The following is a 107,750-nucleotide window of genomic DNA, read 5'->3' on the forward strand; positions in this document are numbered from 1 at the left end:
ACGGCTGAAAGACTGGCGGCGCGTCGCCACGCGATACGACCGGTGCCCGGAGACCTTCTTCTCCGCGATCATGCTCGCTGCGACCGTCCTCTTCTGGCTGTGAAAATCAATGAGTCGGGAACCTAGCGCCCATACGTGTCGGATTGCGGCTTTACGGCCCCGGCGGTGCGGGTGAATGCGCGGGTCTCGCGTTGGCGGGGTGAGAGCGCACAAGGACGAGGAGGGGCCGCCCAATATGGCGAGCCAAAGCCGGAATCCCGGGCCACAAACTTGGTTCAAGGTTGCCAGATCAGAACCCGCATTCCTGCACGCCTCGTCCATCGGAAAATGCTTCTGCCGGACTGCTTGCATGCAGCCTCTGGCAACCCCACCGCTCTCGATCGCCTAGGCAGGTGCCGGGTTATTGGCGCACCGCGCTGACCTCGGATGGCGCGATCTTGTTGTTGCCGGCAAGGACCAGCATCCCGCCCTTGTCGGTCAGCTCGGCTCCGGTCACTCGGGAATAGGCCGGAACGTCCTGGGTAGAGATGACCTTGCCATCCTTCAGCGATTCCAGCCGGAAATGATACAACCCCTTGGCCAACGGCTTGTCGTCGGCGCCACTGCCGCGCCAGTCGACCTCGCCTGAGCCCGTGCCGATGCTTTCGCGATAGACCTCCTTGCCCGCCTCGTCCAAGGCGACCAGATTGACGGCATCGGCGCCCTTTTTCGGCTCGATTTGCAGCGTGATCGGATCGCCCGAGAACCAGACCGGCACCGTCGTGCGCACCTCGCGCCCGATCCAGTCCGAAAGCTGCCCCAGCGTTCCGCCACTGGAGGTGGCCAGCATCTGCGCCAGCAGGTCGTTGGTCTGCACCTGCTGCTCGACCCCCGAAAAGGTCGCCAGCTGCACGGCGAATTCGGTGCTTTCCATCGGTTTCAACGGGTCCTGATTCTGCAGCTGCGTGGTCAGCATCCGCAGAAAGGTCTCGAAATCGTCCTTGTTGGTAGCGCTGGGCGAAGCGGCCGCATTGGCGCGCGCCGTGGTATTTGTCGTCGTTGCGCCGGCGATGCTGGTAACCATGATATGTCCCTTTCAGATGCGAATATCGAGCCGCCGGTCGGAAACCGGCCGCGGTTGCGTGGTCATGTCCCTTGCCGGGGAATCGCCGGGGCCGTCGCGCGTCGTCGCCTGCTGATACGCGAAACCGCCGCGCTCGCCCCCTTCACCAAAGGACAGTGAGGCGCCGCCGAAGCCGGTATCGCTCAGCTCGCGCATCAGCATGTCGGCATTGCGTCGCAGCAGGTCCAGCGTCTGCTGATTGTCGGCATAGACCATGACCGAAGGCGCCTCGCCGGGCGTCATGACAAGGCGCACGCGCCCCAGTTCCTCGGGGGTCAGGGTGATCTCGATGCGATCCTGATTCGCATGCATCTGCCGCGCGATCTGTCGTGAAATCTCGCGCGCCTCGGCCGTGCCATGCCTTGGCGCCACGACATGCGGCATGGCCGGTTCGGGCCGCGCCTCGCGCGCCTGATGCACGGTCACCTCGGCGGAAAGCAGCTGCGATGTCACCTCGGGCTTGGCGTCCTTGGTGGGCGGGCTGGGCAGGTCCGGGATGCGATCTGGCTCGGGCGCAACCTCATCGGCGTGATTCTGGGAAGGTTCGGCGATCCGATCCGTGGGTTCTGCCGCGGCAAACATCTCTCCCCGGGGCAACGGATGCGCGGGGCGGGGGGCGGCATCTGCCCCGGGCGCCACGCCCGCCTCTGCCACGGGCGGGGATTGCGGCACGGTTGCGCCCGCCTGAGCCGGCTCGGCAAGGGCGGGACCTGCGACGGTCAGGGCCCCAAGGATGGCGTCCTGTTTGCGGACGAATTGCTCCAGCGGCACGACATCGACCGGCACGGCCTCTTCGGCCAGCTCGGTCTTGTCCTCATCTTCGTCCGACGCATCGGTCGGTTCTTCGGTTAGGCTCGCCTCGAAATCGGCACCGTCGCGACTGGGCGCAGCCGGGCTGTTGATCACCACTGAAATGCCTGGGTCGGTCACATTCGGAATCATTGCGTGCTTTCCTGTTTGCCCCGTTCTAGCAGCGGCTGATTACCAAATATTTACCGCCTTGGATTAGATGTCAGCCCATCGGGAAATTTTTATGCAGAAGGGCAAGATGATTATCTCCTCAATCACGCCGGGCGGACCGGTTCCAAAACGCAATGCCCAGGAAATATCGGATGGGCTGGAAAAAGCATTTTTGGGCGAGATGCTGAAATATGCCGGCCCGCAGCCGATGCAGGGCGCCTTTGGCGGCGGCATCGGAGAAGAACAGTTCAGCAGCATGATGACCGAAACCTATGCCGACGCGCTGGCCAAGCGCCTCGACCTGGGGCTGGCCGGCCGGATCGGCGGTGCAGCATGACGGTTCTGGATAAGCTGCGCGCCGCGCGCCGGGCGATCCAGCAGTTCGAACCCGCAGAGGCGACCGCTTTGCTGCAGCAGTTCGAGGCCGGTTTTTCCCAGGAAAGGCTGGATCCCGTACAGGCGCGCCTTGTCGAGGCGGAACTGCAGGCCATCGCCATTCTGGCTGAGGCGGCCCGCGACGGCGTGGCGCAGGCCCAGCAACAGGTCCGGCAGCTGGTGGCGCTGTCGCAAAGCCTGGGCACCTATGACAAGTCGGGCATGCGGCAGGTTCAGCAGACTGCCCAGCGACCGGTTCGGAAGTTTTAATTAAAAACGTCCGGGCTAATTCTTTGAGTTCGTCCGGGCGTTCAGCTTTTATTTACGAGTGGCGGGTAAAACCGCTCATGTGCTTCAGAGGCACCGGGGAAATCCCGCAGGTCAGAAGGCCGTTTCTTTAACAAGGCCAAAGCGCCTTTTTCATGGAGTAAAACATGTCCAGCATTCTGACCAACAGCTCGGCCGTCGTCGCCCTTCAGACCCTGAAGAGCATCAACTCGAACCTGTCGAAAACCCAGAACGAGATCTCGACCGGTAAGACCATCAACAGCGCCAAAGACAACGCTGCGCTGTGGTCGATCGCCAAGACGATGGAATCCGACCAGGATGTCGCCAGCACGATCCAGAAAAACCTGAACGTCGCTGCTGAAACGGTCGCCACCGCCCGCACGGGCGCCGAAGATGTTCTCGACAAGCTGAGCAGCATCAAGAAACTGATGGCGTCGGCAAACCGCAGCGATGCGGATTTCGCGAAGATCCAGACCGACATCAACGAGCTGAAGGACGGCATCACGGCCACGATCGCCGGCACCCAGGCCAATGGCGTCAACCTGCTCAGCACCAATGGTGTGAACGGCGCAGCGACCTATACTGTGCTCGGCTCGCTGGATCGCTCGGGTACGACCGTGACCGCTTCGTCGATCACCGTCACCTCGGTCGATCTGGAGGCCAATCTTGACCTGGCCAGCCTGACCGCCATCACCGACCAGGCGACGGCAACGACCGCGCTGGGTGAAATCGATGCGCTGATCACGATCGCGCAGGACGGTGCCACGGCGCTTGGCGCCAAGGGTTCGCGCATCGAGGCCCAGTCGAAGTTCGTCGGCAAGCTGGCGGATTCGCTGAAACTGGGCGTCAGCGCCCTGGTCGATGCCGATATGGAAGAAAGCTCTGCCCGCCTGCAGGCGCTGCAGACCCAGCAGCAGCTCGGCATTCAGGCCCTGTCGATCGCCAACCAGGCGCCGTCGTCGATCCTGTCGCTGTTCCGCGGCTGATGACAAACCAGGGACGCCCACGGGCGTCCCTGACCCGCCAACAGAATGAAACCTGAATCGGGAAACACGATTTGAACGCGGTCATGCCTTTCTCAGAACGTGCATATGGCAGTCCGGCGCTTCGCGGCGCGCGCGACACCGAATACGACATCTTTTCTCGCGTCACGCGGATGCTTCGGCAGGCTCCTGCCGAGTGCAAGACGGTCGCGACCATTGCGGCGGTGTCCAAGAACAACGAGCTCTGGACCCTGCTTGCAAGCGATCTCGGCCATCCTGACAATGCGCTTCCCGATGAGGTCAAGGCCGGCCTGCTATCCTTGGCTGCATTTTCCATCCGCCACGGCGCGGCTGTGCTTGCCGGGACGGCAACGACTGAGCCGCTGATCGACATCAACCTGTGCGTCATGCGCGGCCTGCGCGGCGAGGGAGCGCAATGAGCGGCCTGGTCCTGAAGCTCGCCCCCAATGAGCGCGTGCTGATCAATGGCGCGGTAATCGAGAATGGCGACAAGCGCGCCAGGATCTCGATCAAGACGGCCAATGCGAATATCCTGCGCCTGCGCGACGCCATCCATCCTGACAATGCCAATACTCCGGTCAGCCGGGTCTGCTATATCTGCCAGCTGATCCTGACCGGCGATGCGGATGAGGCCGAAGGCAGGGAACAGGCTCTGACCGGGATCGAACATCTGTCCCGTGCCTTGAGCGACCGCGACAGCCACAGCATTCTAGATGCGGCCACGCATGCTGTCTTGCAGGGGAATTATTATCACGCGCTGAAACAGCTCCGCATGCTCCTGACCAGAGAGGCGCGCCTGCTGGCGGTAAAGACATGACCTACAATGTTCAGCTTGGTTCGGGCGGCTATCTGGGTTGGAAGCTGCTTCAACGCACCGCCGACCGCCAGCGCGCAGTCTTTGAGAAAGACCCGCAGATTCAGAACTCGCGCGACTATTTCGCGCAGAACATCGCCTCGGTCACCGAGGCCGACGACCTTGTCTCGAACTACAAGCTGCTCAGCGTTGCGCTTCGCGCCTTTGGCCTTGATGACGACCTGAACAACCGGGCCTTCATCAAGAAAGTGCTCGAGGCGGATCCCAGCGATGGCAAGAGCATCGTTAACCGGCTGAGCGACAAGCGATACCTGAAACTCAACCAGGCATTCGGCTTTGGCTCGGGGGCGGCCGGTGATCGCAAAAAGCTGAGCATCGCCAGTATCGCTGATCTTTACGTATCGCGCTCATTCGAAAAGAACATCGGCCAGCAGCACGAAGAGATCGAGCTGGCGCTGAATGCGCAACGAGAATTGCCGGGGATCATTGCGCGCAATTCCAGCGACAGTACGAAATGGTATCATATCGCGGCTTCGACTCCGCTGCGCAAGGTCTTTGAGGGGGCCTTCGGCTTCCCTGCCACTTTTGCCCGACTTCCTGTCGACCGGCAGGTGAGTGAGATGAAAACGGCGATGTCGCGGATGTTCGGCAGCCCGTCTCCCGCCGCGCTGTCCAAGCCGGAAAATATGGACAAGGTCATCAAAAGCTATCTGATCCGGTCGCAGATCAATGAAAGCGCTATTGCGACGCCCTATGCCGCAGCGCTGACGATCTTGCGGCGGTGAAGATCACTGCGCTGCGGACGGCAATCCGAGGTTGGACGCGCCCTGCCTCTCAGCTCGGTTTGTTCGTGCAGGGCCGGTGGTCCGAGGACTGTTGCCTATCCTGAGCGCCAAAGGTTTTGCTGCGCGATTTGATGTGAGGAGGATCTGTGACGGTCGGTGGGGGTGCGTTTTCCCGGCGCCGCATTCAAGAATCGGATCACCATTCAGCTGCCAGGGGAGTGTTGATCGCCTGTTGAAGCCCTGAGGATTGGCTTGTCCAGCAGATTTAGCCGTCGGAGCTGTCGCCCGCGCTCAGATGATTGGCCATGAAACCTTTTGATCAGGTCACGCTCGGCATTTCCGGTACGGCTCGCCCATCGCGCCGCTCGTCCTTCGACCTTCGCCAGAGCTGATATCTACGAAAGCAACGCCCGCGGATAAAGCGATTGACCACCTGCTTGTCGACCAGACCAAGCTCGACACCCGCGGCGCGGCTTGTTGCCTCGGATCTCTAGGCTTTAGCAGTGGTTGCTGCTGATGCACACGGGATCGTCGCCAGTCGGTCAACTCCTCCCGTCCTCCCCCTGACCACGTCCCCCGAAACCCAAAAGGCTGGGACACCCCCCCGGCCTTTCCGACCTCTGCATTGCCGTGGTGCTTAAACCTCGGGGACCAGAACCTCGCGTTTGCCGACGTGGTTGGCGGCGCTGACCACGCCTTGGTCCTCCATCTGCTCGACCAGCCGCGCGGCCTTGTTGTAGCCGATGGCGAGCTTGCGCTGGATATAGCTCGTCGAGCATTTGCGATCCTTGGCGACGATGGCCACGGCCATGTCGTAAAGCTCGGCATCGCCACCCTCGCCGGTGGACAGGCCCAGCACCTGGTCGATGCTGTCGGCCTTGTCCTCGTCCGGGCCCTCGACCACGCCCGACATATAGCTGGGCGGGCCAAAGCTTTTCAGATGCGTCACCACCTCCTCGACCTCCTCGTCGCTGACGAAGGGGCCGTGGACGCGGGTGATCTTGGAACCGCCGGCCATGTAGAGCATGTCGCCCTGACCCAGCAATTGCTCGGCGCCCTGTTCACCCAGAATGGTGCGCGAGTCGATCTTGGAGGTGACCTGAAAGCTGATCCGCGTCGGGAAGTTCGCCTTGATCGTGCCGGTGATGACATCGACCGAAGGCCGCTGCGTCGCCATGATCAGGTGGATCCCCGAGGCACGCGCCATCTGCGCCAGCCGCTGGATACAGGCCTCGATTTCCTTGCCCGCGACCATCATCAGATCGGCCATCTCGTCGACGATGACGACGATATAGGGGAAGGTCTCGGGCTGAAATTCCTCGGTCTCGAAGACCGGCTCGCCGGTGTCCTCGTCGAACCCGGTCTGCACGGTGCGCTTGAACATCTCGTTCTTGTCCAGCGCCTCGCGCACGCGGCCATTGTAGCCCTCGATGTTGCGCACGCCCATCTTGGACATGCGGCGATAGCGTTCCTCCATCTCGCCCACGACCCATTTCAGCGCGACGACGGCTTTTTTCGGATCGGTGACGACCGGGGACAGCAGATGCGGGATGCCGTCATAGACCGACAGCTCCAGCATCTTCGGGTCGATCATGATCAGCCGGCATTCCTCGGGCGTCAGCTTGTAAAGCAGCGACAGGATCATGGTGTTGATCGCGACCGACTTGCCCGAGCCGGTGGTCCCCGCGATCAGCAGGTGCGGCATCTTGGCGAGGTTGGCCACGACCGGCCCACCGCCGATATCCTTGCCAAGCGCCAGCGGCAGCGGCTGGGTGCCATCGGTATAGGACGAGGCCGCCAGGATTTCGCGCAGCACCACCTTTTCGCGGCGGATGTTGGGCAGTTCGATGCCGATGACCGAACGGCCCGGCACGGTCGAGACGCGCGCCGACAGCGCCGACATCGACCGCGCGATATCGTCGGCCAGCCCGATCACCCGGCTGGCCTTCAGGCCCGGCGCGGGTTCCAATTCGTAAAGCGTGACCACGGGGCCGGGACGGACCTCGGTGATCTGGCCCTTGACGCCATAATCGTCCAGCACGGCTTCCAGCATGCGGGCATTGTCGGTCAGCGCCTCGGGCGACAGCTGGTGGCGCTCGACGGTCGCCGGCGCGGTCAGCAGGTCCAGCGGCGGATGTTCGTAATGCTGCGGATGCGGCTCGCGGCTGCGCGGCGGCTCGGCCAGCGGCGCGGGATGGGGGCGCGGCATGATCTGCGGCACGGCGTGGTCGTAATCGCCGTCATCCTCGGGCTCAGTGGTGCGGCCCGCCAGCCGGGCGGTGACCGAGGACAGGACCGAGGACCGGGCCGGCGCCGGCTCGGCATGCTGGCGGATGGCATCGCCGATGCGGGCCGAGACCACCTCGGGCGCGGGCGGCGTCTCGTCGTCGTAATGCGGTTCGTGCTCGATCAGCTCGGCGGTGGTTTCGGTGGGTAGAGGCGGCACGGTGCGACGGGCCGGGGTTTCGGCCGGGTCGCGGGCTTGGGGCAGGGCGCTGCCCGAGGCGCGGGCGACGCGCTCGCGCCGGGCCTCGGCGCGGGCCTTCACGGTCTGCGCGGTTCCGGCCGAAAAGCGCGCGCCCCGGTCCACAGCATGCAGCAGCAGCAGGCGCGCGGTCGCAAGGCCGTCGCGCAGGTAGTGGCCGATCGCCGTTACCTCGCGGCGGTCAAAGCCCAGCACGAAGCCCAGAAAGGCCACGGCGCCAGCGGCGATCAGCAGCGCAAGGATCTTGATCGCGATTGAGGCCTTCATCGGCATGATCGACAGCATGGCGCCCATCAGCATGTCGCCCAGATGCCCGCCCAGACCAAAGCTTTGCGTCCAGCCCACCGGCGGCGCCATCGAGGTCGCATAGACCGAGACCAGCACCATCGCGATGGGCAGGAAGATGCCGCGCAGGACGCGTTCCTCGCCCCGGTGCAGCATGAAGCGCAGCCCCCAGGCCATGGCACCCACGACCAGCACCCAGGTGCCATAGCCGGTGATCATGAACAGCGCCGAGGCGATATAGGCGCCCGGCCGGCCCAGATAGTTCTGCGCCGGCTGGTCGGTGGCCGACATGAAGCTGGGGTCATCGGGGGTATAGCTGATCAGCATCATCGCGATCAGCACGCCCAGCACGACCAGACCGGCACCCAGCAATTCCTTGCCGCGCCGTTCCAGCGCCGCTTGGGTCGATTGGTCGAACAGCGGATCGCGTTGTTTCGCCTGCCAACTCGCCATGCCTCAGCCCCCTTGATACAAACAGGTCTTCAGACGGTTCAGCGCCGTCTCGGTCGGGCCGGCCGGATCGACCAGCGCGACGCGGATGTAATCGCGGCCCGGATTGCCTCCGGCCATGTCGCGCGACAGATAAGCGCCGGGCAGTACCTGAATGCCGACCTCGGTCCACAGCTTTTTTGCCGCATCCTCGCCGGTGCCGATGCTTTCGGGCACGCGCAGCCACAGGAAGAACCCGCCCTGCGGCGCCTGATAGCCCGGCATATTGCCCAGAACCCGGTCGGCCACGGCATATTTCGCGTGATAGAGCGCGCGGTTTTCGTCGACATGTGCCTCATCGGCCCAAGCGGCGGCGCTGACGCGCTGCACCGGCAGGGGCAGGGGGGCGCCGGAATAGCTGCGCAGTCGGCGCAGGGCGGCGATCTGCTTGAGCCCGCCGGCGGCAAAGCCCGAGCGCAGCCCCGGCAGGTTCGAGCGTTTGGACAGCGAATTGAACATCACCACCCGGTCGGCCAGCCCCATGCGGGTGGCGACGGCCAAGGCGCCGGGGGGCGGGGTGTCGCGCCAGATCTCGGAATAGCATTCGTCGGAAAAGACCAGAAAATCATGGCGCTCGGCCAGAGCGATCAGCTCTTCGAGGTAATCCTCGGACGCGACCGAACCCTGTGGGTTGGCTGGCGAGCACAGATAGGCGATGGCCACCCGGTCCAGCACCTCGGGCGCAAGATCGGCATAGCGCGGCAGAAAGCCGGTCTCGGGTCCGGCAGGCACAAAGACCGGCTCGGCGCCCACGGCGGCGGCGGCGACGGCATAGACCTGATAGAACGGGTTCGGGATCAGGATGGCGGCGCGCTGGCCGGCCTTTTCTTCCGGGCAAAGCGCAAGGGCCGCGTTGAACAGCCCCTCGCGCGTGCCGTTCAGCGCCATGATCCGCGCCGGCTCGACCGCGATGCCATGCCGGCGTTCGATCCAACCCGAGATCGCGGCCAGCAGCTCGGCGCTGCCCTCGTTCGGGGGGTATTTGCCGAACTCCGCGATGCTTTCGGCCATGATCCGGCCGGTAAACTCCGGCACGGCATGGCGTGGCTCGCCGATCGTCATCACGATCGGCTCCATGCCGGGGGAAATACCGGACAAAAGTGCCCTCAGGCGCGGGAATGCGTATTCCGGCAGGTTCGAGAACCGCTCGGGTAGTGCCATGGCTGCCTCTCAGTCGGGGTCGTTTCGCCCCGTTTGCGACAGGATACCGGCAAAGCCCCCATGCGTCCAGAGTTTCAGGGCAAAACCCCGGACAACATGCGGGTTTTCCGGGGTTTTGCCGGGTTTTCGTTCGTGTTTCAGTCCGCCTTCAGTCCTGGCGCAGCGCGGCCTCGGCGGCGGCTGCGGCGACCAGCAGCGCGTGATCATCGCCGGCCCGGCCCATCAGCATGATGCCGCAGGCGGGCTGGCCGGTCGGCAGGGTGACGGCGGGCAGGCCCAGCAGATTCGCGATCCGGGTATTGCGCAGCGTCAGCAGGTTTTCCGAGGCAAAGAAATCGGGCTCGGTCAGCAGCCGGTTGGTGTCGGGCGGCAGGATCGGTGCGGTGGGCAGGATCACCGCGTCATGGCCGGCGACCAGCGCGGCCCAATCGGCGCGCAGCCGCGCGAGCCGCTGCCAGCCGGCGACGTAATCGGCGGCCAGGGTGTCCTTGCCGCCGCGAAAGCGTTCGAGGATCGGCGGATACATCAGATCGGGTGCGTCCTCGATCTGTTCGCGCCATGTGCCATAGGCCTCGGGCGCAAACAGGATGGGTGCCAGCGCCATGGCCTCGGCCACGCAGGCGGGTGCGATATGGCTGACGCGCGCGCCGGCGCGGCCCAGCCGGTCTACGGCCTCTTCAAAGGCTGCGACCGGCCCTTCGCGGGCGCCGTCAAAGGGCACGCCGTCCAGCACCAGCAGGCGCAGGCGCCCCGGTTCGGCGCCGGCCAGATCGGTGGCGGGCTCGCCGCGCAGCACGGCGAAAAGCTCGGCGCAATCCTCGACGGTGCGGGCGATGGGCCCGGCCACATCAAAGCTGCGGCACAGCGGCACCACCCCCTGGCCGTCGACCATGCCGGCCGTCGGCTTGAACCCCACCAGCCCGTTCCACGCCGCCGGCACCCGGATCGAGCCGCCGGTGTCCGAGCCGATGGCCGCCGCGGCCAGCCCCAGCGCGACCGAAACCGCCGCGCCCGAGCTGGAGCCGCCCGGCGCAAGGCTGGCGTCGATGCTGTTGGGCGGCGTCGCCGTCATCGGGTTCACGCCAAGCCCGGAAAAGGCCAGCTCGGTCATATGCGTCTTGCCAAGGCAGGCCAGCCCCTGCAGCGTCGCCCGATGCAGGATCGCCGCATCGCGGTCGGGCGTGCGACCGGCCAGCAGACGCGAGCCGGCCTCGGTCGCGGTGCCGGCGCTGTCGATATTGTCCTTCCAGCTGATCGCCACGCCGTCCAGCAGGCTGCGCCGCAGCCCGGCCTTGGCGCGGTCATGTGCGGCGATGGATTCGATGCGCGCGCGGTCGGCGGTCAGCCGGGCGTAGATGCGCGTGCCATAGCGGTGGCGCCGGGCGGCATCCAGATAGGCCTCGGTCTGCTCGACCGGGCTCAGCAGCCCCGCCAGAATCGCCCGGCCCTGTTCGGCCGCCGGTGCCTTCAGCCAATCCATCACATTGCTCTCCGAGGGATCCGTGGACCGCGCAAGGCTAGCCGGGCAGGGCAGCCGCCGCAATGCCGCATGATCTGCGCGGCCAAGCCGCATGGACATCGCCGGGCGCTGCGGCATATTGCGGGGCATGGACAGGGATTTCGATATCGTCGTCGCCGGGGGCGGGCTGAACGGCCCGGCGCTGGCGCTTGCGCTGGCGCAATGCGGGCTGAGCGTGGCCGTGGTCGACAGCCGGCCGGCCGACAGCCGGGCGGGCGATGCCTTTGACGGGCGCGCCTATGCGCTGGCGCTGGCCTCGCAGCGGCTCTTGGCGGCGCTGGGGCTGTGGCGCGGACTGGCCGATCAGGCGCAGCCGATCCTGAAGGTCGAGGCGACGCAGGGCCATCCGGGCGAGGGCGCCGCGCCCTTTGGCCTGCATTTCGACGGCGCCGAGATCGAGGAAGGCCGTCTGGGCTATATGCTGGAGGACCGTTTCCTGTATCGGGCGCTGCTGGCGGCCATGCGCGCGCGGGTGACGCATCTGCCCGGCCTTTCCGTCGTCGGGCAAGAGCCGGGGCCGGGCGGCATCGCCGTGCTGCTGTCGGATGGCCGGCGGTTGCGGGCGCGTCTGCTGGTGGGCGCTGATGGCCGGCAGTCGGGCGTGGCGGCGCGGGCCGGCATCCGCCGGCTGGGCCATGACTATGGCCAGATCGCACTGGTTGCCGCCGTCGATCACGAGCTGCCGCATCAGGGCACCGCGCATCAGTTCTTCATGCCGACCGGGCCGCTGGCGATCCTGCCCTTGCCGGGCAACCGCAGTTCCATCGTCTGGTCCGAAGAGGCCGTGCAGGCGCGCGCGCTGATCGCTCTGCCGGATGACGATTTCCTGGCCGCGCTGCGCCCGCGTTTCGGGGATTTTCTGGGCGCGATCCGGTTGGCCGGGCCGCGGTTTTCCTATCCGCTGAACCTGACGCTGGCGGAAAGCTATGTCGCGCCGCGGGTGGCGCTGATCGGCGATGCGGCGCATGGCGTGCATCCCATTGCCGGGCAGGGGCTGAACCTGGGTCTGCGCGACGTGGCGGCCCTGGCCGAGGTGCTGGTCGAATCGCGTAGGCGGGGCGAGGACATCGGCACCGAGCCGGTGCTGCAGCGCTATGAGCAATGGCGCCGGCCGGATGCGACGGCGCTGGCCCTTGGCATGGACGGGGTGAATGCACTGTTTTCCAACGGCAACCCGGTTCTGGGTGCGGCCCGCGCGCTGGGCATGGGGCTGATCGACCGCCTGCCGGCGTTGCGGCGCGGCTTCATGCGGCAGGCGGCCGGGCTGCGGCTGGACCCGATGCCGCGCCTGCTGGCCGGTCAGCCGATCTGACCACCGGGCGCGGCTGGAACGGTCACGGCGGTGCGAGCGTTCCTGCGCCGCATCGCCTCGTGAACGTGATGTGCAAGTCCCTGACAAAAGGCTAATCTCGCTGCCATGAAACTCAAAACGCTCGCCCTTGCGCCCGTCCTGTGCCTTGCCATGGCCTTTCCGGCTTTGGCCGAGAAAATCCCGCTGAACGAGATCTCGCGCTATCTCAACAGCCTCAAGACCGCGCAGGCGGGCTTTACCCAGGTCAACAACGATGGCTCGATTTCGACCGGCACCGTCTATATCCAGCGCCCGAACCGCGTGCGTTTTGAATACAAGGGCAACAAGACGCTGGTGATGGCCTCGTCCGGGACGGTCTCGGTCTATGACGGCAAGTCGCGCAGCGGCCCGCAGCAATATCCGCTGTCCAAGACGCCGCTGTCGCTGATCCTTGCGCCCAACATCAATCTGGGTCAGGCCAAGATGGTCACCGGCTATGCCGAGAAAAAGAACGCGACCGTGGTGGTCGCGCAGGATCCCCAGCATCCCGAATATGGCAATATCCAGATGGTGTTCACCGCCAACCCGACACAGCTGCGGCAATGGGTGGTGACCGATGACGCCGGCAAGCGCACCACGGTCATTCTGGGCGACATGACGACCGGCGTGCAGATCCCGCCGTCGAAATTCATCAACCCGTAAGGCGATCCCGTCGCGGCAGGGGCGGGCCGGCGGACCGGCCTCGCGCCCCCTTAGCGGCAGCTTGCCAGTTGCACGCGGTAAAGCTCGGCCCGGGCGCCGACCCGGCCGGCTACCGTGTTCAGCCACGGCTTGCCGCGATGCGAGCCGTTGTTAAAGCCCGCGCGGCCTTCGTGATAGGCCAGATATTGCGAGGTGGCGTCCTGTTTCGAGATGCCAAGGATGCGCGTCGAATTGCTCATATACCAGCCCATGAAATCGGTGGCGTCGCGGATGTTGTCGCGCCGCGCGCCGCGATTGCCGGTCGCCTTGCGGTAATCGTCCCAGGTGCCGTCGATGGCCTGACTATAGCCATAGGCCGAGCTTTGCCGCCCCATCGGGATGATCCCCAGCGCATAGCGGTGCGGGGTGCGGGCATTGCCGATGAATTTCGATTCCTGATGGATGGTCGCCATCTGGACATGGATCGGCACGCCCCAGCGTCGCTCGGTTTCCTTCATGGCGTTCAGATAGGCCGGGCGCTCGGCCACGATGGCGCAGGCGTTTTCCAGATTGCGCGGTGCGCCGTAATTGCCGCCGCCACCACAGGAGGCAACCAGCCCGACAATGGCGAGCTTGAGAAACCTGTTCATACTGCCCTCGGAGTCATTCTTGCTTGCGAGTTTTGTGCCATTCTAGCGGATGGCAGTGGTTATGCGCAAATAACAAAGCCTCCAGAAGGCAGGCGTGCCCCGGTCAACTGGGCAGGACCGAGACCGATTTCACGATGGCGTGGCAGGCGGCTCCTGCTTTCAGATCAAGCATCTGCACGGATCTGGGCGTGATCTGGGCAAGCATCCGCTCATCCCCCAGCGCCAGCTGCACCATGCCGTCGCGGATGTCGATGACGGTCGCTGGCAGCGCGTTCAGGGCCGACAGCCCCTGAGGTGCGGCGCGCGACAGGATCACCTCATGGGCAAGGATTCGCAGCCGCAGCCGGGTGCCGGGCGGGCGATCCAGCGCCAGCCAGATCGGCCCGGCGGCGGTCATCACCCGGCTGAGCCCGTCGGCTTCGCGCGCGACAACGGTGCCTGCGATCAGCGCCCCGGCCTCGCGTGCGCCCATCAGCGGCGCCAGCGCCGGGTCGGCCAGCACCTCGGTCAGCGGGCCGGCGTGGCGCACCCGGCCCTGCTGCATCAGCACGACGCTGTTGGCCAGTCGCAGCACCTCGGGCACCGAATGGCTGACATAAAGCATCGGCAGCCGCACCTCGTCGCGCAGCCGTTCCAGCCAAGGCAGGATCTCGGTCTTGCGCGCTTCGTCGAGCGCTGCCAGCGGCTCGTCCATCACCAGCAGTTCGGGGGCCGACAGCAGCGCCCGGCCGATGGCGACGCGCTGGCGCTCGCCCCCCGACAGCGTCGCCGGGCGGCGATGCAGCAGCGGCCCAAGATCCAGCATGGCGGTGATGCGGTCGAAATCGGCATCCGCCCCCCGCCGCCAGCGCGCGGCAAAGCGCAGGTTGCGCGCCACGCTCAGATGCGGAAACAGCCGCGCATCCTGAAACACATAGCCGATGCGGCGCGCCTGCGGCGGCAGGTCGGTGCGGCCGTCGAACAGCACCCGGCCGTTCAGCACGATCCGCCCGCGATCCGGCCGCAACAGCCCGGCCACCGCATTGACCGTCGTGGTCTTGCCGCAACCCGAGGGGCCGAACAGCGCCGTGATCCCCGCCGGCGCCTGAAAGGCGACATCCAGAGACAGGCCCGGAAAGCCGCGTTGGAATTCGACCTCGATCATCGCGCCATCCTGCGCGCCAGCGCCTCTGAGGCCAGCACCGCCCCGATCGAGATTGCGGCCGAGATCAGCACCAGCCGCATCGCCGGGCCTTCGCCGCTGGGCGTCGACAGCAGCGCATAGATGGCCGAGGGCAGGGTCTGGGTCTGGCCGGGGATGTTCGAGACGAAGGTGATGGTGGCGCCGAATTCGCCCATCGCCTTGGCAAAGCCCAGGGTGATCCCGGCCAGAATCGCCGGCAGCATGAGGGGCAGGGTCACGCTGAGAAAGATCATCGCCCGCGGCGCGCCCAAGGTGGCGGCGGCCTGCTCCAGCCGGGGATCGACGTTTTCGAACCCCAGCCGGATCGCCCGCACCATCAGCGGAAAGGACATGATCGCGGTGGCGAGCGCCGCGCCGGTCCAGCGAAAGGCCAGCACGATGCCCATCTGTTTCAGCAGACCGCCGACCGGCCCCTGCGTGCCAAAGGTAATCAGCAGCAGATAGCCTGTCACCACCGGCGGCATCACCAGCGGCAGATGCACCAGCGCGCTCAGCAGGTCATGGCCGGGAAAGCGCCGCCGTGCCAACAACCACGCCACCGCAACCGCCAGCGGCAGGCTGGCGGCGGTGGCGACCAGCGCCACCTGCAGCGACAGCAGGACCGCCTGCCATTCCTGCGGTCCCAGCCAGTCGCTCATGGTGCGACGCTGAAGCCCTGCGCCTGAAAGATGCCGCGCGCCGGTTCGGATTTGAGCGATTTCAGAAAGGCGGCGGCCTCGGGCGTGTCGGCGGCCTTGGTCACGGCGGCGGGATAGGTGATCGGGGCATGACTGTCCTCGGGGAAGGTCGCGATCACGCCGACGCCCTTTTCGGCCACCGCATCCGAGCGATAGACGATGCCCAGCGGCGCCTCGCCGGTCGCCACCAGCTTCAGCGCGGCGCGCACATCATCGGCTTGCGCGACCTGACCTTGCAGCTTGTCCCAGAGCCCCAGCTTTTGCAGAGCCTCCTTGCCATATTGCCCGGCGGGGACGGAATCGACCAGCGCCATGGCCAGCTTGTCCTGACCCAGAAGTTGCGGCAATTGGGCGATTTCGCCTGCGGCCGGCGTGCCATGGCCGACCAGCACCAGCGTATTGCCCAAAAGATCCTCGCGCGTGGCCGGGTCGATGTCGCCCGATTTCTCGACCGCATCCATCCAGTCGGTCGAGGCCGAGATGAACAGATCGGCCGGCGCGCCCTCCTGAATCTGCTTGGCCAGTTTCGAACTGCCGGCATAGGAGATCACCACCTTGTCGCCATGCGATTGCTGCCAGTCGGCGGCGATCTGATCCAGCGCGGTCTTGAGGCTGGCGGCGGCAAAGACGGTGATCTCGTCGGCCTGTGCGGCGGGGGTGGTGGCGAGCGCGATCAGCGCGGCGGCAAGCAGGGGCAGGCGCATCATGGTCTCCGTTATGGTCGTGCCGACATAACCGCCGCCGCGCCGCCGGTTCAAGCGTTATTTCGGTCCAAGCATATCGCTCAGCCGCGCCAGTTGCGGCGCGCTGCGCAGCAGATCCTCAAGCCCGCGATATTCGGCCAGCGCCTGCGCGCCCAGCTCGGTCAGGCCGGCGCCGCCGCCACCGGCGCCCCCGCGGCTGCTTTCCACCAGTGGCGCGCGGAAATGTGCGTTCATTTCCTCGACCAGCGCCCATGCGCGGCGATAGCTCATCCCCAGCCGCCGCCCGGCGGCCGAGATCGAGCCCAGTTCGGCAATGCCCTGCAACAGATCGGCCTTGCCCCGACCAAAGGTCAGGGTATCGAAATGCAGCCGCAGGCTTAGTCTTGGTTCATCCATACCGGCGATCTTGGCGCGGTGGGGCGCGCAGGGCAAGCGGGTCGCGGGGCTTTCACCAGCCGTTGGCAGGCGGCTGCGGCGGGGATAGTCTTGCCCCCTGAACAGGAAAGCCGCGCCATGTCCCAGACCGATCCCCACCCGCCCTATTGCGCCGTCTGCGGCCAGCCCTGCGGGGCCGAGGGCCTTGCGGTCGCCGGGCTGCGGCCGTCGCTGGCGGCGCTGATCCGCCGCGACCGACCAGACCTGCCTGCGGATGGCAGCATCTGTCAGGCCGATCTGGAACGTTATCGCCAGCTTTACCTGACCGAACTTCTGGCCGACGAAACCGGCGAGGTTGGCACGCTTGAGGCCGAGGTGGCCGCAGCGCTGTCGCGCGGTGCGCTGCTGACGCCGCAGACCGCGCCCGACGACTTCGAAATGCCGCCCGGATTCGGTGCCCGCATGGCGGATCGCGTTGCCGAATGGGGCGGGTCATGGGCCTTTATCCTGGCCTTCGTCGGGGTGCTGGTCGGCTGGGTGATCGTGAACACGCTGACCTATCTGGGCCGGCCTTTCGACCCCTATCCGTTCATCCTGCTGAATCTGATCCTGTCCTGCGTCGCGGCCCTGCAGGCGCCGATCATCATGATGAGCCAGCGCCGGCAAGAGGACAAGGACCGCCGCCGCGCCGAAAACGACTACCGAATCAATCTGAAGGCCGAGCTGGAGCTGCGCCAGCTGCATGAAAAGCTGGACCATCAGCTGACGCATCAATGGCAGCGCCTGCTGGAGATCCAGCGCATCCAGATCGATCTGATCAACGAATTGCACCCTCGGGGCGGCGGCAAGGAGTGAGAGGGTAAGGGGGGGCGGGGCAAGCTGCGAAGCGTCGGCGGGGCGGGACGTGCCGTGACGCGGCTTGGGTCGGATCGGCGCGGGCCGCACAATCCAAGGCCCTGCAGCCCTGCATGATAATTTCCCATCCGGTGGCGGTGAATTCAGATGTCCCTGGCCTTAGGTGCACGGCCCGGGCGCACAATCCGGCGACCGGGCGATTCAGGTGCCCCGTGCCCCGGACGTGCTGCCCAATACAGATGCCGCATGTTTCAGGCGCTCGACGTCTTGATCGAAGGGCCCACTGCGCGATCTAGCAGTCGGGCGCTTCAATCGCTCAGCGCCACAGAGGTTTGAGCGCGTCGCCCGATCCAGATGCGGGCGTTCAGAGGGCAATGTCTTGGACTAGCGAGCCGCCTTGCCCAATCCGGCGGTTCAGGAGCCCAATGCCCGCAGACCCCTTGCCCGATCCAGACGCGGGGCGTTTCAGTCGCTCGTCGCTCGTCGCTCGTCGCTCGTCGCTCGTCGCTCGTCGCTCTTCGCTCGTCGCTCGTCGCTCGTCGCTCGTCGCTCGACGCTCAAGGCGACAGCGCTCGATTGCTCGCTATCACGGTCGGATAACTCAGCCGCCCGGCGCCCCGACGCTTGGGCGCGGTCGCCAGACCAAGCGCCCGGCGATTCAGGCGCTCAGTCCCCCAGACACCCGCCACTCAGCACATCACGGCGCGCCGCCTCAGCCTGTCTGGAAACGTAGGAACGGGCCGCTTCGTGGAAACGGCCCGCGAGATCCACGGAGATGGTCCGGTTAGGGTTGGTGCCCACCGTCCCAGTCAGGGTTCACGACCCTTGGGGCTGCCCTCAGGCCGCGGCCCCCCTGACTGTCCCGACACCTCTCTCCAATATCACTCTCGACACTGGACCACCTCCTTTCAATGTGTTGCCGTATGCCCTCAGCCTGCCACAGAGACCTTAACAGTCAATGAATTTGCGCACGCTTGCGGATCAAATTTCCGACGACGATCCGGAAGGGGATCAGGGCCAGCACGGCCTGCGCCAGTTTGACCATCCAATCGGCAACTGCCAGCGAAACCCACAACGGCTGAACGGGGCCGCGACCCAGCAGCGGAACCAATTCATTTGCCCAAGAAACATCGTCATGCGGAAACAGCGGCACCAGCGTTGCCGAGAAGGCAATGGTGAAAAATACGGCGGTATCCAGCACCGAGCCGACCAGAGTTGACGCTAGGGGTGGTAACCACCAGTTGTATTTTCGCAACTGATTGAACACCGCGATGTCCATGAGCTGCGCCGCAAGGAAGGCCGCGCCCGAGGCGACGGCGATGCGCAGCGTGGTCTTGTCCATGCCGGCCGCGACGATGGAACAGATCACCCCGGTGACGAAACCGGCCAGCACCACCTTGCGCGCGGCCGCCGGGCCATAGACGCGATTCATGATGTCGGTGACCAGAAAGGCGACGGGATAGGTCAGCGCCCCCCAGGTCAGCCAGTCGCCCAGCAGATGCTGGACAAGGATGTTCGAGGCCACCACGACGATGGCCATGGCGATCACGCCGGGAAGGATACGCATGTCGGATTCCGTTTTGACAAGGTAGCGGAGACTCGGTCGCAGGCGGCAGGCCCGCTTAGGCCCGCCCATGCCGTCCTGTCAAGCGTCAGGCCCCCAGTGCCGCCGTCATCTCGACGGCAAAGGCACCGTTCATGCCCTCGGTCGTGGTATTGGTCATCGCCAGCAGCGTCAATGCGCGCGAGGGATCGACCACCCAACTGTGGCCGTAGATGCCGCCCCAGCTGAGGCTGCCCTGCGGCAGGCCGATGCCGACCAGTGCCGGATCGCAGACCACCGCGCCCATCCAGCTGTGACCCCAGCCGGGTCCGCGCATCGGATGCGGCCCGGTGATCCGGTTCTGCATCGCCATGCGGCGCAGCGGTTCAGAAATGAAGGGCCCGTCGCGCAGCGCATCCAGCACGGCAAGCGCCGCCGCAGGCTGACCCGACATGCCGCCCCCGCCCGAGGGAAAGGCTGCGGGGTCAAAGCCGCGTTCGGGCAGAAAGCTGAACACCAGCCCCTCGGCGCCCGGAATCGGCACTTGGGTCAGGCCGGACATGCGCCGGGGCTCGGGGCGGGCGTCGACGTAGTTGGCCGCCAGCTTGTGCGGATCGGCCAGAAACCCGGCCTCGACGCCCAAGGGGCCAGTGACCAGATCGGCCATGGCCTGCGGCAGAGGGCGGTCGCTTGCCGCCTCGATCACCGCGCCCAGCACATCGGTTGCGACTGAATAACGCCAGGCACTGCCGGGCGCGCGGTCCAGCGTCACGCCGGCGATGCGGCGCAGGTTCTCGGCCAGCGTGATGCCGCTGTCGCCGATCCCGTCCGAGACCCCGGCCTGCGCATAGGGCCCGCCCGGCGGCTGGGCAAAGCCATAATCCAGCCCGGCCATATGCGACATCAGCTGATTGACCGTGATCGGCGGCCGGCTGCCATCGGCCAGGGCCGGGGTAAAGCCGGGCAGATAGCGCGTCACCAGATCTTCGGGGGCAAGCCGGCCCTGATCCATCAGCCGCAGCGCCGCCAGCGTGGTAAAGGGCTTGGTGACCGAGGCATAGCGCAGCCAGCCACCTTGCGTCATGGCGCGCCCCGCCTCGCGGTCGGCCATGCCTTCGGCGGCGGAAAACACCAGCTTGCCGTTTTGCGCCAGCATCACCGCGCAGCCGGTGATCCGGCGGTCCTGCAAGGCCGAGGCAATGGCGCGCTCAAGCGCTTCGATGGTCTGGGACAGGCTCATGGTGCGGGATCCTCGACGCGGTATTCTACCAGCTCGGTGCGCTGGACAAAGTTGAAATTGTCGTCCGAAATCATCGTCAACCGGATGCCCTGCGCATCGCGCCAGACCGAGATGCCTTCCAGATTGTCATATTGCAGCGGCCCGCTGACCAGCAGCACCTGTTCATGGCTCAGCCCGTCCGGGCCCATGTCAAAGCGCCGCACCCGGCTGCGAAAACCCAGAAGCCCCAGAAAGTCGCGCTCCAGCAGATAGAAGCGGCCGTCGGGGCCGATATCGGCATCCACCGCCAGAAAATCGCCGCTGCGCGGGATCGACCACGGCTGATCCCAGGCGCCATAGCGATAGCGATAGACCGGAAAGGGCTGCGTCAGCGCGCCCGAGCGTTCCGGCACGGTCAGGATGTCGCCATTGGGCGCGATGGCAAGCGTCTCCAGCGAGGAATTGCGCTGCATCTGCCGGAAGGCGGCGGGCCGGGGCAGGGGGACGGCGGGGCTTTCGGGCGTGTCATAGCGCACCACCCGCGTCAGCCCCTCGAAGCTGACCCAAAGCCGGCCGTCGCGGTCGATCGCCAGCCCCTCGCTGTCGCCTTTCCAGCCCGGCGGCAGGTATCGGCCCTGACTGTCCTTGATCCGGGTGATGCCTTCGACCTGCAGGCCGTCGATCTTGCCCTTGGCGTCGCGCGCGACCTCGCCCCAGCGCAGGCTGGCGCGGTCCGACAGCACGGTAAAGCGCTGACCGTCCGCGCTGAGCCGGATGCCGGAAAAGCCGCCGAACAGATCATCGTCCATCGACCAGACATAGGTGCCGATATGGCTGACCCGTGGCTGGCCGCCGGCCGGATCGGGCCGCGGCTCAGCGGCGCAGGAATAGGTCAGCGTGGCGAGGATGGCGATCAGGGCGGCGGCCGCCCCGCGCATGCAGGTCTTGCGCATCGGTCAGGTCAGCGCGCCGTGGCCACGGCCTGGCATTGGCGCGGCATTTCGCTGAGCCGATAGCTGCGCGGGTGGCGATAGTTGGGATCGGGCGGCACCGGCTTGACCCGGCTGGGATCGATCCGGTTCTTGATCCATTCGGCGGCCTCGTTGCAGCCGTCGCCGGGCGGCGGCGCATCCTGCTGCTGACAGACCGAGCCGGCGGGGCAGGCCAGCCGCACGTGGAAATGGTAATTGTGGTTGTTGATCGGGCGGATCTTGCGCAGCCAACTGCGATCGCCGGTCGCCGTCTGGCACATCGCCACCTTGGCCACCGGATCGACAAAGACCCGCTCGACGCGCGGATCGCTGGCGGCGGCGCGCAGGATGGCCATATGGGCGTTGCTCCACAGCGCCGAGGGCGCGGTGCCGGCGGCATTCACCACCGATTGCGAGGACAGCTTTTCACGCTGCGCCACGCTCAGCCGCAGGCTGGTCGGCGGCAGCATCCAGATATCGGCGTCCAGCCCCATCTGGTGGCTGGCATGGCCGGTGACCATTGGGCCGCCGCGTGGCTGGCTCATGTCACCGATATAAAGCCCCGGCCAGCCGACCTGCTGTGCCGCCCGCGACAGGCCGACCAGAAAGCTGACCAATTGCGGATGGCCCCAGTTGCGGTGGCGCGACAGGCGCATCACCTGCCAACTGGGCCCGCTTTCGGGCAGTTGCACGGCGCCGGCGATACAGCCCTTGGAATAAAAGCCGATAGCGGTCGGCGGCCCGCCGGTCGAGCCGTTCGCCGCGCCAAAGACATCCTTTGCCAAAGGGTCGGCCGCAGCCGGCAGTGCGGCCGCCAGCACAAGTGCGGCGGTGGTCAGGAACTTGCGGATCACTGCTCGGATTCTCCTGTTGCTTTGACCCAACTTAGCAAAACCAGCGACAGAAGGAACATCACGATCAGCGGCGAGATGCCCTGTTGCAGGCTTCCGCTGATCTGGGTGGCCAGCGCAATCAGAAGGGGCGCGAGGAAACTGGTCGCCTTGCCCGACAGCGCATAAAGGCCAAAGACCTCGGTGGCGCGCTCGGCCGAGGTATGCAGCACGACCAGCGTGCGCCCGGCCGATTGCAGGACGCCCCCCGCGCCGCCGATCAGCGCGCCGCAGGCAAAGAACACCGCATCCGGCAGGCGCGAGCCGGCGGGCAGGGCGATCCCGAAAAAGTGATCCCGATCCATGCCCACCACGACCACGCAGACCAGCATCAGGACCAGCGTGCAAAGGATCGTCACCGGCTTTGGCCCCCAGCGCCGATCGGCCCGCCCGCCGAGCCAGCTGATGATCGTGGCCGATATGGCCGAAACGATGCCGAACACCCCCGACAGGATCACCGGCCAGCCCAGCACGCCCGCCGCATAGATGCCGCCAAAGGCGTAAAGCCCGTTCAGCGCATCGCGCGACAGCATTGACGAGATCAGGAATGCCGCCAGTGAGCGTCGACGCCGCAGGCCGGCGATCAGCGCGCCCAGATCGCGCAGCGCCGAGCCGGGCCGCAGCCGGCGGCGCGGGCCGGGCGTTTCCGGCACCCACAGGAAAAACGGGATCATGAAGACCAGATACCAGATTGCGGTAAAGGGACCGGCGGCGCGGGTGCCTTCGCGCAGCGCCGGGTCCAGTCCAAGGATCGGGGCGATCCCGGCCAATGTGCGCCCTGTCGTGGCGCTTTCGGCCAAAAGCAGCAGCATCAGGAACAGCGACACCACGCCGCCCAGATAGCCAAAGGCAAAGCCCGAGCCCGAGATGCGGCCGATCTCGGAGCGGGGCGCCAGACCGGGCAGCAGGGCATTGGTAAAGATGGTGGTGAACTCGGCGCCGATCAGGCCGATGCCAAAGCAGATGACTGCCAGATGCAGGTTCGGCTGGTCGGGCATCAGGAACCACAGCCCCCATGCTCCGACGACATAAAGCACCGAGAAGAACCAGACCCAGACCATCCGCCGCCCGGAATTGTCGGCAACCACGCCCAGGACCGGCGCCAGCACTGCGATGATCATCCCCGAGATCGCAAGGCCGTAACCCCACAGCGATTGCGCCGCCGCCGCCGCCGCCTCGGGGGCCATGCCGGCCTGAAGGTAGTGGTTGCGCGCGACCTCGGCGTAATAGACCGGAAAGATGAAGGTGGTCAGCAGCGTGGCATAGGGCTGACTGGCCCAGTCGAAAAACCACCAGCCCCAGATCCGTTTGCGTTCCATGCCCTGCCTCTTGCCAGCCGGCCTTTTGCCGCCGCGCCGCGAGCCTAGTGCGCCGCCGGGGCCAAGGAAAGCCGCCTCAGCCCGGCAGATCGCCGCGCGCCACACCGGCGGGCAGTTCGGGCAACACCGGCGGCCACGGACGCTGGGCGTCGGCCGCGATCCAGGCCACAACCCAGCCGGGCAGGGGCGGGCTGTCCGGCGCGGCACCCACCGCCGCCATCAGCTCGGCCGGCGGCACGATGCCCTGCGGCCCGGTGATTGCTCCGCGCAGCAGCATGTGGTTGCAGCATTCGCCAGCGCGCCAGATGCTTTGCTCCATGTAAAGAAACCGCGCGTCCCAGCCCAATGTGCGCGACACCATGGTAAAGCGGTCAAAGGCGCGGATGCGGCGGCGATAGCGCACCGAGTTGCCGGCCACCGTGATGCCCCAGCCGCGTGTGCGCAGCGTCGGCAGAATGCCGGTGCGCATCGCCATCGGCACCCGGCCCAGATCGTAAAGCGTCAGGGTGCGGCCGTTGTTCAGCTCGATCCACGGGTCCAGATCCCAGGGCCAGCAGCGGTGGGTCGAGACATGCGCCTCCAGCATGCCAATGCGGGGCTGGCGGCGGTATTTCAGCATTTCCTTGGCAAAGCGCAGGATCGGATACATCACGGGCCCCTTTTGCCGGCGGGCTAGCCAAGGCGCGCGCGCGGGTCAATCGCGACGCTGCGGCCGGACTGCGGCGCCTTGCGAAACGGCGTCTGCTGCCTTACCTGTCGCCAGACTTGCGGATGAGGATGCGATGGTCACGCTTTACCAAGCCTTGATGCTGATACTGGATGTGGTCTGGTTCGTGATGATCGCCCATATCATCATGTCCTGGCTGATCAATTTTCAGGTGCTGAACCTGCGCCAGCCCTTGGTCTGGCAGTTGTGGAACGGTCTTTCGCGCCTGCTTGAACCGCTTTACGCCCCGATCCGCTCGATCCTGCCCAATACCGGCGGGCTGGATCTGGCGCCTCTGGTGGTCTTTATCATCATCATCATCGCGCAGCGTGCGCTGGCGAACAACGCTCCCTTCTTCTACGGTTACTGATCCATGTCGGCCGCGCCCCTGCTGCGGCAGGTCTTTGGCTTTGACGGGTTCCGGCCCGGTCAGGAAGAGATCGTCAACGCGGTGGCCGAAGGGCGCGACGTGCTGGCGATCATGCCGACGGGCGGGGGCAAGTCGCTGTGCTATCAGCTGCCGGCGTTGATGCGTGACGGGCTGACGGTGGTGATCTCGCCGCTGATCGCCCTGATGCGCGATCAGGTGCGGGCGCTGACCGAGGCGGGGGTGGCCGCCGCCGCGCTGACCTCCGGCAATACCGACGAAGAGAATACCGAGGTGCTGCGGGCGCTGGCCGCGCGCGAGTTGCGGCTGTTGTATATCGCGCCGGAACGGCTGGCCTCGGGGGCGACGGTGCCGATGCTGAAACGCGCCGGCGTTCAGGCCATCGCCGTCGATGAGGCGCATTGCGTCAGCCAATGGGGCCATGATTTCCGCCCCGATTACCTGCGGGTGGGGGAACTGCGCCGGGCGCTTGACGTGCCTCTGGCCGCCTTTACCGCCACCGCCGATGCCGAGACCCGCGACGAGATCGTGCGCCGTCTGTTCGAGCCGGGCGCGCCGCAGGTGTTCCTGCGCGGCTTTGACCGGCCGAACATCCATCTGGCCTTTCAGCCCAAGGACGGGCCGCGCCGACAGATCCTTGACTTTGCCTCGGCGCGGCGCGGCCAGTCGGGCATCGTCTATTGCGGCACCCGCGCCAAGACCGAGGCGCTGGCCAAGGCCCTGAACGAGGCCGGCCTTGCCGCCGTCGCCTATCACGGCGGCATGGAGGCCGGCGAGCGTCGCGCCGTCGAGATCCGCTTTCAGCGCGAGGACGGGCTGATCGTCACCGCCACCGTCGCCTTTGGCATGGGCATCGACAAGCCCGATATCCGCTGGGTCGCCCATGCCGATCTGCCGAAATCCATCGAGTCATATTATCAGGAAATCGGCCGTGGTGGCCGCGACGGTGCGCCGGCCGAGACGCTGACCCTTTATGGCCCCGAGGACATCCGCCTGCGCCGGGGCCAGATCGACGAAGGGCTGGCCCCGCCGGAACGCAAAGCCGCCGATCACATGCGGCTGAACGCGCTGCTGGGGCTGGCGGAATCGCCCGGCTGCCGCCGCGTCGCCCTGCTGGGTTATTTCGGCGAGACGGCCACCCCCTGCGGCAATTGCGACATCTGCGACGACCCGCCCCAGACCTTCGACGGCACCGAGGCGGCGCAAAAGGTGCTGTCTGCGGTGCTGCGCACCGGCGAAAGCTATGGCGCCGGCCATATCATCGACGTGCTCTTCGGCACCGAGACCGACCGCATCCGGGCGCGCGGCCATGACCGGCTGCCGACTTTTGGTGTCGGCCGTGACATTCCGCGCCCCGAGTGGCAGGCGATCATCCGCCAGATGCTGGGCCGCGACCTGATCCGCCCCGATTCCGAACGGCACGGGGGCTTGGCGATCACCGCCACCGCCCATGCTGTCTTGCGCGGCGAAACCCGCGTCACCCTGCGCCGTGACCTGATCAAGCGCGCCCGCCCCGCAGTCGTCGTGCGCACCCAGGTCGATGATGAGGATGCGCCGCTGCTCTCGGCGCTCAAGGCGCAGCGCCGGGCCTTGGCCGAGGCGCAGCGCGTGCCGGCCTATGTCATTTTTCCCGACCGCACCCTGATCGAAATGGCGCAATCGCGGCCGCAAACGCTGGATGAGATGGCGCGGGTGAACGGCGTCGGCGCAAAGAAACTGGAAAGCTATGGCGAGGCCTTTCTGCGCGTCATCGCAGGCGAGGTGGCGCCGATGCACCCTTCGCGCAAGGCGTTGGCGGGCCGGGCCTCGGGCGAATTGTTCGACCGGCTGGCCGAGGCGCAGCAGCGGCTGGCGCGCGGCGAGGATGGCACCGAAAAGCCGCTGTCGGTCGGCAATCCGGTGCTGCGCCGCATCGCCGAGGACCGTCCGCGTGATCTGGCCCGCTATCTGGACCCGGCGCGGCTGGACCGCTTTGGCGCCGCCTTCCGGGCCGAGATCGAGGCCGATTAGGCCGCCGGTGCCTGCGGGGCCGCCGCCGCGCCCTCGGCATAGGCCTGCCCCCAGTCGCGCAGCGCCACCAGCACCGGCTGCAGTGACCGGCCCAGCGGCGTCAGCTCATATTCCACCCGTGGCGGCACCTCGGGATAGACGGTGCGGGTGACGATCCCCGCCGCCTCAAGTTCTCGCAGTTGCAGCGTCAGCATCCGCTGCGTGACCGAGGGGATGGCCCGGCCCAGCTCGCTGAACCGCATCCGGCCGCGCAGCAGGTGAAACAGGATGATCGGCTTCCACGTGCCGCCCATCACCGACAGCGTGACCTCGACGGCGCAACCGCTCTTGCCGTTCAGTTTGCGCATCTGGACCTCTCAATGGTTACATTCTTGTGGGTATCGGCAAAACATGTGCGTTCTTGTGATATCCGCGTCGCGCGCCTTAGTGAAGGGGCAGGGCCGGCGCGGATGCCGGCCGCAGCAATCGGAGCCGAGACCATGAAAGCGATCCAACATGTCGCCCCCGGCGGGGTCGAGAACCTGCGCCTTGTCGATCTGCCGGCACCTGCCGCGCCGGCAGCGGGCGAGATCACCGTGCGTCTGCACGCCAGCTCGCTGAATTATCACGACCTGCTGGTGGTCTCGGGGCCGCGGGCCGAGGGCGCGCTGATCCCGATGTCGGACGGCGCCGGCGTGGTGACGGCGGTGGGCGCGGGCGTCACCGAATTCGCCGAGGGCGATGCAGTGGTGTCGTGCTTTTTCCCGAAATGGCAGGCGGGCCGGCAGGTGCCGACCGATTTCCTGACCGTGCCCGGCGATGGCGTGGACGGCTTCGCGCGCGAGGCGGTGACGCTGCCCGCCACCGCCTTTACCCATGCGCCGCGCGGCTACAGCCATGCCGAGGCCGCGACGCTGACCACGGCCGGGCTGACCGCATGGCGCGCGCTGGTGGTCGATGGCGGGATCAAGGCCGGGGACACGGTTCTGGTGCTGGGCAGCGGTGGCGTTTCGGTGCTGGCCTTGCAGATGGCGCGCGCGATGGGGGCGCGGGTGATCGCCACCAGCTCCAGCGCCGAAAAAGCCGAGCGGCTGCGTGCGCTGGGGGCCGATCTGGTGATCGACTACAAGGCGACGCCGGATTGGGGCGACGCGGTGCTGGCCGCGACCGGCGGGCAAGGCGCCGATATCGTGGTCGAGGTCGGCGGCCCCGGCACGCTGGCGCAATCCATCCGCGCGGTGGCGCCGGGCGGGCATATCGCGCTGATCGGCGTGCTGACCGGCTTTGCCGGCGAGGTGCCGACCGTCGCGCTGATGTCGAAACAGGCCAGCCTCAAGGGGCTGATCGTGGGCAGCCGCGAACAGCAGCAGGATATGGTGCGGGCGCTGTCGGGCTTTGACTGGCGCCCGGTGGTGGATCGCAGCTATCCGCTGGAGGGCATCGCCGAGGCCTTTGCATGGCAACGCGCGGGCAGCCATTTCGGCAAGATCTGCCTTGAATGGTAGGGGCTGCGCGGGCGGCCGGACGTGCCGCCCGATCCCTGCCGGCGGCGGGCGGCCTTAAACCGGGTCGTCCCAGCCGTCGCGGGCGACGGCGGCGGCCATTTCGCGGCGGAACCGCTCGATCGTCAGCTCGGCATAGCTCGACAGCGGCCGACCCTTGCGCGTCACCGCCCAGGCCGTGATCCCGCCCTGCTCCAGCAGCGGGCGGCGGACGATGCCGGGCATATAGACCTCGGCCACCGAAAACTCGTCGATCAGCGATACCCCCAGCCCGTGTCGGACCAGACTGACCAGCGTTTGCGCGAACCGGCCGCGAATGGCGTAATGCGGCGTGATCCCGGCCTCGAAAAACGGCTGGGCGATGATCGCGCCATAGGGATCATCGGGGGCGATGCCGATGAAATCCTCTTCGGCCAGATCGTGGACCGAGATCGCCTCGCGGTTGGCCAGCCGATGGCCTTCGGGCACGATCACCACCAGCCGGCCCGTCGCCAGCGGCTCGCTGCTGAGGGCGGGGTTGGTGACGGGCGAGCTCATCACCACGAATTCGCCGCGATCCAGCAGCAGGTAATCCGCCGTTTCCTCGATCTTGAGGATGTTGAGGTCGATGAACAGATCGGGAAAGCGCGCCCGCACGCCGCGAATGGCCCGCGCGGCGATGAATTGCGCGATCGAGGGCGCCGAGGCAAAGCTTAGCGTCACATCGCGGCCCTTGCGCAGCGCCTGCACGGCGCCATTCAGGTTGGACATGTCGCGATGCACCTGATGGATCATTTCAAAGATCGAGGCCGCCTCGGGTGCCGGCACGAACAGCCCGCCCTTGCGGTCGAACAGCCGGATGCCCAGCGATTCCTCGGAATATTTCACCAGCCGCGACACGCCGGGGGCCGAGACGTTCAACAGCTCTGCCGCGCCCTGAATGGTGCCGGCCATCATCACGGCGCGGATGATTTCAACCTGACGGATGGTCAGCTGACTCATGATTCGTATCCTCCGGCCTCTTGCTTAACATCATGTTACGTAATTCCCGCTCTGGATATTTGACCTTCCGGCCAACACCTGCGATCTCTCGGTCATGGTGCGGTCGGGGGGAGGCGCGGGCCATGCCGGATCCTTGGGTCCGGGGACTGTTTCGGCCCGGACCGCGTGTTCCTTTCAGCGAGGCAGGACAATGATCCGCGGAAGCACGAAACTGATCGCCCATCTGGGTTACCCGACGACGACCTTCAAGGCGCCGATGATCTATAACCCCTGGTTCGCATTTCGCGGCATCGACGCCATCGTCGTGCCCATGGGCGTCAAGCCCGAGGACTACCCGGAGTTCTTCAAGCTTTTGTTCCGCTTGTCGAATATCCATGGCGCGCTGGTGACCATGCCCCACAAGATCGTCACCACCCAATTGGCCGACCGCGTGTCGGTCACCGCGCAGATCGCGGGCTCGGCCAATGCGCTGCGGCTGGGCGCCGACGGGCTGGTCGAGGCCGACATGTTCGACGGTGAGGGCTTTACCGGCGGCCTGCTGGGCAAGGGGCAGCAGATCGCGGGCAAGTCGGTACTGGTGGTCGGCTGCGGTGGTGTCGGCTCGGCGATTGCCGCCTCGCTGGCCAAGGCCGGTGCGGCGCGGCTGGCGCTGTTCGATCCCAATGACGCCAATGCGCAGGCGCTGGCCGGGCGGCTGACGGCGGCCTATCCGCAGCTGGTGGTGCAGACCGGCTCGAACGATCCGGCCGGGTTCGACATCGTGGTGAATGCCTCGCCCCTGGGGATGAATGCCGGCGATCCGCTGCCGATGGATGTGGAGCGCATCGACCCCTCGACCTTCGTTGGCGAGGTGGTGATGAAGGCCGAGATGACGCCTTTCCTGGCCGCTGCCGCCGCCAAGGGCTGCCGCTATCAGGTCGGCACCGACATGCTGTTCGAACAGATCCCGGCCTATCTGGAGTTCTTTGGTTTTGGCCGGCCGCCGGTGCAGGAACTGCGCGACCACGCCGCGATCAGCTACTGACCGTCTTTGGGCCGGCGCGATCCTGTCGCGCCGGCCCGGCCTGCATTGCTAGCGCAGCAGCCATTCCAGCCCATAGGCGATGGCGGCAAAGCCGCCGCCCATCAGGCACCAGTTGCGCAGCACCGCCAGCCCGGACAGGCGCTGGCGCGGGGTCTCGTCGAATTCGCTCATCTGTTTTTCCTTGTCATTCCGGCGTCATGCGTCGCCATCCGCTGGTTCTGCGGCGGGACGCGTTTCGGTCAGAGGACAGGGGCGGGCGGTGCGCGCGCCCGGAACCGGATCGGAAACTGTCGCGCCGGAGTGGCGGTCAGTGCCTTGGCCTGCACCCATGTCCAGCGCTCGGGCCGCCGGGGTGTGGGCCCCTGCGGCGGCAGCACCGCCAGCGGCTGCGGCGCAAGCCCGGGCTGCCGCGCGGTTTCGCGGTGATGCAGCCCGGCGGCACCGCCCGGCGCGGCGGTCAGCCATGCGCGGCTCATGCCGCCGGCCGGGGTGATTTCGGGGGCGGCCTGGGCCACGAACAGGCCCAGCGACAGCGCCATCAGCACCCCCAGCAGCAGCCGGAGCACGCCCTGTGGCGCGGCGTCGGTTCTGAGGCGCGATGCGGTCATGGCGGCATAATTCCCGCCTTGCGCGCCCCGGGCAAGGGGCGGGGCTGGATTTTCCCGCCGGCCTGTGGGCAGATGACGGCAAGATGTCAGGCTGCTTTGGGGGATTTCGTGGCAATGACCATTGACGAAGCCTTGGCGCAGGGGGGCGCGGGCCATTTCCAGAAGCGGCTTTTGGCGATCTTTGGGTTGGTCTGGGCCGCCGATGCGATGCAGGTCATCGCCATCGGCTTTACCGCCGCCTCGATCGCCGGCAGTTTCGGCCTGACCGTGCCGCAGGCCTTGCAGACCGGCACGCTGTTCTTTCTGGGCATGTTCGTCGGCGCGACGCTGTTTGGCCGCATCGCCGACCGGATCGGGCGGCGCAATGTGCTGCTGCTGACGGTAAGCTGCGATGCGGTCTTTGGCCTCGCCTCGGCCTTTGCGCCGGGCTTTGGCGCGCTGCTGGCGCTGCGCTTTCTGACCGGTATGGCGGTCGGCGGCACCTTGCCCGTCGATTACGCGATGATGGCCGAGTTCCTGCCGCCGCGCAATCGCGGCCGCTGGCTGGTCTGGCTTGAGGGATTCTGGGCGCTGGGGACGGTCATCATCGCGCTGATCGCATGGGGTGCGCATCTGGCCGGCACGGCCGAGCCGTGGCGCTGGATCTTTGCCGTGGCGGCGCTGCCGGCGGTCATTGGCATCGGGCTGCGGCTGTGGGTGCCGGAATCGCCGATGTATCTGTTGCGTCGGGGCGATGAGCCGGGGGCGCGCCGCGTCGTGGACCGGGTGCTGGTGGCCAACGGCTGCCGCTCGCTGGCGCCCGATGTGCGGCTGGCCGCGCCCGTGCAAGAGGGGGCGGGGCAGGGGTTGTTTGGCCCCGGCCTGCGTGAGCGCTCGGTTGCCATCTTTGCCACATGGTTTCTGGTGTCGCTATCCTATTACGGCGTCTTTGTCTGGCTGCCGGCGGAGCTGGCCAAGGGTGGTTTCGGCTTTGTGCGCGGCTATGGCTTTCTGGTTCTTCTGGCCCTGGCGCAGGTGCCGGGCTATGCGCTGGCCGCGCATGGGGTCGAGGCATGGGGCCGCAAGCTGACCCTGCAGATATTCCTGCTGCTCAGTGCGGCGGGCTGCGCCCTGTTCACTGTGGCCGCCAGCCCCTGGCTGATCGCCGCCGCACTGCTGCTGATGAGCTTTGCGCTTCTGGGCACATGGGGCGCGCTTTACGCCTTTACGCCCGAGCTTTACCCGACCGGCCTGCGCGGCACCGGCATGGGCACCGCCAGCGCGGTCGCGCGGCTGGGCGGCCTGCTGGCGCCTTCGCTGCTGGGGGTGGTGGTGGCGCGGGGCTTTGGCATTGCCATCGGCGTCTTTGCCGCGCTGCTGCTGCTTGCGGCGCTGGCAACGCTGGCGATCCGGGTCGAAACCCGCAATCAGGCCATCGGCTAGGCGGCATCAGCGCCGCGCAAACTGCGCGCGCCGCCTTGCAGGGGCGGCGTATCTGTGGCTAACCCGCGCCATGACCAAGCTTACCGAACTTTATGAAGCCCGTGTCCGCGCGGGCCGGCTGGAACCCGATCCGGCGCAGCGCGCCGTGCTGCCGGCGATGGACCGGCTGCTGCGCGATCTGGCGCATCAACCGCCCGCACCCGCGCCGGTCAAGTCCGGCTGGCTGGGCAAGCTGATGGGCGGGGGCGCGGCAGCGGCGCCTGCGCCCGCAGTCAAGGGGCTTTACCTTTGGGGCGGGGTCGGGCGCGGCAAATCGATGCTGATGGACCTGATCCTTGAGGCCGCGCCGCTGACGCAAAAGCGCCGGGTGCATTTCCACGAGTTCATGCAGGAAATTCAGACCGCGCTGGAGGGCGTGCGCAAAAGCGGCCAGCAGGACGCGGTGCGCCCGGTGGCGCTGGCCGTGGCCCAGCAGGTGCGGCTGCTGTGTTTCGACGAAATGCAGATCACCGACATCGCCGATGCCATGATCGTGGGCCGGCTGTTCCAGATCCTGTTCGAGCAGGGCGTGACCGTGGTCACCACCTCGAACCGGGTGCCCGAGGACCTTTACAAGAACGGGCTGAACCGGCAGCTGTTCCTGCCCTTCATCGCGCTGCTCCGCGAGCGGATGGATGTGGTGGAGCTGGCCAGCCAGACCGATCACCGTCAGGACCGGACCGAAGGCGGGCAGGTCTGGTTCTCGCCCGCCGATGCCTTGGCGCGCGAACAGATGGACCGGCTGTGGCAGGATGAAACCGCCGGGCAGACCCCGGTGCCGCTGGTCATGGAGATCAAGGGCCGCAAGGTCGAGCTGCCGCAGCATGTCGGCCGCGCGGCGCGGGCCAGTTTCTGGGATCTGTGCGGCAAGCCCTTGGGTCCGGCTGATTATCTGGCGCTGGCGCAGGCGGTCGATGTGCTGTTTCTGGACGGCGTGCCGCGGCTGACGCAATCGAACTACAATGAGGCCAAACGCTTCGTCACCCTGATCGACGCGCTTTACGAGGCACATGTGCGGCTGATCGCCAGCGGCGCCGACGACCCGGAACGGCTTTATGCCGAGGGCGAGGGCGCCTTTGAGTTCGAGCGCACCGCAAGCCGGCTGCGCGAGATGCGCGATGCCGGCTGGGGCAAGCCCGCCACCTGAGCGGCGCCTTGCCCGCGCCGGGCTGCGGCGCGGCCCTAGCCGTTTTCGCGCAGCACCTGCCCGGCCAGATAGAGCGAGCCGCAGATCAGGACGCGCGCACCGGGATGGGCGCTCGCAATGGCCCGCATCGCCTGCAGCGCATCGGGGGCAACACTGGCCGCGATCCCGACGCTGACGGCGGCGGCTGCGGTTTCTTCTGCGGGCAGGGTGTTCGGCTCACCGGGGATCGCCACGGCGGTCAGGCTTTCGGCGATGCCGGCCAGCGGGCGCATGTAGCCCGCCACGTCCTTGGTGTTCAGCATGCCGCAGACCAGATGCGTCGGCCGCGCGGGCATTGCGGCCAGCGTCGCCGCGACCGCCTCGCCCCCGGCGGGGTTGTGCCCGCCGTCCAGCCACAGCTCGCACGCCCCCGCCGCCTCGACCAGAGGGCCGCGTTGCAGGCGCTGCATCCGCGCCGGCCATTCCGCGCGGGTGACGGCGGCGATGGCCTCGGCCTCGCCAAAACCCAGCTCGCGCAGGGCGGCGATGGCAGTGCCGGCGTTCTGGAACTGATGCGGCCCCGGCAGCACCGGCGGCGGCAGGTCCATCAGCCCGCGCTGGTCGAAATAGACCAGACGGCCATGTTCGGCATAGGCGTCCCAATCTTGCCGCGCGACATGCAGGGGGGCTGCCAGCGCCTCGGCGCGGTCCTCGATCACCGCGCGTGCCTCGGGGGGCTGCGGGGCGACGATGACGGGCACGCCGCGCTTGATGATGCCGGCCTTTTCGCCGGCGATCTCGGGCAGGGTCTCGCCCAGATATTGCGTGTGGTCGATGCTGATCGGGGTGATGACGCTCAGGCGCGGCTGATCGACGACATTGGTGGCGTCCAGCCGCCCGCCCAGCCCCACTTCCAGCAGGGTGTAATCCGCCGGCACCCGCGAAAAGGCCAGAAAGGCCGCCGCCGTGGTGATCTCGAAGAAGGTGATCGGCTGGCCGCCATTGGCCGCCTCGCATTCCTCCAGCGCGGCGGCCAGGGCGGATTCCGAGATCAGTTCGCCCGCCAGCCGGATACGCTCATGGAACTGCGCCAGATGCGGCGAGGTATAGGCATGGACGCGCTTGCCCGCTGCCTCCAGCCCTGCGCGGATCATCGCCTGGGTCGAGCCCTTGCCATTGGTGCCGGCGATGTGGATCACCGGGGGAATGACGCGCTCGGGGTGGCCAAGCGCGGCAAGGATGCGGTGCATGCGGTCCAGCGACAGGTCGATGACCTTCGGGTGCAGCGACATGAGCCGCGAAAGGATGGCGTCCGAGGTGGTCATGGGGCTGGTCCTGTGGCCGGTCAGGCGGTGGTCTGTGGGGCGGCTTCGGGCAGGGCGGGCGCGATGCTGCCCGGCGCGGGCAGATCGGCGGCCACCGGCGCGGGCTGGCGCATCGCCATGCGCAGGATCGAGATCAGCTCTTCGCGCAGCTTCTTGCGATGCGTCACCCGGTCCAGCATGCCGTGATCCAGCAGGTATTCGGCACGCTGAAAGCCTTCGGGCAGCTTCTCGCGGATGGTCTGTTCGATGACGCGCGGCCCGGCAAAGCAGATCAGCGCATTCGGCTCGGCGATCTGGATGTCGCCCAGCATGGCGTAGCTTGCAGTGACGCCGCCGGTCGTCGGATGGGTCAGCACGACGATATAGGGCAGGCGCGCCTCTTTCAGCATCTCGACCGCGACGGTGGTGCGCGGCATTTGCATCAGCGACAGGATGCCTTCCTGCATCCGCGCGCCGCCGGCCGCGGAAAACAGCACCAGCGGGCGCTTCAGTTTCACGGCGCGTTCGGCGGCGGCGATGATGGCATTGCCGACATACATGCCCATCGAGCCGGCCATGAAGCTGAAGTCCTGCGCGGCGGCCACGATCGGGGTGCGGCCCATCTCGCCCTCGGCGACCAGCATCGCCTCTTTTTCGCCGGTGGATTTCTGCGCCGCCTTCATCCGCTCGGGATATTTCTTCTGGTCGCGGAATTGCAGCGGGTCGGCGATGGGTTCGGGAACCTTGACCTCATTGAAGACGCCGCCGTCGAACAGCGCCGCGAAACGCGCGCGCGGGCTGATCGCCAGATGGTGGTCGCAATGCGTGCAGACGTTCAGGTTGTCCGACAGTTCCCGGTGAAACAACATATTTCCGCATTCGGGACATTTGGTCCACAGGTTCTCGGGCACCTCGCGGCGCGAGAACAGCGAATTGATGCGCGGACGCACGTAGTTGGTGATCCAGTTCATCCCAAGAGCCCCTTGCGCTGCAGTCACGCCGTGACTTAGGCAAAGCGGGGCGGAATTGCAATTCCGCGCGGGCCGGGCTTTGATATCCTCATGTGGACCCAAGGCCTCGTGATCCTGCACTATGCCGTTGCCCTGGCCGTCTCGGTCAGGGTGCTGTTGCGGCCCCGGCTGGAGCCGACGGTGCGCCTGTCCTGGATCCTGGTGATCGAGCTGGTGCCGCTGATCGGCATCATCACCTATATCCTCTTTGGCGAGATCCGCATGCGCGGCGCCGAGGTCGAGACCATGGCCAACGTGCGTTCGCGCCTGTCGGGCCTGTGGAAACCCAGCCCCGAAACCGTGCGCACCCCCGGCGAGCCCGAGGCCCCGGTGATCGCGGCGAATCGCGCCACCACCGGCTTTTCCGCCGTGACCGGCAATTGCGCCACCCTGCTGCCCGAGGATGACAGCGCCATGGATGCGCTGGTCGCGGCCATCGACAGCGCGCAGCAGCATGTGCATCTGCTGTTCTACATCTGGCTCGACGACACCAGCGGCCGCAAGGTGGCCGAGGCGGCGATTCGCGCCGCCGGGCGCGGCGTCAAGGTGCGCGCCATCATCGACGCCTATGGCTCGCGAGCCTTCGGCCGTTCGGATTGCTGGCACCGGCTGCGCCAGTCGGGCGCGGAATGCGTCGAGGCGCTGCCCTTGGGCCTGCCGGTCATCGGCGGGCTGTTCCAGCGCATGGACCTGCGCAACCATCGCAAGATCGTGGTCATCGACCATGTGCTGGGTTTCACCGGCAGCCGCAACTGTTCGGACAAGGCATTCGCGGTCAAGCCGCGTTTCGCGCCATGGATCGACATCCTTCTGCGCATTGAAGGCCCGGTGGTGCGCCAGATGCAGGCGGTCTTTTTGCAGGACTGGATGAGCTATACCGGCGAGGATCTGGGCGACATTCTGGTGATGGCGCCGCCGGTCTGCGAGCCGGGCGAGATCGCGCAGGTGGTGGCGACCGGACCCGACGACCGGCAGGGCTCGGTGGCCGATTGCATGGCCACGATGGTCTATGCCGCGCGGCGCAAGCTGGTGATCACCACGCCCTATTACGTGCCCGATGCCGCGCTGGACGTGGCGATCCGTTCGGCGGCGCGGCGCGGCGTGGACGTGACCATGATCCTGCCCGAACGCAATGACTCGCTGGTCGTGCAGGCCTCGTCCGAGGGCTATTACTATGGGCTGGTCTCGGCGGGGGTAAAGCTCAAGCTGTTCCGCGGCGGGCTTTTGCATTCCAAGATCATCACCGCCGATGGCTGCATGGCGATGATCGGCAGCGCCAACATGGACCGGCGCAGCTTTGAGCTGAACTACGAGATGAACATGCTGTTCGTCGATCACGCGCTGACGCAGGCGCTGGACGCACGCCAACAGACCTATATCGACCGCGCCGAGCGCATCACGCTGGGCGAGATCCGGGGCTGGTCGCTGTGGCGCCGGCTGCGCAACAACCTTCTGGCGCTGGCGACGCCGATCCTGTGAGGGGCGTGGCCCCCATGTCCAAGGAGTCTTGCGATGAGCCTTGCCGATGAAACCATCCGCGACGGCGCGCCCGCGTTGGCGCCCGAAGATCTGGCCGCGCGGCTGGCCGAACTGCCCGGCTGGGCGCTGAGCGCCGATGGCCGGGCGATCCGGCGCGACTGGCAGTTCAAGAACTTCAGGCGCGCGGCGGAACTGGCCACGCTGGCGGCATGGCAGGCCGAGGCCGCCAACCACCATCCCGACATCGCCTTTGGCTGGGGGCAGGCCAGCGTCACCTATACCACCCATTCCGCCGGCGGCGTCACGCTGAACGACCTGATCATGGCGGCGCGGCTGGACCGGGCCACCGGCCAGCCCTGAGCCTGCCCGCAAGCCGGGTAAAAGGACAGCGAAGCTGCCGCTTTCCGGGTGGTTTTCGCGGGTTCGCCCCCTTGCTCCTTGCCCGGGCTGGGCATATCCAAGGCCGCAGCCAGAGGAACCCGCCATGAAAAACACGCGCTTCGACAAGTCGAAACTTCCCAGCCGTCATGTGACCGAAGGTCCGGCCCGCGCGCCGCATCGGTCCTATTTCTACGCGATGGGGATTTCCGAAGAAGAGATCCATTCCCCCTGGGTGGGCGTGGCGACCTGCTGGAACGAGGCCGCGCCCTGCAACATCGCGCTGGCCCGTCAGGCGCAGTCGGTGAAACAGGGCGTCAAGAAGGGCGGCGGCTGTCCGCGCGAATTCACCACCATCACCGTGACCGACGGCATCGCCATGGGCCACGAGGGCATGCGCAGCTCGCTCGCCTCGCGCGACTGGATCGCCGATACGGTCGAACTGACCATGCGCGGCCATTGCTACGATGCGCTGGTCGGTCTGGCCGGTTGCGACAAATCGCTGCCGGGCATGATGATGGCCATGGTGCGGCTGAACGTGCCGTCGGTGTTCATCTATGGTGGCTCGATCCTGCCGGGCAAGCTGAACGGCAAGGATGTCGTCGTGCAGGACGTGTTCGAGGCCGTGGGCCAGCACGCCGCCGGCAATATGTCGGATGCCGAGCTGGAGATCCTTGAACGTGTGGCCTGCCCCTCGGCGGGTGCCTGTGGCGGTCAGTATACCGCCAACACCATGGCCTGCGTCAGCGAGGCCATCGGCCTTGCGCTGATGAACAGCTCGGGCGCGCCGGCGCCCTACGAGTCGCGCGACCAGTATGGCCTGGCCTCGGGCGAGGCGGTCATGCAGCTGATCGAAAAGAACATCCGCGCCCGTGACGTGGTGACCCGCAAGGCGCTGGAAAACGCCGCCCGCGTGGTGGCCTGCACCGGCGGCTCGACCAATGCCGGCCTGCACCTGCCGGCCATCGCGCATGAGGCGGGCATCGACTTTGACCTGTTCGACGTCTGCGACATCTTCCGCGACACGCCCTATTTCGTGAACCTGCGTCCGGGCGGCGAATATGTCGCCAAGGATCTTTACGAGGCCGGCGGTGTCCCGGTCGTGATGCGCGAGCTGCGCCGCGCCGGTCTGATCCACGAGGATTGCATGACCGCCTCGGGCAAGACCATCGGTGAGGAAATCGATCTGGTCGAGCGCGAGATCGACGGCAAGGTGATCCATTCGGTCAGCACGCCGCTGTCGAAAACCGGCGGCGTGGTCGGGCTGAAGGGCAATCTCGCCCCCGATGGCGCCATCGTGAAGGTGGCGGGCATGGCCCCCGAGCAGCAGGTCTTTACCGGCCCGGCGCTGGTCTTTGAATGCGAGGAAGAGGCCTTCGACGCCGTCACCCATCGCCGCTACAACGAGGGCGACGTGTTCGTCATCCGCAACGAGGGCCCGGCAGGCGGTCCCGGCATGCGCGAAATGCTGGCGACCACGGCGGCGCTGTCGGGGCAGGGCATGGGCAAAAAGGTGGCGCTGATCACCGATGGCCGCTTCTCGGGCGCGACGCGCGGTTTCTGCGTGGGCCATGTCGGCCCCGAGGCGGCGCATGGCGGCCCCATCGCGCTGCTGAAAAACGGCGACATGATCACCATCGACGCGATCAAGGGCGAAATCTCGGTCGCGCTCAGCGATGACGAGCTGGCGCAGCGCAAGTCCGAATGGGCCGGCCCGCGTGCCACCGATTATGCGTCGGGCGCATTGTGGAAATATGCGCGGCTGGTCGGCAAGGCGCGCTATGGTGCCGTGACCCATCCGGGCGCCGAGGCCGAAACCCACGTCTACATGGACCAATAATCGAAAGGTTGCGGCATGGCGGTGCGCCCGCGCAAATGGCTTGACCGGAAAGCGCGCGAACGGGCGCAGGCGCAATGGGCCAGCATGGCCGAAAGTGTCGAGTTCATGGGGCCGGGGCGCATCCGCACCCTGACCGACGAGGCGCTGGCCCTGCGGGCCAGCCTCAACCGTTTTCTGATGCGCGGCGACCGCAAGGCCGCCGTGTCCCGCGCCGCGCTTGATGCGCTGCCCTTGCCCGGCGGCACCGACTGGCGCTGGCGTCCCGGCTTCATGGCCGGGCAGATCACCCCGCGCGGCATCTCGGCCCCCGAATCCGGCACCCGGCTGGGTGACCGCGCCGGCGTCTGGCACGATTGCCCCGAACGCGCGCTGATTCTGGAACAGGTGCAAAACCCGCGCGCCACCGACCTGTCGCCCTATGGCATGCGGCTGGAGGTCTTTGGCTTCAGCGGCTCGTTCCTGTCCATCTCGATCGACCTGCCGACCGAGGCGATGGAGGGGCTGACCCGCAGCCATATCCTGCGGCTGGAAACCACGCTGGTGCTGGAACGGCCGATGAATGTCTATGCCCGGCTGAACATCGGGCACGGTCCCAATGTCGATGAGCTGTTGCAGCTGTTGCGCGGCATGGAAAGCGGGCTGCAAAGCCAGCAGGTCGTCGAATTCGACCTTGCCTATACCGAGATGAATGAAAAGCGGCTGGAAAAGATCTGGCTGGACCTGATCTTCGAGGCGCCGCGCATGAGCGCGGTCGAGATGCGCGAATTGTTCCTGTCGCGCCATCTGCGGGCGGATTTCTGAAAGGGCTGTGATGGATCGCTTCGAATCACTGGGGCTGAAAAGCGGCATCTGGCAGGGCGTGTTGCATGGCGATGCGGCGCCGGGCCGGCTGCTGCTGGTGCATATGGGCGCGCGGGTCGGCGATGCCCGCGCCACCGCGCAGGACGATGGCAGCTGGCGCATCGCCGCTGCGATCCCGCCGCAGAAACTGTCGGATGGGGTGCAGACATTCCTGCTGCTTGAGGATCAGGGCGAAGGTGCCGAGCCGCCGCAGCCCGGTGCGCGCCATCTTTCCAGCCTTAGCATCGTCGCCGGCGAGCTTCTGGAAGAGGACATGCGCGCCGAGATGAACCTGATGCGCAGCGAGCTGGACCTGCTGAAGAAAGAACTGCGCCGGCTGGCGGCGGACTGACGCGCGGCGGGCTAGTCCCGCGCCCAATAGCCGTAGCTGCCAACCTCGTGAAAGCCCAGCCGGTCATAGGTCGCGCGTGCGCCCGTATTGGCGCGGCTGACCGCCAGTCCCAGCCGCGCGGCGCCCTGTTCGGTGGCCCATACGGCGGCGGTGCGGATCATCCAGCCGGCCAGCCCCCGCCTGCGAAATTGCGGCGCCACCTCGATGGCATGGATCATCGCCACCGGCCCATCTGCGACGACAAAGGCCGAACCCGCCGCACGGTCATCCAGCCGGCCCAGCACTGTGGTATGCGGCGGCAGGACGCGCGGCATCACCGCCTGCCGCGCCGGGGTGATATTGCCCGCCGCCCAAAGGTCCGACTGGATCGCCAGCGGCGGCCAGATGGTAAAGGTGGTCATCGCCGGCACTTCGGCCTGCAGCGCCGCGCAATCGGCGGTCATGATCGCGGTCGGCGTCTCGGGCGCATAGCCGCGCACCAGCAACGCCTCGCGCAGCCGCAGGTCGCCATCCGCGACCCGGAACATTGGCCGCTGGCCCCAGTCGCGATGCACTGCCTCGACCGCCGGGATGTCGGCCGCGTCCCAATCGGGCCGCAGCGCCCGGGTCGAGCTGACGCGCCCGCCGGCCCCCAGCCCCCGCCCGCTGCGAAAACCACCACTGTCGCGGGTCTCGGCCGCGGGCCAGCTGGTCTCGAAGATCTGGGCAAGGGCCGGATCGGGCGTCACAGGTCCAGCCTCTGCTTCAGCTCAATCATCGCCTCGCTGACGCGGGCGGCATCCAGCCCGCGCACGACCAGATTGGTGCCCCAGCCGGTCGGGTCCTGAAACGGGTAAGAGCCCAGCGACAGGTCGGGGAATTCCTCGGCCACGGCCTTCAGATCCTCGGCGACATCGCTTTCACCACGCCGCACCTCGACCGTCAGCGATTGCGTCGGGCGACCGCCGGGCAGGCGCGGCACCAGCCATGCCACCATGGCACGGAACACCTCGGGGACGCCGGCCATGACATGGGTATTGCCGATGGAAAAGCCCGGCGCGCCCGAGAATGCGTTTTCGATCAGCGTCGCACCAACCGGGATGCGCGCCATGCGCAGCCGGTTCGGCGTCAGCTCGGTGCCCATGCGGTCGCAGCGCGCCTGCAGGATGGCGCGCGCCTCGGGGTGGATCTCGACCGTGGTGCCATGCGCATCGGCCACTGCATCGGCGGTGATGTCGTCATGGGTCGGGCCAATGCCGCCGCTGGTGAACAGCAGATCATAGGCCCCGCCCAGCGATTTGTCGAAGGCGCGGATCGCCGCCACGATCTGGGCATGGTCATCGGCCACGACGCGGATCTCTCGCAGGTCGAAACCGGTGGCGCTCAGCACGCCAGCCAGATGATGGGCATTGCCCTCACGCGTGCGGCCGGACAGGATTTCGTCCCCGATGACTAGAATTGCGGCGGTGGGATTGTCGGATTGCATGGCACGCTCCTCGCGGTGCTCTCAGGATCGGGCAAAGGTATAGGCATGCGCGCGGGGCTGGAACAAGTGGCCTTGCGGGTCTATCTGTGGGTTCAAGCAAAGATGAGGACGCGATGAACGACGCACATCAGACCCGCGAGGGGATCCGTATCCATGACCCGCAGGACTATGAGGGCATGCGGGCGGCCGGACGTGCGGCCGCGCAGATCCTTGACGAGGTCGGCGCATTGGTCCAGCCCGGCGTTACCACCGGGGCGCTGGATGACTTCATCCGCGGCCGCGTGACCGAGCTTGGCACGATCAGCGCCACCATCGGTTACCGCGGCTACCAGCATGCCAGCTGCATCAGCGTGAACCATGTCGTCTGCCATGGCATCCCCGGCGACAAGATCCTGGCCGAGGGCGATATCCTCAACATCGACGTGACGGTGATCCTCGATGGCTGGTATGGCGACAGCTCGCGCATGTATGTGGCCGGCAAGCCCAGCGTGAAATCGCGCCGCCTGATCCAAGTCACCCATGACAGCCTGATGAAGGGGATCGAGGCCGTCCGCCCCGGCGCCACCTTCGGCGACATCGGCTGGGCGATCCAGTCTTATGTCGAGGCCAATCGCATGTCCGTGGTGCGCGACTTCTGCGGCCACGGCCTCGGTCGTACCTTCCACGCGCCGCCGAACGTGCTGCATTTCGGCCGCCCCGGCAAAGGCCCGGTGCTCGAAGAGGGCATGTTCTTCACCATCGAACCCATGGTGAACCTCGGCCGGCCGGAAACCAAGGTCCTCGCCGACGACTGGACCGCCGTCACCCGCGACAAGTCGCTTTCGGCCCAGTTCGAGCACTCGATCGGCGTCACCGCCGATGGCTGCGAGATCTTCACCCTGTCGCCGGCCGGGCGCTTCTATCCCGATCTGGACTGACGCCTACCGCCCGCAAGGCGCGCCCCGGTCGGGGCAGCGCGCGGGCGGCTTTCACCATTTTCCAAATACCCATGCGGGTTTTGCCGCTGGCGCTGCCCTCAGGCCTTGCGGATCGTATCGCCGGGCAGAAAGGTCGGCGCCAGCGCGACCATACCGTTTTCGGGCCGCGGCTCCTTGCTCGCCACGATGCGCGCCGCGCGCCGGCCGATGTCGATGCGCCGGGCATCGGTGGTGGTCAGCCGCATCGGCAACCCGTCCAGCAGCTCGACACCGTTGAACCCGGCAAGCCCCAGCTTGCCCGGAATGTCATAGCCCTGCTCCAGACACCACAGCAGCCCGCCCGCGCCGATCATATCGTTGGAGTAATATAGAAAATCCAGATCTGGCTCGCGCGTCATGATGCGCTCGGTCAGCTCGCGTCCCTTCTGCAGCGACGAGCCGCCCTGATAATATTCTCGCGCCACCAGCTGCACGCCCGATTCGCCCAGCCGCTCCTCAAAGCCGGCCAGACGTTTGCGGGCGCGATGATCCTCGGGCATATGCGTGCCGATAAAGCCGATGCGGCGATAACCGGCGTTTAGGATCTCGGTGGCGATCTCGGCCCCGGCCCGGCGATGCGAGATGCCGACTGCCGTGTCGATGGGTGTGCCGTCCACATCCATGATCTCGACCACCGGCAGCCCGGCATTGTCCAGCATCGCTCGCGCCACCTTGCTGTGCTCGAGCCCGGCAAGGATCACCCCCGAGGGCCGCCAGCTCAGCATGTCGTAAAGCACCGTATCCTCACGCGAGGGGCTGTAATTCGTCACCCCCACCACCGGTTGCAGCCCGGTATCGTCCAGTTCCGCCGAGATCCCGCCCAGCACGTCGGGAAACACCATGTTCGACAGCGAGGGGATGATGACCGCGACCAGATTGACCCGCTTGCTGGCCAGCCCGCCGGCGATCTTGTTGGGGACATAGCCCAGCGTGCGGGCGGCGGTCAGCACCTTCTCGCGTGTCGCGGCCGAGACATCGCCCCGGTTGCGCAAAACACGGCTGACCGTCATCTCGGACACGCCCGAGGCTTCCGAGACATCACGCAGGGTCAGGGGGCGGCGGGGCTTTTTGTTGTTCATAAGGGCTACCGACACGAAATCATGTTACCGTTATCGTGTCTCGCCCGCCACGGCAACCTTGCCATTCCCGTGCCGAGCGGGCAAAAGGTCAGCGGCGGCCCCGTGGCTCAACTGGATAGAGCAGCCCCCTCCTAAGGGGCAGGTTACAGGTTCAAGTCCTGTCGGGGTCACCACCTGGTAAAAATACCTTTTTATTTTCAAGCATTAGCTGACAGGTTTCCATTCTTGGTGCTGATGGTTTCCAAATTTTGTTCCTTGTTCGTGCTTGACAGGATGCGCTTGCGGTCAGCCGCCTTGCTGTATCTCTGCACCTCGGACAGGCTTTCATGACCAGTCCACGCGGCTATCTGGTGAGCTGTCGCGCCAGCTTCTGCCAGCGCCATTGCTCGGGACTTTCGCAGACCATGAGCAGATTTCCCTGCGATCCCGGCATCAGCGGCGGCCTCAGCAAACCAGCTGCTGAACGCCTTTTCCGAGCGAGGCTTTCCGCGTGCCGTGACCAGCCACGTCATGTGGCGAGGTGCATGGCTTATCGCCGCCATAAGCAGATCCAGATCAGCCTGCATGTCTAGCGCGAAATCGGGCAGGGCACGGTTGAATGGTATTGATACCTCACTCCCTGTCTTGCGCTGCCTGAAGCTCAGCCAGCCGTCCTTGGTCACCATTCCAGGGCCAATCCGCACTGAATCTGATGCTCTGGCGGCGGTCCAATAGATCAACTCCATCGCGAGACGTTGCGGCTTGGTCACCGGCCAATGCTCACGGAATGCCGCTATTTCCTCATTTGTCCACGGCTTGAAGCCGTCGCTCTTCGCGGTCTTTGCCTTTTCGACTTCGGCAGACGGATCATTTGCGATTAGCCTGGACTTCTTGGCCCACACGCACAGGCTGCGCCACACTTTTCGCCGGTTGTTGGCGGGATGGGGTTGCAGCTTTGCGATATCAGCTTCGATGTGTGAGGCGCGCAGGTCGGAAAGACGTGCCGTGCCCCATGTGTCGGCTATCTTACTGAGGTGCCCACGCCGTTGCTGCCGGGTGGTGATAGCCATTCCGCAGAATTCAGCACTTAGCTGATAGCTGACTATCGCTGCTGCGATACTTCCTGTCGCGACCTTTCTCCCCTGCTTATCAGTCTTTGCTGCTGCGAGCGCAGCGGAATATGCCATCAGGAATTCCGCGCTGTCTTTGGGGGCGTCCGGCAATCTCACCAGCTTGTGGCCGGGCACTGCCAGATAGGTAAACCGGCGGCCATTCGGCTTGGTTATGATCTTGACGTGCTTGAGCCTCACCGCATTGCCCGCATGATTTCGTCGCATGAGTTTGGCCCCTCGGCGCTCTGCCCGTCATCGGGCAGTCCCGAGGCATATTCGTCTAGGGTCAGGCGGTCGTAAAGGCGCTTCCCGCCCAGAACCTTCCGGGGCAGGCCCAGACCTCGAAGCGTCGTCTCGCTGACGCCAAGATAGTGCGCGGCTTGAGGGGCGGGCAGCAGCCTAGGCACAAAAGCAAGATCATGCGCTCCCATCACCACCTCCATCTCTTCATCACAACCGCGAACGCCTCGTTCAGCACGCGCTCCATCGCCTCTGCGTCCCATGCTGCGGGGTGGGTCATTTTCTGGCCTCCCGATCAGCGTGTTTCAGCGGCAGGGCGAGGATAGCATCACGAGAAACCCATCCAGAGACCTGATCATTGCGGTCGCAAACATCCGCCGCCCTCTGCCGCATGTCCCGCTCTGCGTTGGACAGCATGGATCGCGCCTCGTCCCGCTCGGCCTCGGCCTTCTCGGCGCGCTGGGTCAGGCGGGCGATCTCGGCTTGGGCGATGGCAAGCAGATCTACGGTTTCTGAATGTTTCATTCGCACAGTCCATATTGAGATGAGCATGACAGCGCCTCGTCCTCGGCGAACGCGGCTTCGAGCAGGTTGAACTGGCGCCCGCCTCGATCCGTGCGCGCCCATTCTGCCACGTCGCGGGCGGTCGGCCATGCGACCTGCGCCGAGGCGGCGTCGCGCTCCTCACGATCATTGATCTTACTGATGCGGCGCGCGTGAGCAGCCCCCTCGGGCGTCACATCAGCGGCGAAGAATGTAGCGCGCTGACGCTTGCTGGCTTCGGCGCAGATCGCCTCCCATTCTGAAATTCGCTCGAAAGCCTCGGGGAAGCGGATCGCAATGGCACGGATTTCGCCCTTGTTGGCGTTGATGCAGGGGAAGCAGCCGACGCGCCCCATGCCTTGAAGATAGAGCGGGTTCGGGTCGAGGCCGTGCGCGGCGGCATAGCCGAACACGTTCTCGGCCGACCAGTGGATCAGCGGGCGATAGAACCGCATGGCGTGCTGGCCCGGCGTTCTGACCGTCTGCCACATCGGCGCATTGCGGCGGGCTAGGCTCTCCGCACGGCGCACGCCCAGCCATTGCGCCACGGGGCCGGCCTGTCGCGCGGGGTCGATCACCTGCTTGCCGATGGGTTCGGATTTCAGAAACTCGGTGCAGAACTGCACCCGGCGAGATGGGAACCTGCCTTTCCACAGATACAGGTCGAGAAACGGAATGCCGGTCGGCTGGAGCGCGGCGATTGCCCGATCCACCCATGCCTGCGGCACGCCTTCCGCCGCCCAATGCTCGGCGATGTAAGCGCGCTTCTTGTCCATGCGCTCGGTGAAATCCGCGCGGTAAATCTCGACCTGCGGACCGCCGGTTCGGTCGCACAGACGCTCGGCATATTCAATGGTGATCGGATGCTCGTTTCCGGTGTCGGCCATGACGGCCCGGAACGGAACACCGCGCTGAAGCGCCAGCAGGTAGCAGGCCGTGCTGTCCTTGCCGCCGCTGATGTTAACGATGTGCTGGATCATTCACGCACCGCCTTTCAGGGCGCGCAGGGCGGCTACTGCGTCAGCCGCTAGACTCCATTTTGTGGTGTAGTCGATTGGATTGCGCCCCTTTGACCGCATTTCTGTTTCGTGCTGCTTTAGAAGCGCGTGGATTACATCGTTATATCCCGCCTCCGAGACCGACACGCTGGGCTGGGGCGGGTGGGCGGTCAGCCTTGCCTCCCCGAACCCGGCGTTGAATCCGGATTTCCACGCCTCGTCCAATTCGTCCTCGGTCGGCACCACCTCTTGCGCGGTCGGGGTTGCTGGGGTCAGCGGCTCGATGAACGTCTTGTCATCAACCCAGCCGTCCATGATCTGCCCCTCGGGCTGCGGGGCGCGCAGGGCGGCGAGATAATCTCTCGCCTCAGTCAGCCATTTGGGTTGATCGTCGCCAATACGCAGATGGCGTCTGGCGATAGGGGTGTCGATGTGACCCATGACGTTTTGCAGATGTTCCAGCGCCCGCACCTGCCCCGAGGCGCAGAGGTCGGCGCGGACGAATTCTACTTCACAGTCTTTACGCGTCTCACCCGGACATTCCTCGACCCACGTGAGGTTGTCCATATCAGCCCAGATCCGATCCGGCTTTTGCGCATCAGTCGTCATGGCTGTCTCCTTCGTTGGTGGGGGGATAGAGCGTGGCCTTCACGCTGGCGATCCAGCCCTCGATTTCGCGGATCGCCTCGACGGTGTGGGCGTCTTCCGGTCCCGGCGACATGACACCGCCGATGCTGATGCCCTCCCGCAGGCACTCGCTCTCGATGGCCAGAAGATCGCAGCCCGCCAGCAGCAGGGCGCGCATGGCTTTGATTGTCGCGTCGTCCTCGATGGATTTGCGCAGCAGGTCGGGCACGAGGGCGATGGCGCGGGCGTTGGCGTCCTGCTGATCCTTTGGGGAATAGCAAAACTGGTCTGTGCAGATGGCGTCACGCTCACCGTCAATCTGATTGCAGAATGCATTTTCTGCATTACGCGACCACGGCCCCGGCGTGATCTGCTCCGCCAGCCGCTCCAGCTCGTCGGTCGGGATCTCGGGGTGGGTCATGCTGCAATCTCCTGTGCTGCGGCGTAATCGCCCCATTGCGCAAATGCCCTGGCGATGCCTGGGTAGGTTACGCTGCGCTCCAGCCAGCGGTCAGCCGAGGGCGAGAAACGGTTTTGGCCGCTGTCGGTCTGGTTGGACCACCGCTCCTTGCCATCAACTACACGGCCGCCGATACGAGCGGATGGGTCTTTGACCAGCAGCGGCAATCGGTCTAGCCACAGTCCGGTGGCCTTGCTGGCATCGTCCCCGAACTCGTATGGCTGGATCACCTGATCCGGCGGGCGGATGGCCTTGTTGATGAAGCTCACCGCCGGGTTCTCCACCGCCTTCGGATACGGCAGGTCGAGGATGCGCCGAACGTCATCCAGAGCGCGCTCCCGCGCAGCGCGCCGCTCCGCCCCGGTCAGCGTGCCGGGCTTGACGCTCTGATGATAGCCGACGCCGGGGTAGCGCACAAAATCTGGGTCGCTGAACGCCCATGCCGCACTGCACGTCAGATAGGTACACATGGGGTGGAAAATGCCCCAATCCCATGATTGGGCAGTGACGCCCCAAATGTCACCCTGAATATGCCACTGGTGATCCGCTGGCCGCAGATCGCAGGTCCAAGCCTCGATGCCGCGCTGACGCAACAGCGTGACGGTAATAGGGCAGCGAGAAAATCCGATCAGGACTTTCATTTTGCCGCCCCCTTCCGCGCGACCCGCTCGATCATGTCGGCCCGGAACGCGGCGGCCCCGCCGTCTTTGGTCTGGGTCATGCTGCACCGCCTTCCGCTGCCTTTGCCCAAGCTGCGATTTCCACCTCACCGCTGCTGCTGAACCGCCACGGCTGTGGTGAAAGCTGATGCGCGACCTGCCATTCATCGATGGCCTTGCGCACGCGCGTTTGCAGGTCGGCGTTCACCTCCGGTTTGAAGTCCAGAATCGGATCGCCGTCATCGTTGCATTGGTCGTAGAGGCTTTCTTCCGCAGCTTCGAAGAAAGCATCTTGATCGAAATAATCCGAAACGAGGATCGGGTATTTGGTGGCCTGCATGATCAGGCGGTGTTCTTCGGCCTCGGCCTCGGCTTCCGCCTCTTCGCGGCTCTCGAAGGGGCCGCCGGCCCAGACTTCCACGTCGTTCGATGTGTACCAAGCCGTTTGGCCGGCGGTCAGTTGATCGATGGTTTTCATATCGGGGTTCCTTTTCTGGGCCCGGCAGAGGGCACTACAACCGGCCGGGCAGGGGGGGTTAGCCGTCGTTGCCGGCGCGGAACGCGGCTTCGGCTGCGGCGAGCTCGGAGCGCTGCTCGGGGGTCAGGCCGTCGTCATCGGCGTCATTGGCGAACGGGTCATCTTCAACTGCGGCGCAATCGCGGTCGGCCGTCTCGGCCAGCGTCTTCAGTTCCTCGATGATGGTCCGGGCGATGGGCCGCGCAGCAACACCGTCATCCGACTGCCACCATTCGGTGAAGCGCTTTGTCCCTTCACGCGCCCGGTCCCGAGCACGGTCGAGGATTTCCTTCTGCTTTTGCGCATCGCCTTGGCCTTTGGCCCACTCGGCCATAGCGCGCCCGGTATCCACCCCCATGGGGCGCCGCGGATCCAGCAGCGCCTTGAACTGGTCGGCGACCTTGATCTGGTGGACCGGGCAGCCGGGCGCCGACGGGTCGAGGATGACCATGGTCGTCATCTCGAAAAGGAGATCGCCGTCGCTGGCCGGATCCCATGGCACATCCTTGCGCCGAGTCTTGGTGTTCCGCGCGTTCTGGCGCGTCTTCAGGTCCTGCATGACCGGCTTTGCACGGGTGCAGATGATGATGTTCGTCTTCGCGCGCACGATGCGATCGATCAAGCGGCGATAGCGCGGCTTGACCTCGGCCCAGGCCAGCTGCGAACGGGCGTCCTTCTTGCTGTCGTCACCGCGCGTCAGCCGGTCCAGCGTCGTGGCGTGCAGGTCCAGCACCCCGCCGACGCCTTCCCAGGCGTGCGAGAAGCTGTCGAGGATCAGCACCGGCAGTTCGGCAGCCTCAGCCGCGTCGATCACGGAAATCCACCGCTCCGGCCCGAATCCAACCAGGTTCCCGGCATCGTCCAGCGCGGTGAAATCGTAATGGCACATCTCGGGGAAAGCCGCCTTGTAATGCAGCGCGCGCCGGTTCTCGGTGTCGACATAGCCGATCGGGGCGACAGCACGGCCAGTGACCGTCTCGGCGATGCCGCGCGCCATCAGCAGGGCGGTATAGGTCTTGCCGGTGCCAGAGCCACCGGAAAGCCCGATGGACAGGGTGAGAGGGTCGTTCAGTTCGGCGACCGGGATAAAGCGGATCATGCCCACGGGTTTTCTCCATGATTTTCGGGGGCCTGCCACATGTAGGCAGATGCAAGGATGTCTCGGCCGGTGGCTTGCTTCACCTCGGCCTCGAAGGTTTCTCGTTCCAGCCAGCGCGCCTGGTAGAACTCGGGCAGGTCCATCTGCACGATCTCTGCCGGATAGCCGGGCCACAGGCCCGTGGTCAGGCAATGCCGCCACATCTCGCGCGCCCGCGCGGTGCGCTTCCGTCCCATGACCATGCTGTCGCCGCCCAACTGGACGATGCAGCACTCATGCGGGGCTTCCTTCTCCACGAAAAGGAAGTTGAACTTCCTGTCCTCGCCGGTGGCTGCTTTCCACGTCTCGACATAGTGCGATGCTTGGAAATCAAGGCCGTAGGCCATGATCGCGCGCTGAACGGCCTGCGGGCTAGCGTCCACGGCGGTCTTCAGATCCCATAACGGCAGGCGCGGATCTTCGGGGGCGTGGTCAATGCGTGCACGGCACATCACCCCGTCGATCTCCGCCACCACAGTCAGTTCCGACCGGGCGGGCGGGAACGCCATGTCCATGAATGCCAGGCGCCCCATGACCTCGGCGGCCATGTCGTGAACGGCATCAACCTCTGCCGCCTTGAGCGGCGTCATGCCGCGCGCGCGCATTTCTTGCGCCCATTCACGGGCGGCGTCGGTGCTGGCGGCGCCATTCTTCGCCAGCAGTTCTTCGGGATAGGCGACGTAATCTCCGCCTTTGCCCAAGACGCAGCGATGCGCGGCCCGGCCGATATCGAAGGTTTTTCTTTCGACCGGCTGGAAATCAGGGTTCAGTCGCGGAGAGGCGTGCCAAGCGTGGCGCGGACTGCGGTCCAGAAGGAGCCTGCCCACCCCGCTCGAAAGGCTGGGTCGCTCGCAGATCAGGTCGGCGTGGTAGGCTTCTTCGCTGATATTGGCGTGAACGCCTTGAGGAAGGAAATCAAACATGGCGGAGTTCCGGGAAATTAAGGCGCGCAAACTCGCCCTTGATGTCCTTGGCCAGCCTGTCTCTGGCTATGGCGGCGGTGGTTTCGCACGTGAAGCAGCCAGCCCTGCTGGTTGTGCCTGCATGGCCTACCTGGGCAATCCACTTCCGCTCTTTGCGCGACCAGCTGACACCGATGTATCTGCTCGATGGGTTCCTGAACCAACGCTTGCCAGCGTTTGCCTTGTTCTGGCCCTGATTGGCGGGCCTTAGGTTTTCGATGCGATTATTGCCGGGGTCGCCGTCAATGTGGTCGATCAAGTCCTCCGGCCAGCCGTAATGCATGGCCCATATGACCCTATGCTTCAGGAAGTTTTTGGCGAAGACAGCGCCTGTTTGGTGCCCACTTTTGCCGACAGCAGTGAATGCCTCACGGCCAGCCCAAACGGTATTCCATTTCTTGCAGGCCTTCTCCGCGCCCTGCCCGTCGCTCTTGAACCATTCCGGGCCGCGCTCGCGCCAGAACAGCTTGCCGGTTTCGGCATCGTAGCGCAGCAACTGGCGCAAGATATCAGGTGCAATCTGGTTCATCTTCAACCTCGTCGGTGAATGATCGCCCCGCAGCCGTGGGAGGGAGGCGCTGCGGGGCTGGCCGTCGTCGGGAGAACGCGCCGGCGGTTTGGGGATTACTCGGCCGCCATGCCGTAGCGATAATCGGCGTATTCATCGGCCTCGTTCTGGCTGGCCGTTTCGCGCCACTCGATCATGGCGAGGTTTTCCTGCCGCTCGATATCGAACTCGCCAGCCAAGGCGACGGCGGTTGCGCGGGTCTGCTTGCGACCGTCAAAGACCCATTCGGACAGCTCGCAGCTGTTGATCCAGTCGAGGCCGCGATAACCGCCTGCGTTCCGGTGGCTGGACCATGCCGCGTCGATGGCGAAGGTGGCCTCGGCTTCGATCAAGCCCTCGGGACCTTCGATGACGAGGGTGGCGGTGTGGTAGTTCATCGCCGCGCCTCCCCGGGGAATGGGGGAATAGCGATTACATCAGGCGCATTGTACATGCGCTCAGGATGCCCTTCTTCTTTGCGGCGCATGTGAAGGCCAATCGCTTCAGCTTCACTGCTCGCAACGACAATAGCCATGTCGTAGCCAATCCAGCCGGTGCTTAGGTCTTGGAAACCCAGCCCAACAGCGTATTGCGCCAGAGGCCGATCGCTCGTCCGCCTCACCTCCGACATGGGCGCCATCCGGTCAGCGAGATCGTCGGCCATCCGGGCAATCTGCAAGGCAAGTGCGAACTCGGGGTGATCTTTCCCCAGAACCCTGGTCGCTGAATGAGCCACGTCTTTCAGAACTTCCGCAGCCCGGCGGTCTCTCGACATGAACTCCATCACCAGCCCTCCTCAGCCCGCGCGGTGCACTCGCCCGGGGTCAGGCCCCGGCAATGCACCGGGCTGGCGGAGGCGTTGGCGAAAATCGGGGGCAGCGCGAAGGCGAACGCCACCGCCCAGAAGGCAAGAACGAACAGGATCAGCACGCGCCAGACGCAGGCGCGGACAAGGCGATCCTCGGGGGTGCGGTTCATCGGTAGACCTCCATCTCGGTGTTGAAGGGCGGTTCGTGTGCCGCGCCCTGTTGAGATGAAGTTAAGTGTGAAATATCACACTGTCAAGAATAAAAGTGAGAAAGATCACACATTGCGATTCGCCGGCTCTATACGCCCCTGTCGGCAGCAGCAAAAAGCCCGCCGGTTAGGGCGGGCGGAGAAACGATTTCGTGCGGTTGGCGCCGTTCTGTGCTACAAGGTGTCATCCGGGCGATATCCTCGCCATGGTGCTATGGAGGACCTGCCATGGTCCGAGAAAATAAGATCCCGCAAACCGAGGCCCAGATGCTGCAGACGGCAGTGGATGGCATGGACAACGAGGGCGGCCCGGGCAACGCTACCGAAGTCAAACGCGACAAGGAAAAGGCGACGCAAGCGGCTCACGACGCCAAGGTCGATGCCTGGAACAAGGGATACGAAGCCTTGGCCGACTAGCGGCGCGTTCATGGGCAAGTCGGCGGCGGGGGAAACCTCGCCGTTTTTCGTTCACGGGATGAAGAAGTTCTGCGCGAGGCGGGGCTGTCTCGGGAAAGCCCCTGCCGCGAGTCGGGTGAAGCCTCGGGCAGAGGCTGCCGCGCAAGGTTACGATTATGCGAGGCAGGGAGGCACGCGCGGGGCGGCAGGCGGTTCCGAGCATGAAGAAGCCCCGCCGAAGCGGGGCTGGGTTATGCGAGAATCTGGTTCAAAGCTTCTTTGTCGCGCTTGGAGATGAACAGAGTGTTCATCTGCGCGGACAGTATGATCGGCCTGTATCTTCTATGGACGGTCCCGACAATACCATCGCGCCGGATGGCCTCATCGATCTCAAACTCATCCAAGACGAGAATACCGCATTCAATGTGGCTGTCGTGGTGGAGGAACGCGTTGTCGTCCCTTGCGATAGGCACGCATGGGCGCGGAGTATCCTTGGTGTTGATCCGCATGAACCAGCCCATCTCGTAGGATAAGCAGACATACATCTTGCGCTTCTGAGGGCGCGTGTTCAGATCGAACACCCAGATGACGTCCAGAAGCCCTAGCAACAGCTACAGCCTTACATGTCGCGCGGTTTCTTGGATGAAATTTATCGCCTCTTCCGTGTCAGGGCGGCCTTCAATCATATCCTCATAGCTCATCGTTCCGCCATTGGCTGCCTGCCAGTCTCGGCCATGGGTGGCGGCGGTTCTCTCTGTAAACGACATCCCGACCGAGCGCCGAAACGCAACCTCAAGATGATCCATTTCGCTCTGAGCAAAGGCATCCATAACGACCGGCTCATTGCTAATCACGCGCAACTTATAGCCGTCCAGCTTCCAAGGCAGATCGTCGCGTCCAAGCTCCCACATTCGCAAGGCTTCACCCTTGATGATCTCGTATATTTCCAAGGGGACAGGGCCGAACTTCATGGCCCGGTAGGTAGCGCCAAAGATTGGCTGCAAATGCTCGTTAAGGTGGGACTTGTCAGCAAAATAGGCCGTTTTTAGTGCGGCGTGCAGATCCACAGGCACGCCTTGAGAGACCATCCAGTGGACGGCGTGCAAGGCCTTTTCTGCTGCGAAACGATAGCGCGCTTTCATGCCGTGAACATAGCTAGTTCGACTTGACATTGCTAGTGGTCATATGCTTGGCCCACGCCCCTCAACCTCTCCGCCGCCTCCCTGACCACCTCAGCCACCGCCGGGTGCGATTTCATCGCCGCCGCCTCATACGCCTCCGCTATTCCAGCGCGCCCCTCTGGGGTCTTGAGCATCTCGGCAGGCATCTGCACCAGCAGATCCAGCAGCGCGGCGCGCAGGGCTTCCTCGGCGGTCTGGCTGGCCATCACCTATCCCTTTCGTCAGGTCGCGCGCCTACTAAATGTTCCCTTAATGTTCTTTTATTATCCGGGTGGATTCGGGAGGCGGCTTGGATCGGTTGGAATTATCAGCAAGCGAACATCAGATGCTGCTCGCCATCATCGCGCTGACCCCGGAGCCCGGGGAAGGTTCAAGATTGCCTCTGCAAGACGCTCTTGCTCGTCTTGGTCGTATTGCGACAGAAGCTCACGAAGGCGTGGAACAATAGAGACCTGCGGCGCGTCGCCGGTCAGCTGATCTAAGGTTCTGTCGAGCGCTCGGGCCAGGGCGTGCGCCGTTGACAGCTTAGGGCTCTGCGACTGGCCGTCCAGAATGTCCTGCACGGCGCGGCGGTTCATATCAACCTTCTTCGACAAGCTCGCGGCGTTGAAGCCCTGAGCCTGCATCTCGGCTTTCAGCCGCATTCTGAACACGTCGCTCACATCCATGCCAATGGTTTACCCGTGTGATGTTTCGCCGGCCAATGTGAAGTTTCCGCTTGAGATGTGTGAAGTATCACACTACCTTGGGCGCATGACTGAAACCCAAAATCTCCTTCACGAACTCGAAGCGGCGGCTGCTGATCTCGGCATGGCCGCAAGCACCTTGGGCCGGCTGGTCGGGCAGGGCGGGAGGTTCCACGCCCGCCTCGCTGCCGGGAAGCGGGTTTGGCCCGAAACTGCCGAAAAGGTCCGCGAGAACATCGCGGCCCTGAAAGACAGGAAGGCAGAGCCCGATCAGGGAGAGCCCCTGTCGTCAGAAATTCCATCCCCTCACCCCTCGGTCAGCCCACAACCTGACCATTCTGGAGCATAGCCTGTGAAAGATCTTGCCGGATCAAAGGACCACGCCAGCGCGTCGCGGCGGTGGTTCCGCAACCTGCTGTGGCGGGCATTCCCGGCGCAATCCGAGCACGAACTCGCCGAACGGGCATCGGCTGTGCTCAACGTCTCTCCCCGCCAAGTCAAGAACTGGCTGCGCGAAGAGAACGACGCCTCGCTGCGCTACGTCACGGCGGTCCTCGTGATCGCCGGCGCCGAGGTCGTTTTCTCCAAAATCGAAGGAAAATCCTGATGGCAGTGCTTTGGCACCTGATCGGGCGGCTTTACGAGGCGCGGGCCGTCCGCGCCCAGGCCGCCCATATTCGCCTGAAAGAGAAGGCGGAAAAATATTTCCTCAAAATCAAGGGGTGGCAGCAATGACAAATGCCCTGTTCGATACCGCAGTCATCGACTGCTGCAACGCCGGCCTGACCATTACGCAGACAGCCCGAAAGCTGGGCTGCGGCCACCATCGCATCGCGCGCGTCCGCAACCGGCTCGGGCTGGTGTTCTCAACCACGCCGGGGATTGATCGTGGCGCCTCGCTGGCTACCGGCGACAGGGCGGTGGTCGAGATCGACGGGCGGCGAATCAGCCTCGCACTGACGCCGTTCGACACCACCCCCGACGCGCGGGTCGAGACGGCGCCCCGGCGGCGCGGCCTGATCGGTGGCAGCGTCACGCGCGAGGAACTGGTGCTGGACGGCCCGGCGGATCGCGTCATCGGCGAGCTGCGCGGGGCTGTGGTGCGGGGGAGGGTGGTGTGAGCATCCCTGCCACGTGCCATTTCCGCGAGCGTGTCGCGGCCCGCATCGGCGCGGACATTTGCGCCAACAGGCTTGCCGAGGAAATCGTTCAAGCCATCGCGCAGGGGAACGAGGATCTCGCCAGGTTCGCCTGCCGCAGCCATACAGGAGCGCCGGTCTACCGCATCGCCGTGGGTGATCGGGGCACGTTCTACGCCGTGGTTTCGCCGGAAAAAGACCGTGTCGTCACCCTGCTCGAGCCCGGCGGCCTGATCGGGCGCGGCGGCAAGAGAAAGCCGAAGAGGTTGCGGGGATGAGCGACGCCATCTCACCCGGCGCCAGCGTGCGCGTCGAGGGCGGCATGGTGGTTATCCGCCTGCCGCTGACCGAGGCCCATGGGCCGCGCGTCGCGCTCGCAGAGTGCCCGTGCCGCGCGCCGAAATCCAACGAGACGATGAACATCAGGCAGCGGCTCGCGAAGGCGCTGGGGAGGCTGACGTGATCGCCGCCCGCGCCACATTCCCTTGGCCACCGTCTGGGCTGTCGCCCAACGGCTCGCAGGGCAATTTCCACGGCAAGGCTCGGCTCGCCAGCGCCTACAAGGCGCGCTGCTGGCTGCTGCTGCGCGAGAAGGGCAAGGCCATCCGTCCGCTGCCAGAGGGCGCCGCCGTGGCCCGCGTGATCGTGACCTACTGCCCGCCGCCGCGCGTGAGCCGCTACGACTTCGACAACATGGGCAAGCGCATGAAGCAGGCCTTCGACGCGCTGGCCGAGGCTATCGGCGTCGATGATGCGGAATGGCCCGTGATGGTGCTCCAGCGCGGTGAGAGGTGCAAGGCCGGCGCGGTGATCGTGGAAGTTGAGGTGGCGGGATGAGCGAACAGCCGTTCATGCAGCTCTATGTCGCGGACTATCTGGCCGACACGCTGGACCTCTCTACGGTTGAGCACGGGGCCTATCTGCTCATCCTGATGACCATGTGGCGCCATGACGCACGGCTGCCAAATGACATGGCAAAACTGGCCCGGATCGCCCGCATGTCGGTGACGAAATTCAAGCCGGTCTGGGCCGAAATCAGCCGGTTTTTCGAGGTCGATGGGGACGCCATCACCAACCGCCGACTTTCAAAAGAGCACGAAAAAGCTCGCAAAAAAAGTGAGGTTCGCGCAACGGCTGGAAAGGCAGGCGGACATGCTAAAGCATTGAAGGATAAGGAAGCGGCATATGGCAATTGCCATGCGGATGCCGTGGCATCTTCTTCAGAAGCCAGAGTCAGAAGTCAGAAAGAAGAAGATGATGATGATGATAGGCGCGCGGACGCAAGCGAGCCTGACGGGCTCATGTCCGACGCCTGCCGCGCCGCTGGGGTCGCGTTCGGCTCACTTACCGGATCGGGAGGCCGGTTCGGAATGTCGCCGAAGGAGGTCGATGCCCTGCGCCGCTGGCAGCAAGACCTAGGCCTGACGCCGGATCAGATCATCGCGTCCATCACCGATCAGGCCGTCCGCCTCCGGTCACCGCCAAGGTCGATGACCTATTTCACGCCCGGCTTGCAGCAGCTCGCGGCCGAGCTGACCGCCCCGCCGATTGCGGCAGCGCCCACCCCCCGACAGCATAGGCCAACCGGCCACGGCATCACGATCAACCCCGAGGATTTCCAATGAGCGCCGCAAAAACCGCCGATCTGTCCCAGCGCTTCAACCGTTGGCTGCAACGGTTCAGCCCACCCCGGCAGATCGCCGACAAGCCCGAGGTGATGGCCGATGAAGCCAAGGCGCTGTTCGGAATCTTCTTGGATCATGCCCCAGATCACGACTGGCAGGTCTGGTGGGACAAGGCGATCCGCGCCCTAGAAGCCAGCATGACCACGCGCAGCTGGCCGGCCCCGGGTGAGGTGGTTCGGGCCTGCCGTGGGGCGCAGGCAGTGACGCCCGCCAGCGATGCGGCGATTAACCAGCGCGGAGAAAGCGCGGCAATCGAAATGCTGTCCGACTGGTTTGGCAAATTCAAATCCCAGATGCCCGGCATGGGCAGATCCGACCGAACCGACGCGATGATTCGTCGCGGTGTCCTGCGCAATGAGCGCGAAGCCCGGTTCTATGGCTTTGCACTGTCGCCGGCGGCGATGGAGCGGATCCGCGAACAGGAGCCCAGCCGGTCCGAGTGGGATCATCACGTTGAGGTCATGGCACGCTTGTCGCGTCGAGATCCAGACGCTGTTGATTTCGAGTTGCAGGATGACCAGCGCCGGAATGCCGGGACGTTCCGCTCTGCGGCAGACGTGTTGAGCGCCAGCCGGCCAGAGGCGGCAGAATGAGCAGGATTGATCGTCTCGTTGGTCAGGTCATCGCCTCTGGCGCGCTGAGCAAGGCCGAGAAGGCCAAGCGGCGCAAGGACACGGCCGAGGGCCAGAAGAAGCTGAAGCACGCCGAGCGCGACCGCCTGCGCCTCGCAGCTGCTGCCGAGATCTGGGAGGACCGCGAGGGCAAGGCCCGGCCCACGCCGCAGCGCAAGCTCAAGGGCGTGTTCAGCTTGCGAGATGGCGATGAGGCTGGCGTAGCTGTGGCGACCGACAGCGCATCCTGCACGCTCGACGCGCTGGCCACTCGGGGCGTCATCACGGCACGGCAGCGCGAGGCCGGGCAGGAGTTCGAGAGCGCGGCTCGTGGCGTCATGGGCTCGCCCGCTGGCCGGTCCTGCGTAGATTTCTCGCCCGCTGGCCATGACGGGGATGACGACGAGGACGCGGCAATCACGGCCAAGCGCCGGTGGGACAGCCTGCGCCGCATGATCCGGCCCGACGATCGGCGCGAGCTGCTGGCGGTCTGCTGGGAGGGTGCCGCGCCGCGCAGCATGGATCGGTTGCGCCGTGGTCTGGATGCCGTGGCCGATTGGGCCGGTCTGGAGCCTGAGCGAAAGATCTAGTTGCGCGACCGTTTTGCGCGTGCTACTTCTGCGGGTGACGGATTATGTCCAGTTGTATGGCCCTGCGAAAACGCGGGGCCTTTTGCATTTCCCCGGCCCGCTTCCCGCAGGCAAAGCCGCTAGCCTGAAATCACCGACCTGCGCGCGAGCGTGAACTGATCCGGGCCGGGCGCTTCGGCGTCATAGTTGTGGATCGGAGGCGGGAAGCGGTAACCACCACGACAGCAGAGGCGCCGACCTGGAGGTCAGCGGGACGCTATGGACAGTAAACAAGTGGCCCCTGCTGCAAAGCGCCGGCCGCCGAGCGCCGGAAAGGGTCGCCCGAAGGGGTCGCAGAACAAGACCACGGCGCTGCTCAAGGACGCGATCTTGCAGGCAGCGGAACAGGCCGGCGGCGGCTCGGGGCTCGTGGGTTATCTCACTGCTCAGGCCATGGCCAACCCGGGGCCGTTCATGTCGTTGCTGGGCAAGGTTCTGCCCATGCAGATCCAGGGCGATCCCGACGCCCCTATCGTCGCCGTGATTGAGCGCCGCATTGTCAAAGCTGGTGATTGACACCGCCGAGGTGTTTCTGCCGCTGCTGGAGCCAGCGCGATACAAGGGCGCCCACGGCGGGCGAGGTTCGGGCAAATCGCAGTTCTTCGCCGGCCTTCTGGTCGAAGACAGCATGGCCGCGCCCGGCGAAATGGGCGAGGGCCTCAAGTCGGTCTGCATCCGGGAGGTGCAGAAGTCGCTCAAGCACTCGGCCAAGAGCCTGATCGAATCCACGCTGCGCCGGCACGGGCTTGGCGAGCGCGACGGGTTCAAGATTTTCAACGAGGTCATCAAGACCCCCGGCGATGGTCTGGTAATCTTTCAGGGGATGCAGGATCACACCGCCGACAGCATCAAGTCGCTGGAAGGCTTCCACCGAGCATGGACCGAGGAAGCGCAAAGCCTGTCGAAGTTCTCGCTCGACCTGCTCCGCCCCACGATCCGCTGGGAGGACGCTCAGCGCGGGCTGGCATCGCAGCTGTGGTTCAGCTGGAACCCCCGCCGCAAGACTGATGCGATTGAGTTCCTGCGGGGCGCATCCGCTCCACCCGATGCATGCGTGGTCCGGGCAAACTGGTCTGACAACCCTTGGTTCCCCGGCGTGCTGGACGCGGAGCGCGCATCAACGCTGGCCGCCGACCCGGACGGATACGACCATATCTGGGAGGGTGGCTTTGCCACCGCCACGACGGGCGCCTATTTCGCGCGCCACCTTGCCGAGGCGAAGGCGCAGCGCAGAATCGGAAATGTCGCGGCAGATCCGCTGATGGAGGTCCGGGCCTACTTCGATATCGGCGGCACCGGCGCCAAGGCAGATGCGACCGCGATCTGGCTGGTGCAGTTCGTCGGGCCGGAAATCCGCGTGCTGGATTATTACGAGGCGTCGGGCCAGCCGCTCGCAACGCATGTGAAATGGCTGCGTGAGCGCGGGATCAGATCGGTTGTGCTGCCCCACGACGGTGGCACGCACGACAAGGTTTTCTCAGTCAGCTACGAAAGCGCGCTGTCCGAGGCCGGGTTCAACGTCATCGTGGTGCCGAACCAAGGCCGGGGCGCAGCGGCGGCCCGCATTGAGGCGGTGCGCAGGCTGTTCCCGCAGATCTGGTTCAACGCCGCCACTACCGAGGCCGGGCGCGATGCTCTCGGCTGGTATCACGAGAAGCGGGACGAGGCGCGCAACATCGGCCTCGGACCGGACCACGACTGGTCCAGCCATGGGGCCGATGCCTTTGGCCTGATGGCCGTCGCGCATGCTGACCACGGGCCGGCGCCCGACGTGTCGAAATACATGAAACTGACAGGCGGGCATTGGCTGGCATGACTGACGATGAAAAAATCATCGCCTTGGCCCGTCGCCGCATGGACGATGCCGCCTCGGCCGATGCGCTGAACCGCGAGGAAGCGCAGGACGACCTTCGCTTTCTGATCGGCGATCAGTGGCCGGAGGAAGTTCGCGCGCAGCGCGAGCTGGAAGGCAAGCCCTGCCTGACGTTCAACGGTCTGTCGCAGTTCGTGCGCCGGGTGACGGGCCAGATCCGCGCCATGAACCCGGCCATCCGGGTGATCCCGGCAGACGGCAGCGCATCGCCCGATGTGGCCGAGATCATGGCCGGGATGATCCGGCAGATCGAATACGAGTGCGACGGCACCAGCGTCTATGAGCGGGCGGGCGAATTGGCGGCGGCTTGCGGCATCGGGAACTTCCGCATCCGGGCGGATTACGCCGATCCCATGTCGTTCGATCAGGAGTGCCTGATTGAGCGAATCCACAACCCGTTCGCGGTGTTCTGGGATCCGATGGCCAAGCAGCCCGACCGCAGCGATGCGCGTTTTTGCTTTATCGCAGACGACATGCTGGTCGAGGATTTCAAGGAGCAATTCCCCGACGCGCGCGTGATGGACGCGACCACCGACCACCACATGCTGGGGCTCGCGCACTGGCTGCATGGTGAGCGGATCACCGTCGCCGAATACTACTGGATCGAGGATCGCGAGGTCACCATCGGGCTGATGGCCGACGGCAGCGTGGTGGAAAGCCCAGCCGCGCCGCTCGCCCCGATCAAGACGCGCAAGACCAAGGTGCCGGCGGTCAAATGGGCCAAGATCAGCGGCGCCGAGGTACTGGAAGGCCCGCTAGACGTGCCGACGCGCTACATGCCTGTGGTCGCGGTCACCGGCGAGGAATGGCCAGTCGGCGAGGCTCTGTATCGGTCGAGCGTGATCCGGTTCGCGAAGGACGCGCAGCAGCTCTACAACATGAGCCGCACCGAAAACGCCGAGGTGATCCGGCTGCAATCCAAGGCGCCCTATATCGGTACGCTCAAGCAGTTTCAGGGGCTGGAGTCGGTCTGGGCCAAGGCCAACAGCACGACCGCGCCGTTCATCCCCTACAACCCCGACCCGGCGGCGCCGGGTCGACCCCAGCGCGAACAGCCGCCGGTGCCATCGCAGGCTTTCCTGAGCGAGATCCAGCTGGCCGCCGAGGACATGAAGCGCACCACGGGCATTTACGATGCCAGCCTCGGGGCTAAATCGAATGAGACGAGCGGCGTTGCCATCCAGCAGCGCCAGCAGGAGGCTGAGCAGGCGAATAGCGTCTACGCCGACAACGTGGCCAAGGCAGTGGCGCGCGCTGGCCGCATCTTGGTCGACATGATCCCCCGGGTCTATGACACGCAGCGCATGGTCCGCATCCTCGGTGAGGACGACGAGGAAAAGCTGGTCACGATCAACAGCGTCGCTCTGACGCAAACCGGGGTGCAGCCGGTCAATGACGTGACCATCGGCAAATACGATGTGCGCCTGTCGGTCGGCCCGAACTACCAGACCAAGCGAGAGCAGGCCGCCGAGGGCATGGCCGCATTCGTGCAGGCTTACCCGGCCGCCGCGCCGCTGATCGGCGACCTTTACGTCAAAGCGCAGGAGTGGCCCGAAGCCGACCGCATCGCCGAGCGCCTGAAACGCGCCGTGCCACCGAACGTGCTGGGCGAGGACGATCAGGACCAGTCACCAGAGGCGCAGGCGCAGCGTCAGCAGGCGATGCAGCAGCAGGCCCAGCAGGCGCAGATGCAGCAAGGCGCCGCGCAGATCGACTTGGCAGAAAAGCAGGCGCGGGCGCGCAAGGCCGACGCCGATGCCGTCAAAGCTGAGGCCGAGGCCGAAAAGGCCCAGCTTGAGCTGATGCAGATGAGGGCCGCCATGGCCATCGGAATGCCGGTGAACCCGGTTCTAGCCCCGCAGGGCATCCCCACCAACTGACAGAGGACGCTATGAGCGACGAGCAAGAGCTGGCCCCAGAGGCCGGCCAAGAAGTCGTGGCCGATGCCCAAGCGGCAGAAGGTCAGGTGAAAGACCAGACCGCCGAGGATCAGACGGACGGCGAGCAGCCGGACGAAGAATCCGAGGATGAGAAGCGGCGCAAGGAAAGCGCCAAAGAGCGGCGAGATCGCGACAAGGCGTATAAGCAGCGCCTGCGTGACGAGGCAGACAGCGCGCGGAAGCGGGCAGACGAAGCCGAAAGCCGCCGTGAATCCATCATTCGCGCTGGACAACAGGGGGAAGCCCCTCGGCGCGAGCAATTCAGCGACCCCGCAGAATATGTGGCAGCCCAAGCCATCTGGAAGTGGCAACAGTCGGCAGCCCAGCACGCAGCGGGTGAGGCAAACAGCGCAGCAGAGCGCGAGCGCCAGCAGGCCGAACAGTTCGAGTTGGCAGAACGGCAAATTGCGCAGCAGCAGTGGACCGAGCAGCTGGTCGAAGCACGCATGAAGTATGCGGATTTCGATGCGGTGGCGCTCGCGCCCGACGTGCCCATCACCGAGGGCATTGCCGACATCATCCGCAGCTCCGACGCTGCGGCTGATCTGGCGTATTACCTCGGCCAGAACCGCGCAGAGGCCATGCGCATCGCGCAGATGCCGCCCATGTCGGCGGCCCGCGAGCTTGGCCGCATCGAAGCGTCGCTGACTGCCCCGAAACCCCGCACCGCAAGCACGGCTCCGCCGCCCATAACGCCCGGGAAGGCCTCGGGATCTGGCGCGAAGTCCCCCGACAAAATGTCCGCTGAGGAATACCGCGCATGGCGCGAGTCCGGCGGCAAATTCTGAGGAAATAGGCCATGGCCAACACGTTTCTAACCCCGAGCGTTTTCGCTCAAGAAGGGCTGATGCACCTCGAAAACGAGCTGGTGCTGGGGAATGTCGTTCACACCGACTATTCCGCCGAGTTCAGCCACAAGGGCGACACGATCAGCATCCGCCGCCCGACGCAATACCTGGGCCAGAACGACAACCTGGACATCACCGGGTATCGCGAGGACATCACCCAGGGCAAAACCACGATCAGCATGAACCGGACGGTCTCGATCCCGGTCAAGATCGGCGCCAAGGACCGCACGCTGTCGTTTGATCGTCTGTCCGAAGACGTGATCCGTCCGGCGGTGATCCGCATGAAGGATCGGATCGAAAACGAGCTGTCGCAGCTCTATCGCCAGCTCTATTGGTATGCTGGCGTGCCCGGCACCCCGCTGACCTCGTTCGATCAGCTGGCCCAAGCCGGCGCACAGATGACCGAGGTTGCGATCCCGAACAGCGACCGCAGCGCGTTCCATGCTCCGACGACTGCTGCCAAGCTGGCGAACGAGGTCAAAAACGTCTACGTGACCGACAAGGCCAAGAAGGCGTTCGAGAAAGCGCAGGTGGGTTACTACGCGGGCTTCGACAACTACGAGACGGCCTATGCCCCGACCCACACCGCAGGCACCGGCACCGGTACGCCCGTCGTGAACGGCGCGAACCAAGGCGTGACCTATGATGTAGCCAAGGACAGCTGGTCCCAGACGCTGAACACCAACGGATGGACGAACAGCGTCACCGGCATTCTGCGCGCCGGCGACGTGTTCACCATTGCGGGCGTCAACTCGGTCAACCCCGTCTCGAAAGCGGATACGGGCCGGCTGCAAACGTTCGTCGTGATGGCCGATGCCAACTCGGGCGCCTCGACCGGCCCGGCGGCGCTGACCATCTCGCCGCCGATCATCCCGACCGGCGCTTACCAGACCGTCACGGCGGTGCCCGCTGCTGGCGCCGCCATCACGGTCGTGTCGGGCACCGCCGGCGTCCGCAGCAAGCAGTCGCTGCTGCTGGCTCCCAAGTGCTTCGCTCTGGTCACGCGCGCGCTGGATATCCCCAACGGTTCCGGCCTGAAAACCTCGACCAAAGCCGGCAACAAGACCGTCATCTCGGTGTCGGAGTTTGTCGACGGCAACACGCTCGACCAGACCTTCCGCTTCGACATTCTGTTCGGCGTGAAGGTTCTGGACCAGCGCTTGGGTATGCGCTTCGGCCAGTAACCCATCCGGCGGGGCCTGAGCGCCCCGCCTTTTTCATTTCCCGAGAGTCGCCATGCAGACAACGAGCGAGATCATTCTCCGCGCGCTGCGGCGCATTGGCGTCGTGGCATCGGACGAGCCGGCCACGGCGGACCAGACCGCTAGCGGCCTCGATGCCCTGAACGAGATCGGCCAGTCGTTCCGCGTGAATGGCGTCCAGTTCGACATGCCGATCCTCGGGCCCGCGACGCAGATGCCAATCGACAGCCCGTGCCTCGCTGCATTCCAGACGATTCTGGCCGCGCGCTTGGCCGAGGAGTTCGGGCAGCCCGGCCCCGACCCGGCCCCGGCGTGGGCGCAGATTGCCGCCTATTACTATGAGCCAGTTCTCAGCGGACTTTTTGATCTGACCCGCACCGCCTCGCAGCGCCGCCGGCACAGCATCATCATGTGCCCGGGCTTCGCCGGCGCGCCACCTGCGCCACCGCCACCGCCCCCCATCATCCCCACCGCTTGGACGGACGCGACCCCGTGGTCTGACGCCGCCGCGTGGGATGACAGCATCCAGTGGAGCATCTGACATGCCGCAGTTGACGCTGCCCACCACGCTTGGCGCCGTGCGTCAGGCGATGAACCTGAATGGCCTGCCGAAGAACAATTTCGCGGCGCTCAGCGGCCCGACTACCGGCGACAACTCCGGCGCCGGTTATGAGGTCGGCTCGCGCTGGATCAACATCAGCACGAACCAGAAATGGACCCTTACCGCGATCAACGGGACGGTCGCGACGTGGATGCCAGATGTTTCGGCCGCGTCCGGCGGGTCATATGACGACTCGGAGCTGCGCGGCCTGATTTCTGGGAATGCTGCTGCGACCAGCGCCCTTGCTGTTCGCGTCGACACGACCGAAACCTCCGTCGCGGCGCTGAACAGCCTGACAGGGCAGCATACCACCCAGATCAGCAACCTGACTTCCCGGGTGGTAGCGCTGGAGGCGGGCGGCGGCTCCGGCGGCACCATCCCGTCCGACGTGCCGCGCACCCAGAGCAACCCGACCACTGCCGCGCCCGCTGCGCCGTGGGTGAACTCGGTGCTGATGCGGTTTGGCGGGACGGATCTGCCAATTCCGGTGGGCTTCCAAAGCGCGCTCGATGTCCGGGCCTTCGGCACGATCACGATGCAGGAGCTGACCACGGCGGCGCCAGAACTCACCTCTGCACAGCTGGCAGCAAATACGGCTGCGCTGCGCGCGGCTGAGGATTGGGCCTTCGCAAACGGCGGGTTCGTTCAGCTTCCCGGCGGCATGATCGATATTGAAGGAGCGATCACCTATCGCGCCGGCGTCGGCTTTGGCGGCAATGGCGAGCATCATACCGCCGTGCGCCAGCGCCTGATCCCGCGTTCTGCCGCCGATATTACGGCGGGACTGCGCTATACCGATGTGTTCGTTGCCCACCCAACCCTCGGCGCCGGGTTCAACACCTTCCGCGACATGATCATTCATGGCGGCTGGGAAAGCCTGAAAGAATACGAGGGCTCGACCGGCGGCGTGTGGGAGTTCGATCTCGCGACCACGGAGCAAAAGGGGCTGGCCTTCGGCACGCTCGGGTCGTCGGTTGGCACCATCGGAGACGGCCCCGGTCCATCGAAATTCTGGCCGAACGGCGGCTCCGATAGTCAGAACCGATTGGATCACCTGCTGATCGTGCGATGCAAAGGCTATGGCCTTCATGCTGTGGGCCGTGGCGAAATGATGGTGAACGCGCTCTGGACGCAGCGTTGCGGGCGCAACGGCATGTTCACCGACATGGCGGACAGCTGGTATTCCAACATCACCTGTTCGACCAGCGGCGACAGCGCTATCAAGTTCGGATCGGGGGCCAGCAATGCGCGGGGCGCGCTATTCAAGGGCTGGTATGCGGGCTGCTACAAGTCGTCCGAGGTCATCGGTGCCGGGTTGGAGCTGGAAGCCGACGGCGCGCAGAACATCTATCTCGACAGCATGACCACGCAGGATACTTGGGGGCCCGGCATCGTGGCGCGGGCCAATAAGGGCGTTACGATCCGCGGGCATATTGATGAGGCGGGCGGTGGCCGGCTGCTTGGATCCGGCTTGGGTTACACCGGAACGCGCACCTTGCCCCGCTGCGACATTCGCCTGCCGGGCCCGTTCCGACGGTCCCTCATCGACGTGACGCGCACCGGCGGCGCACGGCAAGGTGCAGGAAACCACCCCTATCTGATCGACATGTCGGGCTCCGGCATCGAACACAGCACGATCATCATTCGGGGCACGGCAACAGAGACGCAGGGCGGCACCACGACCACGCTGGACACGGCTTCCGGCTCGGTGGCGACCGGCGGGACCAAGGCAAACGGCGTGCTCATGTCCTCTGGCTATACCAACGCCAAGCGGCACAATGAGGTGACCTTCAACGGCAAGTTGGTCCACGGCAAGCGCACGCTGACGGAGCTGGCCGACGCGACGCATGGCATCAACGATCCGCTCTATGGACCCGACGAGTGCGTGACCGAGTTCGGCGCGCCGGCATTCCGCAAGGCGACCGAGGTTGGCGGCGGATGGGAGGTTCAGCCGATCACCGTGACGCAGGCGCAATACAATGCCCTGACGACTGACCAGCAGTCGCGCGGCAATTTCGTAATCACGGCCTGAGGGGATCGACATGCCCTATCGGACCATGAGCGGAACTGTCGGGAATGCCCTGCGCGGCACTGTCTCGACCATCGTCGGGCTGGCTCTGGCCGGGGTCATGGCGTGGCAAAGCGGCTCCACCCCCACGGCCCCCGTCAACACAGCCCCACCCGCGATCACAGGCACCCCGCAGGTCGGGCAGGCCCTGACCGCGTTCGACGGCACGTTCAGCGGCACCGCGCCCATCACCATCGCGCGGCGCTGGCAGTATTCGGCGGATGGCTCGACCGGCTGGACCACGATCAGCGGTGCCACGGGCGCGACCTATACGCCCGCCGCCGCTCGGCAGGGGCAGTATATCCGCGTGCAGGTGCAGGCCAGCAACGCGGCAGGGTCCAGCGCGTGGATCTCGTCGGCTGCGGTCGGGCCGGTGGCTGCGGCTGCCGGTGCGACGGGTCTGCTCAGCGGCACGACATGGCCAAGCCAGCCACAGGCGCAGCCGGCGAACCTGATCCCGGAGAATGCGCGGCTTTTCGCGACCTCGGCGCCCTACGGCACCGGGTTTACAGGCGTGACGTTCGGCAGCACGGGTGCGGTGTTCGACGGCAGCAACGCATCATCGACCGTGATGACGATCACATTGCCGACAGCCCTCGTGGCGGGTCGGCGCTACGGCCTGCTGTTCGGAATGCCGGAACGGACGGCTGGGACGGTGAGTGTGGCGCTGATGCCGGGCGCGGTCGCTCCGGCTGGCGCGAGTTTCACAGCGGCGCGGAATTTTACTCGCTATTTCACCGCGACCCAAGCGCACACCTCGGTGAGAATTACTGTCACGGGCGGCTCGGCCCTGCGGATGAACTATATCCAGCTCGTGGATATGACGGCCCTGCTGGCGAAAAAGCAGCGCGTCGTGTTCATCTTCGATGCACAATCCAACATCGTCGGTGCCGAAAGCTCGGACGTAGACTGGTCCATCGACACGCCTGAGCCGCGTGCGCTCTATATCCCTGGCGTGGCAAACGCGCCATTCGGGGCGGTGCTCGATGGCAATGGCGTCGGGATGCCATTGCTCGTGCAAGATCCGCTCCAGCACAGCACCACGAACAGCGGCGGCGGCCCAATGGGGTCTTTTGTGAAGCGGATGTGCGAATGGCTCGCGGATGACGAGGTGCTCGTGCTCGTGGCTGTCGGATGGGCCGGTCAGGGGCGGCTGAACAGCGGTTACTGGAACCGCGATGGTGCGGATTATCGCGCCTGGACGAATATGCTGACGCAGTTGCGCGGCACCATGGCGCAAGCCTCGACCGGATCGACGGTATGCGGCGCGCTCCAGTGCGGCCATGAGGCTGACATCAGCGTCAACAGCGCCACGCTGCTGCCGGCTGCAGTCGAGCGAGACATTGCGGATCTGCGCGCTGAGTTCGGCGACTTCCCGGTGGTGATGATGGAAATCGGGAATGCCACGCCCAACGCGAACCAGATCGCGCAACAGGACGCCATGGAGGCGCTGGCCGGGCGCCTGGCTCGCTGCGCATATATCCGGCGACCGGCTGGCGCGACTTTCAGGCCGGACGGGGTGCATTACGATCAGGCGACGAACCGCATTCGAGGGGCTGCGGCGGCTGACAAGTTGCTGGAAATCAACTATGGCGCACCGAAACCCAGCACCGGCGGCGGCGCTATTGCAGGGACGCTGACCAATCCGGCGACATCGATGAACCTGACATGGCAGCCCCCCTATGCTATGGCGCATAGCCCGTGGCTCAACTGGCTCAAGGTCGGGTCGGATTGGGAAAACCGGGCGGGGCTGCAATCTGCTGGCCATATCAACGCCAAGGGCGCGGTCGTTTCGCTGCCAAGTTCCGGTGAGGTCGGCGCCTATATCTTCCGCGATATGCCGGCCCCTGCCGGCGGGGTGGTCAGCGGGCGCTTCCGTCTGACTTGGACTGGCTCGGGCACGATCTCGGTTTTCCATGCCCAAAACACCACGCAGGTCGGCCCGAACGAAATCCGCTTCGATTATACGGCTACGGGCAACTCTCTGGTCTATCTGCGCGTCGACTCTGTCACCTCTGGGCCGCTGGACAACTTCGCCTTGGTCCATGTGGACGACATTGCTGCCTATGATGGCGGCCAGCGGTGGCGCTCGTCATGGCTGGACATCATCCGCAACCAGCGCATTCTGCGGTTCAAGGACTGGCAGATGATCGACAACTACACCGGGCCGACTGCCTGGGCCAACCGGACGCCTGCCGGGTCGTTCAGCTATCAGGTGCCTAACGGTGTGCCGCTGGAGGAAATGCTGGACCTCTGCGCGGTGATCGGCGCTGATCCGTGGTTCTGCATGGCCCATACTTGGCCCGCCTCGTATCAGCAGAGCTTCGCAACGTTCGTCCGCGACAACCTGCGCAGCCAGTCGCATGTTCATACCGAGTTCAGCAACAAAATCTGGGACTTCAACCTATCCCAAGCCAGCGAGTTGCGGGATGAGGCGATGGCGACCAGCGCGACCTTCACCGACAGCGATTGGCCTGAATGGTATGGCGGGCGGATGGCTGAGATGGCGCAGATCTGGCGTTCAGTCTGGACCGGCGCCAATGCGGCGCGGTTGCACACGGTGTTCCAGTGCTGGACCGACAACGAGGGGTTGGATCAAGCCATGCTGGACGCGCCGAAATGGCGTGCCCTGACCTCGGCGCAGCGCCCCGGCTGGCCAACTGGCCGCGCGCTGCCGTCAAGCTACATGACGGATTATGCGGTTCATGGCGTGCTGGACGGCAACCTGCGATATGAGGATGAGGCCGGCAACCCGAACCCGACACTGGCGGGATGGATCAGCAGCTACACGAGCGGCACCAGAACGCTGGCACAAGTCCACCAGTTGATGGCCGAGCAGTGCACGGATCTGCGGCATATCCCCAGCTCCTACGGTGATGGGCGGACGGTCGTCGGTGAGCGCAATCGCTGGATCTACCACAAGGGTAAGGCGGATGAGCGTGGGCTGAAGCTGATCATGTATGAGGGCGGCACCCATCTGGTGACCCCGCCCAGCCGGGTCAATAACGCGACCTGGAACCTCGTGTTCAACTCCTTCCATATGTCGCAGCCATGGGCTGATACGTTCGATGCGGTGATGACCAACTGGTTCACCTTGACAGGCGATGCGGTGTTCAACCGCATGTGCGACGTGCTGCCGCAAGGCCCCTATCACAATGAGGGGCTCTATCGCTTCATCGGCGACAACAACCCGCAAATCCCGATGTGGAATGCACAGATGGCGGCGCATACCGGCCCGGCCGGTCGCGGCGCGGGTGATTTCGTCGGCACATATGAGGCGACGCCATGAGGTTCGCTCTTGTCGGCCAGTCCGGCCGTGACAGCGACAACCCCTTGGGCAACACGTCTCGGCTGGTCAACATCTATGCAGAAAAGATGACGACTGGCGAGCGCGCGCTGAAATCGGTCCTCGGTATGGACCCGCATGTGCAGCTGAACGGCGTGCTGATCCGTGCAATGGGTGTAGTTGACGGCGTGACCTACGCTATCCTCGGCGGCCGCCTGTGGCGGATCAGGGAGAACGGCTCAGCATCGCCGCTGGGTCAAGTAACCACTGGTCACGCCAGCCTCTCTGGAAATAACGGTGCAGTCTGCATTCAGGCCGGGACGCGCTATTTTGTCTACGACAGCGGCATGAGCGAGCCAGCGACCGGGGCGTTTTCGGCATTCGGCTCAGTGGAATACATCGACAATTACACCGTGCTGACCGAGGCCGGCGGGCGCATGTTCCAGTGGTCGGATCTGGCAGACCCAAAGACGCTCCCGGGTCTGAACTTCTCAACCGCCGACGCCAATGATGACAAGCTGGTTCGGGCATTCGCGCTTGATGGGCGCCTGTATCTGTTCAAGGAGCACTCGACCGAGATCTGGTATAACACTGGCGCCAGTGGCGCTGAGGCATTCCAGCGCGTGGCCGGGGGAGTGAAGGGCACTGGCCTGAAAGCGCACAATCTCATCTGCCGATTTGATGATGGCGCGTTCATGGTCGGGTCAGACAACCGGGCCAGCCTGATCGCTGGCGGTCAATTTCAGCCGATCAGCACGCCGGCCGTCGAGACGGCGATCAGGGAGAGCCTGCCAGTCGCGTGTCTGGTTTATTCGGATGAGGGCCATACGTTCCTGTGCATCGTGCTCCGAGATGCACCGGCATGGTGCTACGACCTTGCAATGGGCGAGTGGCACGAGCGGGCCGAAGGCGAGGCTGGGCCGTGGAACGTCGCCGCATCAGCCCGCCTCGGTGACGAATGGGCCATCGGCCGGGATAGCGGTGAAATCGCGGTTCTGCGCCGCACGAACTCAGACGGCGGACGGCCGCTGATCCGCGAATTGACCACGCCCACGCTGCGCATGGATGGCGCCCGCACCGTGCTGCGCGAGTTCGAGGTATTTCCGTCGAGCGGTTTTCGGAATGGCAGCATCTCGCTGCGCCTTTCGCGCGACGGTGGCGCGACTTGGACACCGGACAAGACCAGAATACTGACGCGCGGCGAGTTCGACGACCGCGCGATCTGGCGCAATCTCGGGATGGGCCGAGCGCTGACCGCGAAGCTGCGCTGGTCTGACCCTTACGACCTGTGCCTCTCCGAAAATGCGAGGATTGCGACATGAAGCTGACGCCACTGCTTGCCAATCAGCCGGCCACCGCCAACGGCGACGCTGCCAGCCTTGAGCTGGTGCTGGTGCTCCAGCAGCTCGTCGCCGTGGTCAAGGCTCAGGAGGACGAGATCGCAGCCCTGACCGCGCGCGTTGAGGCGCTGGAGCCGTGACCCGCCGCATCACGGTGGACGAGGCGCGCGAGTTCTTCGCGCATCCGTCGCAGGGGCTGACCGGGGCACTGCCGGATGCTGGGGTTGAGTATTGGGCGGATGGCCCAGTCTGCGCCGCGTTCCGGGATTTCTGCTGGCCCCGCGTTCTGGACGTGCATTGTGGCGTCAAGCCCGAGGCATGGGGCAAGACCGTCCCGCACGCCCGCGCCATTCTGGAGGCCGCTTGGGCCTTCTACGCGCCCGATCTGATCGTGGCGCAGTCCCTCGAAACCAACCGCGCGGTCCTGTCGATGAATCGCCGCCTCGGGTTTGAGGTCATCGGAACCATGCAGACGCCGGCGCGCGTCGTGATCCAAGGATGGAGGCTCTAATGCCAATCACAGCCATTGCGGCCGTTGGCTCGGCGCTGATCGGGGCGTCGGCGTCCAAGAGGGCTGCCAGGTCTCAGGAGCGCTCCGCGGAAGCGGCGGCGGCGGTCCAAAAGGAGATCTATGACGACACCTCCAAGAAGTTTGCGCCGTATCTCAGCGCCGGCAACCTTGGTCTCGAAGCCTATATGTCGGAAATGGGCCTCGGACCGGCGCCAACCATCGGCGGCAAGCCGTATGGCGGCTTTACCGAGACGCCAGGGTATCAATTCCAGCTCCAGCAGGGTCAGGACAGCATCAACGCACTGGCAGGGGCCAAAGGCGGCCTGCATAGCGGTGCCACGCTCAAGGCGTTGTCTGGATATAATCAGGGTCTCGCCTCGCAGGAATATGGCAATTACCTCAACCGCCTGTCCGGGCTGACCAACATGGGCACCAGCGCCGCTGCCAACCAAGCATCGGCGGGGCAGGCCTATGCGACGAACGCCGGCAACGCCCTGATGGCCGGCGGGCAGGCAGCCGCAGCCGGTGCGATCAATGGCGCCAACGCGATCACCGGCGGCATCAATAACGCCCTTGGCGCATGGCAATATCAGCGCGGCCTTGGCGGCTCAGACCCGCTGGCCGGATCGCTGCGACAGGCTGGCGTGTCCGGCGTGCAGAATGCAGGGTGGTGGTAACATGAGCAGCGCCGCTGATCTGATCGCGCGCTTCGAGGGCTTCCGAGAAACGCCATATTGGGACGTGAATGCGCTGCGGGCCGGGTATGGATCGGACACGGTGACGCTGGCCGATGGCCGCGTGGTGCCCGTCTCGTCCGGCATCACCGTCAGCCGCGAGGATGCCGCGCGCGACCTCGACCGCCGGATCAGCCGCGAGTTTCAACCCTCGGTCGTTAATGCGCTCGGGCAGGACGCCTACAATGCCTTGTCGCCTGACCAGCAGTCGGTTCTGACCTCGCTGGCCTATAACTACGGCGCTGGCGCGTGGAACAAGGGGCTGCGCAGCGTTGCGGCGGCCGTGAAAACGCCGGGCACCGAGGACGACATTGCGGCGATCCGCGCGCTGGGGGGCCACAACGGCGGGATCAACGCTAAACGCCGGAACGCGGAAGCTGACCTCTACGCCGGCGGCGGCCAGACCTATGGCGGCAGCTCGGGCCCTGAACCCGCGCCCGGATTCGACCCGTCCGCCTATCTCGCGATGCTCGAGCAGCGCGCGCAGGGCCAGCAGCAGGATCGGGCGTGGCAGCGCGCGACGACGCATACGCCCCTGCGCACCACCGATATCACCAACGCGCTCGCGGCCCCGCAGGCGCAATTCTATGGAGACTGGCTCCGTGGTTGATCTTTACGTCCCGAACTTCGTCAACACGCTGGCGCAGGCCGATCAGGCCGCCGCGTTCGCCAAGGACCAGCAGCGGCAGAACGCGCTGGCCAGCTTCATGTCCCAGAACGGCGATGCGCTGATGCAGGGCGACACGAACGCGCTGGCGCAATTCGCCCGGCTCGATCCGATGGCCGCGATGCAGATCCAGCAGCGCCAGCAGGACCAGCAGTGGCGCGCCGATGACCGGGACTATAACCGGCAGCAGGATGCCATTGCCAACCAGCGCGCGGATCGGCAGTTCGCGGCGACCGAGGCCCGGCAGGCCAAGCAGGACGGTCGCGCGGACGAAGAATGGAAGTGGAAGATGGATACCCATATGCGCGGCCTCAAAGCCGACGATCTGGCAGCGCAGACGGCTGAGCTTGAAGGTGTGCTGAGCGGCGCGGCATGGTTCTACCAGAGCGGCGATCAGGCGGGATATGACCAGTTCCTGAAATCCAAGGGCATTGATCCGGCGCAATACCCGTTTGCGCAGTTCCCGGCCCATGCCGCGAATTTCAAGCCGGTGCTGGATGCGATGAAGGGGTTCAAGCCGGAGGTTCCGACGCCGCAATCCCCTCAGGCGAAATTCGAGGCTGACAAAAAGGCTGGGCTGCTTCCGCCGGACGCCGTGTATCAGGCGGGCGGGAGCACCACAGTAAAAGTCGATATGGGCGGCGGCGCGCCCGGCTTGGGCAAGTTGAGCACGGATTATGGCTATGTCATGGACCCGCAGTCCGGAAACCCCGTGATTGACCCGCAGACCGGCCTGCCGAAGGCGGCAGCCATTCCCGGCTCTCCCGCAGCCCTCGAGGCGCAGAAGGCCGCTCAGAAGGCCGAGCAAGGCGGGGCTGCCAAGGCGGTGTCGTCCGACACGGTGATGACCGCTGCAAATGAGGCGCGGAACCTGATTGGGAGGACGTCGACGGGCACGCTGGGGGCAGGGATGGCCTATCTGCCAGAGTCTGACGCAGCCGAGGTCAATCGTCAGATCGGGGTGATGAAGTCGGTTGCAACCATTGAGACGCTAGGCGCGATGCGCGCGGCATCCCCGACCGGGGGCGCGCTCGGCAGCGTCACTGAGAAGGAGGGCGCCATGCTTGCCGCCGCCGCCGGCGCGCTCGACCCGAAGGCCGGCCCGGAGCGGTTTGGAAAGCAGCTCGACAACTATGAGCGGACGCTGCTGCGGATCATTCACGGGCCGAAGGTCGGCGATGCGATTTTTGACCAGTCGCGAGATCAGGCAAAGGGAGCCGGAAAAGATGGCGGCATCCCCTCCGTTTCCAGCGATGCTGACTATGAGGCTCTGCCGTCCGGCGCGACATTCCGCGATCCCAATGGCGTGATGCGGAGGAAGCCGTAATGGGGTGGCAAGATGCGCCTGTTGTGGATGAGGCCCAGCCGAAATGGATGGCTGCGCCCGCCGTCGATCAGGGGGGCGAATCCAGCGGCGCCGGCGCTTCCGGCTCTTGGGACGACGAGCCGCCGACTGGCGGCGGAGCTGCTGAAGCCATTCGCCGGGTTCGTGAGCCCCTGAACGCGGTGAACCGCGCCTTCACGAACATGTTCACCCTCGGGTCGCTGGATGAGATCGAAGGCGCTGCTGATGCGGCGATGGCAGGCAAGACCTATGGAGAGGCGGTCGGCGAAGCACGCCGGCGCACCGATCAGCAGCGGCAGGAATACCCGGTCGCGACCACGGTGGCGGGGCTTGCTGGCGCAGTCACGTCGCCAGCGGCGCAGGCGGTGACAGGGCTATTCCCTGCCGGCGCGTCCCTTCCAGCCCAGATCGGCGCCGGCGCGGCGAGTGGGGCCGTTCTCGGCGGCGCGCAGGGGTTCATGGAGGGCGAGGGGGGTGCCGTGCCGCGCATGCAGAATGCGCTGCTCGGAGCTGGTTTAGGCTCCGTCCTCGGCGCCGCCGTCCCTGTCGTCGCCCAAGGCGTCGGCGCGGCCTATCGCGGCGTGCGCAATGCGCTGGCCGAGCATCGCGGCATCGGAAGGGTCGCCGACAGCCTCGGCATCAGCAGCAAGGCCGGGCGCCTGCTGTCGGATACGCTTGGCATGGATGACGCGGCGCGGATGCGAAACGCCCTGAACCGCCCGGACTCCATGCTGGCCGATGCTGGACCCTCGGTCCAAGGCGCTCTGGATGCGGCAATCCAGTCGCCGGGCGAAGGGGCGCGGGTGGCTCTGGGGCGGATTGACGACCGGGCCAGCGCGGCAGGGCAGCGGCTGAGCGGCCAGCTTGACCGCAGTCTGACGGGCAGCAGCGTCGGGGCTCCATCATCGCGGCAGTTCAGCGATACGGCGCGCTTGCAGGGCGATATTCGCTCCGCAACGGCCCCGGCACGCAAGGCGGTCTATGACGCGGCATATGCCCAGCCCATCGACTATGCCAGTCCGCAGGGCGCGGCACTACTGGACGATATCAGTCCCCGGCTACCCTACGATGCGATCAGCTATGCCAACAAGCTGATGCGGATGAACGGCGACACGTCCAAGCAGATCATGGCCTCGATTGCCGACGACGGCACGGTGACTTTCACCAACCCGCCCGATGTGCGGCAATGGGACTATATCAAGCAGGCGCTGGACGGCTTGGCTGAGAGCGGCGACGGGGCCGGCGCGCTTGGCGGGCAAACCCGCATGGGGTCGGCCTATCAGGGGCTGGCGCGGGACATTCGCCGGAACCTCGGCCAAGCGGTGCCGGAATACGACTATGCCGTGAACACGGCCGGCGACATCATCGGGCAGGTCAAGGCGATCAAGACTGGCGAGACGCTGCTTTCGCCCGGCGTCACGCGAGCAGAGGCCGAGGCGGCCCTCGACGGCATGTCGCAAGCCGAGCTGGCAGCGGTGAAGCGCGGCCTACGGCAGAGCATTGACGATCAGGTCGCGAATGTGCGGGCTGTCGCAAGCGATCCGAACATGGACGCGCGCGAGGCCTACAAGTCCTACACCATGCTCACGTCCCGCGCTTCGCAGGACAAGATGCAGCTGCTCCTGGGCAAGGATTGGGGCGCGGTCAAGGCGGCGCTGGACGACACAGCGCAGGCTCTCGGCCTCCGCGCCCGCGTCGCGACCAACAGCCGCACATTCGGGCGCCAGCAGTTCGGGCAGATGCTGGATGACAGCATGGAGCCGGGGGCGCTGGCTCGGGGCGAGCCCATCGGGACGGCCAAGAGCGTCTGGCAGCGGTTCACCGGGTCAACCCCGGCGCAGATCCAGCGCGCCAAGGGCTCGGTCCGGAACGAGCTTGCGGACGTGCTGACGCGGCCGAACGCGCTGGCCACGCTCAATGCGCTTGAGAACGCTCGCGCAGCATTTCCGATCCTGCCGGGGGCGGGGACGGGCGTGACTAACGCGCTGAATGCTCTTGGGATTGGCGCTGTTCCTGCAGCTCTTCCCGAATTGCGTAACCGGCTCCTGCGGTAAGAGCGCAGCAGAACAGGACAATGGCAATCCCTCCGGGGTCATTTTCGTTGCGGCGCAGGCGCCACAGGCCGAAAATGAACAAGGCGGTGACAAGGTTGGCGACCATTCCGCCGAAAAATGCGTATACCAACATCCCCCCACTATACCCGAGATCCTGGCCCGGGGAAGCATCAGTTGAGCGTGTTGCGCGCCTGCTGACCTTCGGGCTGAAACCCGACATCCGCCAACATCATTCCCAAGACGGCATGGATGCGCGCCGCCATCGGGATGCTCATCCGCAACTTCGAGGTGATCACGACATGAGGATTTTCCTGCCCCGGCTTCTGCGCCGCATAGTCCACGGTCCCAAGCCCAAGGCTGACGACGCCCTCGAACTGTTTGCAAGACACGAGCCAGTCAACAAACTCTGTCTCGACGGCATTCGGGTCGATGATTTCAACCGACTTCCCGGCCGCAGCCAATTCGACTTCCGTGACCATGTGAACGCCTCCACTCATGAATATTTGAAGAGCCTCGGAATAAGGCCGAAGCCGCAACAACCCTAGGCGGCCCCGAAGCGATTCTTCCATCCAGAACAAACGAGAACGTGGCCCCGCTTCGGCGGGGCTTTTTGCATTGGAGCGACAATGGCAACCATCCTGAACCTGAACCAAAACCGAGCGGTGGACGTGAACGGCATCGCTGCGCCCGGCGCGCTGGCCTATTTCTACCGATCCGGCACGAACACGGCGAAGATCGTCTATTCCGATCCAGCCTGCACCACGCCGCACCCAACGCCGCTTGCTGCTGACGGCGCGGGGGTGTTCCCGCCGATCTACACCCCCGGAGATGGCAATATCCGCGTCCGGGTCACGACTGCCGCAGGCGCCGTTCTGGCGGGATATCCCATCGACCCGGTGCAGCTTGTCTCGACCGATAATGTCGGCGCCGCTGGCGTCTCGTTCCGCCCGACAGAGGCGGTCCCGGAAAAGACGGTCCAGAAGGCGATTGAGAGGGTGCAGGCGAATATCCTTGCCCCTCTGGCCGACTTTGGCCTTGGCGTCACCGGCAATGCCACCTTGCTCAGCAATATCGACAACATCGAAATCGCATCCGGCGTCTATCGCTACAACGGCGATACTTATGGCACATTCCCGACGGGGCTGGTGCCTGACGCCGGCGGCCTGATCCAGTTCTGGCGCGTCTCGACCAACGCGGCCCTGATGACGCTCTCAGCTGTTGGAAGTCGGAGGCAACACGTCCGGGTTTTGGCCGGCGGGGAGTGGGGCGCGTGGGCTTGGCTCATGCAGTCCAGCGACACCGCGACTGATGCGATATGGGCTGCGGGAACATCCGAGACGCCGGCCGTCCTGTCGCCGAAATCGCTCAAGGCCGCTAAGGGCGCCGATGATCGCGTCTGGTCGGTCGTCACCGCCGACCGGGCGCGGAACATCAACTACCAGAACACGACCGGCCGCACGATTCAGGTCATCATCCAGATGGGGGTGAACGTCTCTGGCGATATTCTATGCGGAGCATCATCCACGACCATGGCGACGATCTACAGCGTCGGTGATTGGGACGGGTGGCCGGTCACGTTCGACGTCCCTCCAGGTCATTATTACAGGATCACCTCGACGGCCGCGCCCGTCCGCTGGTCGGAGTTCCGCTGATGCAGCCCATCATTACCGTTCCTCCGCTCAACCTCTGGACGACCCAAGACGCGCGGCAGTCTTGGCGATACCTCGAAGCGGAATCCCCCGTCGATTTCACTCAGACGGTCGATGGCGCCGGATACACCGCCGAATTGCTGGTTCTGCGGGCGCGCACCGTCGAATACCGGGCGCGCTTGGAGCTGGATGCAGATGGCTTCCTGTCGGCGACGATTCCGGCGCAGGTCGGCCAGTCCATGCGGTCCTGCAAGCGCATCGACGCTGCATACCAGATCACCATTACCGCGCCGCTGCCCGACCTCAATGTCGTCTGGCAAGGGCCCGTCATTGTTCAGGAGATTGCAGCATGAGCTACATCAACAGGACCATCGTCGTGCAGTCCGACAGCCGGTATCTGACCCAGCGCGTCACCGCGATGATCGCTGGCTACGATCAGGCGATGGCGACCATCGGCGGCATTCAGCAGGCGGCGGATCGCGCCAATGCTGCAGCAGACCGGGCAGAGGATATCGCCGAATCTGTATCTGGGATGGTCCTCAGCTATGCCGACATGCAGGCGCTGCGGGACAGCACGAATGCGTTGACTTCGGGCACGACCGTGAGCGTGCGGACCAACGGGGCGTGGAAGGTGGCGCCGGCCGCCGCCACGGATACCCACTTCTCGCGCCTTGACGGGGTGAGGTTCTATGAGGCCGGCCCGATCTTCACGACCCGCGCGCGGATGGCGCAGGCTGTGGCGCGCGGCGATCTGGCCGAGGGCGACATTCGCCTGGTGCGCAACCGGCGGTATCAGGCGAACCCCATTGGTCCGGACGGCTTGCTGGCGCTGGACCTGGACTATTCCGGCCGCCTCGACATGCTGCAGTCGCGCATGGCGGACGGGCAGGGCATCACCGTCGCCTGCTATGGCGACAGCACGACCGACGGCAACGGCACCACCGACTGGACCGCGAACCCGACGAACACAGACGGCTCCGCTGTCGGCGGCGCGGCGCATACCCCACCCTTCGCTTGGCCTGCCGCGCTCCAGACGATCCTGCGCCGGATGTATCGCAACACCGGCATCACCATCTGGAACGCGGGTTACGGCGGCAGGGATGTTGTGACCGGCTGGGCACGGAGGAATTTCGCGCAGGCCATCATCAATAACCCGGCCTATGGCACGCCGAACATCCTGCTGATCAATTTCGGCCTGAACGACATGGTGCGCGAGACGTTCACCGTCGATCTGTTTTTCACCGAGCTGAGCTATCTGCTCAACCTCTGCGACTATTACGGCATCGTGCCGGTGCTGATGACCCCCGACCCGGTGCGGCAGAACACGCCGCGCCAGGGCGGCAGCATCGTCAAGTTGATCTCGGTGCTCCAGCGGGCCGCGCAGCTTTACGGCATCGAGATGATCGACACCCACACCGCGCTGCGCAAGGTGCTGGAAAGCTCGTCATCCAACGCGCTCTGGTCGTATCAACAGCCGGACGGGGTGCATTTCGGCGACCTCGGGCATCGGGTGAAAGCGAGCTACGTCGCGGCCCGGCTGTTCTCGAAAACGCTGTTTCCGGACAGCGGCGCGCCGGCCATCAACGTCGCGCCCTGGTCCCCGCACGCGAACACCGCCGACAAGACCTATTCGATGTTCGATCAGGCGAATAACCGCTTCGGTGTGTCGCTGAACATTGCTGCAGGCTCCTATGCGCCGGGCGATGTGCTGATGGAGGTCTGGACCTGGCAAGAGGAACCGGATCGGATTGCATGGTGGCGCAGCGTCGACGGCGACGGCTATTACCAGCCGCGCACCGTTGCCAACGCGCCGAGCATCGAGGTCGCCGACTATTTCAGCTCGGCGGTCAGCAATTTCACCAGCCCAACCTCGGCGCGCAGCCAAGGCGCAGGCGGGCGCCGGGGCTCCGAGGATGCGGCCTATCTGGCACAACTGCCGGTGGGCCTATCTTGTCTGCGCTTCATCGCCCCGGCCGACAACAACACCAACCCGGTGTTTCTCGGCTATTTCTCGATCCGCAAGCGGGTGACTGAATTGAGCAGCGCCCGGTTCGTCCCGGCCGGCAGCGGCTCTTATGTCGTCGATCCGGATGTGCATGAGCGCGGGGATTGCCTAGTGTCCTTCGGCATCGGGCGCACCGCCCATCTGTTCTGTGACGCGGTGATGCCGGATGGCGCGGGCGTCGGCCTGATCAGTGGCCGGGTGTTTCTCAGCACAGACGACACGACCCCCTCTCTGACCATACGTCGCCGCGCGCTGTTCCTGTGCCGGAATGGCGCCAATGCCGAGCTGCGGGACGTGGTCTATTCGACCGAGGGCGTGATCAGCAACACGCTGCTGGGGTCTGGCGCCTATGCCTGGTCTGGGTCGCAGAATGAGTTCCGCGTCGCCATGAGCGTGACAGGGGCCAACGAACAGCTGGTGCAGATCACCTCACTGGCCGCGCCGCTTGGGCCGATCATCACCGTGACCCGCGCTGCCACGGGCGAGCCGCTTCCAGCGGGCGGCCACCCCGGCGCGATCTTCAAGGATTACGGCGTCTCGGCCGCCGCCGGCATCGCCCGGCTAACAGTGTTCGATGTGGTCATGGGGCTGGCGTGAACCATGGCTGAAATCGACAAGCGCATCACACTCGGCAGCATGATCTCCACCGCCGCGTCGCTCGCCGGAATGGCGGTGATTTTCTTCACCGGCGTGTTCTGGATCGGGGCTCAGGACCAGCGCATCGCCGATCACGCCTCCCGCATCGAGGCGAACGCCACCAACATCGCCGCCCTGTCTGAACGGGTGCGGGCCATCGAAACCATCAGCGCCCGGCAGGACGAGCGGCTGCTCCTGATCCTCGACACCGTGCGGAAGATCGAGGCCAAGCTGGAAAGGACAGCGAAATGACGATCGCCAAAGAGACGCTGGACCACGTCAAACGCTGGGAGGGGCTGCGGCTGGAAGCATATCCCGATCCCGGCAGTAAGGACGGCAACCCGTGGACCATCGGCTACGGCCACACCTCGGACGCGTTCATGAAGGTCTACAAGGGCCAGAAGATCACCCAGGATCAGGCCGAGGCGGCGCTGGAATACGACCTTGGCGAGGCGGAAGCTATCGTCATGCGGCTGGTCAAGGTGCCGCTGTCGGACGGCCAGCGCGGTGCGCTCACCAGCTTCGTGTTCAACGTGGGTCAGGGCAATTTCTCGAAATCGACCCTGCTCAAGCGGCTAAACGCGGGCGATTATGACGCTGTGCCGGGCCAGCTGGCGAAGTGGGTCAAGAACGACGGCAAGACCATGCAGGGGCTGGTCAACCGCCGGGCGGCCGAGGCCGGCCTGTGGGCCAAGGGCAGCTTCGTGGCGTCTCGCACCGTCGAGGCTGCGCCGCCGTCGCCGCTGACCAAGCTGGCAACGCCCGAGGGGCTGACCGCCGCCGGCGGTCTGCTGGCGGGTCTGACCGGGACACTGCAAGGCTCGGGGCCGGTTTCCTATGCGCTGGCCGGGCTGGTGTTGATGGCCGGGGCCTATGTGCTGATCCGACTGATCAGGACGGGTGCGTGATGCTGGCCCGCATCCAAGCATGGCTCGCCGCCCTCGGCGTCGCGCTGGCAGCCGTCCTCGGGGCGTGGCTCCGGGGCCGGTCGCAGGGCAAGGCCGACGCTCAGGCGCGGCAGGACAAGGCATATCGCGAAACGCGGGGGAAGATCGATGCGGTGGAAGATCATGGCAAGCTGTCTGATGCTGATGTGCGTGAACGCCTGCGCAAACACGCAGGCCTCTGACGCGGCGATCTGCGACGGGACGCGCACGAGCCGGCAGGCGCTGGCCGCCGCGTTGGTCGAGGACGGCGGCGCGCAGAGCCAAAGGGCGGGGCTGCGGCTGCTGGATCAGATGGATGCTGGCTGCGGTTAACACGTCCCGCCGCTCATGTTCGCAGATCAGCGATCTGATGACACGTCAGCTCTGACGGCGAGCGCGGTGCTGGGCGAGGGCGTCAAAGAGCCGCGCATAGTCCCTGGCTCTGACGCTGTAGCATTTGCCGTCGGCGTCGTGGATCGCTACGGCGTGGGTGTCCAGCATCTCGGCCGCCCTCGCCATCTCGTCCGCGTGCCGGCGCTCGTCGGATAGGGCGGTCTCGGCGGCCACGCAAAGGTCAGCGTAATGGCGGGCATTATGAGAGGCCACGTCGCGCTGAGCTTTCAGCCGCTCCACCTCGGCGCGCAGGCGGGCTAGGTCATCTTGATCCTCTTGCAGCATCCTTGACAGCGTGTCGATGCGGCGCTGCATCTCGATCAGGTCGTCGCTCATGTCCTCTCCTTGGTGATCTAGGGGTGGGTGGGCTTCGGCCGCAACGAGCCGTCCCGCACGGCGCCGATGCGTGTGAGGTAATCGGGGTCCAGCGTGGACCAATCGAACGTGTCGATGAATTTGCCGCAATGAAAATCCTGGCGGGTGTAGGGCAGTCCAGGCGGCGGCGTATAGCTCGACCAGATCGCGCCTATCGACTGCATCACGTCTTTGCCAGATACGATCCCGGCCGCCGCGCACTGGCCAGACCAGCCCATATCGCTGCGCCAATGGTCGCACCCGGCACAGCACTGGCCATAGCGCCAATACTCGGTGTCGCAGGCTTCCTGGTATCGTCGGTCGAACTCGGCTCGGTCTCGGGCTTTCATCTCTGCAACCGATGCGAGGCGCCGCCTCTCGATCTCATCGGCGGAAAAGCGGGTGAACCGGCTCATACTGTCGTTCCTCCGTGGATGGGGTAGAACGGTTTCCAGAGTAGCCTGTAACGCATTGAATCTTGGTGATAGGCCCGCGCGACGGTTTCCAGAGCAAGGCCATGATATTTCGCAATGATGGCCCTTCTGTCGGGGTCACCAGTATTGCCCGATGGCCAGCTGTCTCGGGTGCTGGCCCGGCCTTGGCGCGCCGCCGCAGATGCCCTCAGACCGTTGCTCGGCGTGCGCCGGATCGGCCCAGCCCTGCGGCAAGCGCGATCATCGCCAGAACCGACAGCGCGGCTCCGGCCAGAAACGGTGCAGCCGATCCCAGCCCCTGCCACAGCCAGCCGGCCAGCGTGTTTCCGATCAGCACCACCAGCCCGGTCACCAGATTGAAGGTGCCAAAGGCGCTGCCCTTCAGGTGATCGGGCGTCGCCGCCGCGATCATCGCGCCCAGCAGCCCCTGCGAGAACCCCATGTGCAGCCCCCAAAGCACTGTGCCCAGCACATAGACCCAGATCGCCCCGGCATGGGCGAGGGTCAGATGCGCCGCGATCAGGAAACCAAGGCTGCACAGCAGCAGGCCCGAGCCGCCTATCCGGTCCGACAGCCGGCCCACCGGATAGGCCGTCAGCCCATAGGCGGCATGCATGATGACCAGTGCCAGCGGCACCCATGCCGGGGTGAATCCCGCCTCCAGCGCCTTGAGCAGCACGAAAGCCTCGCTGAAGCGGGCCAGCATGATGACCGAGGCCAGCCCGATCACCACCCAGACCGCCCGGTTCAGCCGCAGCGCATCGCGCAGGCGAAAGCCGCCGCGCCGCGCAGGGCGCAGCCCCTCGGGTTCATGCACGCAAAACACCAGCACGATCATGCACAGCAGGGCGGGCAGGACGGCGATCCAGAACACCGAACGGATATCGCCCGCCATCAGGATCATCGCGCCGACCGCGACCAGCGGCCCGACGAAACCGCCGACGGTATCCAGCGATTTGCGCAGGCCAAAGCTGGCACCCCGGATCTCGGGTGGGCTGACGGCGGCGACGATGGCGTCGCGCGGCGTGCCCCGGATGCCCTTGCCGACCCGGTCCAGCGCCTTGGCCAGCACGATCTGGTCCAGACTTGCCGCCCATGGAAAGATCAGCCGCGACAGCGCCCCCAGCCCATAGCCCAGCACCGCCAGCGGCTTGGCGCGGCGGCTGATGTCCGAGATGACGCCCGAAAGGAATTTCGTCACCGTGGCGATGGCGACCGACAGCCCCTCGATAAAGCCGATGGCCAAGGCCGAGGCGCCCAGCCCGCCGGCCAGATACAGCGGCAGCAGCGCATTGATCATCTCGGACGAGACATCCATCAGCAGGCTGACGAACCCAAGCATCCAGACGGTGACGGGAATGGCGGGCCGGGCGGCGGCCGGCACTTCTGGGGTCGGCTGTGTCATGACGGTCCCGATAAGGCTGCCCGGCGGCACTACCCGGGCCTGGCGCGGCGCTTGACGGCAGCCTTTGCGCCGCCAGCCCGATCGCGAAAGACAGGGGCCGGAGCTTTCGCCCCGGCCCCTGTGCTTATCCCAGCTGCACCATGCGGTGCTTTTTCTTGCCGACCGAGACCTTCAGCCCGTCTCCGATCAGGCCGGCGTCCACGGTCAGTTGCGGATCGCTGACCGGCTCGTTGTTCAGGCGCAGCCCGCCCTCGGCGATGAGGCGCTTGGCCTCTTTGCCGGATGACGCAATGCCGGTCTGGGCCAACAGCTGCACCACGGAAACGGGCAGGGCGTCCGCGCCAACGGTCACGACCTCCAGATCGCCGCCGGCACCGCCCTGTTCAAAGACTTCGCGGGCGGTGGCCTCGGCGCTGGCGGCGGCATCTGCGCCGTGCAGAAGGCTTGTCACCTCATTGGCCAAAATCACCTTGGCGGCGTTGATCTCGGACCCCGACAGCGCGCCAAGGCGCTCGCATTCCGCGACCGGCAGCTCGGTGTAAAGCTTCAGGAAGCGGCCGACATCGGCATCGGTCGTATTGCGCCAGAACTGCCAGAATTCGTAGGGCGACAGCATCGCGCCGTTCAGCCAGACCGCGCCGCCTGCCGATTTGCCCATCTTGCGCCCGTCGCTGGTGGTCAGCAAAGGCGAGGTCAGGCCAAAGATCTCGTGGTCCAGCACGCGCCGGGTCAGGTCGATGCCGTTGATGATATTGCCCCATTGATCCGAGCCGCCCATCTGCAGCTTGCAGTCATAGCGGCGGTTCAGCTCAAGGAAATCATAAGCCTGCAAGATCATGTAGTTGAACTCGAGAAAGCTCAACGATTGTTCCCGGTCCAGCCGCGACTTCACCGATTCAAACGACAGCATCCGGTTGACGCTGAAATGCCGCCCGATGTCGCGCAGGAAATCCAGATAGTTCAGATCGTTCAACCACTCGGCATTGTTCAGCATCATCGCCTTGCCGTCGCCGTAATCGAGGTAACGGGCAAAGACCTGCTGCATGCCGTCGATATTGGCCTGAATGGCGTCGGGGGTCAGCAGCGGGCGCTCCTCGCTGCGGAAGCTGGGATCGCCCACCTTGGTGGTGCCGCCGCCCATCAGGGTGATCGGCTTGTTGCCGGTTTTCTGGAACCAGCGCAGCATCATGATGTTCAGCAGATGCCCGACATGCAGCGAGGCCGCCGTCGCGTCATAGCCGATATAGGCCGTCACCGATCCGTCGATCAGCGCCTCATCCAGCGATTGCAGGTCGGTGCAATCCGCCAGATAGCCGCGTTCGATCATCACATGCAGGAATTCGGATTTGGCACGGTATGTCATGGGCTGTTCCTTTCGAATGGCGGCGGTATACCGTTTGGACGGAAAAAGGGAAAGCGTGATGATCCGGGCTTTGGGCATGATGTCGGGCACCTCGCTGGACGGGGTGGATGCGGCGATGATCGAAACCGATGGCACGCGCATCGCAGGCTTTGGCCGCAGCGCCTATCGCGCCTATTCCGGCAATGAATCGGGCCTGCTGCATGGCGCCTTGGGGCAATGGCCGGGCGGGCCGGATGTGGCCGAGGCGGCGGCGCTGTCGATTGCAGCCCATGCCGATCTGGCCGAGACTTTCCCCGAGGCCGAACTGGTCGGCTATCACGGCCAGACGCTGGCGCATGATCCCGCGGGCCGGGGCACGCATCAGGCCGGCGATGGCGCGGCTTTGGCGCGTAGGCTTGATCGCCCGGTGGTCTGGGATTTCCGCAGCGAGGACGTGCGCCGGGGCGGTGAGGGCGCGCCGCTGGCGCCGTTCTTTCACTGGGCCTGTGCGCAATGGGCGATGGGGCAGGGGCTGTTGCCGCCGGGGCCGGTGGGGTTTTTGAACCTTGGCGGCGTCGGCAATCTGACCGTGGTCGATCCGGCCGCGCCCGCGCCCGAGGCGCCGGGGGCCTGTATCGCCTTCGATACCGGCCCGGCCAATGCGCCGCTGAACGATCTGATGCGGGCGCGCTTCGGGCGGGTGCGGGACGAGGGCGGCGCGCTGGCGCTGTCGGGCCAGCCGGATCAGGCGGTCGTCGCCCGTTTTCTGACCCATCCGCATTTCGCCCGGCCGCTGCCGAAATCGCTGGACCGCGACGCCTTTGCCGGCTGGCTGGATGTCGCGCATCTGGCCGATGCCGATGCGGCGGCCACGCTGACCCATGCGGTGGCGGCGGCGGTGGCGGCGGGCATCGCGCTGGTGCCTGCGCCGCCCGCGCAGGTTCTGGTCTGCGGCGGCGGGCGTCACAATGCGGCGATGATGGCGGCGCTGGCGGCGCGGCTGTCCTGCGCGGTGGCCCCGGTCGAGGTCGCCGGGCTCGATGGCGATATGCTGGAGGCGCAGGCCTTTGGCTGGCTGGCGGTCAGGGTGCTGCGCGGCCTGCCGACCTCGGGGCCGGGGACGACGGGGGCGCCGGATCCTGTCTGCGGTGGCCGCATCAGCCATCCACGCAGCGGCGGAATGTGATCGGCCAATCCGCCCCGGCGGGGGAACGATGCCACGTTTGCCGGCGTTGAGGCGGGATCGACGGCTGCGGCCGTCTCTCTAAACGACAAGCGGAGTTGCCATGTCCATGAAACCTCTCGTTATTGCCGCGACCGCACTGGCCCTGATCTCTCCGGCCTATGCCCAGACGGCAACGCAGCCCGACGCGAATGCGGCGGCCGAGAGCGCCGCCACCGCAGCCAAGCAGGCGGCGGATCAGGCGCGGGGCGCGGCCGAAACCGCAGCCGATCAGGCCGGGGCAGCAGCCGCACAGGCCGCCGACGAAGCCGCCGCCGCTGCCGATAATGCGGCCGATGCGGCGGCCGCCGCCGTCGACAATGCCGCCGCTGCCGCCTCGGACATGGGGGAGAAGGCTGCCGATGACGCGGCCGCTGCCGCCGACAGCGCCGAAGCCGCAGCCGCTGCGGCCGCCGACTCGGCGGTGGCTGCCGCGACCGAGGCGCCGGTGGTGGCCCCCGACGTGAACGCCCCGGCGATTTCCGAGGCCGATCCGGGGCAGCTCGGCTCGTGGATCACCAGCCGCCGGATCTGGACCACCAACCAGCCCTCCTCGACCGAATGGGTCGATCCCGCGCTGGAGGAACGCCCTGTCGAATGGCAGGACATCGCCAAGGTGAATGACGTGGTGCTGGACGATTCGGGCACGCAAGTCGTGGGCTACATCGCCGATATCGGCGGTTTTCTGGGCATCGGCGCCAAGAAGGTGCTGCTGGGCGTCGATGCGATCCATCTGGTGACGGTGGGCAATGACACGTTCTTTGCCACCAACTACACCAAGCAAGAGCTGCAGGCTTTGCCGGATTTCGACGAAAAAACCGTGCGGAAATAACTGGTTCCGCCGGTTGAAACGGCAAGGGGCGCCCGGTTGCGGCGCCCCTTTTGCGTTTTTCTGAATATCGGCCTTGACGGCGCCGGCCCCCATGCGTAAACCCCACCGCACTCCGGAGGGTGATCCGGGGAAATGGTTTGCGCGGTTGTAGCTCAGTTGGTTAGAGTACCGGCCTGTCACGCCGGGGGTCGCGGGTTCGAGCCCCGTCAACCGCGCCATCATTTCCAGAAATCACCAAGAAAAGCGCGGTTGTAGCTCAGTTGGTTAGAGTACCGGCCTGTCACGCCGGGGGTCGCGGGTTCGAGCCCCGTCAACCGCGCCATTTTCCTTTCTTCGAAACATCGTTTCCTGCCGTCCCGGCGCGCGTTTTCGCGCAGCCGAAACGGGCGATTCACGCAGGCACACAGCCGATCCGCGCGGGCGCGCGCGCATCTGGACGCCGGCGGCGCTTGGGGCTTTTCATCGTGTGACAAAGCCCTATGCTGGCCCTCGAAAAGAAGGGGGACGCCGATGGCGCGCGGAATCGATTACGGCGGGTTGATGAGCCGGGCTCTGCAGGGACTGATCGCCGAAGTCTTGCAGGCGGTGGCCGTCGAGGGTCTGCCGGGCGAGCATCATTTCTTTATCACCTTCGATACCCGCGATCCCGACGTGCAGATGGCCGACTGGCTGCGTGAGCGTTATCCCGAGGAAATGACCATTGTCATCCAGCATTGGTTCGACAATCTGGAAGTCACCCGCGAAGGCTTTGGCATTACGCTGAATTTCGGCGATTCGCCCGAGCCTTTGTATATTCCCTTCGACGCCCTGCGCACCTTCGTCGATCCTTCGGTCGAATTCGGCCTGCGCTTTGAAAACCATCCCGACGACGAGGATGAGGACGAAGAGGACGAGGATCTGGCCGACGAGATCGAGACCGCCGTCGAAGAACCGCCCAAGGGCGGGGCCGAGGTGGTCAGCTTGGACAAGTGGCGCAAGTAAAGACGTCATATCCCTGTCATCGGCACGCAATAGGGCGGTCTTCGGCAACAAGCTGGAGGCCGCCTTGTCCGATCTGTCGCTGTTTCTGGGTCAGTTTCTGCGCCGACCCTCGGAAATCCGGGCCATTGCGCCCACCGGCCGCGCCACGGCGCGCGAAATGGCGCGGCTGGTCACGCCGCAGATGGCCGCAGTGGCCGAGATCGGTGCCGGCACCGGCACCATCACCCAGGCCATTCTGGCCCATGGCCTGCCGCCCGAACGGCTGGAGCTTTACGAGCTGAACGCCGCCTTCTGCGGCCGGCTGCGCGAGCGGTTCCCGGGCACGCGGGTTCATAACCTGCCGGCGCAAGAGATGGTCAATGTCGGGCGCGGCGATCTGGATGCGGTGATCTCGGGCGTGCCGACCCTGCCGATGCCGGATGAATTGCAGGCGGCCATCGTCGGCGCGGCGCTGTCGATGATGAAACCCGGCGCGCCTTTCGTGCAGATCACCTATGGCCCCGTGGCACCCCTGTCCGAGACGGTGCGGGCGCGTTTTAGACTGGTTCACGAGAAAAGCCGCCGGATCTGGGCCAATCTGCCGCCGGCGCGGGTCTATGTGTTCCGCCAGCCGGCGTGAGCGGTAACTGCATACTTTCGCATACTAATTGCGAAACCGACGGGCAGGGGCTAAAAGCCATGGCGAAACCGTGAGGGATGATACGATGACCACGACCCGCACCGAAACCGACAGCTTTGGCCCGCTTGAGGTTCCTTCCGATAAATACTGGGGCGCGCAGACGCAGCGCTCGATCATCAACTTCCCCATCGGCTGGGAAAAACAGCCGGTGCCGATCATTCGCGCGCTGGGCATCATCAAGCAGGCGGCGGCGCAGGTGAACATGGCCACCGGCAAGCTGGACCCCAAGCTGGGCAATGCGATGGTTCAGGCCGCGCAGGAAGTGGCTGCGGGCAAGTTCGACGACAACTTCCCGCTGGTCGTCTGGCAGACCGGCTCGGGCACGCAGTCGAACATGAACGCCAACGAGGTGATCTCGAACCGCGCGATCGAGATTCTGGGCGGCGAAAAGGGCAGCAAGAAGCCCGTGCACCCCAATGACCATGTCAACATGGGCCAGTCCTCGAACGATACCTTCCCGACCGCCATGCACGTGGCGATCGGGATGCATGCCCGCGACGTGCTGATCCCCGGTCTGGAAAAGCTGCACAAGGCGCTGGTCGCCAAGTCCGAGGAATTCAAGGACATCATCAAGATCGGTCGCACCCACACGCAGGATGCGACGCCCCTGACCCTGGGTCAGGAATTCGGCGGCTACGCCCATCAGGTCGCCAAGGGCATCGAGCGCGTCAAGCTGGCGCTGGGTGATATCTATGAACTGGCCCAGGGCGGCACCGCTGTCGGCACCGGGCTGAACACCAAGAAGGGCTGGGACGTGGCGATTGCGGCGGAAATCGCAAAGATCACCGATCTGCCTTTCGTCACCGCGCCGAACAAGTTCGAGGCGCTGGCCGCGCATGACGCGATGGTGTTCTTCTCGGGCGCGCTGAAGACGGTGGCGGCGAGCCTGTTCAAGATCGCCAACGACATGCGGCTGCTGGGGTCCGGCCCGCGCTCGGGTCTGGGTGAGCTGATCCTGCCGGAAAACGAGCCCGGTTCCTCGATCATGCCGGGCAAGGTCAACCCGACCCAGGCCGAGGCGCTGACCATGGTTTGCGCCCATGTCATGGGCAATGACGCGGCGGTGACATTCGCCGGCTCGCAGGGCCATTTCGAGCTGAACGTCTATAATCCGATGATGTCCTACAACGTGCTGCAATCCATGCAGCTCTTGGGCGATGCGGCGGGTTCGTTCACCGACAACATGGTCGTCGGCACGCAGGCCAACATTCCGCGCATCGACAAGCTGATGAAAGAATCGCTGATGCTGGTGACCGCGCTGGCGCCGACCATCGGCTATGACAACGCCACCAAGGTCGCCAAGACCGCGCACAAGAACGGCACCACCCTGCGCGAAGAGGCGATCAATCTGGGTCTGGTCGATGGCGAGACCTTTGATCGGGTCGTCCGCCCCGAACAGATGGTCGGTCCCGAGGATTGATGTGACCGGCAAGGGTCCCAGCAATATTGTGAACCTGCGGGTGGCGCGTAAAAGCGCCGCCCGTGACGCCGCCCGCAAGCAGGGTGACGAGAACGCCGCGAAATTCGGCCGCAGCAAGGCGCAGAAGCAGGCCGAAGCTGACGACAAGGCCCGTGCCGCCCGGCATCTGGACCAGCACCGGCACGAGGATGACGCGCCCGATGCCTGATCTGCCCGCCATGTCACCGCCGGTCAAACGCTCGGTGACCATCGGCGGCCATCGCACCTCGGTCAGCCTTGAGGATGCGTTCTGGCGCGAATTGCGCGGCATCGCCCGCGACAACGGGCAGACCGTCGCCATGCTGATTTCCGCCATCGACAGCAAGCGCCCGCCCGAGGTGGGCCTGGCCACCGCGCTGCGGCTTTACGTGCTGGCCGAGGTGGGCCGGCATCAGGGCTAGACTTGCGATTTCGCGCCGCGCCGCCTAAAAGCGCCTGCGATAATCCATATGAACACCGGGACACACCATGGCAGGCCATAGCAAATGGGCCAATATCCAGCATCGCAAGGGCAAGCAGGACAAGCTGCGCTCGAAGCTGTTTTCGAAGCTGGCCAAAGAAATCACCGTCGCCGCCAAGATGGGCGATCCTGACCCCGAGAAGAACCCGCGCCTGCGTCTGGCGGTCAAGGAAGCCAAGTCGAGCTCGGTCCCCAAGGACGTGATCGACCGCGCCATCAAGAAATCGCAAGGTGGCGATGCCGAGAACTATGACGAGATCCGTTACGAAGGCTATGGCCCGAACGGCATCGCGATCATCGTCGAGGCGATGACCGACAACCGCAACCGCACTGCGTCGAACGTGCGTTCGTATTTCACCAAATACGGCGGCGATATGGGGCAGACCGGCTCGGTCAGCTTCATGTTCGACCGCAAGGGCGAGATCATGTATCCCGCCAGCGTGGGCGATGCCGACACGGTGATGATGGCCGCGCTGGAAGCCGGGGCCGAGGACGTCGAGAGCGACGAGGAAGGTCACTGGATCTATACCACCGACACCGATCTGGCCGAGGTCTCGACCGCGCTTGAGGGGGCGCTGGGCGAATCCGAATCCGCCAAGCTGATCTGGAAGCCGCAGGCCCCGACCGAAATCGATCTGGAGACCGCGCAAAAGCTGATGAAGCTGCTGGATGCCCTGGAAGAAGATGACGACGTGCAGAACGTCACCGGCAACTTCGACATTCCCGAGGATGTCGCGGCCCAACTGGAGTGACGCCTCCGGCGGGGGTATTTGGAAAACGGTGAAATCAGGGTCGCAGTTCTGCTGCGGCCCTTTTTCGTATCGCGGCGGTCAGGGGGGCGAGCGCCGGTTTCAGGGCGCGCTGGATGTGCCAGTAAAGCGGGACGTCAAGGGGCAGGGGCGAGAGCGGGGCGAGGCCGGGGCGGATCATCGCCTCGGGGATCATGCCCCAGCCAAGGCCAAGCGCCACGGCCTGTGCGAAGGCCTCGGAGGCGGGGATGCGGTGGCCGGAGAGGTGCAGGCGGCGGCCGGTCAGCGCCTCGGCCCAGCGGCTTTGGGCGGCGTCCTTCTGGTTGAAGATGACTGCCGGTGCGGCGCGCAGGGCAGCCTCGGTCGGGCCATCGGGGAAATGCCGGGCGATGAAGGCGGGCGTCGCCATGGCGAGATAGCGCATCCTGCCAAGCGCGATCACGTCGCAGCCGGGGACCGCTTGCGGCTCCGCGCTGATCGCGGCTGAAACCTGGCCCTGACGCAGCCAGTCGCGGGAATGATCCTGATCGTCCAGCACGAGGTCATAGATCAGGTCGAGCGCACCGAGCACCGGCAAGAACCACGTCGCGAGGCTGTCGGCATTGACCGCAAGGCGCAGCAGCGTCGGGCGGTCCTGCGGGGCAAGCTGGCGTTCCAGAAGCCGCACCTGATCGAGATGCTGCACCAGCCGCAGCGCCTTGTCGGTGCCGCGCGCCGGGGGGCCGCGATGGATCAGCACCTCGCCCATGCGTTCCTCGAGCGTCTTGATGCGCTGTGAGATGGCCGAGGGCGTCACGCCGAGGCTGCTGGCTGCGGCCTCGAAGGAGCCGAGGCGCAGGATCTCGGACAGGGCGGCGAGGGCGGGGTAGTCGAGCATCAGGAAAGCTTAATCTGGTTCAGGATTATGAATTTGTCTGATCCGCGGCGCTACGGCAAGAGAGGTGGAGAAGGAGATCCTGATGAATGCCTATCTTGCCGGTCTGGCCGCGTCCCTGTCCCTGATCGTCGCCATTGGCGCGCAGAACGCCTTTGTCCTGAAACAAGGGCTGATGCGACGGCATGTGCTGGCGACCTGTGCGTTCTGCGCGGTCTCGGATGCGGTGCTGATCAGCGCGGGTGTGCTGGGCGCGGGTGCCATCGCCGCGCAGGCGCCGGGGTTTCTGGCGGCGATGCGCTGGGGCGGGGCGGCGTTCCTGCTGATCTATGGCGCGCGGGCCTTTGCTGCCGCCTGGCGCGGCTCGGCGGCGCTGCGGGCGGGCGAGGGGGCGGCGGGGCTTTGGGCCACTTTGGCGGTTCTGGCGGCGCTGACATGGCTGAACCCGCATGTCTGGCTGGATACGGTGGTGCTGCTGGGCGCGATTTCGGCGCGCTGGGAGGACAAGGGCGGCTTCATCGCCGGGGCAGTCACCGCCTCGATCCTGTTCTTCTTTGCGCTGGGTTATGGCGCGCGCTGGTTGTCGCCGCTGTTCGCCCGTCCGGTGGCGTGGCGGGTGCTCGATCTGCTGGTGGGATTGGTGATGTGGTCCATCGCTCTGGGGCTGATGGTGCACGGCTGAGCTTGCGCCGGCGCGCGGCGCGGGGCAGGACTGGGCGTATGAGCATATCCCCACAGACCCGGCAGGACCTGATCGGCATCGGCTGGATGCTGACCGCCGGCCTGTCCTTTGTCGGCGTCAATGGCACGGTGCGCTGGCTGGGTCAGGCGCTGCCCGCGCCCGAGGCCGCCTTTCTGCGCTTTGCCATCGGGCTGGTGTTTCTGCTGCCGGTGCTGGCTCCGGCGCTGCGGCGCGGTTTTCCGGCGCCGGTCTGGCAGCTGTTCCTGCTGCGCGGGGCGCTGCATGTGGTCGCGGTGATCCTGTGGTTCTATGCCATGGCACGCATCACCGTGGCTGAGGTCACCGCCATCGGCTTTCTGAACCCGATCGTGGTCACCGTCGGCGCGACGCTGTTGCTGGGCGAGCGGATCTCGTGGCGGCGGGGAATGGCGATTGCGGTGGCGCTGGCCGGGGCGCTGGTCGTGCTGCGGCCGGGGCTGCGGGTGCTGGAGCCGGGGCATCTGGCGCAGCTGGGCGCCTCGGTCGCATTCGGATCGTCCTATCTGGTGGCCAAGCGGCTGGCGGGGCTGGTGCCTGCCTCGGTCGTGGTGGCGATGATGTCGCTGGTGGTGACGCTGGGGCTGGCGCCGATCGCGGCGCTGGACTGGGTGCCGCCCAGCCTGCTGCAATGTGTGGTGCTGTCGGCGACGGCGCTGTTCGCCACCGCCGGGCATTACGCGATGACGCGGGCCTTTGTCGCCGCGCCTTTGACGGTGACGCAGCCGGTGGTGTTCTTGCAGCTGATCTGGGCCAGCCTGCTGGGGGCGCTGGTCTTTGCCGAGCCGGTGGACCCTTGGGTCATTCTGGGCGGCGGGGTGATGATCGGCGCGATCTGCTACATCACATGGCGCGAGGCCGTGCAGCGCCGCGCGCAGGCAACCTGACACGCCCCGCGCCGGGCGGGGCGTGCGAACATCACATCTCGGCCGCGCCGCCCGAACGGGCGCCGGGGGCGACCAGCCGGGTCAGGATGCCCTGCTGGGTGATGCGGCCGCCGCCGATCAGCGCCAGCGATTCCGCGCCGGTTTCGGTCATCTTGCGCATGACCTCGCGGATCGGCGTGTCGCGGCCGACCGGCTCGCCGAAGGACTCGCCGGGCTCGGCCATGTCCTCGGCGGTCAGCACGCCCAGCGGGTTCATATGGGCGACGAAATCCTCGACATAGGCATCGACCGGGTTGGCGATGATCTCGCGCGCGGTGCCGACCTGCACGATACGGCCGCCCTCCATCAGGGCAATGCGGTTGCCGATGCGGAAGGCCTCGTCGAGGTCGTGGCTGACAAAGACGATGCTGCGCTGGAAGCGTTGCTGCAATTCCAGCAGCTCGTCCTGCAGCCGGGTGCGGATCAGCGGGTCCAGCGCCGAGAAGGGCTCGTCCATCAGCAGGATCGGCGCCTCGGTGGCAAAGGCGCGGGCCAGACCCACGCGCTGCTGCATCCCGCCTGACAGATCGCCCACCTTGCGGTCGGCCCATTCGGTCAGGTTCACCGTGGCCAGCTGCCCATCGACGCGCTTGGCGCGTTCTGCCGCAGGCACCCCGGCCAGCTCCAGCCCGAGGCCCACGTTTTCGCGCACCGTGCGCCAGGGCAGCAGGCCGAATTGCTGAAACACCATGGCGATGCGTTCGCGGCGCAGGCGGCGCAGCTCGGCGCCGCGCGCCTTGCTGACCGAGGCCATGCGGTCGCCGTCCCAGACCCGCACCTCGCCGCGACAGACCGAGTTCAGCCCGTTGACCGCGCGCAGCAGCGTGGACTTGCCCGAGCCCGAAAGGCCCATCAGCACAAGGATCTCGCCCTCTTTGACGTTCAGCGAGCAATTGTGCACGCCCAGCACTTGCCCGGTTTCGGCCTTGATCGGGCCACGCGCCAGACCTTGATCCATCAGCGGCAGGGCGGCCTCGGGGCTTTCGCCAAAGACGATGTTCACATTGTCGAATTCGACGGCATTGCGTTCAGTCATTGTGTTTCCCCACGCGCAGCATCCGGTCCAGCATGATGGCGACGATCACGATGATGAAGCCGCTTTCGAAGCCCAAAGCGGTGTTCACGCTGTTCAGCGCCCGCACCACCGGCACGCCCAGACCCGAGGCGCCAACCAGCGCCGCGATCACCACCATCGACAGCGACAGCATGATGGTCTGGTTCAGGCCGGCCATGATCTGCGGCGCAGCCGAGGGCAGCTCGACCTTCCACAGCAGTTGGCGGGGCGTGGCGCCAAAGGCGGTGGCGGCCTCGACCAGCGATTGCGGCGTGGACGAGATGCCCAGATGCGTCAGCCGGATTGGCGCCGGCAGCACGAAGATCACCGTGGCGATCAGGCCGGGCACCATGCCGATGCCAAAGAACACGATGGCCGGGATCAGATAGACAAAGGTCGGCAGCGTCTGCATCAAGTCCAGCACCGGGCGCATCCATGCGTAAAGCCGGGGACGGTGGGCGCAGGCGATGCCGATCGGCACGCCGATGGCCATGCAGACGACGCAGGCCGACAGCACCAGCGTCAGCGACTGCATCATCTCGTCCCAATAGCCCTGGTTCAGCACGAACAGGAAACCCAGCGCGATCAGCAGGCAGGTCTTCCAATTGCGTTGCAGCGCCCAGGTCAGCACCACCATCAGCAGGGTAAAGATCAGCGGATGCGGGAAATCAAGGACGGCAAGGATGCCATTGATCAGCCCGTCAAGGGCCTTGGATATGGCATTGAAGATGAACGCGGCATGGGCGTTCAACCAGTCGAAGATCGCCTTGGCGGTCTTGCCGACCGGGATCTTCGTATCGGTTATTAGCGCGGTAAGTTGGTCCATGCGTCCTTTGCTACCGTTCTGGCGGGCACTGAGGCGGCCCGGGTTGCTCTGAATGGCGGAGTCGTCAGTCCGTCAGTGCACTGGGGAACAGTGTCGCCGCCTTTGCGGGCTGTTCCCAGAAGAAATCATGCATAGGGCCCGCTGGCCCGGCAAAACCGTCCCCGGGTGGGGCGGCAGGGCGCGGGGCGGGGCTGAGTCGATGGCCGCCCGTGACGGGCTGCGGCCGGAATGGGCTGGCCATGGGGCACGTGGCAGGGGGGCTTGCCGGGCTTCACATGGCAGGTTCGTTGCCCGCCTGCGGTCGCGGCCGCGCGGCGGGAGGGGGCCCGGCCGTCCTGCCGGACAGCGGGCCGGGGAGCGGCCGATGCCGCTCCCGCCGAAATCGCCTGGCCGGGCTTTTGCCCGCCGCACAGGCAAGCGATCATTCCGCCAGAGCCTTGTCCAGCGCCGCGACAGCATCGCCGCCGTCAAAGGTGGTCACACCCGCGAGCCAGGGCTTGGCCGCATCGGGATTGGCCTTCAGCCATTCCTTGGCCGCGGTCGCGCCGTCCTCGCCGTCGTTCAGGATCTTGCCCATGACCTCGTTTTCCATCTGCAGGGTGAATTCGAGGTTGGACAGGAACTTGCCGACGTTCGGGCATTCCTTGGCATAGCCGGCGCGGATGTTGGTATCGACGCGGGCACCGCCGAAGTCGGGGCCAAAGACGTCGTCGCCACCCGACAGATAGGTCATCTTGAACTGGGTGTTCATCGGATGCGGCTCCCAGCCCAGAAAGACCACCGGCTTGTCCGAACTGTCGGCGCGGGCGACCTGCGCCAGCATGCCCTGTTCGCTGCTTTCGACGATCTCGAAGGTGCCGAGGTCGAACTTGTTGTCAGCGACCATCTCCAGCAGCAGGCGGTTGCCGTCATTGCCCGGCTCGATGCCGTAGATCTTGCCGTCCAGATCGGCCTTGTGTGCGGCGATCTTGGAGAAATCGTCGATGCCCAGTTTCGCGCCGGCCTCGTTGGTGGCCAGCGTGTATTTCGCGCCGGTCAGGTTGGTGCGCAGCGTCTCGACGGTGCCGCTGTCCTGATAGGGCTTCAGGTCGTTCAGCTGGCTGGGCATCCAGTTGCCAAGGAACACGTCCACGTCATTCTTGGCCATGGCGGTATAGGTCACCGGCAGGGACAGGATCTTGGTCTCGGTCTTGTAACCCAGCGCCTGCAGCACGGTCGATGCCAGCGCGGTGGTCGAGGTGATATCGGTCCAACCGACATCCGAGAACACGACCTCGCGGCAAGAGGCCGGTTCCTCGGCCCATGCCGCGCCGGTTGCCGTCAGACCAAGCGATAGTCCGAGGGCAAGCGATGCGGCAGTGCGGCGAAATGTCATCTTGAGCTCCCTGTTTTTGAACTGTGCCGATTAAGGCGTTTCTTGATTGACGAGTCAATCAAAATGCGGCTAGCTCGGGTGATCGCAGGCCCCCTCATAGAATAGGAACCCGAAATGCCTAAGCTTGGTGCAGAGCCTATCCGAAAGGCGGCTCTGATCAACGCTACGATTGCGACAGTCGGGCGGAAGGGCTCGCTCGACGTCACCGTTGCGCAAATCGCGCGCGAAGCTGGCATGTCCACGGCTCTGGCCCATCATTACTTCGGCTCCAAGGAGCGAATCTTTCTTGCTGCGATGCGGCATATCCTGAGTCAGTATCGCGAAACCACCCTTGCCGCGCTGGGCAGCAGCGATTCGCCCCGAGGCCGGCTTTACGCCATCGTCCACGCCAGCTTTGGCGGGGCGAACTTTGAACGCGAGACCATCGCAGCCTGGCTGAATTTCTATGCCCTTGCGCTGGTCGACCCCGAGGCGGCCCGGCTTTTGCGGATCTATCACCGCCGCCTGCGCTCGAATCTGGTGGCCGCGCTGCGGCCACTGACCGGCCTTGATGCCACGAATATCGCCCGAACGCTTGGGGCCCTGATCGACGGGGTCTATCTGCGCGCGGCGCTGTCTGACGAAATCGACGGGGTCGAGGCCGAGCGCCTGATCCTGGCCTATCTGGAGAAAGTGTTGCCATGACCGTTCTAGCCGCCCCCGATGCGCAACCGAAGGCCAGCCTTTACATCAACGGTGTCGCGGTCGAAGGCCAGGGCGCCGAGCTGGCCGTGCATTACCCCTATACCGGCGAGGTGATCGCCAGCCTGCGCGAGGCCTCGACCGCGCAGGTGGCCGAGGCGACCGCCGCCGCCGCCGCCGCGCAACCGGCATGGGCCGCGCTGCGCCCGATCGAGCGTGGCCGGGTGCTGATCCGCGCCGCCCAGATCATCCGCGAGCGTGCCGAGGAACTGGCGCTTCTGGAAACCATGGACACTGGCAAGCCGATTCAGGAAACCCGCGTTGCCGACTGGCCCTCGGGCGCGGATGCGCTGGAATATTTCGGCGGGCTGGCCGCCACCGTGACCGGGCAGATGATCCCGCTGGGTGGCGATTTCGTCTATACGATCCGCGAGGCGCTGGGCGTCTGCGCCGGCATCGGCGCATGGAACTATCCCAGCCAGATCGCCTGCTGGAAGGCGGCGCCGGCGCTGGTCATGGGCAATGCCATGGTCTTCAAGCCCAGCGAGGAAACGCCTCTGGGGGTGCTGAAACTGGCCGAGATCCTGACCGAGGCCGGTCTGCCTGCCGGCATCTTCAACGTCGTGCAGGGGCGCGGCGCGGTGGGCGCGGCGCTGGTCACCGATCCGCTGGTCGCCAAGGTTTCGCTGACCGGCTCGGTCGCGACCGGGCAAAAGGTCTATGCGGCCGCTGCCGAGGGCATGCGCCATGTCACCATGGAGCTGGGCGGCAAGTCGCCGCTGGTGATCTTTGACGACGCGAGTCTGGAAGACGCGGTCGGCGCGGCGATTCTGGCGAATTTCTATTCCTCGGGGCAGATCTGCTCGAACGGGACGCGGGTGTTCGTGCAAGAGGGCATTCTGCCGGCCTTTCTTGAACGGCTGTCGCAGCGGCTGGAAAGCGTGAAGATCGGCGATCCGCTGGATGAGGACACTCAGCACGGCCCCATCGTCAGCCCGGTTCAGGCCGGCAAGATCCGTGCGGCCATCGCCAAGGGCGAGGCCGAGGGCGCGCGGCTGGTCTGCGGCGGGCAGGGCGAGGGCGCCTTTGTGCCGCCGACCGTATTCGCCGATGCCGGCGACGAGATGTTCATCGTGCGCGAAGAGATCTTTGGCCCGGTCATGTCGGTCCTGTCCTTCGCCGACGAGGCCGAGGTGGTGGCGCGGGCCAATGCCTCGCCCTATGGGCTGGCGGCGGGGGTGTTCACCCGCGATCTGGCGCGCGGCCACCGTATGGCTGCGGCGTTGCAGGCGGGCACGACCTGGATCAATGCCTATAACCTGACCCCGGTCGAGGCGCCCTTCGGCGGGGTGAAGCTGTCGGGTTTCGGGCGCGAGAACTCGGCCGCAGCCATCGAGCATTATTCGCAGCTGAAATCGGTCTATGTCGCGACGGGAGGCGTCGATGCGCCCTATTGATCGGCCTCGGGCCGGCGGCAAGCTCGGCATGGGTATTTGGAAAATGGTGAAACACGCGGCTTCGGGTCAGGGAGATCGGGCATGATCCCGGATTACGTGATCGTGGGCGCCGGCTCGGCCGGCTGCGCGCTGGCCTATCGGCTGGTGATGGCCGGCAAGCGCGTCGATATCATCGAATATGGCGGCAGCGATGTCGGGCCGTTCATCCAGATGCCGGCGGCGCTGAGCTATCCGATGAACATGCGCCGCTATGACTGGGGGTTTTCCTCGGAGCCCGAGGCGCATCTGGGCGGACGGCGGCTGGTGACGCCGCGCGGCAAGGTCGTGGGCGGGTCGTCCTCGATCAATGGCATGGTGTTCGTGCGCGGCCATGCCAAGGATTACGACCATTGGGCCGAAAGCGGCGCGCAGGGCTGGGCCTATGCCGATGTGCTGCCCTATTTCAAGCGCATGGAGACCTCGCATGGCGCGGTAAGCGCCTATCGCGGCACCGAGGGGCCGCTGCATGTGACCCGGGGCTCGCGCAAGAATCCTCTGTTCAACGCCTTCATCCGCGCCGGCAACGAGGCCGGCTATGCGATGACCGACGATTACAACGGTGCCCGCCAGGAAGGCTTCGGCGCCATGGAGGCGACGATCTGGGAGGGCCGGCGCTGGTCGGCGGCCAATGCCTATCTGCGCCCGGCGCAAGAGACCGGCCGGCTGCGTCTGCGGCGCGGGCTGGCGCAGCGCGTGGTGTTCGAAGATGGCCGCGCGGTGGGCGTCGAGGTCCGGAATACCCGAGGCGTCAATGTGTTCCGCGCGAAACATGAGGTGATCCTGTCGGCGAGTTCGATCAATACGCCCAAGCTTCTGATGCTGTCCGGCATCGGGCCGGCGGATCACTTGCGCGAACATGGCATCGAGGTCAGGGCCGACCGGCCGGGCGTGGGGTCGAACCTGCAGGATCACCTTGAGATCTATATGCAATATACCGCGACCCAGCCGATCACGCTTTACAAGCACTGGAACCTGTGGGGCAAGGGCTCGATCGGGGCGCAATGGATGGCGACGGGGACCGGGCTTGGCGCCTCGAACCAGTTCGAGAGCTGCGGCTTCATCCGCTCGCAGCCGGGGGTTGAATATCCCGACATCCAGTATCACTTCCTGCCGCTGGCGGTGCGCTATGACGGCAAGGCCGCGGCCGAGGGCCATGGCTTTCAGGTCCATGTCGGGCCGATGCGGTCGAAATCGCGCGGCACGGTGCGGCTGAAATCGAGCGATCCCAAACAGGCGCCCGAGATCCGCTTCAACTACATGTCGCATCCCGACGACTGGGCCGAGTTCCGCGCCTGCGTGCGGCTGACGCGCGAGATATTCGAGCAGTCGGCCTTTGCCGAATACAAGGGCTACGAGATCCAGCCCGGCGCGGGCGTTCAGTCCGATGCCGAGATCGACGCCTTTATCCGCGAACATGCCGAATCGGCCTTTCACCCCTGCGGCACCGCCCGCGTCGGGCGGTCGGATGACGAGATGGCGGTGGTCGATCCCGAACTGCGGGTGATCGGCGTCGAGGGGCTGCGCGTGGCCGACAGCTCGATCTTTCCGCGCGTCACCAATGGCAACCTGAACGCGCCCTCGATCATGACCGGCGAAAAGGCCGCCGATCACGTGCTGGGGCAGGGGATGCTGGCGCCGCTGAACCTTGGCCCCGAGATGGATCCCGACTGGCGCGAGCGTCAGCGCTAGTTCGGATCGCGTTGCTTGAGCAGATCCGCAAGCCCGGCAAAGGGCTTGCGGCCCTCTTCCTCGAAGGGGGTGTCGTCGCTGCTGTCCAGCGCCGCGCCCTCGGCCCGCGGATAAAGCGGCAGGGCAAGGGTCAGCGTCTCGATCATGATCGCCTCGATGTCGATGACGGCGCCCAAGGGCTCCAGATCCTCGTCGCCCATCTCGGCCTCATCAGCCTCGGGGGCGGTCGCATGCGGAGAAAAGACGCGATGCACCTCTTCGTCGAGGCTGGTCTTGACCGGGGCCAGCGTCACCACGCAGGGCTGGCTGATCTTGGCCTGCATCCGGCCGACCACTTCCCATGCCTCGCTGGGGGCGGGGCGGATCTCGCCCTGAAAGCGCAGGGCGGGCAGGGACAGCAGGCCCAGTTCGGCCGCGATGGCCGCGCGGGCCTCGGCATCGGGGGCAAGCGCGAAGGCCGTCGGCTGGCGCGGGTTCAGCTGGGCCACGCGATAGCGGCTCTGGGTGCGTGGGTTTTGCGACATCGGCTTGCCTTTCCGGGGAAACTTCCCGTTACTGGGATATTCTTGAGCGCGGGGCATGAGTTTGCTAAGTCGGTCCCGCGGCGTCAACAGCTGCGCAAGAAACAGGTGCAAGATGAACATTTCCCGCCGCCGGATCATGGCCTTCGCACTGGTTCTGCCCGCAGCGCTGGCCGCTTGTCAGGCGACCTACCAGAACCACGGCTATGTGCCGCCCGAGGATCAGCTGGCGCAGGTGGTGGTCGGCAAGACCAACCAGTCCGAGCTGGACGGGATGATCGGCCGGCCCTCGGCGCAGGGGCTGCTGACCGGATCGGCATGGTATTACGTCGGCTCGCGCTGGGAAACCTATGGCCCGCGCCAGCCGCGCGAGATCGAGCGGCAGGTGCTGGCTGTCAGCTTTGACGGCAATGGCACCGTCACCAATATCGAACGTTTCGGGCTGGAGCGCGGGCAGGTGGTGACGTTGTCGCGCCGCGTCACCGATTCGGGCGTGACCAATATCGGCCTGCTGCGCCAGCTGATGGGCAACGTCGGTCGGGTGTCGGCCAGCGATCTGCTGGCCGACTGATCGCAGGGGCGGGGCGCCGGTCAAGCGGTCGGCGCAGGATCCGCGACAAAGCGCAGCGCCACGCCGTTGATGCAATAGCGCAGCCCGGTGGGCGGCGGCCCGTCGGGAAAGACATGGCCCAGATGCGCGTCGCAGCGGTGGCAGCGGACTTCGGTGCGCAACATGCCATGGGTGGTGTCGCGATGTTCGTCGATGGCGCCGCCCGGCCGCGAAAAGCTGGGCCAGCCGCAATGGCTTTCGAACTTGGCATCGCCCTCGAACAACCGCGCGCCGCAGCAGGTGCATTCGTAATGGCCCGGCCCGTTGGGAAAGCCGGGATGCGAGAACGGTCGTTCGGTCCCGGCCTGCCGGGTGACGCGATAGGTTTCCGGGTCCAGCCGGGCCCGCCACTCGGCGTCGGATTTCGTCACGTGATCTGTCATCTTGGCCCTTCATTCTGATGCACGGCTGTTACAAGATAGGCGCAAGGAGGGCTGGAACAAGGCGACCGCCGGTCGGCGCCTTTCCGAGACATGGGGCAAGGGAAGCATGATGCCGTTCCGCAAGGGTCGCTACGAGGTCCTGGCCGCCACAACCGAGGGTGAAATAAGGGAATCCCAAAGGTTGCGCTGGTTGTGCTTTCTGGGCCGCAATGCCGCAACTGACCAGCCCGACGCGCTGGATGCCGATGATTACGATAGCCGCTGCAGCCATGTGGTGATTCGCGAGACCGCCTCGGGCGTGATGGTGGCCTGTTTTCGGATGCTGACGCTGGAAAGCGGCGCCCAGATCGGCGACAGCTATTCGGCGCGCTATTACAACCTGTCACGTTTGCGTGATTTCTCGGGGCGCATGGTCGAGCTGGGCCGGTTCTGCATCCATCCCGAATGGCATGATCCCGATATCCTGCGGCTGGCCTGGGGCGCGCTTGCGCGGCATGTCGATGAACAGCAGGTGGCGCTGCTCTTTGGTTGTTCCAGTTTCATCGGCACCGATACCGAGGGTTATGCCGATGCCTTTGCCATGCTGCGCGAACGGCATCTGGCGCCGAAACGCTGGCTGCCGCGGGTCAAGGCGCCGAACGTGTTCCGCTTTGCCCGTGCCCTGCGCCTGAGGCGGCCCGACCCCCGCGCCGCCATGGCCGAGATGCCGCCGCTGCTGCGCTCTTATCTGGCGATGGGCGGCTGGGTCAGCGACCATGCCGTGGTCGATGCCCAGATGGACACGCTGCATGTCTTTACCGGGCTGGAGATTCGCGCCATTCCGCCGGGCCGTGCGAGACTCTTGCGCGCGACGATGGCATAGCTCGGCTTTGCATCCCGCCCGCAAACCGCCTATGTGCGCGGGCATGAGCGACAGATTCCAGTTTTCCGTCTCGGCCACCGACGGCCATGCCCGCACCGGCGTGATCCAGACCCCCCGGGGCGAGATCCGCACCCCTGCCTTCATGCCGGTCGGCACCGCCGCCACGGTCAAGGCGATGCTGCCCGAATCGGTGCGCGCCACCGGCGCCGACATCCTGCTGGGCAATACCTATCACCTAATGCTGCGCCCCGGCGCCGAACGCATCGCCCGGCTGGGCGGGTTGCACAAGTTCATGAACTGGCAACGCCCGATCCTGACCGATTCCGGCGGTTTTCAGGTCATGTCGCTGTCCAGCCTGCGCAAGCTGACCGAGGACGGCGTGACCTTCGCCAGCCATGTCGATGGCTCGCGCCATTTCCTGTCGCCCGAAACCAGCATGCAGATCCAGCGCGATCTGGGCTCGGACATCGTCATGGCCTTTGACGAGTGCCCGGCGCTGCCCGCGACCGAAGATGAGGTCGCCAAATCCATGCGCATGTCGATGCGCTGGGCGCAGCGCAGTCGCGACGCCTTTGGCGACCGGCCCGGACATGCGCTTTTCGGCATCATGCAGGGCGGCGTGACCCGCGATCTGCGCGAGGAATCGGCCGAGGCGCTGAAGGGCATCGGCTTTGACGGCTATGCCATCGGCGGCCTTGCCGTGGGCGAGGGGCAAGAGGCGATGTTCAGCGTGCTGGACTATGCCCCCGGTTTCCTGCCCGAAGACAAGCCGCGCTACCTGATGGGTGTGGGCAAGCCCGACGACATCGTCGGTGCCGTGGTGCGCGGCGTCGACATGATGGATTGCGTGCTGCCCTCACGCTCGGGGCGCACGGGGCAGGCCTGGACCCGGCGCGGTCAGGTCAATATCAAGAACGCCCGCCATGCCGACGATCCGCGCCCGCTGGATGCTGATTGCACCTGCCCGGCCTGCACCGGCTATTCGCGCGCCTATCTGCATCACGTCTTTCGCGCGCAGGAAATGATCTCGGGGATGCTGCTGACCTGGCACAACCTGCATTACTTCCAAGAGCTGATGGTCGGTCTGCGCGAGGCGATCGCGGCGGGACAGCTGGCCGGATTTGTCACGCAATTCGAGGCACAGCGAGCACAGGGCGACATAGATCCGCTGTAGGACGTAGCGCAGCTGCTTGATTTTCCGTGAAAGCTGCCGCAAGGCCGATATGAGAGAATCGGCGGATGCCCCGCCCTGCCTGAAAGATACATATGCCCGCGACCGCGTCCATTCGCCGAGAAGACATCCGCACCATCACCACCACCGCCGAGCTTGCCGAGTTTTGCGAACTGGCCAAGGCCCAGCCCTATGTGACGCTGGATACCGAATTCCTGCGCGAGCGGACCTATTACTCCAAGCTCTGCCTGATTCAGGCGGCGCTGCCGCCTGCCTCGGGCGCCAAGGGCGAGGCGGGGCCGGCGGTGCTGATCGACCCGCTGCTGGGCGATCTGTCGCTGGAACCGCTTTACGACCTCTTCCGCCACAAGGCGACGGTCAAGGTGTTCCACGCCGCCCGTCAGGATCTCGAAATCTTTTACCACGACGCCGGCGTCCTGCCCGATCCTTTGTTCGACACCCAGATCGCGGCCATGGTCTGCGGCTTTGGCGAACAGGTGGGCTATGAGACGCTGGTGAAAAAGATCGCCCGCCAGCCGCTGGACAAATCCTCGCGCTTTACCGACTGGTCGCACCGGCCGCTGTCGGATGCGCAGGCCGCCTATGCGCTGGCCGATGTGACGCATCTGCGCGCGATCTACGAATTCCTTGCCAGCCAGCTGCAAAAGACCGGCCGCGCTCCCTGGCTTCAGGAAGAGGTCGCGGTGCTTCTGAACCCCGAAACCTATATCACCCGCCCCGAAGAGGCGTGGGAGCGCGTGCGCACCCGCTCGGGTTCGCCGCGCTTTCTGGCCGTGGTGCGCGAGCTGGCGCGGTTCCGCGAGACCTATGCACAGGAACGCGACATCCCCCGTGCCCGTGTCTACAAGGATGACGCGCTGATCGAGCTGGCCTCGACCAAGCCGCTGACCGAGGCGGATCTGGGCAAGTCGCGGCTGCTTTTGCGCGATGCCCGGCGCGGCGACATCGCCAATGGCATCCTTGCGGCGGTCAAGGTCGGGCTTGAAACCAAGGACCTGCCCAAACCCGCGCCCGAGGAACAGGGCCGGCCGGGAAATGCGGCGCTGGCCGATTTGCTGCGCGTGCTGCTGAAGGCCAAGTCGGACGAGGCGGGCGTTGCCCCGCGCCTGATCGCCTCGGCGGCCGATCTTGATGCCATCGCCTCGGGGGCACGCGATCTGCCGGCGCTTTGCGGCTGGCGGGCCGAGGTCTTTGGTCGTGATGCCCTGCGCCTTGCCGGCGGCGAAATCGCGCTTTCGGCCATGGGCGGCGCGGTGCGCGTGGTGCAGGTGGCGGGCTAGACCCCGGGGCTACGGGTTGCGCGCGCCAT

General features: G+C 65.6%; 122 protein-coding genes, 3 tRNA genes and 1 pseudogene. 73 read left to right on the forward strand and 53 right to left on the reverse strand.

Annotated features, from left to right (window positions below; all coding sequences use genetic code 11):
* Positions 1–103: pseudogene (locus tag GL279_RS00005) on the forward strand (IS5/IS1182 family transposase); the annotation flags it as partial.
* A 297-nt stretch (positions 104–400) separates the two neighbouring features.
* Here GL279_RS00005 and GL279_RS00010 read toward each other — a convergent pair.
* Positions 401–1,063 (reverse strand): flagellar hook capping FlgD N-terminal domain-containing protein, encoded by a 663-nt coding sequence (locus tag GL279_RS00010; RefSeq protein WP_155062552.1) that lies wholly within the window; start codon positions 1,061–1,063, stop codon positions 401–403.
* A 12-nt stretch (positions 1,064–1,075) separates the two neighbouring features.
* A complete protein-coding gene (locus tag GL279_RS19645) occupies positions 1,076–2,032 on the reverse strand; it encodes a flagellar hook-length control protein FliK (RefSeq protein WP_170293888.1) in 957 nt (318 codons plus the stop codon).
* A 103-nt stretch (positions 2,033–2,135) separates the two neighbouring features.
* Here GL279_RS19645 and GL279_RS00020 point away from each other — a divergent pair, with 103 nt between their 5' ends.
* From GL279_RS00020 to GL279_RS00045, 6 genes are all read left to right on the forward strand, one after another.
* Positions 2,136–2,399 carry a rod-binding protein gene (locus GL279_RS00020; RefSeq protein ID WP_246175051.1) on the forward strand — a complete coding sequence of 88 codons (264 nt, stop codon included), beginning with the start codon at positions 2,136–2,138 and terminating at the stop codon, positions 2,397–2,399.
* Complete coding sequence (locus GL279_RS00025; protein WP_155062554.1) at positions 2,396–2,707, forward strand: hypothetical protein; 312 nt, start codon at positions 2,396–2,398, stop codon at positions 2,705–2,707. Before GL279_RS00020 ends, GL279_RS00025 begins: the two co-directional genes overlap by 4 nt.
* Before the next feature lie 164 nt (positions 2,708–2,871).
* On the forward strand, positions 2,872–3,711 hold the full coding sequence (locus GL279_RS00030) for a flagellin N-terminal helical domain-containing protein (RefSeq protein ID WP_155062555.1): 840 nt from the start codon (positions 2,872–2,874) through the stop codon (positions 3,709–3,711).
* 71 nt (positions 3,712–3,782) lie between these two features.
* Positions 3,783–4,148 (forward strand): flagellar biosynthesis regulator FlaF, encoded by a 366-nt coding sequence (gene flaF / locus GL279_RS00035; RefSeq protein WP_155062556.1) that lies wholly within the window; start codon positions 3,783–3,785, stop codon positions 4,146–4,148.
* Positions 4,145–4,546, forward strand: coding sequence for a flagellar biosynthesis repressor FlbT (gene flbT / locus GL279_RS00040; RefSeq protein WP_155062557.1), 402 nt, complete (start codon positions 4,145–4,147; stop codon positions 4,544–4,546). Before flaF ends, flbT begins: the two co-directional genes overlap by 4 nt.
* Entirely contained in the window at positions 4,543–5,328 is a 786-nt protein-coding gene (locus GL279_RS00045; protein ID WP_155062558.1) for a DUF1217 domain-containing protein, read from the forward strand. The genes flbT and GL279_RS00045 overlap by 4 nt, the downstream gene beginning before the upstream one ends.
* Positions 5,329–5,965: 637 nt before the next feature.
* Here GL279_RS00045 and GL279_RS00050 read toward each other — a convergent pair.
* The 3 genes from GL279_RS00050 to GL279_RS00060 all read right to left on the reverse strand — a co-directional run bounded on the left by GL279_RS00050 (position 5,966) and on the right by GL279_RS00060 (position 11,228).
* Positions 5,966–8,551 carry a DNA translocase FtsK gene (locus tag GL279_RS00050; protein ID WP_155062559.1) on the reverse strand — a complete coding sequence of 862 codons (2,586 nt, stop codon included), beginning with the start codon at positions 8,549–8,551 and terminating at the stop codon, positions 5,966–5,968.
* A 3-nt stretch (positions 8,552–8,554) separates the two neighbouring features.
* The gene (locus tag GL279_RS00055; RefSeq protein ID WP_155062560.1) at positions 8,555–9,748 is read right to left on the reverse strand and encodes an aminotransferase class I/II-fold pyridoxal phosphate-dependent enzyme; all 1,194 of its coding nucleotides are present in this window, start codon (positions 9,746–9,748) and stop codon (positions 8,555–8,557) included.
* Between the two features lie 148 nt (positions 9,749–9,896).
* Entirely contained in the window at positions 9,897–11,228 is a 1,332-nt protein-coding gene (locus tag GL279_RS00060; RefSeq protein ID WP_155062561.1) for an amidase, read from the reverse strand.
* 127 nt (positions 11,229–11,355) lie between these two features.
* Here GL279_RS00060 and GL279_RS00065 point away from each other — a divergent pair, with 127 nt between their 5' ends.
* Both GL279_RS00065 and GL279_RS00070 read left to right on the forward strand, forming a co-directional pair.
* A complete protein-coding gene (locus GL279_RS00065) occupies positions 11,356–12,579 on the forward strand; it encodes a UbiH/UbiF/VisC/COQ6 family ubiquinone biosynthesis hydroxylase (protein WP_155062562.1) in 1,224 nt (407 codons plus the stop codon).
* Between the two features lie 105 nt (positions 12,580–12,684).
* Positions 12,685–13,260 carry a LolA family protein gene (locus GL279_RS00070; protein ID WP_155062563.1) on the forward strand — a complete coding sequence of 192 codons (576 nt, stop codon included), beginning with the start codon at positions 12,685–12,687 and terminating at the stop codon, positions 13,258–13,260.
* A 50-nt stretch (positions 13,261–13,310) separates the two neighbouring features.
* On the opposite strand, the gene GL279_RS00075 is transcribed toward GL279_RS00070, so the two are convergent.
* The 5 genes from GL279_RS00075 to GL279_RS00095 form a co-directional block, all read right to left on the reverse strand.
* Positions 13,311–13,889: a transglycosylase SLT domain-containing protein gene (locus GL279_RS00075; RefSeq protein WP_155062564.1), complete on the reverse strand. Its 579-nt coding sequence runs from the start codon at positions 13,887–13,889 to the stop codon at positions 13,311–13,313.
* Between the two features lie 103 nt (positions 13,890–13,992).
* On the reverse strand, positions 13,993–15,033 hold the full coding sequence (modC, locus tag GL279_RS00080) for a molybdenum ABC transporter ATP-binding protein (protein WP_155062565.1): 1,041 nt from the start codon (positions 15,031–15,033) through the stop codon (positions 13,993–13,995).
* Entirely contained in the window at positions 15,030–15,710 is a 681-nt protein-coding gene (modB, locus tag GL279_RS00085) for a molybdate ABC transporter permease subunit (protein ID WP_155062566.1), read from the reverse strand. Before modB ends, modC begins: the two co-directional genes overlap by 4 nt.
* Complete coding sequence (gene modA / locus GL279_RS00090) at positions 15,707–16,453, reverse strand: molybdate ABC transporter substrate-binding protein (RefSeq protein WP_155062567.1); 747 nt, start codon at positions 16,451–16,453, stop codon at positions 15,707–15,709. The genes modB and modA overlap by 4 nt, the downstream gene beginning before the upstream one ends.
* Positions 16,454–16,510: 57 nt before the next feature.
* On the reverse strand, positions 16,511–16,849 hold the full coding sequence (locus GL279_RS00095) for a winged helix-turn-helix domain-containing protein (RefSeq protein WP_155062568.1): 339 nt from the start codon (positions 16,847–16,849) through the stop codon (positions 16,511–16,513).
* Between the two features lie 117 nt (positions 16,850–16,966).
* On the opposite strand from GL279_RS00095, the gene GL279_RS00100 reads away from it, so the two are divergent.
* Positions 16,967–17,683: a DUF1003 domain-containing protein gene (locus GL279_RS00100; RefSeq protein ID WP_155062569.1), complete on the forward strand. Its 717-nt coding sequence runs from the start codon at positions 16,967–16,969 to the stop codon at positions 17,681–17,683.
* A 955-nt stretch (positions 17,684–18,638) separates the two neighbouring features.
* On the opposite strand, the gene GL279_RS00105 is transcribed toward GL279_RS00100, so the two are convergent.
* The 6 genes from GL279_RS00105 to GL279_RS00130 all read right to left on the reverse strand — a co-directional run bounded on the left by GL279_RS00105 (position 18,639) and on the right by GL279_RS00130 (position 24,274).
* Positions 18,639–19,250: a queuosine precursor transporter gene (locus tag GL279_RS00105; protein ID WP_155062570.1), complete on the reverse strand. Its 612-nt coding sequence runs from the start codon at positions 19,248–19,250 to the stop codon at positions 18,639–18,641.
* A gap of 85 nt (positions 19,251–19,335) precedes the next feature.
* Entirely contained in the window at positions 19,336–20,466 is a 1,131-nt protein-coding gene (locus GL279_RS00110; protein WP_155062571.1) for a serine hydrolase domain-containing protein, read from the reverse strand.
* Entirely contained in the window at positions 20,463–21,398 is a 936-nt protein-coding gene (locus GL279_RS00115; protein WP_155062572.1) for an esterase-like activity of phytase family protein, read from the reverse strand. The genes GL279_RS00110 and GL279_RS00115 overlap by 4 nt, the downstream gene beginning before the upstream one ends.
* Positions 21,399–21,406: 8 nt before the next feature.
* The gene (gene mepA / locus GL279_RS00120) at positions 21,407–22,270 is read right to left on the reverse strand and encodes a penicillin-insensitive murein endopeptidase (RefSeq protein ID WP_343039671.1); all 864 of its coding nucleotides are present in this window, start codon (positions 22,268–22,270) and stop codon (positions 21,407–21,409) included.
* On the reverse strand, positions 22,267–23,625 hold the full coding sequence (locus GL279_RS00125; RefSeq protein ID WP_155062574.1) for an MFS transporter: 1,359 nt from the start codon (positions 23,623–23,625) through the stop codon (positions 22,267–22,269). The genes mepA and GL279_RS00125 overlap by 4 nt, the downstream gene beginning before the upstream one ends.
* A 76-nt stretch (positions 23,626–23,701) precedes the next feature.
* Positions 23,702–24,274, reverse strand: coding sequence for an acyl-CoA thioesterase (locus GL279_RS00130; protein WP_155062575.1), 573 nt, complete (start codon positions 24,272–24,274; stop codon positions 23,702–23,704).
* A 133-nt stretch (positions 24,275–24,407) separates the two neighbouring features.
* Here GL279_RS00130 and GL279_RS00135 point away from each other — a divergent pair, with 133 nt between their 5' ends.
* Complete coding sequence (locus GL279_RS00135) at positions 24,408–24,701, forward strand: YggT family protein (RefSeq protein WP_155062576.1); 294 nt, start codon at positions 24,408–24,410, stop codon at positions 24,699–24,701.
* 3 nt (positions 24,702–24,704) lie between these two features.
* A complete protein-coding gene (gene recQ, locus GL279_RS00140) occupies positions 24,705–26,729 on the forward strand; it encodes a DNA helicase RecQ (protein WP_155062577.1) in 2,025 nt (674 codons plus the stop codon).
* Here the strand turns inward: recQ and GL279_RS00145 are convergent.
* The gene (locus GL279_RS00145) at positions 26,726–27,076 is read right to left on the reverse strand and encodes a winged helix-turn-helix transcriptional regulator (protein ID WP_155062578.1); all 351 of its coding nucleotides are present in this window, start codon (positions 27,074–27,076) and stop codon (positions 26,726–26,728) included. The genes recQ and GL279_RS00145 overlap by 4 nt on opposite strands.
* Positions 27,077–27,208: 132 nt before the next feature.
* On the opposite strand from GL279_RS00145, the gene GL279_RS00150 reads away from it, so the two are divergent.
* Positions 27,209–28,213: a zinc-dependent alcohol dehydrogenase family protein gene (locus GL279_RS00150; RefSeq protein WP_155062579.1), complete on the forward strand. Its 1,005-nt coding sequence runs from the start codon at positions 27,209–27,211 to the stop codon at positions 28,211–28,213.
* A gap of 54 nt (positions 28,214–28,267) precedes the next feature.
* Here GL279_RS00150 and GL279_RS00155 read toward each other — a convergent pair whose 3' ends face one another.
* A complete protein-coding gene (locus GL279_RS00155; protein ID WP_155062580.1) occupies positions 28,268–29,191 on the reverse strand; it encodes a LysR family transcriptional regulator in 924 nt (307 codons plus the stop codon).
* A 190-nt stretch (positions 29,192–29,381) separates the two neighbouring features.
* Here GL279_RS00155 and GL279_RS00160 point away from each other — a divergent pair, with 190 nt between their 5' ends.
* Positions 29,382–30,215: a shikimate dehydrogenase family protein gene (locus GL279_RS00160; protein ID WP_155062581.1), complete on the forward strand. Its 834-nt coding sequence runs from the start codon at positions 29,382–29,384 to the stop codon at positions 30,213–30,215.
* A gap of 48 nt (positions 30,216–30,263) precedes the next feature.
* Here the strand turns inward: GL279_RS00160 and GL279_RS19525 are convergent, their stop codons facing one another.
* Together GL279_RS19525 and GL279_RS00165 are read right to left on the reverse strand one after the other, a co-directional pair.
* Positions 30,264–30,386, reverse strand: coding sequence for a hypothetical protein (locus GL279_RS19525; RefSeq protein WP_281348932.1), 123 nt, complete (start codon positions 30,384–30,386; stop codon positions 30,264–30,266).
* Between the two features lie 68 nt (positions 30,387–30,454).
* Complete coding sequence (locus GL279_RS00165; RefSeq protein ID WP_155062582.1) at positions 30,455–30,823, reverse strand: hypothetical protein; 369 nt, start codon at positions 30,821–30,823, stop codon at positions 30,455–30,457.
* A gap of 114 nt (positions 30,824–30,937) precedes the next feature.
* Here GL279_RS00165 and GL279_RS00170 point away from each other — a divergent pair, with 114 nt between their 5' ends.
* Positions 30,938–32,245, forward strand: a complete 1,308-nt coding sequence (locus GL279_RS00170; RefSeq protein WP_246175052.1) for an MFS transporter — start codon at positions 30,938–30,940, stop codon at positions 32,243–32,245.
* Between the two features lie 70 nt (positions 32,246–32,315).
* Positions 32,316–33,431, forward strand: coding sequence for a cell division protein ZapE (gene zapE / locus GL279_RS00175; protein ID WP_155062584.1), 1,116 nt, complete (start codon positions 32,316–32,318; stop codon positions 33,429–33,431).
* A 35-nt stretch (positions 33,432–33,466) separates the two neighbouring features.
* On the opposite strand, the gene GL279_RS00180 is transcribed toward zapE, so the two are convergent.
* Together GL279_RS00180 and accD are read right to left on the reverse strand one after the other, a co-directional pair.
* Entirely contained in the window at positions 33,467–34,735 is a 1,269-nt protein-coding gene (locus GL279_RS00180) for a bifunctional folylpolyglutamate synthase/dihydrofolate synthase (RefSeq protein ID WP_155062585.1), read from the reverse strand.
* 20 nt (positions 34,736–34,755) lie between these two features.
* A complete protein-coding gene (gene accD, locus GL279_RS00185; protein WP_155062586.1) occupies positions 34,756–35,685 on the reverse strand; it encodes an acetyl-CoA carboxylase, carboxyltransferase subunit beta in 930 nt (309 codons plus the stop codon).
* 90 nt (positions 35,686–35,775) lie between these two features.
* Between accD and cls the strand changes: the two genes are divergently transcribed.
* From cls to GL279_RS00210, 5 genes are all read left to right on the forward strand, one after another.
* Positions 35,776–37,203, forward strand: coding sequence for a cardiolipin synthase (gene cls / locus GL279_RS00190; protein WP_155062587.1), 1,428 nt, complete (start codon positions 35,776–35,778; stop codon positions 37,201–37,203).
* Positions 37,204–37,236: 33 nt separating this feature from the next.
* Positions 37,237–37,563, forward strand: coding sequence for a 4a-hydroxytetrahydrobiopterin dehydratase (locus tag GL279_RS00195; RefSeq protein WP_155062588.1), 327 nt, complete (start codon positions 37,237–37,239; stop codon positions 37,561–37,563).
* A 124-nt stretch (positions 37,564–37,687) separates the two neighbouring features.
* A complete protein-coding gene (gene ilvD / locus GL279_RS00200; protein ID WP_155062589.1) occupies positions 37,688–39,421 on the forward strand; it encodes a dihydroxy-acid dehydratase in 1,734 nt (577 codons plus the stop codon).
* A gap of 15 nt (positions 39,422–39,436) precedes the next feature.
* Positions 39,437–40,222 (forward strand): DUF6478 family protein, encoded by a 786-nt coding sequence (locus tag GL279_RS00205; RefSeq protein ID WP_155062590.1) that lies wholly within the window; start codon positions 39,437–39,439, stop codon positions 40,220–40,222.
* 10 nt (positions 40,223–40,232) lie between these two features.
* Complete coding sequence (locus GL279_RS00210; RefSeq protein ID WP_155062591.1) at positions 40,233–40,613, forward strand: hypothetical protein; 381 nt, start codon at positions 40,233–40,235, stop codon at positions 40,611–40,613.
* An 11-nt stretch (positions 40,614–40,624) separates the two neighbouring features.
* Here GL279_RS00210 and GL279_RS19650 read toward each other — a convergent pair whose 3' ends face one another.
* The gene (locus GL279_RS19650; protein ID WP_343039672.1) at positions 40,625–41,341 is read right to left on the reverse strand and encodes a GNAT family N-acetyltransferase; all 717 of its coding nucleotides are present in this window, start codon (positions 41,339–41,341) and stop codon (positions 40,625–40,627) included.
* Entirely contained in the window at positions 41,338–42,078 is a 741-nt protein-coding gene (locus tag GL279_RS00220; protein ID WP_155062592.1) for a competence/damage-inducible protein A, read from the reverse strand. The genes GL279_RS19650 and GL279_RS00220 overlap by 4 nt, the downstream gene beginning before the upstream one ends.
* 113 nt (positions 42,079–42,191) lie before the next feature.
* On the opposite strand from GL279_RS00220, the gene map reads away from it, so the two are divergent.
* Positions 42,192–42,995, forward strand: coding sequence for a type I methionyl aminopeptidase (gene map / locus GL279_RS00225; RefSeq protein WP_155062593.1), 804 nt, complete (start codon positions 42,192–42,194; stop codon positions 42,993–42,995).
* Positions 42,996–43,093: 98 nt separating this feature from the next.
* On the opposite strand, the gene GL279_RS00230 is transcribed toward map, so the two are convergent.
* Complete coding sequence (locus GL279_RS00230) at positions 43,094–44,113, reverse strand: LacI family DNA-binding transcriptional regulator (protein WP_155062594.1); 1,020 nt, start codon at positions 44,111–44,113, stop codon at positions 43,094–43,096.
* 96 nt (positions 44,114–44,209) lie between these two features.
* Between GL279_RS00230 and GL279_RS00235 the strand changes: the two genes are divergently transcribed.
* Positions 44,210–44,286 (forward strand) — tRNA-Arg (locus tag GL279_RS00235).
* A 24-nt stretch (positions 44,287–44,310) separates the two neighbouring features.
* Here the strand turns inward: GL279_RS00235 and GL279_RS00240 are convergent.
* The 13 genes from GL279_RS00240 to GL279_RS00300 form a co-directional block, all read right to left on the reverse strand.
* Positions 44,311–45,429 (reverse strand): tyrosine-type recombinase/integrase, encoded by a 1,119-nt coding sequence (locus GL279_RS00240; RefSeq protein ID WP_155062595.1) that lies wholly within the window; start codon positions 45,427–45,429, stop codon positions 44,311–44,313.
* Positions 45,430–45,720: 291 nt separating this feature from the next.
* Positions 45,721–45,969, reverse strand: a complete 249-nt coding sequence (locus tag GL279_RS00245) for a hypothetical protein (protein ID WP_155062596.1) — start codon at positions 45,967–45,969, stop codon at positions 45,721–45,723.
* On the reverse strand, positions 45,966–46,967 hold the full coding sequence (locus tag GL279_RS00250; protein ID WP_155062597.1) for a phosphoadenosine phosphosulfate reductase domain-containing protein: 1,002 nt from the start codon (positions 46,965–46,967) through the stop codon (positions 45,966–45,968). Before GL279_RS00250 ends, GL279_RS00245 begins: the two co-directional genes overlap by 4 nt.
* Entirely contained in the window at positions 46,968–47,594 is a 627-nt protein-coding gene (locus GL279_RS00255) for a hypothetical protein (protein ID WP_155062598.1), read from the reverse strand.
* On the reverse strand, positions 47,584–48,033 hold the full coding sequence (locus GL279_RS00260; protein WP_155062599.1) for a hypothetical protein: 450 nt from the start codon (positions 48,031–48,033) through the stop codon (positions 47,584–47,586). Before GL279_RS00260 ends, GL279_RS00255 begins: the two co-directional genes overlap by 11 nt.
* Entirely contained in the window at positions 48,030–48,713 is a 684-nt protein-coding gene (locus GL279_RS00265) for a hypothetical protein (RefSeq protein ID WP_155062600.1), read from the reverse strand. Before GL279_RS00265 ends, GL279_RS00260 begins: the two co-directional genes overlap by 4 nt.
* A 76-nt stretch (positions 48,714–48,789) precedes the next feature.
* On the reverse strand, positions 48,790–49,209 hold the full coding sequence (locus GL279_RS00270; protein WP_155062601.1) for a hypothetical protein: 420 nt from the start codon (positions 49,207–49,209) through the stop codon (positions 48,790–48,792).
* 58 nt (positions 49,210–49,267) lie between these two features.
* Positions 49,268–50,347 (reverse strand): AAA family ATPase, encoded by a 1,080-nt coding sequence (locus tag GL279_RS00275; protein WP_155062602.1) that lies wholly within the window; start codon positions 50,345–50,347, stop codon positions 49,268–49,270.
* Positions 50,344–51,309: a PD-(D/E)XK nuclease-like domain-containing protein gene (locus tag GL279_RS00280; protein ID WP_155062603.1), complete on the reverse strand. Its 966-nt coding sequence runs from the start codon at positions 51,307–51,309 to the stop codon at positions 50,344–50,346. Before GL279_RS00280 ends, GL279_RS00275 begins: the two co-directional genes overlap by 4 nt.
* Entirely contained in the window at positions 51,302–51,877 is a 576-nt protein-coding gene (locus tag GL279_RS00285; RefSeq protein WP_155062604.1) for an HNH endonuclease, read from the reverse strand. The genes GL279_RS00280 and GL279_RS00285 overlap by 8 nt, the downstream gene beginning before the upstream one ends.
* A 95-nt stretch (positions 51,878–51,972) precedes the next feature.
* Positions 51,973–52,293: a hypothetical protein gene (locus tag GL279_RS00290; protein WP_155062605.1), complete on the reverse strand. Its 321-nt coding sequence runs from the start codon at positions 52,291–52,293 to the stop codon at positions 51,973–51,975.
* Positions 52,290–52,679, reverse strand: a complete 390-nt coding sequence (locus GL279_RS00295) for a hypothetical protein (protein WP_155062606.1) — start codon at positions 52,677–52,679, stop codon at positions 52,290–52,292. Before GL279_RS00295 ends, GL279_RS00290 begins: the two co-directional genes overlap by 4 nt.
* The gene (locus GL279_RS00300; RefSeq protein WP_155062607.1) at positions 52,679–52,873 is read right to left on the reverse strand and encodes a hypothetical protein; all 195 of its coding nucleotides are present in this window, start codon (positions 52,871–52,873) and stop codon (positions 52,679–52,681) included. Before GL279_RS00300 ends, GL279_RS00295 begins: the two co-directional genes overlap by 1 nt.
* A gap of 267 nt (positions 52,874–53,140) precedes the next feature.
* Between GL279_RS00300 and GL279_RS00305 the strand changes: the two genes are divergently transcribed.
* Entirely contained in the window at positions 53,141–53,329 is a 189-nt protein-coding gene (locus GL279_RS00305) for a hypothetical protein (protein ID WP_155062608.1), read from the forward strand.
* 230 nt (positions 53,330–53,559) lie between these two features.
* Here GL279_RS00305 and GL279_RS00310 read toward each other — a convergent pair whose 3' ends face one another.
* The 4 genes from GL279_RS00310 to GL279_RS00325 all read right to left on the reverse strand — a co-directional run bounded on the left by GL279_RS00310 (position 53,560) and on the right by GL279_RS00325 (position 55,157).
* The gene (locus GL279_RS00310; protein WP_170293889.1) at positions 53,560–53,889 is read right to left on the reverse strand and encodes a hypothetical protein; all 330 of its coding nucleotides are present in this window, start codon (positions 53,887–53,889) and stop codon (positions 53,560–53,562) included.
* 30 nt (positions 53,890–53,919) lie between these two features.
* Positions 53,920–54,450, reverse strand: a complete 531-nt coding sequence (locus GL279_RS00315) for a Panacea domain-containing protein (RefSeq protein ID WP_170293890.1) — start codon at positions 54,448–54,450, stop codon at positions 53,920–53,922.
* 32 nt (positions 54,451–54,482) lie between these two features.
* Positions 54,483–54,695, reverse strand: coding sequence for a hypothetical protein (locus GL279_RS00320; RefSeq protein ID WP_155062611.1), 213 nt, complete (start codon positions 54,693–54,695; stop codon positions 54,483–54,485).
* Positions 54,696–54,827: 132 nt separating this feature from the next.
* Positions 54,828–55,157 carry a helix-turn-helix domain-containing protein gene (locus GL279_RS00325; RefSeq protein WP_155062612.1) on the reverse strand — a complete coding sequence of 110 codons (330 nt, stop codon included), beginning with the start codon at positions 55,155–55,157 and terminating at the stop codon, positions 54,828–54,830.
* A gap of 370 nt (positions 55,158–55,527) precedes the next feature.
* Here GL279_RS00325 and GL279_RS19095 point away from each other — a divergent pair, with 370 nt between their 5' ends.
* The 24 genes from GL279_RS19095 (at position 55,528) to GL279_RS00440 (ending at position 77,708) form a co-directional block, all read left to right on the forward strand.
* Positions 55,528–55,782 carry a hypothetical protein gene (locus GL279_RS19095; protein WP_343039673.1) on the forward strand — a complete coding sequence of 85 codons (255 nt, stop codon included), beginning with the start codon at positions 55,528–55,530 and terminating at the stop codon, positions 55,780–55,782.
* Positions 55,782–55,910, forward strand: a complete 129-nt coding sequence (locus GL279_RS19530; RefSeq protein ID WP_281348933.1) for a hypothetical protein — start codon at positions 55,782–55,784, stop codon at positions 55,908–55,910. The genes GL279_RS19095 and GL279_RS19530 overlap by 1 nt, the downstream gene beginning before the upstream one ends.
* Positions 55,907–56,296 (forward strand): hypothetical protein, encoded by a 390-nt coding sequence (locus tag GL279_RS00335; RefSeq protein ID WP_155062613.1) that lies wholly within the window; start codon positions 55,907–55,909, stop codon positions 56,294–56,296. Before GL279_RS19530 ends, GL279_RS00335 begins: the two co-directional genes overlap by 4 nt.
* Positions 56,293–56,592, forward strand: coding sequence for a hypothetical protein (locus tag GL279_RS00340; RefSeq protein WP_155062614.1), 300 nt, complete (start codon positions 56,293–56,295; stop codon positions 56,590–56,592). Before GL279_RS00335 ends, GL279_RS00340 begins: the two co-directional genes overlap by 4 nt.
* Positions 56,589–56,777 (forward strand): hypothetical protein, encoded by a 189-nt coding sequence (locus GL279_RS00345; RefSeq protein WP_155062615.1) that lies wholly within the window; start codon positions 56,589–56,591, stop codon positions 56,775–56,777. Before GL279_RS00340 ends, GL279_RS00345 begins: the two co-directional genes overlap by 4 nt.
* Entirely contained in the window at positions 56,774–57,151 is a 378-nt protein-coding gene (locus GL279_RS00350; protein ID WP_155062616.1) for a RusA family crossover junction endodeoxyribonuclease, read from the forward strand. Before GL279_RS00345 ends, GL279_RS00350 begins: the two co-directional genes overlap by 4 nt.
* Positions 57,148–57,939 (forward strand): YdaU family protein, encoded by a 792-nt coding sequence (locus GL279_RS00355; RefSeq protein WP_155062617.1) that lies wholly within the window; start codon positions 57,148–57,150, stop codon positions 57,937–57,939. The genes GL279_RS00350 and GL279_RS00355 overlap by 4 nt, the downstream gene beginning before the upstream one ends.
* The gene (locus GL279_RS00360; RefSeq protein WP_155062618.1) at positions 57,936–58,592 is read left to right on the forward strand and encodes a hypothetical protein; all 657 of its coding nucleotides are present in this window, start codon (positions 57,936–57,938) and stop codon (positions 58,590–58,592) included. Before GL279_RS00355 ends, GL279_RS00360 begins: the two co-directional genes overlap by 4 nt.
* Positions 58,589–59,200: a hypothetical protein gene (locus GL279_RS00365; protein ID WP_155062619.1), complete on the forward strand. Its 612-nt coding sequence runs from the start codon at positions 58,589–58,591 to the stop codon at positions 59,198–59,200. Before GL279_RS00360 ends, GL279_RS00365 begins: the two co-directional genes overlap by 4 nt.
* A gap of 258 nt (positions 59,201–59,458) precedes the next feature.
* Positions 59,459–59,755, forward strand: coding sequence for a hypothetical protein (locus GL279_RS00370; RefSeq protein ID WP_155062620.1), 297 nt, complete (start codon positions 59,459–59,461; stop codon positions 59,753–59,755).
* A 10-nt stretch (positions 59,756–59,765) separates the two neighbouring features.
* On the forward strand, positions 59,766–61,055 hold the full coding sequence (locus tag GL279_RS00375; protein WP_343039674.1) for a PBSX family phage terminase large subunit: 1,290 nt from the start codon (positions 59,766–59,768) through the stop codon (positions 61,053–61,055).
* Entirely contained in the window at positions 61,052–62,992 is a 1,941-nt protein-coding gene (locus tag GL279_RS00380) for a portal protein (protein WP_155062622.1), read from the forward strand. The genes GL279_RS00375 and GL279_RS00380 overlap by 4 nt, the downstream gene beginning before the upstream one ends.
* An 11-nt stretch (positions 62,993–63,003) precedes the next feature.
* On the forward strand, positions 63,004–63,840 hold the full coding sequence (locus GL279_RS00385) for a hypothetical protein (protein WP_155062623.1): 837 nt from the start codon (positions 63,004–63,006) through the stop codon (positions 63,838–63,840).
* Between the two features lie 11 nt (positions 63,841–63,851).
* Positions 63,852–65,084 (forward strand): P22 phage major capsid protein family protein, encoded by a 1,233-nt coding sequence (locus GL279_RS00390; RefSeq protein WP_155062624.1) that lies wholly within the window; start codon positions 63,852–63,854, stop codon positions 65,082–65,084.
* A 52-nt stretch (positions 65,085–65,136) separates the two neighbouring features.
* On the forward strand, positions 65,137–65,643 hold the full coding sequence (locus GL279_RS00395; protein WP_155062625.1) for a hypothetical protein: 507 nt from the start codon (positions 65,137–65,139) through the stop codon (positions 65,641–65,643).
* A 1-nt stretch (position 65,644) separates the two neighbouring features.
* Positions 65,645–67,735 carry a hypothetical protein gene (locus GL279_RS00400; protein ID WP_155062626.1) on the forward strand — a complete coding sequence of 697 codons (2,091 nt, stop codon included), beginning with the start codon at positions 65,645–65,647 and terminating at the stop codon, positions 67,733–67,735.
* A 10-nt stretch (positions 67,736–67,745) separates the two neighbouring features.
* On the forward strand, positions 67,746–71,060 hold the full coding sequence (locus GL279_RS00405; protein ID WP_155062627.1) for a hypothetical protein: 3,315 nt from the start codon (positions 67,746–67,748) through the stop codon (positions 71,058–71,060).
* On the forward strand, positions 71,057–72,379 hold the full coding sequence (locus GL279_RS00410) for a hypothetical protein (RefSeq protein WP_155062628.1): 1,323 nt from the start codon (positions 71,057–71,059) through the stop codon (positions 72,377–72,379). The genes GL279_RS00405 and GL279_RS00410 overlap by 4 nt, the downstream gene beginning before the upstream one ends.
* Entirely contained in the window at positions 72,376–72,537 is a 162-nt protein-coding gene (locus GL279_RS00415) for a hypothetical protein (protein WP_155062629.1), read from the forward strand. The genes GL279_RS00410 and GL279_RS00415 overlap by 4 nt, the downstream gene beginning before the upstream one ends.
* A complete protein-coding gene (locus tag GL279_RS00420; protein ID WP_155062630.1) occupies positions 72,534–72,908 on the forward strand; it encodes a hypothetical protein in 375 nt (124 codons plus the stop codon). The genes GL279_RS00415 and GL279_RS00420 overlap by 4 nt, the downstream gene beginning before the upstream one ends.
* Positions 72,908–73,585 carry a hypothetical protein gene (locus GL279_RS00425; protein WP_155062631.1) on the forward strand — a complete coding sequence of 226 codons (678 nt, stop codon included), beginning with the start codon at positions 72,908–72,910 and terminating at the stop codon, positions 73,583–73,585. The genes GL279_RS00420 and GL279_RS00425 overlap by 1 nt, the downstream gene beginning before the upstream one ends.
* Position 73,586: 1 nt before the next feature.
* Positions 73,587–74,252, forward strand: coding sequence for a lysozyme (locus GL279_RS00430; protein WP_155062632.1), 666 nt, complete (start codon positions 73,587–73,589; stop codon positions 74,250–74,252).
* On the forward strand, positions 74,245–75,636 hold the full coding sequence (locus GL279_RS00435) for a hypothetical protein (protein ID WP_155062633.1): 1,392 nt from the start codon (positions 74,245–74,247) through the stop codon (positions 75,634–75,636). The genes GL279_RS00430 and GL279_RS00435 overlap by 8 nt, the downstream gene beginning before the upstream one ends.
* A complete protein-coding gene (locus tag GL279_RS00440; RefSeq protein WP_155062634.1) occupies positions 75,636–77,708 on the forward strand; it encodes a hypothetical protein in 2,073 nt (690 codons plus the stop codon). The genes GL279_RS00435 and GL279_RS00440 overlap by 1 nt, the downstream gene beginning before the upstream one ends.
* A 170-nt stretch (positions 77,709–77,878) precedes the next feature.
* Here GL279_RS00440 and GL279_RS00445 read toward each other — a convergent pair whose 3' ends face one another.
* Positions 77,879–78,187 carry a hypothetical protein gene (locus GL279_RS00445; RefSeq protein WP_155062635.1) on the reverse strand — a complete coding sequence of 103 codons (309 nt, stop codon included), beginning with the start codon at positions 78,185–78,187 and terminating at the stop codon, positions 77,879–77,881.
* Between the two features lie 147 nt (positions 78,188–78,334).
* Between GL279_RS00445 and GL279_RS00450 the strand changes: the two genes are divergently transcribed.
* Genes GL279_RS00450 through GL279_RS00475 form a run of 6 tightly spaced genes read left to right on the forward strand, consistent with a single transcriptional unit; the run spans position 78,335 to position 83,127 of the window.
* Complete coding sequence (locus tag GL279_RS00450; protein WP_155062636.1) at positions 78,335–79,360, forward strand: hypothetical protein; 1,026 nt, start codon at positions 78,335–78,337, stop codon at positions 79,358–79,360.
* On the forward strand, positions 79,360–79,710 hold the full coding sequence (locus GL279_RS00455; protein WP_155062637.1) for a hypothetical protein: 351 nt from the start codon (positions 79,360–79,362) through the stop codon (positions 79,708–79,710). The genes GL279_RS00450 and GL279_RS00455 overlap by 1 nt, the downstream gene beginning before the upstream one ends.
* Positions 79,707–81,959: an SGNH/GDSL hydrolase family protein gene (locus tag GL279_RS00460; protein WP_155062638.1), complete on the forward strand. Its 2,253-nt coding sequence runs from the start codon at positions 79,707–79,709 to the stop codon at positions 81,957–81,959. The genes GL279_RS00455 and GL279_RS00460 overlap by 4 nt, the downstream gene beginning before the upstream one ends.
* 3 nt (positions 81,960–81,962) lie before the next feature.
* Positions 81,963–82,250, forward strand: a complete 288-nt coding sequence (locus GL279_RS00465) for a hypothetical protein (protein ID WP_155062639.1) — start codon at positions 81,963–81,965, stop codon at positions 82,248–82,250.
* Positions 82,247–82,906 carry a lysozyme gene (locus tag GL279_RS00470; protein ID WP_155062640.1) on the forward strand — a complete coding sequence of 220 codons (660 nt, stop codon included), beginning with the start codon at positions 82,247–82,249 and terminating at the stop codon, positions 82,904–82,906. Before GL279_RS00465 ends, GL279_RS00470 begins: the two co-directional genes overlap by 4 nt.
* Entirely contained in the window at positions 82,906–83,127 is a 222-nt protein-coding gene (locus tag GL279_RS00475) for a hypothetical protein (protein WP_155062641.1), read from the forward strand. The genes GL279_RS00470 and GL279_RS00475 overlap by 1 nt, the downstream gene beginning before the upstream one ends.
* Before the next feature lie 175 nt (positions 83,128–83,302).
* Here the strand turns inward: GL279_RS00475 and GL279_RS00480 are convergent, their stop codons facing one another.
* The 4 genes from GL279_RS00480 to tyrS form a co-directional block, all read right to left on the reverse strand.
* Entirely contained in the window at positions 83,303–83,653 is a 351-nt protein-coding gene (locus tag GL279_RS00480; RefSeq protein ID WP_155062642.1) for a hypothetical protein, read from the reverse strand.
* Between the two features lie 17 nt (positions 83,654–83,670).
* The gene (locus GL279_RS00485) at positions 83,671–84,087 is read right to left on the reverse strand and encodes a hypothetical protein (protein ID WP_155062643.1); all 417 of its coding nucleotides are present in this window, start codon (positions 84,085–84,087) and stop codon (positions 83,671–83,673) included.
* Between the two features lie 205 nt (positions 84,088–84,292).
* Entirely contained in the window at positions 84,293–85,510 is a 1,218-nt protein-coding gene (locus tag GL279_RS00490; protein ID WP_155062644.1) for an MFS transporter, read from the reverse strand.
* Between the two features lie 124 nt (positions 85,511–85,634).
* A complete protein-coding gene (gene tyrS, locus GL279_RS00495; protein WP_155062645.1) occupies positions 85,635–86,873 on the reverse strand; it encodes a tyrosine--tRNA ligase in 1,239 nt (412 codons plus the stop codon).
* Positions 86,874–86,931: 58 nt separating this feature from the next.
* On the opposite strand from tyrS, the gene GL279_RS00500 reads away from it, so the two are divergent.
* The 10 genes from GL279_RS00500 to GL279_RS00545 all read left to right on the forward strand — a co-directional run bounded on the left by GL279_RS00500 (position 86,932) and on the right by GL279_RS00545 (position 93,237).
* The gene (locus GL279_RS00500; protein ID WP_155062646.1) at positions 86,932–88,038 is read left to right on the forward strand and encodes an anhydro-N-acetylmuramic acid kinase; all 1,107 of its coding nucleotides are present in this window, start codon (positions 86,932–86,934) and stop codon (positions 88,036–88,038) included.
* Positions 88,039–88,138: 100 nt separating this feature from the next.
* Positions 88,139–88,906: a PRC-barrel domain-containing protein gene (locus GL279_RS00505; RefSeq protein WP_246175054.1), complete on the forward strand. Its 768-nt coding sequence runs from the start codon at positions 88,139–88,141 to the stop codon at positions 88,904–88,906.
* Positions 88,907–89,047: 141 nt separating this feature from the next.
* Positions 89,048–89,124: transfer RNA gene (locus GL279_RS00510), tRNA-Asp, on the forward strand.
* 27 nt (positions 89,125–89,151) lie between these two features.
* A tRNA-Asp gene (locus tag GL279_RS00515) sits at positions 89,152–89,228 on the forward strand.
* 188 nt (positions 89,229–89,416) lie between these two features.
* Entirely contained in the window at positions 89,417–89,887 is a 471-nt protein-coding gene (locus GL279_RS00520; protein ID WP_155062647.1) for an SspB family protein, read from the forward strand.
* Between the two features lie 64 nt (positions 89,888–89,951).
* Positions 89,952–90,506 (forward strand): class I SAM-dependent methyltransferase, encoded by a 555-nt coding sequence (locus GL279_RS00525; RefSeq protein ID WP_155062648.1) that lies wholly within the window; start codon positions 89,952–89,954, stop codon positions 90,504–90,506.
* Positions 90,507–90,591: 85 nt separating this feature from the next.
* Positions 90,592–91,986: a class II fumarate hydratase gene (fumC, locus tag GL279_RS00530; protein ID WP_155062649.1), complete on the forward strand. Its 1,395-nt coding sequence runs from the start codon at positions 90,592–90,594 to the stop codon at positions 91,984–91,986.
* Between the two features lies 1 nt (position 91,987).
* The gene (locus tag GL279_RS00535; RefSeq protein WP_343039675.1) at positions 91,988–92,194 is read left to right on the forward strand and encodes a DUF4169 family protein; all 207 of its coding nucleotides are present in this window, start codon (positions 91,988–91,990) and stop codon (positions 92,192–92,194) included.
* Entirely contained in the window at positions 92,187–92,426 is a 240-nt protein-coding gene (locus tag GL279_RS00540) for a ribbon-helix-helix domain-containing protein (RefSeq protein WP_155062651.1), read from the forward strand. Before GL279_RS00535 ends, GL279_RS00540 begins: the two co-directional genes overlap by 8 nt.
* Before the next feature lie 67 nt (positions 92,427–92,493).
* Entirely contained in the window at positions 92,494–93,237 is a 744-nt protein-coding gene (locus GL279_RS00545; RefSeq protein WP_155062652.1) for a YebC/PmpR family DNA-binding transcriptional regulator, read from the forward strand.
* Positions 93,238–93,271: 34 nt separating this feature from the next.
* Here the strand turns inward: GL279_RS00545 and GL279_RS00550 are convergent, their stop codons facing one another.
* Positions 93,272–94,111, reverse strand: coding sequence for a LysR family transcriptional regulator ArgP (locus GL279_RS00550; protein WP_155062653.1), 840 nt, complete (start codon positions 94,109–94,111; stop codon positions 93,272–93,274).
* A gap of 82 nt (positions 94,112–94,193) precedes the next feature.
* Here GL279_RS00550 and GL279_RS00555 point away from each other — a divergent pair, with 82 nt between their 5' ends.
* Positions 94,194–94,790 (forward strand): LysE/ArgO family amino acid transporter, encoded by a 597-nt coding sequence (locus tag GL279_RS00555; protein ID WP_155062654.1) that lies wholly within the window; start codon positions 94,194–94,196, stop codon positions 94,788–94,790.
* A gap of 38 nt (positions 94,791–94,828) precedes the next feature.
* Positions 94,829–95,713 carry a DMT family transporter gene (locus GL279_RS00560; RefSeq protein ID WP_246175057.1) on the forward strand — a complete coding sequence of 295 codons (885 nt, stop codon included), beginning with the start codon at positions 94,829–94,831 and terminating at the stop codon, positions 95,711–95,713.
* A gap of 31 nt (positions 95,714–95,744) precedes the next feature.
* Here GL279_RS00560 and choV read toward each other — a convergent pair whose 3' ends face one another.
* From choV to GL279_RS00575, 3 genes are all read right to left on the reverse strand, one after another.
* Positions 95,745–96,788, reverse strand: a complete 1,044-nt coding sequence (gene choV / locus GL279_RS00565; RefSeq protein ID WP_155062655.1) for a choline ABC transporter ATP-binding protein — start codon at positions 96,786–96,788, stop codon at positions 95,745–95,747.
* Positions 96,781–97,632 carry a choline ABC transporter permease subunit gene (gene choW, locus GL279_RS00570; protein WP_155062656.1) on the reverse strand — a complete coding sequence of 284 codons (852 nt, stop codon included), beginning with the start codon at positions 97,630–97,632 and terminating at the stop codon, positions 96,781–96,783. The genes choV and choW overlap by 8 nt, the downstream gene beginning before the upstream one ends.
* Positions 97,633–98,053: 421 nt before the next feature.
* Positions 98,054–99,007 carry a choline ABC transporter substrate-binding protein gene (locus GL279_RS00575; RefSeq protein ID WP_155062657.1) on the reverse strand — a complete coding sequence of 318 codons (954 nt, stop codon included), beginning with the start codon at positions 99,005–99,007 and terminating at the stop codon, positions 98,054–98,056.
* 114 nt (positions 99,008–99,121) lie between these two features.
* Here GL279_RS00575 and betI point away from each other — a divergent pair, with 114 nt between their 5' ends.
* From betI to betA, 3 genes are all read left to right on the forward strand, one after another.
* Positions 99,122–99,691 (forward strand): choline-binding transcriptional repressor BetI, encoded by a 570-nt coding sequence (betI, locus tag GL279_RS00580; protein ID WP_155062658.1) that lies wholly within the window; start codon positions 99,122–99,124, stop codon positions 99,689–99,691.
* Complete coding sequence (betB, locus tag GL279_RS00585) at positions 99,688–101,145, forward strand: betaine-aldehyde dehydrogenase (protein ID WP_155062659.1); 1,458 nt, start codon at positions 99,688–99,690, stop codon at positions 101,143–101,145. The genes betI and betB overlap by 4 nt, the downstream gene beginning before the upstream one ends.
* Positions 101,146–101,226: 81 nt before the next feature.
* A complete protein-coding gene (betA, locus tag GL279_RS00590) occupies positions 101,227–102,873 on the forward strand; it encodes a choline dehydrogenase (RefSeq protein ID WP_155062660.1) in 1,647 nt (548 codons plus the stop codon).
* Here the strand turns inward: betA and GL279_RS00595 are convergent.
* On the reverse strand, positions 102,870–103,397 hold the full coding sequence (locus tag GL279_RS00595) for a YceD family protein (RefSeq protein WP_155062661.1): 528 nt from the start codon (positions 103,395–103,397) through the stop codon (positions 102,870–102,872). The two genes, betA and GL279_RS00595, sit on opposite strands and share 4 nt — an antisense overlap.
* 112 nt (positions 103,398–103,509) lie before the next feature.
* On the opposite strand from GL279_RS00595, the gene GL279_RS00600 reads away from it, so the two are divergent.
* Positions 103,510–103,965, forward strand: coding sequence for an outer membrane protein assembly factor BamE (locus tag GL279_RS00600; RefSeq protein ID WP_155062662.1), 456 nt, complete (start codon positions 103,510–103,512; stop codon positions 103,963–103,965).
* Between the two features lie 20 nt (positions 103,966–103,985).
* Here GL279_RS00600 and msrB read toward each other — a convergent pair whose 3' ends face one another.
* A complete protein-coding gene (msrB, locus tag GL279_RS00605) occupies positions 103,986–104,387 on the reverse strand; it encodes a peptide-methionine (R)-S-oxide reductase MsrB (RefSeq protein WP_155062663.1) in 402 nt (133 codons plus the stop codon).
* 106 nt (positions 104,388–104,493) lie between these two features.
* Here msrB and GL279_RS00610 point away from each other — a divergent pair, with 106 nt between their 5' ends.
* The 3 genes from GL279_RS00610 (at position 104,494) to rnd (ending at position 107,721) form a co-directional block, all read left to right on the forward strand.
* Entirely contained in the window at positions 104,494–105,249 is a 756-nt protein-coding gene (locus GL279_RS00610) for a GNAT family N-acetyltransferase (protein ID WP_155062664.1), read from the forward strand.
* Between the two features lie 43 nt (positions 105,250–105,292).
* A complete protein-coding gene (gene tgt / locus GL279_RS00615) occupies positions 105,293–106,423 on the forward strand; it encodes a tRNA guanosine(34) transglycosylase Tgt (RefSeq protein WP_155062665.1) in 1,131 nt (376 codons plus the stop codon).
* Positions 106,424–106,548: 125 nt separating this feature from the next.
* A complete protein-coding gene (gene rnd / locus GL279_RS00620) occupies positions 106,549–107,721 on the forward strand; it encodes a ribonuclease D (protein ID WP_343039680.1) in 1,173 nt (390 codons plus the stop codon).
* Positions 107,722–107,750: the final 29 nt, after the last annotated feature.

The sequence above is a fragment of the Paracoccus limosus genome, assembly GCF_009711185.1.
GTDB lineage: Bacteria > Pseudomonadota > Alphaproteobacteria > Rhodobacterales > Rhodobacteraceae > Paracoccus > Paracoccus limosus.

What these genes read in the sequence shown, in the direction of transcription:
- GL279_RS00020 (WP_246175051.1), top strand. Translation starts at nt 2,136, where the DNA reads ATGCAGAAGGGCAAGATGATTATCTCCTCAATCACGCCGGGCGGACCG.
- GL279_RS00025 (WP_155062554.1), top strand. Translation starts at nt 2,396, where the DNA reads ATGACGGTTCTGGATAAGCTGCGCGCCGCGCGCCGGGCGATCCAGCAG.
- GL279_RS00400 (WP_155062626.1), top strand. Translation starts at nt 65,645, where the DNA reads ATGCCGCAGTTGACGCTGCCCACCACGCTTGGCGCCGTGCGTCAGGCG.
- map (WP_155062593.1), top strand. Translation starts at nt 42,192, where the DNA reads ATGAACGACGCACATCAGACCCGCGAGGGGATCCGTATCCATGACCCG.
- betA (WP_155062660.1), top strand. Translation starts at nt 101,227, where the DNA reads ATGATCCCGGATTACGTGATCGTGGGCGCCGGCTCGGCCGGCTGCGCG.
- GL279_RS00275 (WP_155062602.1), bottom strand. Translation starts at nt 50,347, where the DNA reads ATGATCCGCTTTATCCCGGTCGCCGAACTGAACGACCCTCTCACCCTG.
- GL279_RS00295 (WP_155062606.1), bottom strand. Translation starts at nt 52,679, where the DNA reads ATGGAGTTCATGTCGAGAGACCGCCGGGCTGCGGAAGTTCTGAAAGAC.
- GL279_RS00125 (WP_155062574.1), bottom strand. Translation starts at nt 23,625, where the DNA reads ATGGAACGCAAACGGATCTGGGGCTGGTGGTTTTTCGACTGGGCCAGT.
- GL279_RS00360 (WP_155062618.1), top strand. Translation starts at nt 57,936, where the DNA reads ATGAGCGCCGCAAAAACCGCCGATCTGTCCCAGCGCTTCAACCGTTGG.
- GL279_RS00545 (WP_155062652.1), top strand. Translation starts at nt 92,494, where the DNA reads ATGGCAGGCCATAGCAAATGGGCCAATATCCAGCATCGCAAGGGCAAG.
- GL279_RS00610 (WP_155062664.1), top strand. Translation starts at nt 104,494, where the DNA reads ATGATGCCGTTCCGCAAGGGTCGCTACGAGGTCCTGGCCGCCACAACC.
- GL279_RS00245 (WP_155062596.1), bottom strand. Translation starts at nt 45,969, where the DNA reads ATGAAACATTCAGAAACCGTAGATCTGCTTGCCATCGCCCAAGCCGAG.
- GL279_RS19530 (WP_281348933.1), top strand. Translation starts at nt 55,782, where the DNA reads ATGGCAGTGCTTTGGCACCTGATCGGGCGGCTTTACGAGGCGCGGGCC.
- GL279_RS00390 (WP_155062624.1), top strand. Translation starts at nt 63,852, where the DNA reads ATGGCCAACACGTTTCTAACCCCGAGCGTTTTCGCTCAAGAAGGGCTG.
- GL279_RS00060 (WP_155062561.1), bottom strand. Translation starts at nt 11,228, where the DNA reads ATGGATTGGCTGAAGGCACCGGCGGCCGAACAGGGCCGGGCGATTCTG.
- GL279_RS00505 (WP_246175054.1), top strand. Translation starts at nt 88,139, where the DNA reads ATGTCCATGAAACCTCTCGTTATTGCCGCGACCGCACTGGCCCTGATC.
- GL279_RS00475 (WP_155062641.1), top strand. Translation starts at nt 82,906, where the DNA reads ATGCTGGCCCGCATCCAAGCATGGCTCGCCGCCCTCGGCGTCGCGCTG.
- GL279_RS00315 (WP_170293890.1), bottom strand. Translation starts at nt 54,450, where the DNA reads ATGAAAGCGCGCTATCGTTTCGCAGCAGAAAAGGCCTTGCACGCCGTC.
- GL279_RS00455 (WP_155062637.1), top strand. Translation starts at nt 79,360, where the DNA reads ATGCAGCCCATCATTACCGTTCCTCCGCTCAACCTCTGGACGACCCAA.
- GL279_RS00385 (WP_155062623.1), top strand. Translation starts at nt 63,004, where the DNA reads ATGAGCGACGAGCAAGAGCTGGCCCCAGAGGCCGGCCAAGAAGTCGTG.
- GL279_RS00425 (WP_155062631.1), top strand. Translation starts at nt 72,908, where the DNA reads ATGCCAATCACAGCCATTGCGGCCGTTGGCTCGGCGCTGATCGGGGCG.
- GL279_RS00250 (WP_155062597.1), bottom strand. Translation starts at nt 46,967, where the DNA reads ATGATCCAGCACATCGTTAACATCAGCGGCGGCAAGGACAGCACGGCC.
- GL279_RS00555 (WP_155062654.1), top strand. Translation starts at nt 94,194, where the DNA reads ATGAATGCCTATCTTGCCGGTCTGGCCGCGTCCCTGTCCCTGATCGTC.
- accD (WP_155062586.1), bottom strand. Translation starts at nt 35,685, where the DNA reads ATGAACTGGATCACCAACTACGTGCGTCCGCGCATCAATTCGCTGTTC.
- tgt (WP_155062665.1), top strand. Translation starts at nt 105,293, where the DNA reads ATGAGCGACAGATTCCAGTTTTCCGTCTCGGCCACCGACGGCCATGCC.
- flbT (WP_155062557.1), top strand. Translation starts at nt 4,145, where the DNA reads ATGAGCGGCCTGGTCCTGAAGCTCGCCCCCAATGAGCGCGTGCTGATC.
- choV (WP_155062655.1), bottom strand. Translation starts at nt 96,788, where the DNA reads ATGACTGAACGCAATGCCGTCGAATTCGACAATGTGAACATCGTCTTT.
- GL279_RS00030 (WP_155062555.1), top strand. Translation starts at nt 2,872, where the DNA reads ATGTCCAGCATTCTGACCAACAGCTCGGCCGTCGTCGCCCTTCAGACC.
- GL279_RS00405 (WP_155062627.1), top strand. Translation starts at nt 67,746, where the DNA reads ATGCCCTATCGGACCATGAGCGGAACTGTCGGGAATGCCCTGCGCGGC.
- GL279_RS00205 (WP_155062590.1), top strand. Translation starts at nt 39,437, where the DNA reads ATGGCGGTGCGCCCGCGCAAATGGCTTGACCGGAAAGCGCGCGAACGG.
- GL279_RS00095 (WP_155062568.1), bottom strand. Translation starts at nt 16,849, where the DNA reads ATGGATGAACCAAGACTAAGCCTGCGGCTGCATTTCGATACCCTGACC.
- GL279_RS00335 (WP_155062613.1), top strand. Translation starts at nt 55,907, where the DNA reads ATGACAAATGCCCTGTTCGATACCGCAGTCATCGACTGCTGCAACGCC.
- GL279_RS00440 (WP_155062634.1), top strand. Translation starts at nt 75,636, where the DNA reads ATGGGGTGGCAAGATGCGCCTGTTGTGGATGAGGCCCAGCCGAAATGG.
- betI (WP_155062658.1), top strand. Translation starts at nt 99,122, where the DNA reads ATGCCTAAGCTTGGTGCAGAGCCTATCCGAAAGGCGGCTCTGATCAAC.
- GL279_RS19525 (WP_281348932.1), bottom strand. Translation starts at nt 30,386, where the DNA reads ATGAGCGAATTCGACGAGACCCCGCGCCAGCGCCTGTCCGGGCTGGCG.
- GL279_RS00075 (WP_155062564.1), bottom strand. Translation starts at nt 13,889, where the DNA reads ATGAACAGGTTTCTCAAGCTCGCCATTGTCGGGCTGGTTGCCTCCTGT.
- GL279_RS00180 (WP_155062585.1), bottom strand. Translation starts at nt 34,735, where the DNA reads ATGACCACCTCGGACGCCATCCTTTCGCGGCTCATGTCGCTGCACCCG.
- choW (WP_155062656.1), bottom strand. Translation starts at nt 97,632, where the DNA reads ATGGACCAACTTACCGCGCTAATAACCGATACGAAGATCCCGGTCGGC.
- GL279_RS00290 (WP_155062605.1), bottom strand. Translation starts at nt 52,293, where the DNA reads ATGAACTACCACACCGCCACCCTCGTCATCGAAGGTCCCGAGGGCTTG.
- GL279_RS00540 (WP_155062651.1), top strand. Translation starts at nt 92,187, where the DNA reads ATGCCTGATCTGCCCGCCATGTCACCGCCGGTCAAACGCTCGGTGACC.
- modC (WP_155062565.1), bottom strand. Translation starts at nt 15,033, where the DNA reads ATGATCGAGGTCGAATTCCAACGCGGCTTTCCGGGCCTGTCTCTGGAT.
- GL279_RS00600 (WP_155062662.1), top strand. Translation starts at nt 103,510, where the DNA reads ATGAACATTTCCCGCCGCCGGATCATGGCCTTCGCACTGGTTCTGCCC.
- GL279_RS00270 (WP_155062601.1), bottom strand. Translation starts at nt 49,209, where the DNA reads ATGAAAACCATCGATCAACTGACCGCCGGCCAAACGGCTTGGTACACA.
- betB (WP_155062659.1), top strand. Translation starts at nt 99,688, where the DNA reads ATGACCGTTCTAGCCGCCCCCGATGCGCAACCGAAGGCCAGCCTTTAC.
- GL279_RS00395 (WP_155062625.1), top strand. Translation starts at nt 65,137, where the DNA reads ATGCAGACAACGAGCGAGATCATTCTCCGCGCGCTGCGGCGCATTGGC.
- GL279_RS00280 (WP_155062603.1), bottom strand. Translation starts at nt 51,309, where the DNA reads ATGTTTGATTTCCTTCCTCAAGGCGTTCACGCCAATATCAGCGAAGAA.
- GL279_RS00105 (WP_155062570.1), bottom strand. Translation starts at nt 19,250, where the DNA reads ATGCGTATCCTTCCCGGCGTGATCGCCATGGCCATCGTCGTGGTGGCC.
- GL279_RS00110 (WP_155062571.1), bottom strand. Translation starts at nt 20,466, where the DNA reads ATGAGCCTGTCCCAGACCATCGAAGCGCTTGAGCGCGCCATTGCCTCG.
- recQ (WP_155062577.1), top strand. Translation starts at nt 24,705, where the DNA reads ATGTCGGCCGCGCCCCTGCTGCGGCAGGTCTTTGGCTTTGACGGGTTC.
- GL279_RS00490 (WP_155062644.1), bottom strand. Translation starts at nt 85,510, where the DNA reads ATGACACAGCCGACCCCAGAAGTGCCGGCCGCCGCCCGGCCCGCCATT.
- GL279_RS00055 (WP_155062560.1), bottom strand. Translation starts at nt 9,748, where the DNA reads ATGGCACTACCCGAGCGGTTCTCGAACCTGCCGGAATACGCATTCCCG.
- msrB (WP_155062663.1), bottom strand. Translation starts at nt 104,387, where the DNA reads ATGACAGATCACGTGACGAAATCCGACGCCGAGTGGCGGGCCCGGCTG.
- cls (WP_155062587.1), top strand. Translation starts at nt 35,776, where the DNA reads ATGTGGACCCAAGGCCTCGTGATCCTGCACTATGCCGTTGCCCTGGCC.
- GL279_RS00345 (WP_155062615.1), top strand. Translation starts at nt 56,589, where the DNA reads ATGAGCGACGCCATCTCACCCGGCGCCAGCGTGCGCGTCGAGGGCGGC.
- GL279_RS00370 (WP_155062620.1), top strand. Translation starts at nt 59,459, where the DNA reads ATGGACAGTAAACAAGTGGCCCCTGCTGCAAAGCGCCGGCCGCCGAGC.
- GL279_RS00595 (WP_155062661.1), bottom strand. Translation starts at nt 103,397, where the DNA reads ATGTCGCAAAACCCACGCACCCAGAGCCGCTATCGCGTGGCCCAGCTG.
- GL279_RS00230 (WP_155062594.1), bottom strand. Translation starts at nt 44,113, where the DNA reads ATGAACAACAAAAAGCCCCGCCGCCCCCTGACCCTGCGTGATGTCTCG.
- GL279_RS00500 (WP_155062646.1), top strand. Translation starts at nt 86,932, where the DNA reads ATGATCCGGGCTTTGGGCATGATGTCGGGCACCTCGCTGGACGGGGTG.
- GL279_RS00260 (WP_155062599.1), bottom strand. Translation starts at nt 48,033, where the DNA reads ATGACCCACCCCGAGATCCCGACCGACGAGCTGGAGCGGCTGGCGGAG.
- GL279_RS00320 (WP_155062611.1), bottom strand. Translation starts at nt 54,695, where the DNA reads ATGGCCAGCCAGACCGCCGAGGAAGCCCTGCGCGCCGCGCTGCTGGAT.
- GL279_RS00355 (WP_155062617.1), top strand. Translation starts at nt 57,148, where the DNA reads ATGAGCGAACAGCCGTTCATGCAGCTCTATGTCGCGGACTATCTGGCC.
- GL279_RS00150 (WP_155062579.1), top strand. Translation starts at nt 27,209, where the DNA reads ATGAAAGCGATCCAACATGTCGCCCCCGGCGGGGTCGAGAACCTGCGC.
- ilvD (WP_155062589.1), top strand. Translation starts at nt 37,688, where the DNA reads ATGAAAAACACGCGCTTCGACAAGTCGAAACTTCCCAGCCGTCATGTG.
- GL279_RS00165 (WP_155062582.1), bottom strand. Translation starts at nt 30,823, where the DNA reads ATGACCGCATCGCGCCTCAGAACCGACGCCGCGCCACAGGGCGTGCTC.
- GL279_RS00265 (WP_155062600.1), bottom strand. Translation starts at nt 48,713, where the DNA reads ATGAAAGTCCTGATCGGATTTTCTCGCTGCCCTATTACCGTCACGCTG.
- GL279_RS00460 (WP_155062638.1), top strand. Translation starts at nt 79,707, where the DNA reads ATGAGCTACATCAACAGGACCATCGTCGTGCAGTCCGACAGCCGGTAT.
- GL279_RS00100 (WP_155062569.1), top strand. Translation starts at nt 16,967, where the DNA reads ATGTCCCAGACCGATCCCCACCCGCCCTATTGCGCCGTCTGCGGCCAG.
- GL279_RS00160 (WP_155062581.1), top strand. Translation starts at nt 29,382, where the DNA reads ATGATCCGCGGAAGCACGAAACTGATCGCCCATCTGGGTTACCCGACG.
- GL279_RS00520 (WP_155062647.1), top strand. Translation starts at nt 89,417, where the DNA reads ATGGCGCGCGGAATCGATTACGGCGGGTTGATGAGCCGGGCTCTGCAG.
- GL279_RS00480 (WP_155062642.1), bottom strand. Translation starts at nt 83,653, where the DNA reads ATGAGCGACGACCTGATCGAGATGCAGCGCCGCATCGACACGCTGTCA.
- GL279_RS00240 (WP_155062595.1), bottom strand. Translation starts at nt 45,429, where the DNA reads ATGCGACGAAATCATGCGGGCAATGCGGTGAGGCTCAAGCACGTCAAG.
- GL279_RS00220 (WP_155062592.1), bottom strand. Translation starts at nt 42,078, where the DNA reads ATGCAATCCGACAATCCCACCGCCGCAATTCTAGTCATCGGGGACGAA.
- GL279_RS00560 (WP_246175057.1), top strand. Translation starts at nt 94,829, where the DNA reads ATGAGCATATCCCCACAGACCCGGCAGGACCTGATCGGCATCGGCTGG.
- GL279_RS00050 (WP_155062559.1), bottom strand. Translation starts at nt 8,551, where the DNA reads ATGGCGAGTTGGCAGGCGAAACAACGCGATCCGCTGTTCGACCAATCG.
- GL279_RS00550 (WP_155062653.1), bottom strand. Translation starts at nt 94,111, where the DNA reads ATGCTCGACTACCCCGCCCTCGCCGCCCTGTCCGAGATCCTGCGCCTC.
- GL279_RS00155 (WP_155062580.1), bottom strand. Translation starts at nt 29,191, where the DNA reads ATGAGTCAGCTGACCATCCGTCAGGTTGAAATCATCCGCGCCGTGATG.
- GL279_RS00130 (WP_155062575.1), bottom strand. Translation starts at nt 24,274, where the DNA reads ATGTATCCGATCCTGCGCTTTGCCAAGGAAATGCTGAAATACCGCCGC.
- GL279_RS00410 (WP_155062628.1), top strand. Translation starts at nt 71,057, where the DNA reads ATGAGGTTCGCTCTTGTCGGCCAGTCCGGCCGTGACAGCGACAACCCC.
- GL279_RS00010 (WP_155062552.1), bottom strand. Translation starts at nt 1,063, where the DNA reads ATGGTTACCAGCATCGCCGGCGCAACGACGACAAATACCACGGCGCGC.
- modB (WP_155062566.1), bottom strand. Translation starts at nt 15,710, where the DNA reads ATGAGCGACTGGCTGGGACCGCAGGAATGGCAGGCGGTCCTGCTGTCG.
- modA (WP_155062567.1), bottom strand. Translation starts at nt 16,453, where the DNA reads ATGCGCCTGCCCCTGCTTGCCGCCGCGCTGATCGCGCTCGCCACCACC.
- GL279_RS00415 (WP_155062629.1), top strand. Translation starts at nt 72,376, where the DNA reads ATGAAGCTGACGCCACTGCTTGCCAATCAGCCGGCCACCGCCAACGGC.
- GL279_RS00145 (WP_155062578.1), bottom strand. Translation starts at nt 27,076, where the DNA reads ATGCGCAAACTGAACGGCAAGAGCGGTTGCGCCGTCGAGGTCACGCTG.
- GL279_RS00365 (WP_155062619.1), top strand. Translation starts at nt 58,589, where the DNA reads ATGAGCAGGATTGATCGTCTCGTTGGTCAGGTCATCGCCTCTGGCGCG.
- GL279_RS00115 (WP_155062572.1), bottom strand. Translation starts at nt 21,398, where the DNA reads ATGCGCAAGACCTGCATGCGCGGGGCGGCCGCCGCCCTGATCGCCATC.
- GL279_RS00380 (WP_155062622.1), top strand. Translation starts at nt 61,052, where the DNA reads ATGACTGACGATGAAAAAATCATCGCCTTGGCCCGTCGCCGCATGGAC.
- GL279_RS00485 (WP_155062643.1), bottom strand. Translation starts at nt 84,087, where the DNA reads ATGAGCCGGTTCACCCGCTTTTCCGCCGATGAGATCGAGAGGCGGCGC.
- zapE (WP_155062584.1), top strand. Translation starts at nt 32,316, where the DNA reads ATGACCAAGCTTACCGAACTTTATGAAGCCCGTGTCCGCGCGGGCCGG.
- GL279_RS00430 (WP_155062632.1), top strand. Translation starts at nt 73,587, where the DNA reads ATGAGCAGCGCCGCTGATCTGATCGCGCGCTTCGAGGGCTTCCGAGAA.
- GL279_RS00285 (WP_155062604.1), bottom strand. Translation starts at nt 51,877, where the DNA reads ATGAACCAGATTGCACCTGATATCTTGCGCCAGTTGCTGCGCTACGAT.
- GL279_RS00305 (WP_155062608.1), top strand. Translation starts at nt 53,141, where the DNA reads ATGGTCCGAGAAAATAAGATCCCGCAAACCGAGGCCCAGATGCTGCAG.
- GL279_RS00470 (WP_155062640.1), top strand. Translation starts at nt 82,247, where the DNA reads ATGACGATCGCCAAAGAGACGCTGGACCACGTCAAACGCTGGGAGGGG.
- GL279_RS00450 (WP_155062636.1), top strand. Translation starts at nt 78,335, where the DNA reads ATGGCAACCATCCTGAACCTGAACCAAAACCGAGCGGTGGACGTGAAC.
- GL279_RS00325 (WP_155062612.1), bottom strand. Translation starts at nt 55,157, where the DNA reads ATGGATGTGAGCGACGTGTTCAGAATGCGGCTGAAAGCCGAGATGCAG.
- GL279_RS00575 (WP_155062657.1), bottom strand. Translation starts at nt 99,007, where the DNA reads ATGACATTTCGCCGCACTGCCGCATCGCTTGCCCTCGGACTATCGCTT.
- GL279_RS00195 (WP_155062588.1), top strand. Translation starts at nt 37,237, where the DNA reads ATGAGCCTTGCCGATGAAACCATCCGCGACGGCGCGCCCGCGTTGGCG.
- GL279_RS00300 (WP_155062607.1), bottom strand. Translation starts at nt 52,873, where the DNA reads ATGAACCGCACCCCCGAGGATCGCCTTGTCCGCGCCTGCGTCTGGCGC.
- GL279_RS00255 (WP_155062598.1), bottom strand. Translation starts at nt 47,594, where the DNA reads ATGACGACTGATGCGCAAAAGCCGGATCGGATCTGGGCTGATATGGAC.
- GL279_RS00070 (WP_155062563.1), top strand. Translation starts at nt 12,685, where the DNA reads ATGAAACTCAAAACGCTCGCCCTTGCGCCCGTCCTGTGCCTTGCCATG.
- GL279_RS00465 (WP_155062639.1), top strand. Translation starts at nt 81,963, where the DNA reads ATGGCTGAAATCGACAAGCGCATCACACTCGGCAGCATGATCTCCACC.
- GL279_RS00135 (WP_155062576.1), top strand. Translation starts at nt 24,408, where the DNA reads ATGGTCACGCTTTACCAAGCCTTGATGCTGATACTGGATGTGGTCTGG.
- GL279_RS00445 (WP_155062635.1), bottom strand. Translation starts at nt 78,187, where the DNA reads ATGGTCACGGAAGTCGAATTGGCTGCGGCCGGGAAGTCGGTTGAAATC.
- GL279_RS00045 (WP_155062558.1), top strand. Translation starts at nt 4,543, where the DNA reads ATGACCTACAATGTTCAGCTTGGTTCGGGCGGCTATCTGGGTTGGAAG.
- GL279_RS00170 (WP_246175052.1), top strand. Translation starts at nt 30,938, where the DNA reads ATGACCATTGACGAAGCCTTGGCGCAGGGGGGCGCGGGCCATTTCCAG.
- tyrS (WP_155062645.1), bottom strand. Translation starts at nt 86,873, where the DNA reads ATGACATACCGTGCCAAATCCGAATTCCTGCATGTGATGATCGAACGC.
- fumC (WP_155062649.1), top strand. Translation starts at nt 90,592, where the DNA reads ATGACCACGACCCGCACCGAAACCGACAGCTTTGGCCCGCTTGAGGTT.
- GL279_RS00065 (WP_155062562.1), top strand. Translation starts at nt 11,356, where the DNA reads ATGGACAGGGATTTCGATATCGTCGTCGCCGGGGGCGGGCTGAACGGC.
- GL279_RS00210 (WP_155062591.1), top strand. Translation starts at nt 40,233, where the DNA reads ATGGATCGCTTCGAATCACTGGGGCTGAAAAGCGGCATCTGGCAGGGC.